The following is an 89,497-nucleotide window of genomic DNA, read 5'->3' on the forward strand; positions in this document are numbered from 1 at the left end:
CCGTCCCGGTCTGGATCGGCACGCACGGCGACCACATCGCGATCCTCACCGGCCCGCACACCCGCAAAGCCCGCAACCTGCGCCGCGACCCGCGAGTCGCGCTGTCCCTGACCCCGGCCGACAACCCGGTCCTGCCGGTCGCCATCCGCGGTGTGGTCACCGAGTGGGTCGACGGCGACGCCGCCTGGGAGATCATCGACCGGATCGCGGCCAGGTACATCGGCGGCCCCTACGCGCGCGACGAGCGGCGGGTCGTCGCGCTGATCCGCCCCGACCGGCAGAGCGTGGGCTGAGCCCGCCCGCTACGCCGGTTCGACGGGGATCCACAGCTCGCAGGTCGCGGTGCTGAAATCGGCCGCGCGGTCGAGGACGGCGACGATCGTGGGCCCCGGCCGCAGCCGCCACGGGTTGGCCGGGAACCACTCGCTCGCGGTCGCGGCCCAGGTCGCCTGGAGGGCCTGCGGATAGGGGCCAGCGGTGCGGAAGACCGCCCACCGGCCCGCGGACGCCTCGATGGCGTCGAGGTCGTCGGGGACCGGCGTGGCCCCGGTGACGGCGACCCCATGCAAATAGGTCAGTTCGCTGCCCTCGACCGGGTCGGGGTCGAGGTCATCGCAGACCTGTAGCAGGCCCCCCGGCTCGGTGTCGCTGAGCGCTTTGAGCCGCGGGTGTTCCTCTTGCGGCAGCGCGGCGATGTGCCGCTCGATGTGCGGGTTGGCGCCCAGGTAGATGAGCGGGACCCGGGCGGCGTGCCCGATGAGCCGGAACGCGGGCCGGTCGACAATGCGGGTGTCCATGGGGTTGTTCCCTTCGACGGTCAGGCGGAACCTGATCTGCGGTTGTGTCCGAAGGGGACCTCCAGCACGGCGCGCGTCACCCGGGCCGACACCGTGGACGGCCCGGAACGCGCGCCCGAACGCTTCGGTCGAGCCATAACCGTGCCGGACGGCGATGGTCAGCAGATCGTCCTGCCCCCGAACCACGTCGCCCGCGGCCACGGTCATCCGCCGCCGCCGCACGTACTCCGACAACGGCATGCCCGCCAACGACGAGAACATCCGGCGCAGGTGGTACTCGGTCGTGCCGAGCGCCTTGGCCAGTCCCTCGACGTCGAACTCCGCGCCAAGGCGCTCCTCGACCAAGTCGACAAGCCGGTTGAGTGCCGAGATCATGAGGTCTCCTTCCGACACCAACCCTGCCCGAGGGACCCCTTCCCCCACCCGATCGTTCCGGACCGAACCGATCGCTCGTCGTCCCCGACAGCGCCCGGCTGCCGCACCATGAACACATCGATCGGATCCTGTGCGCACACGGTGAACCCGTGGCGCTCGTACAGCCGCTGGGCGGCGCTGCCGCGCAGGACATTCAGCCGGGCGACCACGCCGTCGGCGTCGATCCGCCCCAGCAGCGTCCGCAACACGGCCGAGCCCAACCCCCGCCCCTGGAGTTCCGGGGCGAGGTAGAAGTGCTCCAGCCAGCGCCCGTCCTCGGCCGGTCGCACGGCGACACTGCCCCCGAAGCCACCATCGACCACGACGACCGACGTGTGCCGCGGCGAAAAGGAGTCCCGGAACCGCTGCCGGACCCGATCCTCGTCAAACCGCCCCAAGCGCAGCAAATCCGGGCGCATCACCGTCGCCCGCAGCTCCGCGATCGGTTCGATGTCGGCCTGCCTCGCCGGGCGCAGCGTCCATTCCCCGAGCAGGCGGGCCCGCTGTCCCGATTTCGTCTTGCCTCCGTCCGCGTTCACAGGTCGAAGTCTCCCAGCGGCCACTGGCGGCAGAGCGGTCATCGGCGATTTCCCGGTGTGCCGGGCACGAGGAGCGCCAATACCGCCGTGACGACAGCGACACCGGCCGCGGCGGTGAACGCGGCGTTGTAGCCGTAGACCAGGGCGTCGGGGTTCTGCCCAGCCGGGTCGGCGATGGTCGTCAGCGCGGCCAATCCCACGGCGGCCCCGATGTGGCGTGCGGTGTTCAGCAGACCGGAGGCGAGGCCCGCGAGTTCGGGCTCGACGCCGGTCGTGACGAAGGCAGCGACGGGCACGGTCATGACGCTCGCGCCGCACGCCCACAGCAGGGTCGGGCCGAGGACGTGGGTGGCGTAACCGGCCTCAGGGGCCAGGTTCGCCAGCCACAGGGACCCGGCCGCGGCGACCACTGCCCCGCCCACCAGCAGGGTCCGTGGACCCGCGATGGGCAGAAGTCGTTTCGCCGCAAGGGAACCGGCGACGATCACCACCCCCATCGGCAGCAGTGCCAGGCCGGTGCGCGCTGGGCCGTAGTTCAGAACGTTCTGGTGGTACAGCGAAAGGAAGAACACCGTCGCGGTCATGACCGCGCCCAGCAAGAGCATGATCGTGTTTCCGACGGCGATATTCCGGCGAGCGAGGACCCCGGGCGGGATGAGCGGGGCCGTGGATCGGGCTTCCCCCAACACAAACAGCGACACCAGTAGCGCCGTTGCCGTCAACGCGCCCACGACCCGCGCCGATCCCCATCCGTGGTCGGCGACCTGGGAGACGCCGTAGACGAGCGCTCCGACGCCGAGGGTCGCCGTCACGGCGCCGCGCGGGTCGAGTCCAGCCCGCGCGGTGGTCCGCGTGCGCGGCAGGGTGCGGGCGGCCACTAGCAGCGCGACGCCGACGGGCACGTTGATCAGCAGAACCCACCGCCAGCCCGCCAGGTCGGTGAGCAGCCCGCCGAGGACGAACCCGAGGGCGCCCGCCGAAGCCGAGGTGGCGCCCCACAGCGACAGCGCGTGGGCGCGGCGGCCAGGTTCGGTGTGAGTCGTGGTGAGCAGGCTCAGGCTGGTGGGCGCGAGGGCTGCGGCTCCCACCCCCTGCGCCACGCGCGCCGCCACCAGCACCCCTCCCGCGGTGGCGAGCCCGCCGACCAGACTGGCCACCGTGAACACGGCCAGGCCGCCGACGAACACCCGCCGGTGCCCGAGCAGGTCGGCCGCCCGCGCGGCGAGGAGCAGCAACCCGCCGAGCGTGACCAGGTACCCGTTGACGATCCAGTGCTGGCCCGCCGAGGACAGCCCAAGCCCGGACCGCATGGCGGGCAGCGCCACGGCCACGACCAACCCGTCCAGCACCACCATGAACTGCGCCCCGCAGGCCACGCCCAGGACGACGCCCGGCCGTGCGTGGTAAACATTGTTCACAACAGCGAGGTTAGTCAGACGCCCCGCCGTGGTCAACCGGGTGCGGACTGGGGAAGCTAGGCTGCGGACCGATGGTCAAACGCGGACTGAGCCGGGACCGCCTCGTCGGCATCGCGCACGAGTACGTCTCGGCGAACGGGCTCGACGCCCTCACCATGCGCAGGCTGGCTGCCGCGGCCGAGGTGACTCCCGGCGCGCTGTACAAGCACTTCCGCGACCAGAAAGACCTCCGCCGCGCGATGGCGGACGCGATCTTCGCCACGATCCCGCTGTCCGATATCGACATCGCCGCCCCGACCACCGATCAGGTGATCACGTGTTGCGAGCGGATGCGTCAGGCCATGCTGGGTTTTCGGGCGGGCGGTCGCATCGTGGCGGGCTCGTACTCGCCGTTCGCCGCGACGCTGCGGTTGTCGCACACGCTGATGAGCCTGCTCCAGCCGCTCACGCTGCCGCCATTCAGCGCGGGCGTGGTCGCCTTCGTCCTGCGCTCCTACACCGTCGGCTTCGTCATCGAGGAGCAGGCGTATGTGGAACTGACCAGCACCGGCGAATGGGATTCCCTGGTCGCCGCCGTCGCCGCGGGCGAACACCCTCGTGTGGACGAGACCGCTGACTCGATCGGCATCATGACCGGGGACCGCGACCGGCGATTCACCGAAGGGCTCACCACGGTCCTCGCCGGGAAACTCCGGGACGCCCGGGCGAACCCGTGAATGGCCCGTTTCCGGTGTGAGCGCGGTGAAGTGAAACGAGGCCCGGGACGGGCGCGGCCCGTCCCGGGAAGGCCCGGACCTACTTGGATTTGCGGGTCTTGGGCTTGTGCGCCTCTTCAAAGGCCTCGATGATCGTGGCGGGGATGCGGCCGCGCTCGGAGATGTCGTAGTCGTTCTGGCGGGCCCAGTCGCGGATGGCCTTGGTCTGCTCTTTGCTGCGGGCGTCCGGGTTGGGGGCCGGGGCGTTCGCCGCGCGCTTGATTCGGCCGCCGACGCGGCGGGCGGCGGCGGTGAAGTCGTCCAGGGTCTTGCGGAGGAGTTCGGCGTTGGCCGCGGTCAGGTCGATCTCGTACTGGGCGCCGTCGAGGCCGAAGCTGACCGTGCTGATGTCGTCGCTGACGCTGCCGTCGAGGTCGTCCACGAGTTCGACGATTGTGCGCTGTGCCATGTCTCCTCATTTTCCTTTGCCGGTGGAGGCCGCCGAACTCCCGCTTTCGGCAACCGATGGCGGGACAGTACCCAGTGCGGCGGAAAGAGACAAGCCAATGCGAATCGCCGCCGTTTTCGTGTCGGCCGGGCTCCGGGTTTCTGTCGCCCTTCCGAGTGACGCCCAGTCCGTGGCGTTCGGCGCTTGTTATCCGGTGGGACCGGTGGCATTCATGGGCCGGTGACGCGAACTCTATCGCCGCGGCACAACACCGGGAGTTCGCATTGTCGGGGACGGACAGCCATCCGCCGCCACGCGGCGGAAAGCGGGACCGTGGCCGCGGGCGAGCGGCCACGGTCCCGCCGTCGACCGGCGCAAGGTCAGGAGGCGGGCATCATGACCTGGTCGATGACGAAGACGGTGGCGTTGGCGGTGGGGATGTTGCCGCACAGCACCTTGGCGCCGTCGACGGTGAGGGTGTCGCCCGCGCCCTCGACCTTGAGGGTCCCGCCCTGCACGGTGGGCAGGCTCGCCGCGGCCACGATGCCGTCCTTGTCCATGCGCTGCGGCACGACGTGGTAGGTCAGGATGCTGGTCAGCTTCGCCTTGTCCGCGAGCACGGCGTTCAGCGCCTCCGGGCCCAGCGCGTCGAAAGCCGGGTCGTAGGGCGCGAAGACCGTGTACTTCGCGTCCGTCTTGTTCAGCGTGTCGACCAGGCCCGCGGCCTTGACGGCGGCGACAAGCTTGGTGAGCAGCGGGTTGTTGCTCGCCGCTGTGGCCACCGGGTCGTCGACCATGCCGTCGAGGGAGCCTTCGTCCTCGGTCTCCTTCGGCAGGCTGGCGCAGCCCGCGCCGAACACGTCGCCGGTGGTGGTGACGCCCTCGCTCGTCGCCGCGCCCGCGCTGGTCGTGGGCGCGGTCGTCGTCGTGGCCGCCGAGGCGGTGGTGGAGGCGGCCTGCTCGCCGCCGCCGCAGGCGGCGACGGAGATCAGGGCCGCGGTGATAGCGCCGAACGCGGGCACGAGCCGGGTGGTGCGCATGGAGTTAGCTCCTTTGTGGACGTATGCCGGGAACTGTGCTTCCGGGCTTGTCATCGGTGATTCGGCGCGGTCGCGGCGGCGGATTGGTTGATTGGCAAGAAACCTTCGGTCATTTCCGGGCGGTGAAGGCGATGGCGTGCCAGCCGCTGGCGCCGTCGGGAATCGGCTCGGCCCGGTCGCTGGTCTGAGTGTGGCCGGTGCGGTCGGTGGCCCGGACCTCCAGCGTGTGCGAGCCCGAGGAAAGGTCGACCTCCGCGCGCCACATGCGCCAGGTGTCGATGTTCACTTCGGTGCTCAGCGTGGCGGGCAGCCAGGGGCCGCCGTCGACCCGGACCTCCACCCGGTCGATTCCCCTGCGCTGCGCCCAGGCCACTCCCGCCGCGACGAACCGGCCCTCGGGCACCTGCTCGAAGGCCCTGGGCCGGTCGATGCGCGACATGGTCTTGATCGGCGCGCGGCGCGCCCAGTCGCGTTTGACCCAGTAGGCGTCGAAGTCGGCGAACGTGGTGAGTTCCGCGCCGACCAGCCATTTCGTCGCCGAGACGAACCCGTACAGGCCGGGCACGACCATCCGCGCGGGGAAGCCGTGCTCGATGGGCAGCGGCTCGCCGTTCATACCGATGGCCAGCAGCGCGCCGCTGTCGGGCCGCATGATGTCCTCAACCGGGGTCCCACAGGTCCAGCCGTCCACGCTGCGCGTCGCCAACTGGTCCGCGCCCGGCCGGACACCCGCCTCGGCGAGGATGTCGCGCAGGGACACGCCGATGAAGTTGGCGGTGGAGATGTAGGGGCCGCCGACCTCGTTGGACACACAGCACAGGCTGATCGTCTTCTCCACCAGCGGTCTGCCCAGCAAGTCGTCGTAGGTGAGCACCAGCTCGCGGTCGACCAGGCCGTGCACGCGCAGCCGCCAGTCCCGCGCGGGCACCCGGGGCACCGACAACGCGGTGTCCACCCGGTAGAAGTCTGCGTTCGGGGTGATGAAGGCGGGGGTGCCCGCGGCGGCGAAGTCCGCGCCCGCCGGAATGGGTGGCGCGGACGTGCCGGGTCGGAGCCGGATGGCGCTCCGGGAAGCCGCCACGTCGGCTCCGCCGCCGATGACGTTCCCGGCCACGGCCGCCGCGCCCGCGCTGGCGGCGACCGCGGTGGAGGTCACCAGGAACCGGCGGCGGCCCAAGCCGGGGACCGGCCAGTCGACCGGACGGACCTGGGCATCGGGCTCGGGATCGGGTGCGGGCACGGCGAGCCGGGGCGCGCGGGCGTGCAGCCACCGGAAGGCCGCGACGCCGACGACCAGGCTGGCCAGCGGCGCGAGCAGGGTGAGCGCGCCGAGAGTCGGCCGGGCGAGCGCCGCGGCGATCCCGAGCGCGCCGAGCGCGGCCGCCAGGACCGTGCCCGGCAGCGGGCCGCGCCGGGACAGCAGCCCCGCGGTCGCCGCCGCGACGGCGATGACGACGGCCATGCCCGCGAGCAGGACGGCCTTGTCGTTCTCACCGAAGGCGCGGATCGCGAAGTCCTTCACCGGGTGCGGCGTGAGGTCGATCGCGGTGTTGCCGACGGCCAGCAGCGGGGAGGCCAGCGGGTCGGTGAGCGCGGCGGCGAGGTGCCCGGCGGCCAGCGCCGCCGCCACCGCGACGACGCCGACGGCGGCGGCTGCCCACCGCGGCAGCAGCCGCGCCACGGGATCGGTTTTCTTCCTGGGTGCGGTCACCTCCGGTATTCGGAGCCGACACCCCCGCGGATTGCTCAGACCAGGGGAAGGACCACGATGGTCGGGGTCGTCGGCCGGGCTGAGCCCCCGCGCGGTTCCACGGTGAGGCCGACGGCTTCCCGCCCGGTGAACCCACCCGCCAGCAGCGGGCTGGGCTGTCCGCCGGTTCCGGTGAGCAGTCCGGCCGGGCGCGGCCCGTCCGCGCCGATCAGCCACAACTGGTAGGCGCGGTCCTCCGGCAGCCGCGGCAGGTCCTGGGCCAGGAACAGCACCTGCCCGGTGCCGGGCGAGGCGACCACGGTTCCCGTGCCGCCGCCGCTCACCTCGCCGCGGACCAGTTTGGCGTCCGGCGCGGCCAGCAACCGGCCGATTTCGGCGTTGTGGTCGTCGGCCTGCTCGATGGCCTGCCGCTGGCGCTCCACGCTGCGGTTCGCCTCGACGGCCTGGACCCCGAGCACCACCGCGGCCGCGATCCCCGCCGCCGCGGCCACCCGCCACGGCCACCCGGCTCGGCGGGCGGACCGGCCGTCGCCCTCGGCCACCGGCGGGTGATCGGTCTCGTGCGGCCGCTGGGGAGTGCGCGCCACCGCCGCCAGCACCTGCGCGCGCAGGTCGGCGGGCGGCTCGACGGTGTCCGAGCCGCCCAGCAGGGCGCTGGTCTCGCGCAGTTCGTCGACCTCCCGCACGCAACTCGGGCAGCCCGCCAGGTGTTCCTCGAACAGCAGGCGCTCGGCGTCGGAGACGGCGTCGAGCACGTACGCGCCGATCAGCGTGTGGGCCTCGGCTGGCGCGCTGTTCGGCCTGGTGTTCTCGGTCATCGGGTCACCCCAAGGCAGTCACGGAGCCGGATCAGTCCGTCGCGCATCCGGGTCTTCACCGTGCCCAGCGGGATGCCCAGCACCGAAGCGGTCTCCGCGTAGGTGTGGCCGCGGAAGTAGCTCAGCAGGATGGACTCCCGCTGCACCTCGGTCAGCGTCGTCAGGCACCGCTGGACCTGCCGCCGCTCGATCCGCGCGGCGACCTGCTCGCTGACCGCGTCGAACGGCGTCTCGGCGTCGCGGCGGGCGGCGAGATCCTCCCGCCGGGTCGCGGCCTGCGCGGAGCGGACCCGGTCCACCGCCCGGCGGTGCGCCATCGTCAGCACCCACGCCAGGGCGCTGCCCCGGTTCGGGTCGTAGCGGCCCGCGGTGCGCCACACCTCGACCAGCACCTCCTGGGTGACCTCCTCGGACTGCGCGTGGTCCCGCAAAACCCGCAGGACCAGGCCCAGCACCTTGCCCGCCACCACGCCGTAGAGCCGCTCGAAGGCCGTCTCGTCACCGCGCGCCACCCGGCACAGCAACTCGTCCGCGGTGACCTCGTCCGCGGCGGCCACCGACCGCAGCCCGCGCTCGCGCCCAGCCATCCCGTTCCTCTCTGCCCGTCGACGGCCCGCGCGCCGGACAGCGGCGCGCGTCGTCGCTGGTGCTTCGGAGCCGGTCGCGGGTCGGATTGGCCGTCTTCGGCGAGGGATGCCCCGTGGGCGCGATTTGACGCGGGGGCGACTCGACGGGCCGCGTCAGAGTGGATCGAGGCGGGCCTTGAGCAGGCAGAACTCGTTGCCTTCCGGGTCGACCAGGACGTGCCACGACTCATCGCCGGTCTGGCCGATGTCGGCCGGGCGCGCGCCGAGGCTCAGCAGGCGCCGCAACTCGGCGTCCTGGTCGCGGTCGGTGGCGTTGACGTCGATGTGCAGCCGGGACTTGCCTGGCTCCGGCTCGTCCCGGCGGCTGAGGATGATCGTCGGCTGCGGTCCGCCGAACCCCTCTCGCGGTCCGATCTCCACCGAGCCGTCGTCCTCGCGGTCGAGCACGACGAAGTCCAGGACCGCGCACCAGAACCGCGCCAGCGCCTCGGGGTCGCGACAGCCGAGCACGAGTTCGCTGATCCGGCACGCCATGGGCGAAACCTAGCCGCGGGCCGGGTGCCCGCGCCAGCGGATTTGGCTCGCCGGATCGGCGTCCTGGGCCGCGCCCGCGACTGTTTTCCCTGGTGGCGGGGCCCGGCCAGATATGGCCGGTGCCGTGGCCTGGCAGCGGGACCGGCTGGTCCGAATGCTCAGCTCACGTCAGGTCTGCCCGCTCGGCGCGGGCGACACAAGGGGGACATATGAAGAGATTTCAGAGAATCCGCTGGGCGCTGCTCGGCGCCGTGGCGGCCGCGCTGACGGCTGTCGTGCCCGCCGCGCACGCCGACACCGCGCCGCCGCGACTGGTCGACGGCTTCGGGCTCCAGGTGGTCCGCCAGCCGGTGTGGGCCGAGGGCCAGCGGACGTTCGCGTTCAGCGTGCGCACGGCCGAGGTGCCGGAGTTCACGGTGCTGCCGGGCCAGGTCTCGGGCGAGCACGTGATCTTGGTGACGCTCCCGGAAGGCTACGACGGGGTCACCCGGTACCCGGTGCACTACACCCTCCACGGCGGCGGGGACATCCCGAACAGCCCCCGGCAGAAGGAGATCGTCGAGCGGGCCACCGCGGGCGTCCCGGTGATCACCGTGACCCCCAACGGCGGCGGCCGCGGCTGGTACTCGAACTGGGTGAACCCGGGCGGGCTCGGCAAGCAGAACTGGGAGAACTTCCACCTCGACCAGGTGATCCCGTTCATCGACGCCAACCTCCGCACGATTCCGACCAAGGAAGGCCGGGCCATCTCCGGCCACTCGATGGGCGGCTTCGGCGCGTTCCACTACGCCGAGCACCGGCCGGACCTGTTCGGCTACGTGGGCAGCTTCTCGGGCGGGCTCGACCTGCTCAACCAAAAGCTGCGCACCGCGGTCGTGGGCACGACGCAACTGGCCATCTACGGCACGCCTGCCGTCGACCCAGCCGCGATCTTCGGCCCGCCGATCTGGCCGCTGGACGGGGTCTGGAACGCGCAGAGCCCGGCGCAGCACGTCGCGCCGCTGCGCGGCATGGGCGTGGCGCTCTACACCGGCGACGGCACCAACCCCGCCGCCGACCCGATCCTGGCCCAGGTGGAGGCCGGGGCCGTGGAGACGGCCATCGTGACCTCGCAGTTCCTGACCAGCGCTGGCATCGCGCACGAGTTCGTCAACTACCGCGGCGGCGGACAGTGGGCGCCCGGGTGCCTGGGCGAACACAACAACCAGGCCTGCCTGCAGGCGGACATGAACCACTTCGTGTCGCTGATCATGGCCCGGCTCCAGCACCCCTGATCCCGGACTTCCTCGGAGGACAATCATGAAACGACGTGGCGCGATCACGCTCGTGCTCGCCCTGTTCGCCACCCTGGTCGCCGCGCTGACGACGGCCTCGACCGCGGCGGCGGCGCCGCCGGACTTCTTCTCCGCGCACGGAATCGAAGTGCGCAATGTCATGCAGACCACGGATCGCACCTATGTGATCAACATCCACACGAACTCGGTGGACACCCGCGCCCTGGGCTGGCAGTTCCACGACGTGGTCGTCACGCTGCCCTCGGGCTACAACCCGAACCTCGCCTACCCGGTGCTGTACCTGTTCCACGGGCGTGGTCAGGGGCCGGGCGCCTGGCACAACGAGGCGCGGATCGAGGAGGTCACGCACGGGTACCCGATCATCACCATCACGGCCGAGGCGGGCCTGGCGGGCTGGGGCACGAACTGGGTCAACCAGTCCGCGGGCGCGCAGCAGTGGGACCGGTTCCACCTGGACGAGCTGATCCCGTGGGTGGACGAGAACCTCAACACCATCCGGGCCCGTGAGGGCCGCGCCATCGCGGGCTTCTCCATGGGCGGCTTCACCGCGATCCGGCACGCGACGCACCGGCCGTGGCTGTTCCGGATGGCGATCGGCATGTCCGGCGGCTACCACCTGGAGGACCCGAGGATGCGCACCGCGGTGACCGGGTCGATGCAGCTGCACAACTTCCCGCTGGACGGGCCGTTCGGGGCGCCGGGGGACGGGTCGTGGGGCTTCAACAACCCGTGGCACCGGGTCAGCGGCCTCGGCGACGTGCACACCGTGCTGTACGCGGGCACCCGGCACGACGACCTGCTTGAGGCGCAGGCGCACCGGCTGACCTACGAGTTCCACCAGCACCTGCTGGGCAGCGGGATCGGCAACAGCTGGATGGTCCAGTACGACTGCGGCCACTGGATCGATTGCGTGGCGCGCAACGGAATCGGCCACGAGCTTCCGACGATGATGAACGTTCTCTGGCACCCGTAACGAAATCCGCTTTCCGACCGGCGGCGTTCCGTGACGCGGAACGCCGCCTTCACCTCTGGGGTAAGAATGAGACTCCGAATCACCCGACGCGTGCGGTCTCGCTCCGCACGGCCGGTTTCCGCGCTGTTGGCGGTGGTGCTTGGCCTGGCTGGCCTCACCGTCGCCGCGGCGCCCACCGCCACCGCCGAGTCCGCTGTGGACGGACCGATCACCCGCGCCGAAATCCTCAGCCGCGCCGAGTTCTGGGTGGACCAGAACGTCCCCTACGACATGGGCGGCGAATACCCGGACCCGCAGGGCAAAATCTACCGGACGGACTGCTCCGGCTTCGTGTCCATGGCGCTGCACCTGTCCTGGTCTCCCAACACGGTGAGCCTGCCCGAGTTCCTCGACCCGATCGGCTGGGAGGACCTGCGCCCCGGCGACGTCGTGGGCACCCTCGGCGCGGGCACCGGCGGCGACGCCGGGCACGTGGTGCTGTTCACCGGCTGGGCCAACGCCGCGCACACCCGCTTCTCGACCATGGAGGAGATGGGCGGCGCGGGCGCGGTCCGCTACGAGCGGCCGATCAACTACACCACGAGCGGTGGGCGGTTCACCGCGAAGCCTTACCGCTACAAGAAGGTCATCGACACCCCGCCGGGGGTCGGCGCGTTTCCCGCCGAGTCGGGCCGGGTCGTGTCGGCCCGGTCCGCGGACGGCAGGCTTGAGGTCTTCGCGGCCGGAGCCGATGGCGTGCACCACGCCTGGCAGACCGCGGTGAACGGCGGCTGGTCGCACTGGGAGTTCACGGGCGGGCCGCGCGGCGCGGAACTGGCCATCGCCCCGAACGCGGACGGGCGGCTGGAACTGCTCGCCATCAACGGCGACATTTTCCAGCACCTGTACCAGACCGGGCCGTCCGGCGGCTGGTCCGGCTGGTCGGACTTCGGCGGCGGCGGGCGCGACATCGCCGCTGGCGCCAACGCCGACGGCCGGATCGAGGTGTTCGCCTCCGGCCCGGTCGGGGTGTTCCACCGGTATCAGACCGCCCCCAGCGGCGGCTGGTCCGGCTGGGAGTCGACCGGCGGCGGCCCCGCCTTCGCCCGGCTGGAGCTGGAGAAGGCCCGCGACGGCCGCCTGGAAGTGTTCGCGCTCAACGGAGACGTGTTCGAGCACCAGTACCAGACCGCGGTCAACGGCGGCTGGTCGGCGTGGGAGAACTTCGGCGGCGGCGGACACGATCTGACGGTCGACCACAACGCCGACGGCCGGGTGGAGGTGTTCGCGTCCGGCCCGGTCGGCGTGTTCCACCGCTACCAGCCCAACCCGACCTCGTGGTCGGGCTGGGAACGCACTGGCGGTCCGGCCAACGCGCAGCTCACCAGCGAGCGCACCGCGGACGGGCGGGTCGAGGTCTTCGCCATCAACGGCGATGTGGCCCAACACGCCTGGCAGACCGGGATCAACGCCCCCTACAGCGACTGGGCCAACTTCGGCACCGGCGGCGCGGAGATCACCGCGGCCACCAACGCGGACGGGCGGCTGGAGGTGTTCGCCACCAGCGGCGCGGGCGTCTTCCACCGGTGGCAGAACGGCTTCGCCACCTGGTCCGACTGGTTCTGGGTCAGCGGCACGGCGGGACCGGTGGTCCAGTGAGACGACAAGGGGGAACACCATGGGGATCACCAGAGGCGCGTTAACCAGATCGGTCGTCGTCGGGGGGATCGCGGCGACCGTCACCGCGCTCGCCGCGTCGGTCGCGATGGCGGCGCCGGACGAGCCGGAATTGGCGCCGCAGAATGTGTCCGCCCGGATCGCCACTCTGCCCTGCGACTCGGCCGGTCCGTCCACATCGGACGCCCAGCTCGCCGACGAGCTGAATCCGCGGCTGCGCAACACCATGGCGGGCTATCTCGACGCCTACCGGATGTCGTGCGCGCGGGTTGTCGTGCAGGCGGTCCGGGATCGCGGGCTGAATCCGAAGGCCGCGGCCATCGCCATTTCCACGACTATCGTGGAGTCCACGATCAGGAACTACGCCGAGGCGGTCGACTACGACTCGCTTGGGCTGTTCCAGCAGCGGCCGAGCATGGGGTGGTGCGAGCCCGCGCAGTGCGTCGACCCGGTCTACGCCACCAACAGCTTCCTCGACGGCATGGAGCGGGAGTTCCCCGGCGGGTCGTGGAACAACGAGTCCATCGGCAAGGTCGCCGGGCAGGTCCAGAAAAACCTCGAATCGGAGCGCTACCGGTACGAGGTGGAGGCGGGCGACGCGGTGATCATCGCCGACGCGCTGTGGAACGGGTCCCGCCGAGGGGCGCACCCGCACGCCAGCGGCCGGGTGGTGTCGGCGCGGTCGGCCGATGGCCGGTTGGAGGTGTTCGCCGCGGGCGAGGGACGGGTGGACCGCAGGGCGCAGTCCGCGCCGAACGTCTGGGGCGCCTGGGAATCCTTCGGCACCGCCGCGCACAGCATGACCCTGGCCCAGAACGCCGACGGCAGGCTGGAAATCCTGGCCAGCGGCCCGGTCGGGATCTTCCACCGCTGGCAGACCGCCCCCGGCGGCGACTGGTCCGGCTGGACCGCCTTCGGCGGCCCGGCCGACTCCGCGATCGCCACCGGCCGCGACGCCGCGGGCCGACTCCAGGTGTTCGCCGCGGCGGCGGGAACCGTGCACCGACGCGCCCAGAGCACGCCAAGTGGCGGGTGGCAGCCGGAGTTCGAGGTGTTCGGCGCGGTGCCCGGCGTGACCGACCTGGCTATCGGCAGGCGCCCGGACGGATCGCTCGGCCTGGTCGCCTCAGGTGATTCCGGCGTGCACCACCGCGTCCAGCAGGGCCCGAACGGCTCCTGGTCGCCGTGGGCGGGCTTCGGCGGGCCACCGCGCGCGACCGTCCACATCGGACGCAACGCGGACGGCAGGATGGAGGTCTTCGCGGGCGACGGCGCGTCGGTCCACCATCGCTGGGAGAACGGGTCCGGCTGGTCGTCTTGGGAACGGTTCGGCCCGGGCGTGTCCGGGCTCGACGTCGGCACCAATGTGGACGGTCGGCTGGAGGTGCTCGCCGGTTCGCCGCACGGCCCGCTCGGCGGCCGCTACCAACTGGCGCCCAGCGGCCAGTGGTCGGCCTGGACGTCCGTGGGCGGGCCGGTTCTGCGGTAACCGGGTGCCGAGTCACCATAAGGGCGATGCCTGCTGGTTCCCGGGTGGCGGGAACCAGCAGGCATTTACGCTGAACGTGGCGTCTCTTCTTCTGGCGCCACAGGCGATGCCCGGGCTCAGCCCGCCCCGAACACGGCCGTGACGGCGTCGTTGACCGCCGCGACGTTGCCGCTCACCGCGGCGACGTCGCCGGTCGTCGCGGCGATGCCGGTGATCAGTTCCCGCACCTTCGCCCAGCGCCTGCGGGCGAACCCGGGCTCGGCCTCGGCGGCGGGTTTCCCGGCCTCGTCCCGCACGTCGCCGAGCGCGTCCACCGCCACGGCGCGCTCGGGTGACTCCGGGGCTTGGGCGAGCAATTCCCCCAACTCGTCAAGGAGCAGGAGCAGCCGCTCGCGGTCGGGGCCCGCGCCGATCACGACGCCGCCGACGTGGTTGCGGTCGCCGGTGACGATGTTGCCGGTCATGTCGCCGCCGACGGAGATGCCGCCGCCGGGCTCGCGCGCCTTGTCCATGCTCAGCCCTTCCTGTTCGACGCGCCCGGCCGGACGCCGCCCACCGTGTTCCCGCTGCCGGTCACGATGTTGCCGGTCACCGAGCCCTCGATGCGGATGTTGTTGTTGACCATCGCGGCGGCCTGTTCCTCGAACGAGGCCAACGAGTAGCCTGCGTCGCGCATGGTCTCCCGGACCGCGAGCACCAGCCTGCCCTCCATGAGCTTGACATAGCGCTCGGTGTCGGTCAGCTGGAAGTAGTTGTGCACCACGGTGTCCTGCGCCAGTTCCCGCAAGCTGTGCAGGGACCCGTACTTGTCCGAGTTGACCACGCCCGCGCCGTCCTTGGCGGGTCTGATCAGCCGCAGGGTCCGGCTGACCCGGCCGGGCAGCGACGCGGGCAGCCGCACCAGGTCTGCCAGTGCCTGCTTGATCGGCCGCCACGGGGACCGGGAGACGGTGTCGATGCTCTGGAACCGTTTGTCGATGGGGAAAAGCACGCACGGCGTCCACTCGACGTAGAGCATCGACTCGTCCATCGCGACGTGCAGGAACACCGACGTCACCAGGTCGCGGTCCCAACTCTCGACCCGGAAGCACTGGTAGTAGCGCGCCCACTCCAGCGGCTCGTCGCGCAGCGCCAGGGTCCGCCGTCCGCTGAGCAGGTCGTAGGGCGCGTAGCCTGCGCTGTAGAGGAACTGGGGCGACTCGGGCTCGGCGATGTGGTCGATCAGCTCGCTGGAGGAGACGATCACCTGATGGTCGAGGGTCAGCGCGCGGAGGCGTCCGCCGGGGGCCAGCGGCACGGACTGCCGCAGCTTCGCGACCTCAGCGGTGATCGCCTCGTACAGCAGCGCGGAGTTGAGCACCGTTGTGCTTTCGCTGTCCGGGTCGCGCACCAGCGGGACGGCGATCGACCACGGGTCGAACGGGCTTCCCGCTCCCACGAACGGGTTGTAGCCGCGGTGGACCACCACCTGCGCGGGCGTGCCGGTCTCGTCCTGCGGGTCGGGGGCGGCATGCGGCTGCGGCGCGAGGTAGCGCTGCCGCAACCGCGCCAGCCACCGCGGCGGCGCGTACTGGAAGATCGCGCGCCCGTCCAGGTTCGTGACCGGTCGCGCGCCGCGCTGGAACGTGATCGTCATCAGCCGCCACACCACGACCCGGTCGGCGAGCAGGACGCCGAGGAACGCGAGCAACAGCAACACGGTCAGCACAACCGTGACGGAACTGTCGGAGCTGTCGGGGTAGTAGTCGTCGTAGTCGTATCCGGACGAACCGCCGCTGGACTCGAACAGCTCCTCGAAGATCTCGCCGAGGGGCTCGGCGAAGAGAGTCACAAGCAGCAGCACCGCCCCGGCGGCCAACAACGGCGCGGCTGACCGCTCTTGGACAGCGTCCTTCGTCCGGCTGGCCATCCCCGGCAACGCCGTCGCGACCGCGATCACGAGCCAGATCCCCAGCAGGACGCCCGGCATCGCGAACAGGGCGAGGACCGCCAACACGATCACGGCGCTGTCCACGATCTTGCGCCTGGCCCGCGCCGCGACGGCCTCACTGAGCACAGCGCCCGCGTCCACCCCCGGCGACGGCGCCACCGGCCGGGTCGGCTCGACAAGGAACTCCCGAATCGCCCGGTCGGCGAAGTCGGGGTCGACATGCGCCGCGGCGCACAGGTATCGGGTCGTGTCGTCGCCTGCCATGGTCTCCTCACGCGCCGCGAAGTGCTCACATCCGTTGTCCCGCCAGCACACCTGCCGCTAGGCCCCGGACTCCCCGTCGATCGCCCCGCCGCTATGAAATGTGACGAAATCGAGCCGGATGTGTCCGTATCCCGCTATGCGACGCTGCCCCACCCGCGCCCCTACGAACGCACAGGCGGCCACCCCGACCCGCCCCTAGCACGACCACACTCCAGAACCACAGAAATACCGTCTATTCGTAACCACACCCCAGACTACTGATCTCACCGATGGAGTAGCACCGCCAAACGGACTCCATCCACCCGGAGTCAGTCGGCGGCCTCGATCTCGTCGATTACCTCATCCGGTTCTCCGCCAGACCTGCGGACGAACGTGAAGTGGCATTCGCCGAACGGCAGGGAAACTCGTTCCACAGGAGCGAACGTTCTCGAATCGAGCTTGACGCCCTGAACGGTGTCGAAAGGTTCGCGGTCAGTAACGAGCCTGATCAGGACCACCGGAGACGAATCCGTCGTGGTCCCCGCTCGAATCCAACTGCGCCGAAAGTAGGACGATTCATCGATGTCATAGCGGGGAAGGGGCAGTTCGCCTGTTCGGTTGCCCGCGTCCGCCTCGATCGGTCCGCGGACGCAGGCGTCGAACACGGCTTCGGCCATGCGTTCCCAGTCGCGGTGCTGGCATTCGTCACGCCAGTTCATCCTCAGGCGATCCGCGGTCGGGACAAGGGCCACCAGCGCCTGGCGGAACGTCGCCATGAGCTCGGACACCGAACAGCGAAGCGTGTCGGTCTCCACGTGCCCCACCGTTCCACGATCCAGGCCAACTGCTCAAGCGTGGGCGCCGAATCTTGGCCGGGAAGGACGGGGTGCACCCGGTCTCATGGTGCCATGGCGGTGTGGGTCGGTGCTTTGGTTACCTGGTTTGGACGGTCGGGCGGCCGCCGGAGTGCGCGGGGTGCGCTGTCGCCTCGGCTTTGAGGGTGCCGATGGACTGGGGGTAGCGGAATCGGTTGGCGGGGTCGTAGCGGCGCTTGACCCGAACCAGGCGTTCGTAGTTGGCGCCGTAATAGGCGTGTTGCCAGTCGCGCAGATCGGGATCGGGGAAGTTGACGTAGGCGGCGTTGGTGTTCAGGTCGCGGCGCAGGGTGCTGTGCAGGGCGCGGAGTCGCTCCAGCCCTGGGGGCGTCTGGTCGATCGAGGGGCCGGACGCCCATCGGGCGCCGATGTCGATGATGAAGGTCGCGTCGCGGTGGGGGTAGGCGGTCTCGTCCGACCGAAGCTCGGCGCTGGCGCCGCCCATCGCGAACAGAGTCACGTAACCATCCGCTTTCGCCGGACCTGGCTCCCAGGTGCGGGTCCATTCGCTGATCTCGGCCACCGCGTTCCTGGGCAGCCGACTGGCGGGAACGAGAGATTTCGAGGCGTAGCACTCCCTCGGGCCTGGGACGTCCATCAAAAAGTGTTGGGCGTCCCAGAACTTGAGCTCGCGGATGACGGACTGGGACGGGTGCAGTTTCACCAGCCCGGTGAACAGGTGGCGCAGGGTGTCCTCGGCGCCGAGGCGCTGTCCGAGCACCTGAAGGGAAGTGCTGCCGTCGCGCGCGTGGCGGAACCCGACCCGGACGTCGAGGGAGTGGGTCTGGTCGGTGTCGAGCAGGTGCTGCAGTTCGTCCATCACCGCCACGGCAGAGCCCAAGCCGAAGGTCAGGGAGAAAACGGTGGCACGCAAGTGGTCCACCGGCACCGCGTCGAAAACGAAGGCGGTGTTGACGCCGAAGTTTCCGCCCGCCCCGCCACGGCACGCCCAGAAGAGGTCGGCGTTCTCCTTCTCGCTGGCGCGCACCAAGCTCCCGTCGGCCAGCACGACTCGGGTCTCGACCAGCCGGTCACAGGTCAAACCCCATTTGCGGTCGTTGAAGCCGAGTCCGCCGCCGAGCGTCAGCCCGGCCACGCCGACGCCGGGGCAACGTCCGCCGGGGAAGTACAGGCCCGCGCCGCGGACGGCGTACACGTCGGAATTGGTCACGCCGCCACCGAGGTGCAACCGCCGGTCCTGCCTGCGCAACCAGCGCATGGGCCGCAGACAGATCACCAGTCCGGTGGTGGTCGAGTAACCGGCGTAGTTGTGCCCGCCCGAGCGAAGCCGGAACGGCACCCCATGCTTGGCACACCAGCGCACGGCGGCCTGCACATCCTGCTCGGTCGCGCACGCCAATTCCTGGGCAGGCGGCGGCAAAGCGTAACGCTGGTTGTCCACCGGAGGGCAGTCCAGCGTGCCCCGCGCACCAGGGTCGGACAGCCGGGCGGCCGGACTGAGGGCTCGGCTCAGCTCACGCCAGGCGGCCGCGTCCAGCGTGGAATCGGCTGCCGCTGGAGAGGCGCCGTATCCCAAGGCCACCGCGGCGGCGGTGGCGGCACCAGCGCTCAGCACAGTCCTCCGGTTGACCGGCATGGTTTTCTCCTTCACTGCTTGGGCTCTGACACCGCCCGCACAAGATTCACCGGGCCTGCCAGCGTGATCCGACAGGTTGGGTCCATGACAGGCGCGGCACGCGAGACGCCCGCTCGCCCATCAGCGTCCCCACACGCGGCCGCGCTTCGGAAGGCTGTTCAGCCATGCGGGTCGACAGGTTCATCCGATTTCGCATGACATGCTCAGTTCGGGTGACCGACCGGCGCGGTGTCAGCGGGGTGGCGCGCCCGCGCCTATGAGCTGGTTGGCGATGAGAGAACGTAAGAGAAGCGGCGGATTCGCGGCACCCAGAGTTGGAAGTGGACCAGGTTCGTGAGCGCGACGTTGCCGGACAGCCGAGTCAGTCCGCCGTGCAGCCGAACCCAGTGCCGCACTTCGTCGTCTGGCAGCGCGCCGACGATCCGGTTGGTCCAGCCACCGGTGGATTTCTCCGGCTCGAAGTCGCTGACGAAAGAGGCCCAACTGGTTGTCTCGGACCGGTGGACCATGCCGCCCAGCACGCCAGTGACCGGGTCCGGCGGAGTGTCCAGCACTTGGCCGAGCAGTCGGGAATGCGCGGTGAGCAACCCGAGCAGCACGATCACCGCCTGGTAGTCGCCGGGTTTCCCGTCTTTACCGAGAAACCGGGATGCCTCGGACAGGTCCCGGGTCGCGCGCAGCATGCGGTACAGGTTGATCAGCCGTTTGGCTTCCCGCGGCGTGTCCACCAGAAGATCCAGCGCGCCCAGCAGATCCAGCTCGTCGTCGGTGAGCGGGAGGGGAATCTGGACGGGCTGCGCGGAATCCCGGTGTCTGTCCACTTCGGACCCGGCTTCGACGGTCATCGTGCTCGTCTGGTCAACCGGCTCCCCCGCCAACCTTTCGACGCTATCCAGCAGGCTCCTGGCCGGGTCCGGGTCATCGTCGGCGGTGGTCGGCGCTTCCGCTTCGTCCTCGGTCATCGAGCGGAGCAATCGCTTCAGGCTGCCCGAAGTCATTTCGGGGAGCACGATCGGGAGGTTGAGGATCTTCTCCAGGTAGTCCTCGGGCATCGTCTGCCAGGCGTCCGCCGCGCCGCCGTCACCGGAAAGGATCTCGTTGTACTGGCTGGACAGCGATCGAAGCAGCCACCGCGGGTCGACGCCGACAACGACGACGAACAGTTCCATGGCAAGCAACAGGTGCACGGCCTGAAGCACATCGACAACCTGTCGGGGGCCGCACCGGTCGAGGTCATCGATGTAGAGCACGATCCGTTCCACGGGCCGCGGTCCGTCGTCATCCGCAGGATCGCCGTTTTCTCGCCAGTCCTTCATCAAGTCGACCAGTTGCTGGAAGTCCTTGTGAATCATCGAGATGAGCCCGAGGTTGCTGCTGTAGGAGTCGCGGCGGGCCCGATCGGCGAGGAATGAATAGAGCCTGCGCCCCGGTGTCAACTCCGCGAGGTCTCGGCCAAGCTCGCCAACCTGGGAAACCACCTCGTTGAGCTGCGCCTCGGCGACCCGCTGCTCGGCCTCAGCCCGGCGCAACGCGTCCAGCGTCTGCACGACATCGTCCGGCTGTGCTGCTTCCCCTGCGACTCGTTCCATTCGGTAATGCAGGTCTTCCGCCAGCTCACGCAGCCTGCGCAGTCCAGACTGGGCCGCGGTGAGGGCGGTGATTCCACCACCGGTGAGTGCGGCGACCGCACCGCCGACACCGACCAACCATCCCGTGGCGGAGGGAATGAGCAGCGCGCCGAAGCTGCCGATCCCCAGGAGCACCGCCGCTGCCACCAACGCGATTTTGCCGCGCCGATTCCACGGGGCCCGGCGCAGCGCCGTGGCTTCGGTGAGCGTGCCGCGGAACTGCTCGACAAGGAGGTTGCCCTGTTCGGTCTCATCGTTGACGCCCAACAGATGCCAGAGTGCGTCGACGGCCTTCCTGGTCTCGTCGGACTCGCGCAACGCCGCGATCAGCCCGCCCACACTGGCCTCGCGGCCAGCCACTGCCGCATCCACCGCGGCCTGCAACGCGGCGATCTCGACCCGAGCCTGCTCGGTCGCCGCCTCCAATCGCCGTCGTTCGGTCAGCCGCCCGGCCAGCGCGGCGCGCAATGTCTCACGCTGTTTGGCTGGATTCGGGTCTTGCTCGGCCAACTGTCGGAAGATCTCGTCGCCAAGGCTGGCCCACAGGTTGCTGTCCGCATAGTGCCAGGCATTGAACCCGATCTGTTCGATCCGCCCGCAGTACGCGGGGTTGCCGGTGCCTGCGAGCTTCTTCACCTGCTCGCGCAGTAGTCCCATGAAGTAACTCTTGCCCGAACCCCACTCACCAAAGATGCCCACTGACAGCGGAAGCGGCGTGGCCTTGTCGGCGATCACCGTGGCCAGCATCGACACATAAGGGCTGACGCCAAGGTGGTCGCGTGACAGCGGGATTCCCTTGTTGGGGTCGACCAGGTCACTCGATATGCCTCCGGCCAGTTCGGTTTCGGAGAACTCCATCGCCCGCGCGACTGGTGCAGGCAGGTCGCTGGAGAGACCGTCCGAGGAGACCTGGCTGGACAAGGTTGATCGGATGCTTGAAGCGGTATCGTCGTCTTTGCAGATGAACACCAGTCGGCGCACGTCCCGACTTGGCGCGTCGACGCCGTCCAAGGCGGCTTGGATCGCGGCTTGAGCGACCGACGTCGGGTCGACGCCTAACATTCCGGTGGACAACAGCGGCACCCCGACTGCTGTGGCGTCAGAGTTCACGGCGAGCCGCACAGCCGCCCTCGTCGCCGTGGCCACTGACCGCGAGGAGACCTCCCCAGACCCGCCGCCGTCGTGCGGCGAGGCGAGCACGGCGAACCGCAAGCCGCTTTGGCGCTCTCCCGGCGTCAGAGGAAGCAGGTAGGGCCGTTCCGGTGTGATCCCGCGGAGCTTGACCGATCGCCATCGGGCGCGCGGGAACACAGCCAGGACATCGCTGGCCAGGCTCCCGAGCACGGTTCCCACCGACAGGACGATCGCGTCGATGTCCAGCGTCCACGGCTCATCGGTCACGGCGATGGCACACGACACGCGTCCGACGACGCCAAGTTCGTCTACCGAGGGAGTCGCCGCCATAGTTCTGCCTGTCCCCCATCGCCTCGCTGTAACGGTCCGTGGTTGAGACGTTACCCGTGCTGCGCGACGCCCGGAAAAGTTCCGCGAAGAAGTTGGGGAGGAGGTGTCGGATCGGGGTGGCCGTGTTCGTAGCAGGGATGAGGCCGCCCACCCGGGGCGGCGCCACAGCGAGGGACCTGATCGAGTCGCGGGTCGACGCGACGGGCGTCACGATCCAGGTCCACCGGGCTGACCACGCTTTCCTGACACCATAGGAGATGATTTTCCGATGCAGTACCTGGTTTCCGTGATCGATGACAAGAGCAACCCCGGCAGCACGGACAGGCGGCCCGCCATCAGCGCGTTCAACGAACGGCTGATCGCCGAGGGCTACTGGGTTTTCGCGGGCGGACTCGCCGACACCGACGCGGCGACGGTCGTTGACAACCGGGGCGAGCAGGCGGTGTTCAGCGACGGTCCGTTCGTGGAGACGAAGGAATACCTCGCGGGCCTGTGGGTGTGGGAGGCCCCCGACCTGGATGTGGCGCTCAAGCTGGCCGCCGAGGCGTCGAAGGTCTGCGATCGGAAGATCGAGGTGCGGCCGTTCCAGTGAGCGACGTCGCCGCGGCGATCACCCGGGCCTATCACGACGAGTGGGCCCGGGTGGTCGCCGCCCTGACCAGACGCTTCGGCGATCTCGACATCGCGGAGGACGCGGCCGCCGAGGCGTTCGCGACCGCCGTGGAGCGGTGGGCGGCCGACGGCGTGCCGCCCAATCCCGGCGCCTGGCTGACCACCACCGCCGTTCGCAAGGCCATCGACCGGATTCGGCGCGAGAACAAGCGCGACGACAGGCACAAGGAGGCTCAACTGGTGCACGACAACTCCCCGCCCGAGCCTCTCGGCGCCATCGATGACGACCGGCTGCGGCTGATCTTCACCTGCTGTCACCCGGCGCTGGCGATGGACGCCCGCCTGGCGCTGACGCTGCGCATGGTCGGCGGTCTGACCGTGCCCGAGATCGCCCGCGCCTTCCTGGTGACCGAAACTGCCATGGGGCAACGGATCACCCGCGCGAAGGCCAAGATCAAAGCGGCGCGCATCCCCTACCGGGTGCCGTCCGCGGACGATCTGCCCGCTCGGGTCACCGGCGTGCTCGCCGTGTTGTTCCTCGTCTTCAACGAGGGCTACCTGGCTACCGGCCCCGACACCGATCCCCTACGCCACGACCTGACCACCGAGGCGATCCGACTCACCCGTCTAACCCACGCACTCCTACCGGACAACGGCGAGGTGACAGGTCTGCTAGCGCTGATGCTGCTCACCGAGGCCCGCCGCACCGCCCGCGTGTCACCAAACGGCGAACTGATCGCCCTGGACGAACAAGACCGCGGCGCCTGGAACCCCACCCTGATCGCCGAAGGCCACCACCTGGTGCGCGAACGCCTGGCCGCCGCTGCCGCGGGCACACCCCCGGGCCGCTACCAGCTCCTCGCCGCGATCAACGCCGTCCACACCTCCGCCCAAGACATCCGCGACACCGACTGGTCGCAAATCCTCGCCCTCTACAACCACCTCATCCGCCTCGACCCCTCCCCCATCATCGCCCTCAACCGAGCCGTCGCCGTGGCCGAGATCGACGGACCGGAAGTCGCCCTGGCCATCATCGACCGCATCGCCGAGCCGTTGGCCAACTATCACGCCTACCACGCCACCCGCGCCGACCTACTCCGCAGACTGGGCCGAAGCCAACAATCCCGCGCGGCCTACGACCAAGCCATCGCCCTAGCAGGCAACACCGGCGAAACCGCCTACCTCACCCGCCGCCGCGACCAACTGCGGTAACGCCCGCTCTGAAAGGGGCAGCTGCGTCCGGCGCTAGGCGACCACCGAAAGCGATCTTGAAGGTCAGCGCAGGTTGGGCAGCCCCGGCAGGCTGTCGGAGACCAGCATGAGCACGTCGGCCACGCCGCGGTCGCGCAGCTCGGTAAGCACGTGCAGCCAGTACGTCGCGCCCACAAGCCCAGGATGTCGCGGTGACCCTCGCAGGTCACCGCCATCGCCACATGAATTGGCTGGTCGGCCAGCTTCCCGTCACGGATCTTCACCTGGATCGCCTTGACGCCGACGAGCCGCTTCTGCCGCTTGGCCACGATCCGCGGCTCGAACTAGGCGTCGTGGTCGCGCGGTACGCCGATTTCCACCGGGTCCGAAATCGGTGAGCACGATCTTGGGGCGGACGCCGTTGTGTGAGTCCCGGTCCCGCGATCCGGCGATTCCGCGGCGAGGGCGGACCTACGGTCGGTTCTCTCACTGGGAGACTGTAAACGAGTGGTGTGACTCCTGATCAAGGATGAGCACCTGAACTGCTCGACCAGTTGCTTGTCCAGGCTGCCCAAGGGGCCGTCTCGGGGATTCAGTCCTCCGGCAAGCCGATCAAGTCGTCCAGGTCAGGCTGGTCGGCCTCGGCAATGGCGGCTTTGGCGGCCCTGCGAATAGCGTCCGCGACAGACGCGGACCCGCCCGCACAAGAGAGCAGACATCCGGCATCGGCTGAGTCGATCGAAACCGCGTCGCCGAGGTCTTCTTGGGCGAGGCGCAGGTAGACCTCTCGGTTGACCGTCCGCTCCAGATGTCGGGCGATCGGAACCAGGCCTTTGGCGATTCCCAGCGAAAGCTGCCAGGGCAGCACCTGGGCGAGATCGCCAAGATCGGCATCGGGGTGTAGGTGGAAAGCGATGTCAACGACCGGGCGGATGACGTCGGCGGTGCGTTGCGCGGCATGGGCGACCGGCCCTGGCTCGCGGACGCCGTCCTGTGGACGCATGTGGAGCGTCAGCGCCTGCTCGATGGCAGCCATGGGTCGACCGACAGACCACATCATGCAAGCGAGGGCTCGACGCACCCTGCCTATCCCCGCCCCGCCCTTGGTGCGGGGCCCGAGCAGCGCCTTCGCCACCGCAGGCGCGCAGTCCTGCCTGCGGAGCTGCCGAACGAAGCTGTCGTACTCGGCCTGCCAGTTGACCGAAACCCTGGAGAACCGCGCGTCGTCTGCCTCGCTGACCAATTGCGCGACACCGATGAGCGTCATCCGGGTCAACTCGGTGTCGGCGACCGCCGTCAACGCCTCGACCACCACGCGGGCCGAAGTGACCCGCAGTCCACTGCGGACCACGGTCTCGCCCAGCGGGGTGAGCTGGAAGCCGTTTCCCACTTCGGTCAGAAAGCTACCGTCCCGCAGTGCAGCCACCGTCGCCCGGACGGTGTCGTGCGGGAACAAGGTGGACACACGGCGTTCAAACGCACCGAACGTCCAGGCGAGGTAATCCACCACCGAGTCAACGCCACTCGGTTTGCCAGCGAGATCCTTGATCACGGTGAGCGCCAGGCTTTCCAGGTCGATATCCGGGGCGAGCAGTGCTGAGGAGACCGGTGCAGGGCCTGCGTTGATGTAGTCCCGCCAGATCCGCTGGGTCTCGACGCCGCCGTTGGACAGCACGACCGCTCGCCCGGGCCGGTGCCGTCCGGCGCGACCCGCCATGTTCTTGTACTCCGACGCCGTGTACGGCCGGACGGGGTTGCCCGGGTGCTCCAACTCCCACATCACGACCGTGTCGGCCGACAGATTCACGCCTTGCGCGAGAGTGGTGGTGGCGACCACGACCTGGACCTCCCCCGCCGGGTCGCGGAATGCCGTGACGACCGCCTGCTGTTCAATTTCTCGCAAATCAGTGTTGTGGAAGGCGACACCCCCGGCCAGGCAGTCACGTAGCACCTCCCCCACTCGGGAGAGGTCGTCCTGCGGCAGGGAAGCGAGCACGGACATGGCGGGAGACAGACCGAGGCGGTGCGCGAGCTTGCGGGCGAAAACCCGGGCCGCGGTGCGGGTGGCGCGGAACACCAGCACCCGGTCGCCCTTGGCCACGGCCTCGGCGACCAGCCGATCGGCAGCGTCGTCGATGTCCTCGCAGGCGGCGACCAGTTGACATTCGGCGTCTGCCACCTCGGGTTTATCCCCGCCGTGCGACCGATACCGGTAGTTACCGTCCAAGCTGAGGACACCCTCCACGAGCTGGACAGTGCGGTCGGTGAACAACACGAGTTCCGCGCTGAGCCAACCTGCCAGTCTGTCCGGGTCCCCTAGCACGGCCGAGAGCCCGACGAGTTGCGGAGTGGGCAGGCCTTGGGCGGCATCCCGGCGCAACCTGGTGAGGAGGAGCTCCAGCCGGGGACCCCGGTCAGGCAGCGTCATGGTCTGGATCTCGTCAACGATCAGCGCCTTGATGCGTTCCAGCATGCCCGGGTGCGCGGCCAAGAGGCCGATAAAGGTCTCGTAGGTCACCACGGCGATCTGGTAGGCGCCGGTGAGCAAGTCGCCCACGTGGTCGCGGAGGCCGCCGGTGGCGCGGACAACCCGCAGTCCCAGCGGTTCGTACGTCCTCTGGAACAACTCGTACTGCTCGTTGACCAAGGCGCGGCTCGGCAGCAGGAACACCGCCTTGCCGCCGTCTGCGGCGGCCCGCACCGCGGCGATCTCGCCCACCAGAGTCTTGCCGCTCGCGGTCGGCGCGCTGACCAGCACACCGCAGCCACGCAGAAGGCCACCGCGGTTGATGGCGTCGACCTGCAGGTCGTTGAGTTTGCGGACCCGCTCCCGCCATATCTCGGCCACCGGTTCGGGGATGCCGTGAGCGGTCAGCGACATGAGGTCCTTGTTGACCGGAGGAGGCTGCTGGTGGTCGCCGACCTCGGCGTACCGAGGACCGGGAACCAGCGCGGGAAAACTGGTCAGGGACAACGCGCCTTCGAAGGTGGGCCGCTGCCTGCGGCGCTTGGCGCCGGACTCCTCGGCGTTCACCTGGTCCAACACATGCGTCACCAGACGCGACAGGGACACCTTGCCCTCTCTGTCGAGGACAGCACTCCCTCCCATCAGTCCCTGGATGAGGTGGTAAGTCAAGACACCGTGGCCGTATCGCCCGGACTCGAACGCCTGCTCGTCCGCCGCGGAGGCGCCGAGGAACACCCGGCCTTCACCGTTGAGCGACTGGAGGACGTTCCACACATCTTCGTCCGCCCGGGCGGTGACACCGTCGTCCGGCTCGAAGAACGCCCGGGAAATCATGCTGCCGGAGAAGCAGCAGTCGAGGACGACGACCAGCAGGCGCGCCCGGACGCCCTTGACCAGGTTGACGAACCGGGCGAGCGGCAGTGCGGTATCGGCGAAGGCCCGGGGGTCCGCGTCCTGCGTAGCCAGTTCCCTGGACCGGGTGCCGTGGCCGGAGAAGGTGACCACCACGACGTCGTCGTCACCACTGACCTCGACGAGACTGACGAGTTCGGCGGTCAGCCTGGGCAAGGTCGCGTCGTCGTCTTGGAGGAGGACGAGGTCGCCACGGACGTTATCCGCGAAGAGCGCGTGCAGGACGCGCGCGTCGCGGCCCGCGTACCTCAGTTGCTGGAACGCCGGGTCACGGTACTTGTCAATCCCGACAAAGAGGCCGCGGAAGACACCGGTCACCGCCGCACCCACCCCTGCCACGGTTCCGTCGCCGAGATCGTCTTGAGCAGGTAAGCGATGTCTTCCCTGGTCAACGCCTCCACAAGGTAGTGGTCCCTGGTCATCGGGCTCAGGAACATCGGAATCTCCTTGATCGAGCGGCCGGGCAGGACCACGGGCAGGACGTAGTCGGCCCACTCGGGGTGCTCTGCCAGCAGGTTCCTGATCACGGCCAGCTCGCTGCGGAGCCCTACGCGACCAGGGCCTGCGTACTCGCCGTCGCCGACCGCACGACATGTCGGCGACGCGATGACGGTGAGGAAATCGGCCCGCTTGATCTCGCGCAGCGCCCAGTGGTCCCAATCCTTCCTGGTCCCCACGTGATCTCGGTCCACGACCGGGTCCAAGCCGTGTTTCCGCAGGAGGTCGGCGAAATCCCAGACCATTTTCTTGTGCGCGTCATCCTCGTGGGCATAGCAGATGAACACGCGGGGCGCAACCGAGGGGAGACCAAATCCAGAGCCACCTCCGTCTACGACGGCGACATCGGAGAATGACGATTCTCCGGCCAGGGAGATACTGAATTCAGCCGATGCGGGGACCGGACGGAGGTCGTCTCCCGAGGCGGGTTCCGGGGAGAGGCGCGCGGTCACCTTGAATTCCTGTTCGGCTCGCCTGACGGGCGCGAGAACTACAATCCACGCCGAATAGGAGCCCGGCCGGACTCCGGTTTTTCCGGGAGCCATGTGCAGCCATCTGACCGAGTCGCCAGAGGCGCCGTAGGCGTGGATGGCACCCTCGGTCGGTTCGACGTGGACCAGATCCGCGTCGCTGCCAACCGGGACGAACTCGAGTTTGCGGCTGAGCACGTAGGACGCCGCGGGTTGCGGTTGCACAGAGCCTCTCGGAACCGCCGCGACGATCATAGAATCGCGGTCGAGCAGGGAGAACTCGACCTCGAACCAGCGCGCGAGCGGGGCGTCCTGGTCAAGTCGCAGGTCATAGTTGATCTTGACCAGGTGGGCGGTTCGGCCCGCGAACACCCCGTCTGCCATCGGGACCGGGTGCACCTGCCAACGCTTGAGACACACGGCACCCGCGACGACCTCATCCGGCCCTTCGTCGATCCGCCGTGCGCCAATGTCCATCAAGGTCAATGCGAGGTCGACCTCGTCAGCCAAGCGCATGCCCCGCTCCTTTCTGTTTCGACAGGCCGACAGATTAGACACACCTCCCCGCAGTCCCGTAACCAGACCTGACGGTGTCATGTTTTTGTCCCCAAATTGACCGCAACGTGCCCGCACACGTTGACCGAGAGACCTCACCTGTGGTTTGCTCCTCGACCATCGAACCTCTGAGCTCATCACACCCACCCTCCGTGCCGTTAAAAACCATCTCCCCACATAATGCTTCCATTCTTGAAAGGCTTGAGCGCGTAATGGAAGTCATCACGAAAAACGCCGACCGGGACCGGGGTGCGGACTGGAGGCGCGACCAGGCTGTCACCGCCTGCTGCCTGGCCGCCGCCGCGCTAGGCGACCCAGACCTCGCAGGCGAGGTCAAGGGCCGAAGGCTGATGAACTGCCTTGGCGTGCTGGCGGCCACGCACGCCGTCGGCAGCGCCCCTTCGATGGCGCGTTTCCGGGCTGGACTACGCGAACCGCTGGGCGGCCTGCTGCCCGACGACGTGCGCACCGCCGCGCTAGCGGACCTGGTGTTGCTCGACGAGGAAGGCCACCTCACCGACGAGGCCGAGGACCTGTGCCGAGAGTTTCGGATTCCTTCCGCCGCCCTGGAAGAGCACTGGCCCTGGGACCGGGTGACCATCGAGCAGAGGGAGAGGCAGGTTTACGACCTGCTGCGCCGTCTCCCGGCCGTGGACTACCGACGTCTGCGCGCATACCTCATCGAGCGACCAGTCGGAGACCTGCGGACACTCCGACAGGACTGGGGAATCATGCTGCCGGAGTTCTACGAGCCGGTCATCGACTGGCCAAGGCGACAGATGAACGGCTTCTTCTTCGCCTGTCCGGAATGCGGGTGGCCGATGCGTGTGCTCGACACGGGCGACCTGACGGAGATCCGCTGCGAGGCGCATGCCCGACACGGAGTGGTTTATTCCTGCACGCCCGGTGCTGGCGGTGACGCACCCTCTGTGCCGCGTCGCGTCGGCAAGAAGGCGAAAGCGGTGGCGGGCCAACCCGCGACCAGGGAGATGCTGGCCGTGTCCCGGGTCGTCTGGCGGTACGTGACCTTGCCCGGCCTGATGGAGATCGAGTTGCGTGATTACGCCGCCACACTGCGGGCGGAGGTAGAGATGTGGCCGCACCAGGACCGGTACGACCTGCGGATCGCGCTCAACGGGCAGGTGTGGCGATTGGACGCCAAAGCGTGGGCGTCGCCACTGGCGCTCGGCGAGGCGCTGTTCGGCACCACTCCCGCCGCGCCGGGTCTGATCATCGTCATACCGGACCACCAGCGGTCGAGCCTGACATTGCTACGGACCATGCTCAAGGACTCCGGCTACCAGGTCGACACGGTCCTGGGCGTCAAGAAGAAGCTCGCCAAGGCCGCGGCGGTGCCGGTGTGAGCGGCACTCCCAGCGGACTCGCGTTCCAGATCGCCTGCGCCCTGGCCGAGGAGTTCTTCGGATTCCCCGACCCCGATGGCCGCACGGAGGTACCCCTCGAATCCGCAGCGCTGGTGGCAGCGGGGCGGATCGACCTATGGCGGGACTGGCCCAAACAGTCAGCGGAGACACGGCGACTGGTGGGCAGGTTCCTGCGGGTGCGGCCCAATGAAATCGGCTCGCACCGCCGGTTCAGGGATATGGCCCGGGCGCTGCGCTCGACCCCCGAGGGCCCCTACGAACTCCCGGACGGCGTTCCCGACAACGAGGTCAGGGTAGTCGTCGCCCGGCACGGACAACAGCCACTGGATCTCGTGGAGCGACTGCTGGAGGAAGCCGAGAGGCAGTACGCGCAGGGCAGGCGACCACAGCCGGTCGCGGGACCCGGGCGCTGGCGCTTCGGCTGGCGGGGTGAGTCCATAGTGGAGCTTTCGGTGAGGGTAAAGGACACGGTCGTCGCCCCGGTCCGGCTCGACACCACCCCCTCGATGGAGGACGTAAAGGTCACCCGTGACGCGTTGGAAGGGTTGGCCAGGGAGATCGCCCTCGGCCGGGGCGAACATCCGTGGCAGCGCGACATCCTGGCCAAACTGTTCGCCGGGCTGCGGGGCAACGAGGACGTCCCGGTGGAGGAACTCGTGCTCAGGGCGGGTGGGATCCGCCTGCTCAACGCGCCCACTGGGGTCGGCAAGTCCGTTCTCATCAGGCTTCTCGCCATTCACCTGGCCCAGGCTGGCGTCCCGGTCGGGATCGTCGTCGGTCGGGTGGACGAGGCCGCGGAGACCACCGAGAAGATCACCGAAGACCTGCGGGTGCTGAACCCGGCGCTGCGGTGTGCCACGCTGGTCTCGCCGCGTCGGCTCGCCGAGAAGGCAGCCCAGGCGGCCGACGATGGACGGTGGAGCCGGTTCGACACCTTCGGGTACGGGTGCGCCCTCGCCGCGTCGGTGGTCGACGGACCCCAACCGGTCCCCAGGGACGAGCCCTGCACCGCGTTGCGACCGCTGGTGGAGTCCGTCGGCCACAAGCGCAGGGCCGCCCCCCGGCACGCCTGCCCGCACCTGGGGGTGTGCGACCGGCACCGGAGTCTGCGCGACGCGGCCGCCGCCAACATCGTGGTCACCAACCATCACAACCTCGTGCACGGGACCATCCCGGTTCCGGTCCGCGTCGACGGCGTCGAACTGAACCGCCTGTCGGCGCAGGAGTTCCTGTTGCGCAAGTGCGCGGTGCTGCTGATCGATGAGGTGGACCACCTGCAGAGCGGGATGTTCGACACCGGGGCCAGGCAGCTCGCGCTCGCGTCCAGCGGGACGGCGGTCGAACTGCCCCTGATCCAGCTGGACGCCGAACGGAGCATGCTGCTGCCCGCGGAGGACCGCGACGTCGTGCCGCCCCTCACCCGCACTCGGTTCCTGGCCGATCAGTTCCTCAACTATGTGCTGGAAGGCGACGTGTGGTTGACCGACGCCCGTCCGGAGTCCACTGGCAGGCGCGGACTTCCCGACGACAGGGCCGAGTCGGGGTGGCACCTGCCGGGCTCCCGCGACGAACTGGTGCTCAAGCACCTGTTCGGGATCGACGACGTCCAAGCCGAGCCGGTGCCCGACGCGGTCTACGAGAAGTTCAACTGGCTCTTCCCGGACAGCCGAGGCGCCCAGATTCCGCAGCTGCCCGAGTGGCTGCGCGGGGTAGCCGATCAGCTGACCCTCGCGGTGAGCAACGACAACGGCCAGGACCACATCCGGGAGATCCGGCACCGGCTCCACGAGCTCGTGGCCGAGCGGGTCGAGGACGAGGACGACCGCCGCGAGGTGGTCAACGTGCTGCTTGTGCGCACTTGGCTGGGTGCCCTGCACCAGGCGCTGACCAGGCTCACCTACGCGGTCGCCGCACCGGGCGTCGAGATGCCCGCCGCCCGCGCACTCGCCGAGCAGCTGGGGACCGTGGCCCAGCACCAGGCCATCCCGCACGGCCCACTCGGCTACCTGCTGTTCGGATTCCGGGTGGACCGGGTCGACGACCCCCGACCGGGCGGGAAGCTGTCGGTGCAGGCTGTCGGCGGCGACCCCCACACGACCATCGCCCAACTGGGAGGCACGGTCGCACTGGCCGCGGCGGGAGTGGAACGGGTGGTGCTGGGGCTGTCGGCGACCGCCTACTTCCCCGGCGCGGCCCGCGAGCACGTCCGCGCGGGCATCACCTACTCGATGACCGACGCCGACCGAGACGCCTTCACCACGCTCGCCGGTGAGGCGCAGGACGAGCAGTCGCAGACGACGATCCGCATCGGCGGCCGATCCGAGTCCGGCAAGACCCTGGCCATCCGCGACCTCGGCGCGCGGCTGTGGGACCAGCATCTCGACGCCCACCTGCGCGACCTCGCGGACAAAGACGAAGACCGCGAGCGCTGCATGCTGGTCGGCAACTCCTACCGCCACGCCACCCTGCTCGCCGCCGGGATCGCGAGCCGGTGCGCCGACCCCGGCTGGGTCGCCGTCGTCGTCCCCCGCACCGGACCACCGCCGTCGGTCGTGCTGCCCGAGAAGGTGGTCACCCTGACCGTTGACGAGCTGGAGTCGTTGCCGCGCAAGCACAAGCGCGTCAAGGTCTGCGTCGCGCCGCTAAGCCTGGTCGCCCGCGGGTTGAACATCCTCGTGCCCGGCGACCAGCGTTCCGCGCTTGCCTCGGTGTGGGTGTGCGTGCGTCCGCCGACCAGCGTCACCGAGTCCGCCGAGCTGTTCGCCAGCGTGAACGCGCACGCGCTCGGCTCGGACGAGTCGTCCGTCGACCCGGTGGGGATGTGGACCACGCAGCGCACGCGCGCGTTCCGCCGCCTGTTCCACATCCTTACCAGCGACCCGCGGTTCAGCAGGCTCAGCAGGGAACTCAAGGCCGAGGCTGTCGCCGGGATGCTCGTCGACATGATCCAGCTGGCGGGTCGGGCCCGGCGCGGCGGCACCCCGGTCAAGTTGTACCTAGTGGACGGGGCCTTCCACGATCCGAAGCACGGCACCGACATTCCGGGCCTGCTCCGCTACTACTTCGCGAACCTCTCGCCCTCCCAGCGACAAGGTCTGGCCCGCGTCTACGGCACGACCCTCACGTCCTGGTTGGACTTCGCGGGCATCGACAAGGAGACCCTGTGACTACCGGCGACCAGGAATTGGCGCTGCTGGCATATCCGCTGACCGGCGTGCTGCACGGCATTGCCCACCTACACCGGCTGCCCGAGGAGACCGGGCGCGCGTGGGAACGCGTGCGAAGCCGGTTCCGGGAGCGGGTGCGCTACAACGTCAACCTCCCGTACTCGGGTCTGGCGACCGCGTTGCGCGCCTACAGCGGCGCCAGCGTGAACCTGTTCCCCACCAGCAAGAGCCGGGCGCCGGAGTTCCTGGTTTCCAGCAGCCGTCTGGACCCCCGTGACCTCCGTGACGCCGTCGTGCTCTGGGAACAGGCGCTGGACAATGTGCCAGCCGGTGACATCGACTTCGGCTACCCCAGCGAGCTTGCCGATCTCGTCGCGGACAGTGTGGCCGAGGAAGTGGCGCTGGCGGACCAGGTACGCCTCCTCGGCGACCAGCCGGACGCGCCGAACTGGGTGTACGAAGCCGCGACATGGGAGGCGGCCCGCCTGCTGTCAGGAGCGGTCTGGCGAGTCGACGGCCGCGATGTGCGTCTGCGGGCCGACACCGACGGGAACCTGCTGGTGTGGGACTCCGGCACCCTGTGGTCGTCGCCGTGGAAGGACGGCGTCGTCAACTACGCCGCGCTCCGGGTCCGGCTGCTGATGAAGACGATGCCCGGGGTGCGGACCCCGGTTCTAGTGCTTGACCCCGGTGTGTCCCGGTTGAGCTGGGAACTGCGGGGCGCGCGCAGTGCCTGGCTGGCTCCGCGGCACGACGACGACCCGTTGCTGTGTCTCGCGGTGGAGGGCAGGCTGAATAGCAGGATTGAAAAGACGAGCATGGCCGCATTGACGGTCGCGCACGGGCTTCGCGGGGAGAGGCTTCTCGATGAGGGAGATCTCGACTTGTCGGGGCCACCCGGGCGGTTGCGGGCACTCGTGCGCAAGTCCGTGCGGTTTCCGATCGGTCGCGGAGTGGGCATGCACACGGTGCGCGAGTTGGCGAAACACGCCGCCGCTGTGCTTGGGGAGCAGAATATGAGCGCCCGCCGGGTTAGCCACCGGTTCTCGGCGCAGGCCCGCCGGAAGATCGACAAAGGCCGTGATGTCGACCTACTCGATGAGGGCGGTCTCCCCTCGGTCGTCAAAGCGTCCGGCGCGGAGCGGCTGCGGCTCCTGGTCCTCTACAGCACCCAAAGCACCCGCGCCCGGGTGCAGCGGTTGCTGGCCTACCACTTCTCCCGCGACGACCTTGTCGACGGCATTCCTGAGGACACCCTTGTCGGGGTGCACTCCCATGTGGAGGTCGCGTTCCACCACGCCTCCGGGTTCCTGGCCCACGGCGACCGGCAGGGGCGCGGCGGGGTGCCCGAAGCGCTGCGCAAGCACGAGGTGCCGGACGGCACGCGGGTGCTGGCCCTGTGCGAGACCGAATACGACGGCAAGAAACGGGATGACGACGCGAAGCCCGACGTCAGCCGCCTGCTCGCCGGGCGTGGTGTCCTCGCCCAGTTCCTGGTGGCGGCGGCGCAGGATGAGGACCCGGCCAAGGACTACGCGGGCCACGGTGCCCTAGCCGACCTCTTCCGGATGGCGGGTCTCATCCATCCTAAGCTGACCGAGGCGCTTTTGTTCACCCGCCCTGATGCCGAGGAGCCGGTCGCGTACGTCGGTCTCCACGTGCGCGTCCAACGCGGGGAGATGTGGCGGACCGGCGCGCCGAAGTTGAGCTGGGCCCTGGTCGCCATGATCCCCGACGGCAACCACTGGCGGACTCTCGCGTACCAGGCCGACGAGCAGTCGATGACCGGCCTCGGACCCGGCTGGCATGACTACTTCGCGGTGAACGCCTCGTTCCGCGCGACCCGGCTGTCCGAGGGGAAGCGTCAGGACGCGGCCTTGGTCGCGGCCATCGACACCGCTCTCGGCGTCCTGGGTCCGAACCTCACCCCCGGCATGGGTTACGTGCTGATGTCCTCCGGGGACAGTTCCAGATCCCTGTGGCCGTTGTTGGCCAACAAAAACCTGGACCGCGCTCCGGACGCGGCGGGCCGGGTCGACGGCCGTCCGGCTCTGCCGGGCTGGACTCTTGAACCATGCCACCGCCCCCTCGCGGTAGTCCGGGTGACGTCAGGATCCCGCGACCTGCCCCGCCCGGTCGAAGTGCGCGACGCGGCCGGACGCGCCACCGCGGCCACGACCAGCGCCCTGTTCCGGCTCAACGGATCCGCGAATACCTGGATCTTGTCCAATATCCCGCGCCAGTGGAGCGGGGAGAAACGGACCAGGCGCCTGGGCGATAAGCACGGCCGGTGGTCGGCGGACTCACAGATGGGCAGGCACACCTGGTATGCCCACACCACAACCGAGATCCTGGTCGTCGGCACGGAAACCGACCCGGAACGACACGCCGTCGCCGCAGCCCGCCTGTGCCAACACGCGGTCTCCTGGGACGGCAGGACCAGCTACCCCGCCCCCGTGCACCTGGCCGCCCTAATGGATTACGACCATCCCCAGTACCGCCGCACAATCGACTGGGACAACGAGACCGACTACGAGGAAAACGGAAGCCAGTGACACCGCGGGGACATAGGCCACCACGATGGATACAGGGACTCCATGCCGAGTGAACACTTGGAGGCTCAGACTCGCCGATGAACCGGTTGCGATCGGCTACTCCAGCATCCGAACTGGGTCCACCAACTGATCCCACCGCGCCGCTGTCACTGCCCGGAAGAGTTCCAACAACCAAATACCGCTGCCTGAATGACAAGGCTTCCTGCCAGCATTTCATACCACCCAACCAGCCGCCGACGAGCGAAAGAAGACGATCAGTGTCCAGGTGCCGCTAAAGGAAGCGCGCGGCATGCCCAAGAACTACGGCAAGGCGACAACCGAGACAAGGCGCCCTCCGTCGCACTGCCGTTGCGGCAACGCTGCGATTGCCGCGCGTAAGGGTCGAACGAAGACCTGGCGAGCACGCCCTCTCAACGGCTCTTGGGGGAGCTATGTGTGGGTGCGTCCGGGTAGGTCGGTGCCGTGGCCCACTGAGGGCGAGGAGTGCGAGCGTTATGAGGCGTAAGGTGTTTGCAGCCGTAGGCGAGTCGGATGAGTAGTCGAATTTTGGTATTGGTTAATTCGGTCAGGGCGTTGGACAGGTTGTGGCAGAGGGTAACGTGGATCTTTGGGAGTCGGGGCCGACCGACTCGACCACGCCGACCTATTCGTGGCGAAGCAGTGCGGATAGCGGGCACGCCCGTCGCGCAGATACGGGGACGTGACGTGCAGGAGTTCGAGATCAGTGCCGCACAAACCCACGAAGCACACGCGGACCAGCACGTCGCCTGTGTTCGTCTCGGGTGTCGGAACCTCGATGGTCCTGACTGAGCTCGGGCCGTCGATAAGGGCGGCGCGCATGTCATCCCCCGCCTCGGCGAACGAGACCGCGGTCGTAGTCGCCGCGGACGGCTTTCCGGCACGCTGTGCCAGGGCCAGCAGCCCGACGGCGCCCGCCGCGAGCACGGTGCCGATGACGGGCAGGGAACCCACGCCCGCACCCGCTCCCAGCGCGATCGAACCGATCCAAGCGCCTGCCGCGTTGGCCAACTGGAAGCCCGCGATGTTGACGGTGGCAGCCAGATGCGGCGCCTCGGCGGCCGCAGAGATCAGCTTCGAGGCCAGCGGCGGGATGATCGAGAACCCGGCCGCGCCGAGCACGAACATCCAGACCATGGAGAACACCTCGCTGGTCCCGACCAGCAGCAGCGCCACCAGCGCCGCGGCCAAGGCGGTCAACGTCACGTAGAGCGTCTTGTCCAGGTCGTGGTCGGCGAACTTCCCACCGAGCTGGTTGCCGACGATGGCGCCGATACCGAAGACGAACTGCGCCACCGTCACCTGGTTCTCCGACAGGTGGCGGAGCTGTGCCAGGTACGGCGCCACGAAGGTGAAGAACACGAACAACGCGGCCTGGCCGAGCGCGGTGAGACCCAGCGCCCACAGCACCGGGCCGCGAGCGAACACCTTGATCTCAGAGGAGATCCGGCCTGCCATGTGTTCCGGCGCCTTCCGGGTGACAACCACCAGCGCGACCGTCACCACGGTCTGGAGGACAGCGACGGCGACGAAGGAGGCCCGCCAGCCGAGCTGGTGCCCGACGAAGGTCCCCAGCGGCACGCCGAGGACAGTCGCCAGGTTCAGCCCAAGGGCGACCCGGGCGATGGCGCGCCCCTGGAACTCGGGCTCAACCAGTGTGGTCGCCAGCACCAGGCACAGCGCGAAGAACGTGTCGTGCGGCAGGGCGGTCAGCACGCGGGCGACGATCAGGACGGCGAAGTTCGGTGCGAGCGCGGTGGCGATGTTTCCGAGTACAAACAACGCCACCGAGCCGATGATCAGCGGAGTGCGGCGCACCGAGGAGGTGACCACGGTCATCAGCGGACCGCCAATCATGACGGTGACGGCGTAGACGGTGACCAGCAGTCCGGCGGTGCCGTCGGTCACCCCCATGTCGCGCGACACCTCAGGCAGCACACCGGCGATGAGATACTCGACAATGCCGACGCCGAACACGGCGAGAATCATGCAGAAAATTGCCCGGTTGGCCGAAACCGTGGCCCCGGTGTTCTGCTGGGAGTGGATCTGGGTCAACATGACCCTCCGTTCAACGACGTGGGCTGTTGATTCAGGTGGAGACGGCGCAGATCAGGTCGGTGGCTTGGACGACGGCGCTTCCCCAGGTGAAGCCGCCGCCGATGCCCACGAGCACGAAGAGGTAGCCGGGCTCGATCTCCCCGGAGGAGGCCAGGAAATCGAGTCCCAAAAGTGGATCGGCCGCTCCGGTGTGGCCGATGTCGCGACCGAAGTCGGCGATCGTCTGACCACGGTGGATCTTCAACGGCGCGTAGCACTGCTTGTGCTGCAATGCGTCGCCTAAGTACGGTGGACGTCAACACCATGTCGATCGCGACCGCCTCGCCGTGCGACAACGTGGGCAGCGCCTCCATTTCGGGCGTCGGCGAGAAGGTGTGCCCGTAGTCGAGGCACCGCTCCAACTTGCTTTCCCAAAGATTGGAGTGGAGTTCCTCCAACATTCAGCACCCTGCCGCCGATCACGATGACTGGCTCCCGGCGGCGATCAATGCCAAAATTGTTCATCGCGTCGACTACGGTATGCACCGATGCCCAGTCCTTCACCGATTCATCGGCGGGCATGGCCACGAGCGATGCCCTGATCCCGTTGCGCGCGAACCACTGCCGAATGCGCGCGCCATGCAGACGGTCCACAGTGGCGTCGATGATGACTAGGCGACGTTCTCCTGTTCACAGCCGGGCGCCGCTGTCGACATCAAGCTGCGTGTTCTCCGGCGCGAAGATGTCGCGAGTCGCAATGACCTGGTAACTGACTTGCTTTACCGCTTCGACCGTCCACTCGGAACCAGTGGATCTGACGTGTGTAAGCCCCAGTTTTAGCGTGCACCACTACGCGTTTGAATCCCCCTAGAAAGTGGCCCGTCATCGCGCGGCCCCGGCCGTCGAGCAGGAGGAGGGGCAGTGACTGGAGTACCCGGTCAAGGACGCAGGTTCGAGCTGGACCGGGCACTGGATGTCGCCATGGCGCAGTTCTGGCAGCACGGCTACGAGGGAACGACGATCTCCGTGCTCACCAAAGAGATCAGCATCGAGCCGCCGAGTCTGTATGCGGCGTTCGGTGACAAACGGCGACTGTTCAAAAAGGTCGTCCAGCACTACCTCCAAGGGCCCGGTGGCTGGATGCAGCAGGTGCTGTCTGAGGCGGATTCCGCACCGATGCTGGTCTGCCGCCTGCTATACGGCGCCGCGGTGCACTACACAGATTCCGCGCATCCCCGCGGTTGTCTGGTGATCACCGCGGCCAGCTGTCTGACCAGTGCCAACCAAGCCATCGGCGACGAGTTGCGGGAGCACCGCAATCGCAATGTCGCCGTGCTCACCGAACGGCTGGCGGATCATCGGCGCCAAGCCGATCTGCCCGGTGATCTCGACCCGCGTGCCGCGGCCGAGTTTCTCGCCGTCTCCATGCAGGGCATGTCCACGCGCGCCCGGGACGGCGCCAGCGCCGACCATCTGATGGACGCCGCCGATCTCGCTTGCCGCGCACTAGGCGTGGAACCGCAGCGGGAAGCCGCGCCTTCTGTGAAACCGTGACGGACCCTGACGCTCCGCTCCCGCGAGCTGGGACGCCTATCGGCGGGACCATTGACCATGCCCGCGAGACAAGCCCCAGTCCTTCACTGGCGCCGGCGGGGAGAGCAGTCCAATCCGCCTTCTAGTGGTTCTCTGAGCTTAAAGCTCTGCGAGAGGTCCGCCCCGGTCCGGTGAAATCCGGTCAGCGTCCTGCGGGACGGCCCTCCGGATCGACCATCTTGATGGCGCCGCCCTGCTCTCGCAGGACGACGTCCGCACGGTACTCACCTTCCGCGAGCGCGGCGACCTGTCCAAGGCTTACCATTCGCACGATTTCGTCGTGACGTTGGAAAATGAGGAGATTGCCGTCCTGGATGTAGTCGCCGTTGTAGGTGCCGTCGCCAGTGATCTCGACTGGGCGACCCAGCTCTTTCTCGATCAGGTCGCCGGTCACGGGTCCGAAGAGGACATGCACTGAGGTCCAGTCGCCGGGGGCCAGCTCCATGAGCGGTCGCGAGCCGCCGGTTCGGGCCAGTTCTACGACCGCGGTCTCAAGGTCCACGTCGAATTCCACTGTCACTCCCGAGGTGTTCGCGCCGCATCCCGCCAGTAGTGCGAGCAGTGCGAGCAGGGGCAATATCAAGCGCATGTCAGTACTGGTCCGGTTTCGCCGACGGTTTGCCAGGATCGCGGTCGTCGCCGCGCCCGGGATTGTCGGTCGGCCAAGGGTTGCTCTTGGTGTCGCGAGTCTCGCCGGGGTTCACCTCGTTGGAGGGCACCAGGGTGTCGTTGCCGTCGATGACCACCATTTTGCCGTCCTTGACCGCCTTTTCGACCAAAGACGCCAACTCCTCGGGACTCGCGTCGGGGTTGGCCCGCGCGATCTCGCGCCCCACCTGGTTGTTGTGCAGATCCATGCCCACCGGGACGTGGTGGCTGGTCGGGTTCCGCTCGTGCGCGGTGGCGAACTCGCTCGCCCACTGCTCGCCGTACCTCTGTGTCATCAGCGCGTTCCAGTACGCGTGCCGGAAGGCGTCCGCGTGCCCGTCGGTCAGGCCCTGGCCCTCGAACTTGCCCTTCGCGACATGCAACGCGTCCTGCCGGATGTCGCCGAACTCCTTGAGCCCCATGAGCCCCTTGCGCGCCTGCAGGTCATCGAGCATCGCCGCCTCGGTCACCGTGAGCCGTTCCTGGGGGATGCCTCTCCTTTCCGCGATCCACTTCGCGAGACCGGTAGGCCACATGGTCGTTTCGTCGGTCTTGACCTGGTACTTGGCCAGCAGATCACGATGTCGCTGCTCATCGACGATGCGGTCTTCGCCCGCGTCCGCCGCCGCGGCCAGCGTCGTGGCTCCCGCGTCGTTGATCTCACCGGAGAGAATGCGCTGGAGCACGGAGTTCAACTCGGTGTCGATCGTGGCTGCTTGGGCCACGATGCCCTGCACCTCCGCTTGCAGGGAGATGAAGGTGAAGATGTCGCCCGCGCCCGCGGTTTCGACTACCTCTCCGTTATCGATTCGATAGCCATTCCGGGCAGCGTGGTCCTCGATCGCCTCGATGCCGCGAATCAGGTCCCGCACCGACTGCTCGGTGTCGTCAATGACCTTCACCGAGGCGGCCAACCGGGCGGCGAGGTCCTCCAGCGCTTGGCGACGAACACGCAGATCATTCTCCGCGGCGACCGCCGCATCCCCGGTCCACTCAGTGGGCTTGGCTCCGTCCAGCTCATCCTGCAAGCCGACAACCACCTTGCTCTGCGCGGAAAGGTGGTCACCGACCTGAGCGATCAGGTCCGGCTGCCACTGCCTGATCTCCGACCACGTCGCCATCAGCGGCCCATCCTGCCGAAATCCTGCGCGGTGGCATCATCTCGCGCCTGGTAATCATCGGCGGTCGAGTTCAACGTGGTCGCGTAGGAGCTCATGCCGTCGGCCCACGTCTTAGCGGCAGCGTCCCAGTGCGGGCCAAGCTGACCGGCGGTTCCAGCGGACTCCGTCCCCGGCAGCGCCGAGGCAAGCTCCGCCACCCGCCCCAACTTCAGTTCACGCACGACATCCGCGGCCTGCCGCGCAGCCCCAGCCGCGGCACGCAATGCCCCAGGATCGACCCCGAACCCCGTCATCGTCCACCTCCCCGCCTACCGACAGTACCAGCGACACCGCAGACTGTGATTGACATGACGGAACTTCGCGTCGATCCGCGAACCCCACCGAAGTTCACCATGGCGGATCTCGGCAACCGGATGCCGACGGACCATCGAGTCGCCGGGCAGCAGGTCAGCCTGACCAACCCGCGCCGACGCCGAATGCCGTGTATTCGCGCTGGAACTCGATTACTGCCGCCGCAAGGACGCATTGGCCAAACCCGAACAGCGGAAACCGCGCCATGATCAGCCACGCGCCGAGTCGTTTCAGTCGCGACCAAGGTCTCGGGATGCCCGGTCGTGACCTCACCGCCCACGCCACAGTCAGGAGCCGGAATCAGTATGACCGCCCCCATCTCCGGTCGCACTGGTTCCACCGAACGAAAGCACCGGCACCCGATAAAGCAGCAGTTCCGCCAATTCCCACACGCCCGCCACCTCAGTCAATGCCGCGAAGTCGCCCTTCGCGATGTCCAGCGTGGCGACGGTCACGTCGAATCCCTCGCTGATCATGGCCGCGAAACAGCGCAGCGCCGTGCCGGAGTTCTCCGGCCCCAACGGCATCACGACAGCGGACTCCAAACCTTTGGCGATCCCCTCGGCCATTTCTTCAGGCCAGGGCCACCATGCCGTGGCGCTGAACCCCTGCGCACTCGCCTTTTCGCATAACTGAACGAACTGCCGCCGTGGCACCAGCTTGACCTGCCCAGGAACCCGTAAACCTAGCAAGCCATCACGTTCGACAGGCGCGCTTGGCCGATGAAAGAATCTTTTTATGAGTGAAGTCGTCAGCGTCAACACCTCGGTAGGTTAGCAAATCAACCGACCGCCGGTGCGTGGTGCCTTGCACTCCTCGGTCAGACACGAAAGGGAACGTCATTCTGGCGTTCCGGAACTCCGCAAACAAAACATTGACGGACAGCAAGAAGCTCACGTCAGCGGCGTTCCCGCAGGTCGCGCTGGTGATTTCTCGCCATCATCGTCGGCGCGACTGTGCTGGCGGAAACGTGCCAGACCACGTCCCGGGCGGGTGGTGAACTGGGTTCTGTCCCCCGCAGCGACCGCAAGAAGGGTGAAGCCATGTCCTCAGTCACGACCACCACTCCTCAGGTTTCGGCGGCGCCGGGGTCGCCGTTGGTTGGTTGGTTCGCGGTGGTGTCGGTGATGTTGGGGATTTTCTCGATCGTGACCACTGAGATTTTGCCGACTGGCCTCTTGTTGCCTATTGGTGACACGTTCGGCATCTCGGAGGGCACCGCGGGTTTGATGATGTTCCTGCCTGGCGTTCTGGCTGCGGTCGCGGCGCCCGTGGTGACCGTGGCGACGGGGCGGGTGGACCGCAGGCGGATGCTGTGCCTGTTGATGGTCGTGCTCGCGGTGGCCGACTTCCTGGCCGCCGCAGCGCCCGGTTATTGGGTGATGTTGGTGTCCCGGGTGCTCGTCGGGTTCGTCATCGGCGCGTTCTGGTCGATCGGCGCCGGGCTGGCCGCACGACTGGTTGCCCCCGAGCACGTCGGCCGCGCGACCGCGGTCATCTTCTCCGCCGTCCCGCTCGGCTCGGTCCTGGGCGTGCCCGCGGGCACGCTGATCGGGGACGTGTGGGACTGGCGGGCGGCATTCGTCGCCATGGGCCTGCTGACCGTCGGTGTCGTCGCCGCGCTGCTGGCGTTCGTGCCCTCGTTGCCGCCGGAGACCCCGACCAGGCTGTCGGTGCTGCGTGAGGTGCTGCGTGTGCCCGAGGCGAGGGTCGGTTTGGTCGTCACGTTCCTCATCGTCATGGCGCATTTCGGCGCCTACACCTATGTGACCCCGTTTTTGGAGCAGGTCACCGGGTCCAGTTCCGGGGCCATCACCGTGTACCTGCTGGTCTACGGCGCCGCCGGGATTGTCGGCAACTTCGTCGTGGAGACTCGTGTCGGCCGCGCGACCCGGGTGACGTTCATGACCGTCGCGGCGATGCTCGCCGCGGCCACCTTGTTGCTGCCTTTGCTCGGGGTGACGGCGGTGGGCGCGGTGGCGCTGCTGATCGTGTGGGGCCTGGCCTACGGCGCGGTCCCGGTCTGCTCGCAGACCTGGTTCGTCAAGGCGGCCCCGGACGCGCCCGAGGACGCGTCGGTCCTGTTCACCTCGTCGTTCCAGGCCACGATCTCGGTCGGGGCGCTGCTGGGCGGCCTCGTCGTCGATGCCACATCACCGTCGGTGGTCATGGTCCTCGCAGGCTGCGCCGCGGTCCTGATGGTGCTGACCGTGGCCCTGTTCAGCAAACCGGGCAAGCTCACCTGAACCGCTGCCCACCCCCAGACAAGAGCGAACGTTCAGCGGTCGCGCAGTTCGAGTTCGCGGGTTATGGACAGGGCCGCGTCGCGGACGGCGCGCTCGACGGCGGGCACTTCGGCGCGCGGGATTCGGGCGGCCAAGGCGGCGATGCTGACCGCAGCGCACACGCCGCCGGTGCTGTCGCGGATGGGGGCGGCGACGCCGAGGATGTGCTCGTCCAGTTCGCCGTGGGAGAGGGCGACGCCGCGCTTGCGGATCTGGGCGAGGCGGGCGCGCAGCCGATCGGGGTCAGTCAGGGTTCGGGCGGTGAAGCGCTCCAGTGGGGCCTGGTCGAGGACGGCGGTGACCTCGTCCGGGTGGGCCCACGCCAGGAGGACCTCCGCGGCGGCGCCCGCGTTGATGGGCAGCACGTGGCCCCGTTCGTAGGACAGCCGGACGGCGTGCCGCGCTTCGACCAGGTCCAGGCACACCACCGACCGGCCGGACCGCCGGGTGAGCAGCACCGTCTCGTCGATCTGGGCGCCCAGTTCCCGCATCACCGGCAGCGCGATCTCGGACAGGCCCAAGCCCGCTCTGGCCGACCGGGCTAGCTCGAAGATCCGCGGTCCGAGCCGGAATCCGCCCGCGGTCTCCTCGATGAATCCCATTCGGACGAGGCTCTGGATGTAGCGGTAGCCGGTGGAGCGCGCCACGCCGAGTTCCGCGGCGATTTCCGTGCCGGACCACACGGGCTTGCCGGTCGCGTAGAGCAGCAGGATGTCCAGCGCGCGGTCGGCGGTCGAGTTGCGGTCACGGTAGGTGCTGGCGTCGCGCCCTCGTCCGGTCATGCCCACACCATAGGCCGTTCCGCTGTCCTGAAAATCAGGAATCTGCTGACGAAAGTCAGGACTCTGTGCGTACCGTCAGTGCCAGGACAGGACGGGAGGGCGAGCCATGACGGGTCCCTACGATGTGGTGGTCTGCGGCGCGGGTCCGGTCGGCCTGACAGCGGCGGCGCTGCTGGCGGCCCGGGGTGTCACGGTCGCGGTGCTGGAGCAGCGCTCGGGCACCAGTGACGAGCCCAAGGCGATCAGCGTGGACGACGAGGCGCTGCGCGGGTTCCAGCAGGCCGGGATAGTCGACCGTGTGCTGTCCGTGGTCGCGCCAGGCACCGGCACGCGCTACTACGACAGCCACGGCCGGGTGCTGTTCCACGCCCGCGGCCCGCGCCCGTACCGGATGGGATACCCGTTCAAGAACCCCTTCGCCCAGCCCGATTTGGAGCAAGTGCTGGCGGGCGCGGTGGCGGAGATGCCCACCGCGCGGCTGGCGTTCGACACCCGGGTCACCGGCTTCGACCAGCGGCCAGACGGGGTCGGCGTCCACGCGCTCACCCCGGACGGCGAGATCACCGTCGAGGCCGCCTACGTGCTCGGCTGCGACGGCGGCCGGTCGGCCACCCGGCTGTTGCAAGGCGTCGACATGACCGGCCGCAGCTACGACGACGTCTGGCTGGTCGTGGACACCCTAGACGACCCGCACACCGAGCGGTTCGCCATGCACCACGGCGATCCCGACCGTCCACATGTGATCGTCGCGGGCCTGGACGGGCGCTGCCGCTACGAGTTCCGGCTGTTCGCGGGCGAGGGCGCGGCGGGAGAGCCGCCGCCGTTCGAGCTCATCGAGAAGCTGGTGTCCCGCTACCGGCCGATCACGCCCGCGCAGGTGGAGCGCGCGGTCAGCTACCGCTTCAACGCCGTCGTCGCCGACCAGTGGATGATCGGCCGCTCGTTCCTGCTCGGCGACGCCGCGCACATGATGCCGCCCTTCGCCGGGCAGGGCTTGAACTCCGGCATCCGCGACGCGATCAATCTGAGCTGGAAGGTCGCCGACGTGCTGGCCGGACGGCTGGATCCGGCCGCCCTGTCGAGTTACCAGGACGAACGGCTCCCGCACGCGTTGGCCACGGTGCGCATGTCCGAGCGGCTGGGCAGAGTGGTCATGACGACCAAGCCCGGTCTGGCGCGGGCCCGCGACGCCGCGGTGGCGCGGGCGCTGGGCACCGCGACGGGCCGCGCCTACCTGGAGGAGATGCGCTACCGGCCGCTTCAGCGCTACACCAAGGGTTTGGTCGTCCCGGCGGGAAGCGGGCCGGTCGGCGTCGCGGTCGGGCAGCCGCTGGCCTTCGACGCCACCGACCACGTCGTCCGCGGCCTGGACGACCTGCTGGGGACCGGCTGGGCGCTGCTGGGCGTCGACCTCGGCGACGCAGGCTGCTGGGCGGCGGTCGAGCCGGTGGCCGCCGCGTTGACGGCGGCCACCGTCGAGATTGGACTTGACGACCGCCTGCCGCGCACGCCCCGCCGCCTGCTGTTGGACGTCGACGGCAACCTGGCGCGGGAGTTCGCGGCCTACCGAGGGTCCTTCGTGCTGCTGCGGCCGGATCGCGTCGTCGCGGCAGCCTGGCGGCCAGCGGACAGCGCGACCGTCGTGGGCCAGGTGCTGGCCTGGACGCCCCAGAAGACACTAACCCCAGCCACGCTGAAGGGAAACAGCCCGTGCCTTACGTGACCTACGAACACCGCGACCGGCGACAGGTCGGCGAACTGCGCGACTCGACGGTCATCCCGCTGCGCGGGCTCACCGAGTTGGGCGCCTCGACCACGCCGGACGTGCTCGCTATGGCGCCGCGCGATGAAGCGGGGGCCACCCCAGTCGGCGAGGCGCGGCTGCTGCCGGTGGTGCCCGCGCCCACGAAGGTCTTCTGCGTCGGGCTCAACTACCTCGACCACGTCAGTGAGACCAAACGGGACATTCCCGAGTATCCGGTGCTGTTTCCCAAGTTCGCCGCGTCTCTGCTCGGCCCGTACGACGACATCGTGCTGCCGCCGGAATCCACCCAAGTGGACTATGAGGGCGAGCTCGCCGTGGTGATCGGCCGCCCCGGCCGCCGGATCCCGGAGGCCGACGCGCACCAGCACGTGCTCGGCTACGCGGTGGCCAACGACGTCACCATGCGCGACTATCAGTACAAGACCCACCAGTGGATGCAGGGCAAGGCGTGGGACGCCAGCACCCCGGTCGGCCCGTACCTTGTCGCGCCCACGGAGGTCGATATCGACAGCGCCGGAATCCGCACGGTGCTCAACGGCGAGAAGATGCAGGAGTCCGATCTGGGCAAGCTGATGTTCTCCATTCCCCGGCTGATCGCGGTGATTTCCACGTTCACCGCGCTCACGCCCGGCGACCTGATCCTGACCGGAACCCCGGGCGGGGTCGGCTATCGCCGCGATCCGCAGGTGTTCCTGCGCGACGGTGACGTGATCAGGGTCGAGGTCGACGGCGTCGGGGCGATCGGCAACACCGTCCGCGCGTGCGGCGCCCGATGACCCGCCCACCGGAGCCGAAGATCGACCGGACCGTGACCCTGCACCTGCGCGGCGACTGGGGCGGCGCCAACCTGCATCGGGTGTGCGGCTGGGTGGCGCAGGAACTGGGCGACCGCACCGGGCCGGGCAGCCGGTTCGCCACCTGGAACAGCCGAGGTTTCGTTGACGCCGTCCGCGCGGTGGGGCACGGCGAGGTCGACATCGCGCTGACCACCCCGGCCGCGTTCACCGTGACGGCCTTGGACGGGCGCGGGGTCTACGCGGGCGAGAAGTTCCCCCGGCTGCGTGCGCTCGGCGTCATCCCGCAGCGCGACCGGCTGGTGGTGGCGGTGCACCGGTCGCTGGGCGTCGGCACGTTCGCCGAGTTGCGGGAGCGCGCGCCGCGACTGCGGCTGGCCACTTCGGTCAACGACGGGATCAACCACGTCGGGCTGGCCGCGCACGCCGTCCTGGACCGCGCGGGCGTTGACGTGGTCGGCTGGGGCGGGTGTTTTCTGGAGGACGAGCGGCCCTTCGAGTCGCTCGACCACGTGCTCGCCGGGCGGGCCAATGCCATCATCCACGAGGCGGTGATGCTGCCCGCGTGGCAGCGGTTCGCCGCCGACTACCATTTTCTGCCGGTGGAAGACGCCGTGCTGGACGGACTGGCCGAGGACTACGGCTGGCCTGCCGCGACCGTCGCGGACGGCTACTTCCCCGACACGCCAGGCTTTCGCACGCTGGACTTCTCCGATTTCCTCGTGCTCACCACGGCCGACCTCGCCGAGGACATCGCCTACGCGGTGGCGTGGGTGCTCGGCGAGACCCGCGAAATCCTCGAAGGCCAGTACCGGCACCTGCCGCCGGAACGCAGCCCGGTCACCTACCCGCTGGACCCGGTGGCGATGGGCCGGACGCCGATCCCGCTGCACCCGGGCGCTGCCCGCTACTACCAGGCCCTCCCGAGCGACTGAACGCGCTCACTTCGACTAGGAGGTCGTCATGGACGTCATCGAGGACGTCATGGTCATCGGCGAGGACCAGCCGCTGCGCGGCGTCCCCCGCGACGAGCACCTGCTGCTCTCGGCGCCGCACCCGGCGAACGTGCCGTTCAAACTGTGGCGCGACCACCCGCCGCTGTCCGTGGTGCATTTTCCGCAGGAGTACGCCGCCCAGCCGTTCGCCCCGCCCCGCGGCGTCTACGAGAACGACGTGATCCGCGTCGAGTGGCAGACCATGGACAACCGGCAGCCGTTCTACCACCGCAACTGCGACGTGGACGAGATCTCGTACCAGATCGCCGGTGAGCGCACCCTCATGACCGAGCTGGGCGTCATCGAGCACCGGCCGGGCGAGTTCTCCCACATTCCGCGCGGTGTCGCCCATGACAACTACGGGCGCCGCGAAAGCCACCTGCTCTTCTACCTTCCCGCGCCGGTCGCCGAGCTCGTGCCGCCGCGGCATGAGTCGCGGCCGGTGTTCCCGCCGTTTCCCGGTTGGCAGCCCGGGGCGGTGAACGAGGCCGTCACCCAGTGCATGGGGACCCCGCAGCACGATGTGGCGGTGTTCGGAGTGGACGAAGAGAAGCTGCTCCACCAAGTGCGGGCCGAGTCGGACCGCATCGGCGTGCTGCGCGGCGAGTCCGACGGCTCCGATGGCGGGGTCACCTGGCTCTACGGCTGCGCGGGCGTCCGGCTCGGGACTTTCGCCACCGTTCCCGGCGGCGCGCGGCGCTATCGCCGGACGCTCGACGCCGACGAGATCCAGTACCAGGTCAGCGGCAGGCGCACCCTGTTCACGCAGCTCGGGGTGGTCGACCTCGGTCCCGGTGACTTCGTCCGAGTGCCGCTGGGTATCGCGCACGCCAGTGTCGCCACCGAGCCCAGCCTGCACCTCAGCCTGCTGTCGCACCTTGAGCTGCCCCAAGTCGCCGAGACCACCCGGGTCGCCGAAACCTCTGCGCCAGAACGGCTTGACCGCATCGACGCGGGAGCCCACCGATGACGACAATGCTTGCCCTGCGCGCCCACGACGGGGAAACCGTGACCCTGGACCGTGTCCCGGTGCCGGAACCCGGTCCGCTCGACGTGGTGGTCAAGATCGCCGCCGCCGGTCTCGCGCCGGGCATCGTCCGGCTGCTGGCCATGGGCGCGGTCAAGCATCTGCCCACCACGCTCGGCCACGAGGCCGCGGGCACGGTCGCCGCGGTCGGCGCCGCTGTCCCCGGGATCTCCGGTATCGCCGTCGGGGACCGGGCGCGGGTGCATCCGAACCTGAACTGCCGGGACTGCGACTACTGCCGCACCGACCGCGACATGATGTGCGCCCAGCAGGCCATGATCGGCCATGCCGCGTTCGGCGCGGCGACGCCGCTCTACGACCAGTACCACGACGGCGGGCTCGCCGAATACATTCGGGTGCCGCACTGGTTGATCGACCATCTGCCCGACAACGTGAGCTTCGACGTCGCGGCCAAGGTGCACGACCTGGCCAACGCGGTGCGGGCGCTCAAGTGCGCCGCCCTGCCCGCGGCGGCCACCGTCGTCGTCACCGCGGCGACCGGCACGATGGGCACCGCCACGGCCAAGCTCGCCGCGCACTTCGGCATCGCCCGGCTCATCCTGGTCGGCCGGGACCGCGATCGCGTCGACGCGGTCGCCGCGCTGGCCGGAACCTTTGCGACCAGCGGGATAGCGACCAGTGACCTGCCCGAGGACTGGGCGGCCACGGGCGGGCTCACCGCGCTGCTGCGTGAGCAGGCGCCGGACGGCGCGCACGCCGTCATCGACTTCATCCCCGACGGCGCGGCCACCGCCCAGGCCATGGCGGCGCTGGGCACGGGCGGCACCTTGGTCCACATGGGAGCGAACCACACACCGTTGGCGTTGCCCCCTTCGCGATGATGACGCACTGCTGGCGTTTCGTCGGCACCCGGTCCTGCACCCGCACCGACGCCAGGGACGTGCTGCGCGTGTTGGGCAGTGGCGCGGTCACCGCCGACGAGCTGATCACCCACCGATTCCCGTTGACCGAGGCGACAACGGCCATCGAGGCCATGGGTCGCCGCACCGAACCCATGTGGATGACCGTCGTCAACCCCTGACGTGAGGATCACTGATGCGCCTTACCCACTTCGGACACGCCTGCGTGCTGGTCGAGCCCCCCGGCGGCGGGGCACGCGTGCTGCTCGACCCCGGAACCTATTCGCACGACTTCGAGAGCTTGCGCGACCTCGACGCCATCCTCATCACGCACTCCCACCCGGATCACCTTGACGCGGGCCGGGTGCGCGTCCTGGCCGCGAACAATCCACAAGCGACAATCGTGCACAGCCCCGCGGCCGCGCTGGACGGCGTGACGACGACTTCAGCCAGTCCCGGCGACAAGCTCATGGTGAAGGACATCGAGATCACCGTGACAGGCAGCGGACAACACGCCTGTGTGCATGCCGACCTGCCCGGTACGGACAACAACGGCTACCTGATCGACGGTCTCGTGCTGCACCCCGGCGACGCCTTCGATCCGCCGCCCGGGAACGTCGACGTGCTGCTCGTCCCAGTGGGCGCGCCGTGGCTGAAGATCGGCGAGGCTGTCGACTACGTCCGCGCCGTCGCACCGCGCGTCGCCGTGCCGATCCACCAGGCCGGACTCGCGCCTGTGCACCAGCAGATGCATTACCAAGTGCTGCGCGACCTCGTCGCCGCCGAGGTCGTCGTCCTCGACCACGCCGCGCCCCGCGCCCTGTGAACCGGATGGGAAGATGAACCACCCAAGGCAGTTGGTGGCACAGGCCTGCCACGCCCTAGCCGCGGCCGGGCTGGGCGACCTGGTGTGGGGCCACGCGTCGGTCCGCGATCCCGACGGCCGCGGCGTCTGGATGAAGGCGTCCGGCTGGGGATTCGAGGAAATCGACGCCGACCGGGTCGTGCTGGTCGCGCCTGATGGGTCCATTGTGGACGGATCAGGCAGTCGTCATCTGGAGTACCCGATTCACACCAAGATCATGGCCGCCCGGTCCGATGTGGGCGCCGTTGTGCACACCCATGCCCCGGCGCTCGCCGCGTTCGCCTCGCTGGACACCGACCTCAAGCCGCTGTCGCACGACGCGGTCCCGTTCACCTACCCGCAGCTTCCGCGCTTCACCGACACCGGCGCCCTCATCGCGACCGCCGAACTCGGCGCCGCGCTCGCCGGGCGCCTCGGCGGGGCCAATGCCGTCCTCATTCCCAACCACGGCGCGGTGACGGCTGGCCCGGACATCGAGTCCGCCGTGATGCACGCGGTGCTGCTTGAACGCGCCTGCCGCACACAATTGCTCGCCATGAGCGCAGGCGGCCCAGTGCTGTGGTCGGACGAAGCCGAGACACACGCCAAACGCGACCAGGTGTGGAACGCCCGCCAGATGCGCGCGGGCTGGGAATACCTGGTCCGCCAAGGCGAACACCACCGTCGACACGGTTCCTAACAAGAAGATCGGAGTAAGGCTATGGGTATCACGCAGCTAGGCCACACCGGACTGTGGGTCTACGACCTGCCGAAGATGCGGGACTTCTACGAGCGGATCTTGGGCCTGACCGTCACCGACGAGGACGCCGACCTGGGCATCGTGTTCTTCAGCTCCCGCCCGGACGAGGAACACCACGAGTTCGTCCTCCAAACCGGCCGCACGTCCGCGATCGGCGACAAGCAGCAGCACCAGATTTCCTGGCGGGTCCGCGACCTCGAAGACATCCGCGCGTTCCACCGGGTGTTCGCGGAGGAGGGCGTCGAGGTGCAGCAGGAGGTGTCCCACGGCAACGCCTTCGGCATCTACTTCTTCGACCCAGAAGGCAACCGCAACGAGGTCTACCTCCGCATCGAGCGCGACGTGCGCCAGCCCTTCCGCAAAACCATCGACTTCGGCATGCCCCCCAACGAAATCTGGGCCGAAGCCGAACGCCTCCTCAACGACGGCGGCGAAGCGTACCGACCAGTCCAGTGATCTTGGACCTCGTTGGTCACCTGCCCTGATCAAGAGGCTCATCGACCGGGAGCACATCCTGTCCGGCGCCGCCGAGCGGGAAAGTGTGTTGAGCCCGCTGCCACTCGTCAGGTGATCGAGGACCGGTGCACCCGCCTGGCGATCTCCGCGTCCAGCGGACTCATGTCGTCACTTACCGGAGCCGATGGCCGCCACCACCGGAAATCCAGGGCCTCGTCGTTCACGACAAGCCGAGGCACGGTCTGGAGTTCAACCCGATAGACAGCAAGGAGTTCCCGACGCGCAGGCTTGACGAGGTCGAACTCGGCAACCGCGGCGAAGGACAGGTCAACCCCGTGGATGCCAGTCTCCTCCCGCAGTTCTCGTACCGCGGTCTGACGCGCGGTTTCCCCTCGCTCTCGCATTCCCCCAGGCAGTTCCCACTGCTTTCGCCAGCTGTCGAACATCAGCAGAACGCCACCCGCATGAACAACGACGACCAGCGACGCAGGCGCGATCGTCTGCGCCAGCTCATCTTCCCCGACGAAACGAACGGCGACCAAGGTGTTACCGACACCATCACGGACCGGAAGCGCAGCCATGATGCCAATCCCATCGCAACACCGGCTGAGGCACCACGACGAGCACCGAGCACGCTGCGCACCAACCACCCGCAGGCGCTGGATCCGCGACAACGACCCCGAAGGCTGGACGGAGGCGGTCGAGTTCGACCACGCATCAGCCACCCCCACCAGACCGGTCGGCACCTACGACTGATCACCGCCCACATTTCCCAGTCGCGCGCCCGCCGAGTCCAGGACGCTGTCCCCATGACACTCCCGACCCAGTGACGAGTCCAGCGCTCCCACCGCCGCCGAACTCCCGCGCTCTCAGACACGGAACCTGCCATTCGAACTCGTCCAGGGCGAGGTGTGGTCAGGATATGGCGGGAAGCGCGAGCGCGGCGTCGATCGTGGTGTCCAGGAACGCGAGAGTGTCGCGACGTCGGGCCAGTGGGTTGCGGTAGCCCCGGTGGCCTTCGGCGCCCTGGGTGCGCAGGTGCAGGCTTTCGGCGATGATGCGTTGCCAGCGTGGGTCGAACTCGTTGTGGGCGTATCGGCCCGCGCCGCATTTGGAGGTCATTGTTCCGGTGGCGAGCAGGTGGTGCAGCCTGCTCACGCCGAGGACGGCCCACACCGGGAACCACGGGCTGAGTCCGATGGCGAGCGACAGGGCGCTCCATCGCTGTTTCTGCTGCCACCATGGCCGCCAGTAGGAGCGGAGGTTGTCCAGGGTGAACGCGCGCAAGGCACCCTGGTCGGCCCACAGGTCCAGCTCGGCGGGCTGTGGCCCGCGCACCGCGATCCCGTGCCAGGCCAGCTCGCAGAACATCACCGGGTTGACGCCGGACCGCCCGGCCGGTGTGAACCGGCCCTCCTGCGCGCAGGGAACATCAGGACAGCTATCCGGCCCGGCGGCGAGATCGGCCCAGGTGAGCACCGCACCGTCGAAATGCGGCCGGGGAAAGGCGGCCACCGTGCGGGCGTGCGCCTCGGCCAACGCCGCCATCTCCCGAGACCCGGGCTCCACACGCCCTCGGTGACCGCGACGACATCGATGTCGCTGGCCGTGCTGAGCCGACCACGACCGGCACCACGGGCATGAAAGTCACCCAACGCCACCGACCCGACCAGGTAGAAGCCCGCGACCAAGCCCGGCGCCAACTCCTCCACCACGGTCAGGAACAGCTCCACACTCCGACCGACCTCGACCGGAAGAACCTCATCAGGCACACCAAACAACCTACGCCCCCCACCACTCCGATCCGGCACGCCAGGACACCCTGGGTCGACAACTGCCCGGACAACTTCTTCCCACACCGCTGCCGTGGCCAGCTCGACCAAGTCGATCTCGACACGCCCACCAGGGTCACGGCACCCACGACTGATCACCACCGACACCGAACGCGCCTAGGACAGCCCACCCCAACGGCTGCTCACCCTGATCCTGCCGCTCCGGCGAACCGCTCACCGGCTCCGGGGCGCCTGCCGGGTGATTCTCCAGCCTGGAGCCACCGGAGGGGTTGGGGCTGTCAATCTGGATGTGTAGTATCCGGGATGTGCGGATGGGGCAAGGTGTCGAGTGGGGCGCGCACTGCTGTCTTCTGATCGCCTGGCTGGGCGAGGAGGGAGACGCGATCCCCACGGCCAAGCTGGCCGAGGCGTTCGACCTGCCGACCGCGTACTTGAACAAGTGTCTTCAGGCACTCTCGCGCGCGGACATCCTCGCGTCCACGGCTGGGGTCAAAGGCGGATTCCGGCTCAGCCGACCGCTGGAGAAGATCACGCTGCTGGACATCGTCCTTGCGATCGAGGGGACCGAGGACGCCTTTCGCTGTTCGGAGATCCGCCGGAACGGGATGGGGGCCGACCGGCCCGCCCGTGACTTCCTTCGCCCATGCGGCATCGCCACCGCGATGCGGCAGGCGGAGTTGGCCTGGCGTAGAGAACTGGCGGCGCGGACGCTGGCCGATCTGGCGCTCGACATCCCCAACGGGGCCAGGGCGCGGGCCAAGCGCTGGTACGCCGAAGCCAGGAACTGAGCGCGCGGTCGTCGTGAGATCGCGCGGCGGTTGAGGAGAATCTGGATGTCTAATGTCTCGATTGCGTCGAGGGGGACGGTCCAGCGGCAGGACCGCGGCCTCGGCTCGACGCTGGTGCTCGCACTCGGCACCTTCGCGGTCGGCACGGACGCCTTCGTCGTCGCGGGCTTCCTGCCCACCATGGCGCAGGATCTCGCGGTGTCTTCGGCCGCCGCCGGCCAGAGCGTCACAGTTTTCGCGATCGCCTACGCGGTGCTCGCGCCGCTTGTCGCCACGGTCACCGCGCGCGTTCCCCGGCGACGCCTGCTGGTGGCCGCGCTGGTCGTGCTCGGCGCGGCCAACGTCGGTTCTGCGCTTGCGCCGAACCTCGCGGTCCTGCTGGCGAGCCGGGTGCTCGCGGCGGCGGGAGCGGCGGCCTACACCCCCAACGCGGGTGCGGCAAGCGCGTCGCTGGTGCGGCCGGAGCTGCGCGGCCGCGCGCTGTCGGTGGTCATCGGCGGGCTCACCGCGGCCACGGCGCTGGGCGTCCCGCTCGGCGACCTGGCGGGCCAGTGGTTCGGCTGGCGGATCGCGCTCTGGCTGGTCGCGGTGTTGAGCGTGGTGGCCGCGGTGGGTGTCGCGCTCATCATGCCGCCGCTGCCGGGCAGCCCGGCCGTCCCGCTGAGAGTCCGGCTCGCCGCGCTGCGCCGACCCGGGGTGCTGACCGTGCTGCCGCTGACCATCCTGGGCATGGCCGCCTGCTACACCGCCTACGCCTACGCGGTCCCCGCGCTCGGCGCGGTCGGGGTGCCGGAATCGTCGGTGACGGTGATGCTGCTCCTCTACGGTGTCGGCGCGGTGTTCGGCAATCTCGCCTCCGGCTACTGCACCGACCGCTGGGGCTCGGTGCGGGTGCTCACCGCCGCCTATGGGGGTATGGCCGCCTGCCTGGCGGCGCTGGCCTGGATCGCCGAAGCGCGGGCCGCGCTCCCCGTCATCGTCGGCTTCCTCGCCCTGGTGTGGGGCGCGACGAGTTGGACGCAGACACCCGCCCAGCAACATCGCCTCATCGCGGCGGCGCCGCGGGAGGCTCCGCTCGTGGTCGCGCTGAACTCGTCGTCGATCTATCTGGGAATCGGAGCGGGAACCGCCGTCGGCGGCCTCCTGCTGACCGTCGGTCCGCCCGCGATGTACCTCTCGGGAGCCTGCCTCGCCGTATTTTCCCTGATCTTCCTAAAAGCCACCGCACGTTCCCCGCAGGGCTGACCCACGGGGTTCCCGGCCGATGACAGTTCGGCCGGGAACCCGTGTTCGCTCATTCGCCGACGTCGGCAGGCATTCCACCGGTCAGTCGGATCAGCTCATCGAACGAGCTGGGAAACATGGTGTATTTGCTGCCCGCACCCGCCCAAATTCGGTCGTATTCCTTGAGCGCGGTGTCGACCACTGTCCGAATCGGCCTCGGATGCCCGATCGGAGCGACCCCGCCGACCGGTTGACCGGTGTGCTCCAGCACGAACTCCTTGCTCGCACGACGGGGTTTCGGCAGGCCGAGCAGCACAGCCACCTTGTCAAGGTCGACCCGGTGCGCACCGCTGGCGATGACCAGCAGTGGCTCCCCGTCGACGGTGAACACAAGACTGTTGGCGATCGCGCCGACCGGGCAGCCCAATTGGGCGGCGGCATCGGCCGCGGTCGGCATCGGCTCGGCGAACTCCACGACCTCACCGGTCGCGTTCTTATTCCGCAGCGTCTTCGCAACCTGCGCAACGGCTTCATCCATGAATGAATGATAAGCGAACCCGGATGGCGGGAATGTCGCGGGGGGCACATCACCCTTGACCGTCCGAGGCGTTCCAGTTATGTTCGTCGGCGCATGCCCGTTGGGCGACTAGGGCCTGCGTGCGACTCAATACTTCATACATCAGACCGTACTGCGCTGGGGGAAGTATGAACAATGGGGTCAATTCCAGCATCGCGTTCACCGAGAGAACCCGGGGAACCTTCCTGACGCTGCCGAAGCGCGGCGCCGTGGGGGTCGGCACGGCCACTGGACACCATGGCGAACTGCTCCAAGGCGTCTTCCTCGACCGGTTCGGCTCACCGCGTCGGGGCTTGGTCACCCTGCCCTTGCACGACCGGGAGAGCGTCGCGTCCTTTGTGGCCACTCCAGGGCCGGGCGCTGGGCGGGTCACAGTCTCCCCGCCAGACAAGGAAAAAGCCCGCCGGGCCGCCGAGCTGGCCATTGAGTCGTGCGCCCACCGCACCCGGACCTCGTCGGTCGACGGCCACTTGGAGCTGGACACCGCCCTGCGGAGCGGGCTGGGCATGGGCGCCTCCACCTGTGACGTCGTCGCCGCCATTCGCGCGGTGGCGCACTGCTACCGAGTTCGGTTGTCCGCCAACGAGATCGCCAGGGTGAGCGTGCTCGCCGAGCAGGCCTCGGACTCGATCATGGTCGAGGACCGGGTGGTGCTCTTCGCCCACCGGGAAGGCGCCGTGCTGGAGAGCCTCGGCGCCGAGTTGCCGCAGATGATCGTTGTCGGCTGCCTGGTGGGCGCGGAGGCGACTGTCGACACCCTGGCGTTGCCGCCCGCCGAGTACGACGCCGACGAGCGGGCGCGTTTCACCGTGCTGTTGGCCGCGCTGCGGCGCGGCGTGCAGGCGGGCGACCTCAACCTGATCGGCCGGGTGGCGACCGCCAGTGCCCGGATCAACCAGCGCTTTCTGCCCAAGGACGAACTGGACACCCTGATCGAGATCGGCGAATGGAGTGGAGCGGCAGGTGTCCAAGTCGCGCATAGCGGCACCGTCGCCGGTCTGCTGTTCGACCCCGCGCGCCAGTCGGTGTGGACCGATGTCGAGGCGTGCGTCGCCGCGCTGCGCCGCGCTGGCGTCACCCTCACCGAGACCTTCACCCTGAACCCGGCCAGGAGAGTGGCATGACCGGCACGATCGCGTTCGAAGAGATCACCGAGGCCACGGTGCGGCCGCAGGTGGTGCGGCTGAGCCGCAACCTGTACGGCGCCGTGTTCACCCTGATGAAACTCGTCCCAGCCCGGCATATCCTGCGCCAGGCCGTCCAGCGTGGCGACCTCGGCAAGGACACCCTGATCGCCGAGACGACCTCCGGCACGTTCGGACTCGCGCTGGCCATGCAGGCCGCCCTGCTGGGCCGTGACCTCGTCCTGGTCAGCGACCCGGTGATCGACGCCGACCTGCACCGGAGGCTCACCGATCTCGGCGCCAGGGTGGAAATCGTGCGCGAGGTCGCGGCGAACGGCGGCTACCAGGGCTCGCGGCTGGCGCGACTGGCCGAGATCCGCGCCGCGCATGAGGACACCTTCTGCCCCGAGCAGTACTCCAATCCGGATAACCCCCACTCTTACGCGCTGGTCGCCGAGACGCTGTCCGACGCGCTGGGCCAAGTGGACGTCCTGATCGGACCGGTCGGCTCCGGCGGGTCCATGTGCGGCACCAGTTCCTTCCTGCGCTCGGTCAACCCGGACATGCGGGCGATCGGCGTGGACACCCACCGCAGCGTCCTGTTCGGACACCAGGACGGCCCCAGGGCATTGCGGGGCCTAGGGAACAGTCTGCTGCCCGCCAACCTCGACCACACCGCCTTCGATGAGGTCCACTGGACGACCGCGGCCGAGGCCTACGCCTCGACCAGGGCGTTGCACCGGCGGCACGCGCTCTTCCAGGGACCGACCAGCGGCGCGGCGTTCCGGGTCGCCGAGCACGTCGCCGCCCGCGACCCCGAGGCGACCTGTGTGGTGATGTTGCCCGACCAGGGCTACCGGTACCTCTCCACGGTCTACAACGACGACTGGCTCGCCGCTCAGGGATACGATCTGGCCGCGGTCGCCGCCGAGCCTGTCGAAGCCGCGCACCCGGCTGTCGCGGCCGACGACTGGGCGTGGTTCGCCTGGAACAGGCGCACCCTCGGCGAGGTCATGGACCTGCTCACCCCGGCGCGGGTCTCCCGATGAGCGGTGACACCGGCAGGATCACGCGGCCGCTCGGGCCGCGGACGGCACGGCAGGTCTTCGGCTCACCCGGCCCGGCCGAGATCGCCGCCGAACTCGGCCAGACCACGCTCATCGACCTCGCCCATGTGGTGATGCTCGGCGAGCAGGGGCTGATCGACCACGCGGCGGCGCGCGCGTTGCTGGCGGAGATCACCCGCCTGCGCGCGGACGGTTTCGCCGAGTTGGTCTCGCTGCCGATCCCCCGCGGGATCTACCTCGCCTACGAGCGTCACCTCGCTGACCGGCTCGGCGAGGATGTCGGCGGGGTGCTGCACACCGGTCGCTCGCGCAACGACATGAAAGCCACCGCTACCCTGATGCGGCTGCGGAACTGGCTCCTGGAGTTCACCGAGCAGGCCACCAGGCTGGTCGCGGTCCTGCTGTCCAGAGCAGAGCGACACGCCGACGCGGTGATGCCGGTGCACACCCACTTCCAGGCGGCCCTGCCGATCACCTACGGCTACTACCTCGTCGGGGTCGCCTCGGCGCTGATCAGGGAGATCGAGTACCTACGGGACGCCGCGCGGGAATTGGCGCGCTGCCCGATGGGGGCGGGCGCCGTCGCGGGCACCGACCTGCCGCTCGATCCGAGCCGGGTCGCGGCGCTGCTGGGCTTCGCCGCCCCGCCCCTGCACGCGCTCGACGCCATCGCCAGCCGCGACGTGCCGCTGCGCGTGCTCGCCACGGCCACCGGGGCGGCTGTGGTGCTGAGCAGGCTCGGCACGGATCTGCAACTGTGGAGCACCGAGGAGTTCGGGTTCATCGAGTTCCCCGATCGCCTGGTCGGCGGCAGCTCGGCGATGCCGCAGAAGCGCAACGCCTTCCTGCTTGAGCACGTCAAGGCGGGAGCGGGCGCGGCGGGAGCGGCCTGGGCGGGCGCGGTCGCGTCGATGAAGAGCACACCGTTCACCAACTCCATCGAGGTCGGCACCGAGGGCGTCGGCTTGATCTGGCCCGGTCTCCACGCGACGACCAAGACGGTCCTGCTGTGCCAGGTCCTCGTCAGTGGCGCGCGGCCCCGCCCCGAACGCATGCTGAGCCGCGCGGAGGACGGCTTCACCACCGCGACGGCCGTCGCCAACCACCTTGTCCGCGGCGGCGTCGCTTTCCGAACCGCCCACCACGCCGTGGGCGCCGCCGTGCGGGAGGCCCTGGCCCGAGGTGAGCACAGGCTGTCCGCGGACGCTGTGGCGTTGCGGGAGTTCGCGTTGCCCACCGACCTTGACGAGCCGGAAAAAGCCGTACGGCAGGCCAGGGTCGGGGGCGGGCCGGGTGCGTGGCGCGCCGCGTTCGACGACGTGCGCGCCCGGCTGGCGGACATACGACGATGGCGTGCCGCGGAGCGGGCCCGGCTCGACCACGCGGATGCCGAACTGGATCGGGCGGTCGCCGTCCTGGCGGAGCGCGCCTTGGTGGTGAGCGGGAAATGAGCGAGACAGCCGTGGCTTTCATCGAGAGCAACACCACTGGCTCCGGCAGACTCTTCTGCGCGGCGGCCGTGCGGCGCGGTCTGCGTCCGGTTGTGCTGACCCGCGACCCGGCCCGATATCCGTATCTGGAACTCGACGGTGTCGACTCGCTCATCGTGGACACCGAGGACCGCGCCGAGGTGCTGCGCGCCTGTGCGCTGCTGAGCCCGCTCGCGGGCGTGACCTCCAGCTCGGAGTACTACATCGGCGTCGCCGCGTGGGCGGCCGCCGAGTTGGCCCTGCCCGCGGCGGACCCGGCCGCGATCGAGCGCACCAGGGACAAGAGCAGGCAGCGCGCGGCGCTGCGCGCGGGTGGCGTCCCAGTTCCCGGTTTCCGCGAGGTGGCTGACCCGGCGGGCGCTCTGGCCGCGGCGACCGAACTGGGACTGCCGGTGGTGCTCAAACCGGTCAACGGTTCCGGGTCGCTCGACGTGCGGCTGTGCCGCACTCGCGCGGAAGTCGCCGAAACCGCCGTCCGCCTGCTCGGTCGTCGGGAAAACGACCGAGGACTGCCCGTCACGCCCCGGGCGCTGGTCGAGCAGTACGTCAGCGGGCCTGAGTTCTCCGTTGAACTGTTCGACGGCGAGGTCGTCGGCGTCACCGCGAAGCACCTCGGCCCACCGCCGGACTTCGTGGAAGTCGGCCACGACTTCCCCGCACCGCTCACTGGGGCGGCCGAGGCCGAGGTCACCGGCTGCGCCAAGGCCGCGGTCCGGGCCCTCGGGCTCACCTGGGGCGCGGCGCATGCCGAGCTGAGGCTGTCCGAGACGGGGCCGCAGATCATCGAGGTGAACCCGAGACTCGCGGGCGGGATGATCCCCGATCTCGTGCTCGCCGCCTACGGGATCGACCTGGTCGACTGTGTCGTCGCCCGGGCCTGCGGCGACCTGCCCAAACTGGGCAGGCTGCGCGACGAGCACGCCGCGATTCGCTTCCTGTTGGCCCCGGAGGACGGCGCGATCGCCGAGATCGGCGGAATCGAGGCGGCACGGGCGTGTCGGGCGGTCCGCTCGGTCGCCGTGACCGCGAAGCCGGGCGACCGGATCGTCCTGACCCGGTCGTTCAAGGATCGGATCGGGCTGGTCATCACCGCCGACCGCGCCGCGGCGGTCGCGACCGCCCAAGCTGACCTCGCTCTCAGCCTGCTGGCCGTGCGCATGCGTGACCATGACGAGGACGGGACATGATCGAACTTCGCAGCGACACCTTCACCCTGCCCAGCCCCGCTATGTGGCGGGCGATGACAACCGCCGAACTCGGCGACGACGTCTATGGGGAGGACCCGACCGTCCGGCGATTGGAGGAGCGGGCGGCGGAACTGGTCGGGCAGGCGGCCGCGCTGTTCGTGCCCAGTGGCACGATGGCGAACCTCTGCGGCGTGCTCGCCCAGGCCGATCGCGGCCGGGCGGTGATCGCGGGCGACCGCTCCGACCTGTACTACTTCGAGGCAGGCGGCCCGTCGGTGCTCGGCGGCGTCGTCCTGCGCGGCGTGCCGAACCTGCCGGACGGGACACTCGACCCGGCAGCGGTGAGCGGCGAGTTGGACCTCGATCGGTCCGACGCGCAGTTCGCCGTCCCAGCTCTGTTGTGCCTGGAAACCGCGCACAACATGTGCGGTGGTGTCCCACTGCCGCTCGAATATCTCAAGCGGACGCGGGCGCTCGCCGACGAGCACGGCGTCAACCTGCACATCGACGGCGCCCGTGTCTTCAACGCCGCCGTGGCTCTCGGGGTTCACGCGAGCGAGATCGGCCAGTTCGGCGACTCGGTGCAGTTCTGCCTGTCCAAGGGACTAGGGGCGCCGGTGGGGTCGATTCTCGCCGCCTCGGTCGAGACCGTGGAGCGCGCCAGGCGGATACGCAAGATGCTGGGCGGTGGCATGCGGCAGGCCGGTGTCCTCGCCGCCGCGGGCTTGGTGGCGCTGACCGACATCGAGGAGCGGATGGCGGACGACCAGGCGCACGCCGCCGAGTTCGCCCGCCTGCTCAGCGACTGTGAGGCGATCGAGGCGCGCCACGCCGTGCCGCCGACCAACATCGTCTTCTTCCGGGTGGCGGGAGCGAGCGAGCATCGGGTGTTCCTCCAGCGGTGCGCCGAGCAAGGCGTGCGGTTGCTGGAGTTGGAGACGGGATGGGTTCGGGCGGTGTTCCACAACGGAGTAGCCGGGCCACAGGTGGCGCGGGCGGCCGACATCGTCCGTGCGGTAGCGCGAAGCGTCCGCTGAGCGGCGGACAACGAGGGGGGAAGACATGAAGCAGGACAGTGCGCGGACATTAGCCCCGGCGCGACAGGGTGTCGCCCAAGCCAAGGCAGGCGCGAGCCTGGGGCTGCTCTTGGCGCTGGTGTCGGCGTTCTCGTTCGGGGTTTCCGGCCCGTTCGCCAAGGCGCTGCTGGACCTGGGCTGGACGCCGAGCGCGGCGGTGTTAGTGCGGATCAGCGGTGCGGCCCTCGTGCTCCTGCTGCTGGTCGTGACCACTCAGCGGGGTTACTGGCGGGCGGTTCGCGCGGACGCCTCGCCGATCCTGCTCTGCGGCGCGCTGGCGATGGCGGGCGTGCAGGTGTGCTATTTCAGCGCGGTGCAGCACCTGCCGGTGAGCGTGGCGCTGCTGCTGGAGTACCTGGCGCCGACGCTGGTGGTGGTGTGGGTCTGGCTGGTGCGCGGTCGACGGCCCTCGGTGATGACTCTGGTCGGTGGCGGCGTCGCGCTCATGGGTCTCGGCCTCGTGGTCAACGTCTTCTCCGGAGCCGACCTGCAGTGGGCGGGCCTGTTGTGGGGCTTGGGCTCGGCGGTGTGTCAGGCGTGCTATTTCCTGGTGGCGGACCGCGCGGACACCAGGACGAATCCGGTCACGTTCACCGCAGCCAGCACCGCGGTCGCCGCCGTGGTCGTGGCGCTGTTGGGGCTGCTGGGCGTCCTACGGATCAGCTTTCCCGCCGCGCCCGGCCCGCTCTCCGTCGGCGGCGTCGACACCCATTGGCTGGTGCCCGCGTTGGTGCTGGTCCTGGTCTCCGGGGTGTCGGCGTACCTCACCGGCATCATGGCGATCGCCCGCCTCGGCGCCACCCGTGCCTCGCTGGTGGCGCTTTCGGAGGTGGTCTTCGCCGCACTGGTGGCCTGGCTGTTGCTGGCCGAGTCGCCCACCGTCTGGCAAGCCGTCGGCGGTGGGCTCATTCTCACCGGGATCACCCTGTCCAGGAGCGGCGACGAGCGACAGGCGGGGTAGCCGTGCTCGCCGCCTACATCGACCGGCTGGGCTCGGCAACGGAGATCCGCTTCGGCCCGGTGCCCGAGCCGAAGCCGGGACCTACCGATGTCCTGGTCGAGGTCATCGCCACCCCGGTCAACCCGGTCGACACCTTCATCAGGTCCGGGGTCTTCGCGACCCCGATGGACTTCCCGTTCGTCCTCGGCCGCGACCTCGTCGGCAGGGTGGCCGAGAGCAGGGCCGGGTTCGGCGAGGGTGAACTGGTGTGGTGCAACAGCCTCGGGCATGGCGGACGCCAGGGCGCGGCGGCCGAACGGGCCGTGGTGCCTGCCGAACGCCTGTACCGGCTGCCCGCGGGAGTCGATCCGGTCGAGGCGGCAGCGGTTGTCCACCCGGGCGCCACGGCGTACCTGGCCCTGTTCACCCACGGTGGCCTGCGTCCCGGTGAGACTGTCCTGGTCCTCGGCGGCGGTGGCAACGTGGGCGGCGCGCTCATCACGTTCGCTGTCGAGGCGGGCGCCAGGGTGATCGCCACGGCTTCCCCCAGCGACCTCGACTACTGTCGCTCGCTCGGCGCCGCGGAAGTCTTCGACTACCGCGACCCGGTGACGGCGAACCGGCTGCGTGACCTCGGCGGCGTCGACCTGCACGTGGACACCTTCGGCTCCAACGACCTCGATCTGGCGACGGACCTTCTGGCCTTCCGCGGCCGGGTGGTGCTGCTGGCGGGCGCGCGGAGTACCCCGGTGCTGCCCGCGGGCAGGCTGTACATGAAGGACTGCTCGATCCGCGGCTTCGTCATCTCCCACGCGACCACCGCGGAGCTCGCCGAGTCGGCGGCGGCGCTCAACAGGCTGATGGCCGCCGGGCGGCTACGCCCCAAGGCCGTGGAGCGATTGCCGCTCACCTCGGCGGCCTCGGTCCACGCGCGGCTGGAAAGGGGTGAGTTCCGCGGCAGACGAGCCGTGCTGCTCCCGTGATGATCTCGACGCCCGCCTGGTTGGGCGACGTCTTCCGCGAAGAATGGCAGGGTTTTCAGCGTCCGCGCGGCGAAGATTCAGCGGGCGCACAGTGATTTCCGCGTAGGGCACGTCACCTCGACGAGGTAATCGCCGAGCGTCGCCTTTTTCCGCGAGCGATCGATGTCGCCGATTCCCGGGGTCTCCCCGGGCGGAGCGAGTGTGCTCTTATCGCCTCGCCCGGGGAGACATTCCTCATGCGGTCGACTGGACCAGATTGGGCCGCAGGAGCGCGCCCGCCAAATCTCGCAGCATGGCCGCGCCGTCCTCGGTAAGCACCGATTCGGCGTGGAATTGCACCGATTGGAACGTCGGTCCGCTCAGCGCGTGCACCTCACCGGTGACCGGGTCGCGGCTGATGGCCACCTCGCCGTCCGGGCCGTCGAGCACGTCCACCGCGGACTTGGCCGCGAAGCTGTTGTAGAAGCCGACCCGCACTCGGCGGTTGAACAGGTCGATCTCCTTGCTCACGCCTTGGTTCGGCGGGGTGAGGGGCACTAGGTCCAGCCCAAGCAGCGCGCAGAGCACTTGGTGGCTCAGGCAGACAGCCAGGAAGGGGCGCCGCTCGGCGAGCAGCCGGGTGATTGCCGCGACCAAGTGCGCGATCTTGGGATCTTCCCGCCTGCGCGGGTCACCAGGCCCCGGGCCCATCAGGACCAGGTCGTAGCCGTCCATGCCGTAGTTATGGTCGAACCTGGTCACCGTCACCGACAGGCCAGCGGACCGCAGCTGACAGGCGATCATCGCGGTGAACGTGTCCTCGGCGTCGACCACCAGCACCCGCTTGCCCATGAGCTGCGACGAGCTCACCGCCCGATCGGACTCCCTGGCCAGCCAGAACCGTGAGATCCGATCGTTGCGCCCGGCCAGAGCGCGGTGGACCGCGGGATGCTGGGCGAACCCGATCGCCGGAGTTCTGTCCAGCGCCGCGAGCAGTCCCGCGGCCTTCGCCCTGGTCTCTTCGGCCTCCGAACCGGGGTCGGAGTGCCTGACCAGGGTGGCGCCGACGGCGATCCGCAGATGGCCCGCGCGGTCGATCTCGGCCGTGCGGATGAGGATCGCCGAGTCCAGCGCGTGCCCGCCCCTGCCGTCGCGGCCCAGCAGGGCCACCACGCCGCTGTAGTAGCCACGCCCGTCCGGCTCGTACCGGTCGATGACCCTGCTCGCGCTTTCCAGCGGGCTGCCGACAACGGTCGGCGCGAACATCGTCTCACGCAGGATATGCCGGGGATCGCAGGCAGTCCGACCCTCGATCAGGTACTCGGTGTGAGCGAGGCGAGTCATCTCCTTGAGGAACGGTCCGACGACCCGCCCGCCATCCGGGCAGATCCTCGCCATCATCTTCAGTTCCTCGTCCACGACCATGTAGAGCTCGTCGGACTCCTTGCGATCGGCGATGAACCGCAACACGTCGTCCAAGCTGGGACCGGTCGCCGGGTAGCGATAGGTGCCGCTGATCGGGTTCATGACGGCGCGACCGTCGAGGACACTGACATGCCGCTCAGGGCTCGCGCCGACGAAAGTGCGGTCGCCGGTGTGCACGATGAATGTCCAGTAGGCGCCGGACTCGGCGTGCAGCAGCCGCCGGAAGAACGCCAGGGCGGAGGCCGCGGAGTAGTCGGTGACCTCGGCGACGAAGCGGCGTTTGAGGACGAAGTTGGCGCCCGCGCCCGCGGCGATCTCCTCGTCGAGGATGCGCTCGGCCAACCTGGAATACTGCTCGTCGTCCAAGTCGTAGTGCCTGCCCGCCAGGGTGATGGGCTTGTCCGGCACCTGAGCCAGCACCTCGCTGACCGGCAGTGTCGCTTGCTCGCGCACGGACAGCGTGAGCAGGGGGCTGCCGTCCTCCGCGTTGGCGTACCCGCGCTCCGCGATCTGCCGGTAGGGGACGAGAACGAGGACGTCGTGGCGTGCGGGCCCGTCCGGGACCGGGAGCGCGATGTCAGCCAGGGTTGGCGCCGTCGCGACATCGCCGACAAGCACGTCCACCACGCCGGGGCCCGCCGTCTCCGGGCGGTGCAGCAGTGCGAATGACGGCGGGTCGGCGGCGAGCACCTGCTCCAGCAGTGCGTTCATCCCGCCGCCTCCACGACGAGCGCTTGCGACGCGAGCGCGTCGGTGAGGCGGTCGGTGGTCCCGACGAACGCGCACCTGGCCGCGGCGTATTCCAGGGCCATGCGGTGCTCGGCAGCGCTGAAGTCGGCTACCGCGTCGGCGGCCAGAAAAGCCTGGATGTCGTAGGTGAACGCGTCGCAGGCGGTCATGAGGACGCCCACGTGGGCATAGACTCCGCAGAGGATCAGTTGGTCGCGGCCACAGCGGCGCATCCGCTCCAGCAGGTCGCTGCGATAGAAGGCGCTGTAGCGCCACTTGGTGAGCACCCAGTCGCCTTCGGCGGGCCGCAGTGGGGCCACGATTTCACGGTCCTCTGGCACGCTCCGCATGCCCGCGCCCCAGAAGTCCTTGAGTAGGCCCCGGTCGGCCTCGGTCATCCGTCCCGGTTGCGCTGTGTAGGCAACCGGGACGCCTAAGCGTGCGCAGGTCTTCCGCAGCCGGGTGGCGTTGCGCAGCAACGATCCGCCCGGCTCGGCCGACTCCGGAAACGGGCTCAAGAAGTACCGCTGCATGTCGTGGATCAGCAAGACAGCCCGGCGCGGGTTCGGCTCCCAGTCCGCGGTGTTGCGCGGCACGCTGTCGGCGCCTGGCATCGGATACGGTGTGATATCGGCGAAATCGGTCAGCACCTTGTTCTCCTGCCCTTGTGGGAGTTCTCCAGACGACAGGTCAGACGCCGAGGGTGGCGCCGCCGTCGACGGTGAGGTCGTGCATCGTGATGTGCGAAGCCTGGTCGGATAGCAGGAAGACCACTGCGTCGGCGATATCGGCGGGCTTGGCCAGCTTGCCCAGCGGGATACCGACGCGGAACTTCTCCAACGCCCCCACCAGCGTTTCGCGCCTGCCGTTCGCGTCGGTCCACAGTTGCCGCAGCATCGGGGTGTCGGTGGAGCCTGGGGCCACCACGTTGCACCGGATGCCGTGCCGGGCCAGTTCCAGGCCCAGGCATTTGGTGTACATGGTGGCCGCGGCCTTCGAGGCGGCGTAGGCGGCCATGCCCGCGCGCGGGGTGGCCGCCGCGTTCGAGGCCACGGTGACGATCGCGCCGCGTCCGCGCTCGACCATGCGCGGGGCCAGCGCGCGGCAGACGTGGAAGACCCCGTCCACGTTGACCGCGAAGGTGTCGCGCCACTCCTGGTCGGTGATCGCGCTTGCCGGGCCTGGTCGCAGCACACCCGCAGCGTTGACCAGAAACTCCAGCGGGCCGAGCGTCCGCTCGGCCCGCTCTACGACATCCTCGACCGACCGCCCGCACGAGACGTCGGCGGGGAAGGCGGTCAAGGCGAGACCTGCCTGGGTGAAGGTGTCCACCTCAGCCCGCAACCGCTCGGCGTCCCGGTCGACGGCGGCGACCGCCACCCCTCGCCGGGCGAGCGCGGCGGCCACCTCCGCGCCGATCCCACCCGCGGCGCCGGTCACCAGCGCGCTCCGACCACGCATGTCCATTAGATTGTTCCCCCTCGCGAGAATGCGCGCCCCGCGTAATGCGCCGCGCGCTAAGCAGCACCTGCCATTCGGGCATAGAAATCCCGAACAGCCCGGTGTGACAAAGCGCACAATCGAAAGCCTCAGCCCCAGTTTCGCTTGGCATGCCAAAAAGTGGACATCCCGCGAATTCATCCGACAATGTACGCATCGCCATCTTGGGTGTCAACCGCCCGAGTCCCGTCACTCGGGACGGAAAGCCGTTGCGCCGTTCGGGTAAGCCTGGTTGCCCGGGGCCGATCAAGTCCAGCACGATGAGAGCATGGGGAGTCAGGAAATCGAGAAGAAGCCGTTATTCGTCTTGCGGGCCGACCTGCCCATAGCGCGTGATCCGCTGGCGCTGTACGCCATCATCAGCGACCTTCCCCGCTCGGGCGAGTGGAGTCCGGAGTGCCGAGGGGGCGAGTGGATCTCCGGCCGCCCCGGTGAAAAGGGCTCGGTGTTCCTCGGCCGCAACCAACGCGCCCAGGACGTGGTCGCCTGGGCTCCGGTCGTGCGCGGCGAATGGCACACCCGCGCCGAGGTGATCACCGCTGAGCCTGGCCGCTCGTTCCGCTGGTCCATGTTGGACAGTGCGGGCCGCAGGCAGGAAAGTGTGTGGGCCTTCGACATCACCGAGGCCGCTGGTGGCAGCGTGCTCGCGCACAGCTTCCACATGGGCGCCCCCACCGAGGGCATCAGGGGCATCACCGCCGAGATGGACGCCGCCGCGGAGCAGCGCTTCTTCGCCGAGTGGGCGGACAAGGTGCGCGGCGACCTCGCCGTCACCCTCGCCAGGGTCAAGGACATCGCTGAGCGGCCCTGAGCCCGAGGATCACCACTGGCATGCGAAGCGGGCCGCGCGGCGCCCGATCGGGCTGTCTCGCTCGTCCGCCATCATTGAACTCACGACCTGGGGACTTCCAATGTTTTTGCAGCGTATCGGCAACCGCGGCATGCGGCTGGGAGAGTTATTCGACCGGGCGGCTGCCAAGCATCCGACCACTCCCGTGATCATCGACCACGACCTCGACGTCGCCGCCGATCGCGGCCGGAGACTGACTGTCGCTGAACTCGCCGAGATCGTCGCCGATCTGTCCGCCCGGCTGTGGGCCGCTTCCGTGCGCCCCGGCCAGCGGGTGGTCGTGTACAAGTCGAACAACTTCGACATCGTGCTGCTCGCCTGCGCGGTCGCCCGGATCGGGGCCGTCCCGGTATTGCTCTCCCCGCACCTCGACGGGAAGACCGCGGCTGAGTTGGTGCGCCGCGCCGACCAGCCTCACCTGGTGACCGACCGTGCCAAACTCGACGCCGAGTTGCCCGCCGAGTTGCAGGCATCGACCCTCATTCTGGTCGGCGAGGGGGAACACCCAGCGGCGCGGCCATTGCGGGCGTATGACGGCGCCCCATCGGTGGAGCCGGTGGTCATGCCCGCCGACCACCCGGCGCTGGTCACCCACACCTCCGGCACCACCGGGATTCCCAAGATGGCCGTGCACACCCGGCGCAGCCTGCAGGCGCGGTACCGGCCGCAGGCGGTCGGAGTGGCCATGGTGCCCAAACGCGAGACTGTCGCCATCCACGTCTCGTTCGTGCACTCCCGTATGTACAGTGCGCTCACATTGGCGCTGATGCGCGGCTTCCCGGTGCTTGTGCTGTCTGATCCCGACCAGGACAGGGTTGGGGACCTGTTCCGCACCTTCCGGCCGGGGATCATCGAGGCACACCCCAACTCGTTCATGGGCTGGGAGCCGCTCGCGGACGACCCCCGAGAGCCCTTCGCGGGCGTCAAGTACTTCAGCAGCACCTTCGACGCCATCCACCCACGCACCATCGACCGACTGCTGGCCGCCTCACGACGCCGGTTCCCCATCTTCGCCCAGCTTTACGGCCAGAGCGAGACCGGGCCAATCGTCGCCCGTTCCTACACCGCACGGCGGCCCAAGGACTCCGATGGACGCTGCGTCGGCATCCCCTTCCCCGGCATGACCAGCGTGCGGGTGGTGAGTCGCGACGGCAGACCACCCACAAAGGAGTCTCCCGGCTACATCGAGGTCCGCAGTGACGGCCGCGCGGTGACCTACCTCGGCGAGCAGGAGCGCTACGACCGCATGGTCGACGGCGACTGGTGGCGGATGGGTGATGTCGGCTACCGGACCAAATGGGGTTGCCTGCACCTGCTCGACCGCGAGGTCGACCTCATCGAGGGCTTCGGCAGCACGCTCGCCGCCGAGGACACCCTGCTGGCGCGTATGCCGCAGCTCACCGAGGTGGTGATCGTGCAAAGCGCGGACGGGGCCCCGCTGCCGGTGGTGTGCACCCGCGATGACCAACCGCTGGACTTGACCGCATGGCGCGCGGCCGCGGCCGGATTGCCCCCCATGCGCGAACCGGTGCATCGCAAACTCGGCGAACTTCCGCATACGGCGACCGAAAAGATCAAGCGGCTCGAACTGGCCCGGCTGTTGGCCAGGAGCGGCGACGCGTGAGCATGACCGGCCTGCGGAATGGAGACATTCCACCGCTGCCATGACACGCAGGGACGGTGCCGCTCGCCGAGTTCGGTCCTCAGTGGACCGCTGGGCGGGCGGCGCCGATCCACCAGCGCCTGCTTCATCATGATCTGCCCTAAGCAATTGACTTGCTGAGCACCTTGCGCACTTGACCGGCGACTCGCGCCGAGCGGCGGCCGGGTTACTCGATTGATCGCGGGGGTGAGGCTGGTGGCACGTCAGCCGGAGGCGTTCACGCGGTCGTTGGAGCCAGCGGAGGCGCAGCGGCTGGTCAAGATCACGAGATTGGCCCGCGGTGCTACGGCTGCGGCGGCCCGCAATCGTGCTGGCGTCGGCGCAGGGCCGGTCCCGCGGGTGAGACGGCGGTGATGGTCGCCGCGACGGAAGGGTGAGCGTGGGAGGTGATCCACGCGTTCAATGACCCCGGTTCGCGGCGTTGTCCCTCAACCACTCGCCCGCCGACGGACGGGTGATCTGTCCGCGACCGCAAACGTTGGCGGCAGTTCCCCGACTTCGATAAGCGACTTCGCCGCCGCTTCCCCGCCGGGAAGCTCTACCTGATCTGCGACAACTACGGTCCTCAGGGCAAAGCCGAACACTCATGGGAGAGCCCGGACGCAGCGCTGTGAGTGCGGTCGTCGGCTAGCGATCCTTAGTCGGGAATCCGAGCACCGATGCCGACATCGAAGATCGAGCTCTACGCCGTGATCCCCGTGCGGGTATGTCGGGTCAGCTTCCATCGGAAGCGGGCACCCGAGCGGGAGTTGGTCAGCCGTTGTCACGGCGGTCGGCCGCGGACGGCGCCGCCCTGCCAAGCGGGCGAGGCCAAGGAGCGGGACAGGCGGGGGCGGCGATGATCACAGCATGGCGAGCAGGCGGGGTGACGGTCCGGGTTGGTCGCGGCCGGTGCTGGTGATTGTGTTGCCGGTGGTGGCCGCCGCTATCGCGGTGGTGGTGTTTAGGCGCTGCTGATGCGCAAACCCCGACGGGCGGTTGGAGATGATCCGCACGGTGTTGGCAGTGGGCGGGGACAGGCGCGGTGATGACGATGGTGCTGGCGTTGGCGGCGGCAGTGGTTCACCGAGCACGACGAGGCCGAGCGCCAGTTGACCGAGCTGCATGGTGAGGGAGCGGCAGGAGTTCCCGGGCGGTTTCGACTTCGGGTGCAGTTGGGCGCCCGATTCAGCAGTGTCCTTTATAGACTACAACAACCTCGTTATCCGCCGCGCCCACACGTACACGTCCAGCTCGTCATCGACCACCACATGCACCCCACCAGACTTGCGCCCGTGCGCCTCCGCCCCGCACAACCCCTTCTGATCGATCAACTCCCCGGTCACACCGCGCACCACATCCGGGCCCGTCACGAACACCCGACCCGCCGGAGACATCGCAACTGGGCCAGACGGACCCGCGGATCGCGGAAGTCGAGCTCATGGGAGACCGCGTCACGAATCGTCATGGAGGTCATCAAGGTGCTCCTCACAGTGCGTGGTCTCGGTTGATCACCGCTGTCACCGTCCAGGAACGAAGCTCACCCGTCCACGACGATGAGATTCGCGGTCACCGACGGTCATAACTGCACAAGCTGCTTGATGGATTGGAGATCCTGAGATGGCGTCAGTGTCCGAACGGGTGCCGGTCGACTTCTGGTTCGACCCGCTGTGCCCGTGGTCGTGGATCGCCTCCCGGTGGCTGCTGGAGGTCGAACGCATCCGGCCGGTCGAGCCGAGGTGGCATGTGATGAGCTGGTCGGTGCTCAACGAGGGCCGCGATCTGCCCGCCGAGCACCAGGAGATCGTGCGGCAGGGCTGGGGTCCCTCCCGGGTGGCCATCGCCGCGGAGCAGATCCACGGCAACAAGGTCCTCGGACCGCTCTACACCGCGTTCGGCACGCGGTTCCAGCACCAGGGCCGGATGCTCGACCGAACCGCGATCCTGGAGTCCCTCGACGAGGCGGGCCTGCCCGCCGACCTGGCCGACGCCGCCGACGTCGAGGACTATGACGGTGCCCTGTGGGCCTCGCACCACGACGGGATGGGCCGGGTCGGCTACGAGGTCGGCACCCCGATCATCTCCGTGCGCGGCATCGCCTTCTTCGGTCCCGTCGTCTCGCCGATCCCGCGCGGTGAGGACGCGGGCAAGCTCTACGACGGCCTGCTGCTCGTCGCGGGCACCGACGGGTTCTTCGAGCTCAAGCGGAGCCGCACCCGGCCGCCAATCATCCAGTGAGCGCTCCCGGGGAGCGGCGAGCCGAACCCGCCGCTCCCCGGGGTCAGGCTCCGAGCAGGTCATCGATCAGGATCGGGACCCGACGCACCCGGACCCCCGTCGCGTGGTGCACCGCGTTGGCGATGGCGGCGGGCATGCCCACGATCCCCATCTCCCCCACGCCACCCTTGGCGCCAAGGGCGTTCACCAGGTCATCGGTTTCCTCGACGGTCTCTACCACGACTTCGGGGATGTCCGCGTTCGCGGCGATGTGGTAGCCGCCGAGGTCGGTGTTGACGAATCGGGCGCGGGCGGGGTCGACCACCGTCTTCTCCATCAGCGCGTGGCCCGCCGCCCAGATCATCCCGCCCATCAGCAGGCTGCGGGTGATCCGCGGGTTGATCACCTTGCCGACGCCGAACACGCCGACCATCCGGCCCAGCCGGACGCGCCGGGTGACCGGATCGACCCGGACCTCGACGAAGTTCGCCCCATAGCTGAACACCACGTGGTCCGGACCCATCGGTCCGGTGATGGTGAACGCGCCGTCCTCCAGCGCCGCCCTGGCCAATTGCGGCGGCAGGTTGGGTGGGATGTAGCGGTGCTCGACGGTCAGCACGCGCCCGGGTGTCGCGGCCACGACCGCGGCCACCGACACCTCGCCACCGCCGGACGCCCGCGCGACGCCGTCGGCGACGGTGACCGCGGCCGGGTCGACGCCGAGGTGGCGTGCCGCCGCCTCGATCACCTGCTCGCGCAGCCGCAGGCCCGCGCCGTGGACAGCGGAGCCGACCGTGGCGGTCGTGGACGAGGCCGCGGTCGCCAACCCGCGCGGCAGATCGCTGTCGCCGAGCGCCACCCGCACCTCGTCGCCGCGCAGCCCGACCGCTGCCGCGGCGATCTGCGCGAGCGAGGTGTAGGTGCCCGTGCCCAGGTCCTGGGTCGCCACCTCGACCAGCGCCCTGCCGTCGGCGCCCAGGGTCAGCCTGCTGTCGCACACGCCGCCCTCGAACACGGGGTAGCTCGCGCTCGCGCAGCCCCAGCCAACCAGATCGCCGTTCGGAGCCCGCATCGACGCGGTGCCGTGGTCACGCTCGTCCCAGCCGAAGATCTCCGCGCCCCGCCGGTAGCACTGCACAAGCGACCGACTGCTGTAGGGCAGCCCGTGCACCGGCTCCTTGTCCGGCTCGTTGCGCAGCCGCAGCAGCACCGGGTCCATGCCGAGCGCGACGGCAAGTTCGTCGATCGCGCTCTCCAGGGCGAACTCCTGCGGGAACTCCAGCGGACCGCGCATGAATCCGGGGGTGTTCACATCGACCTGCACGATGCTCTCCCGCGTGCGGATGCCGGAGAAGGCGTACATGCGCGCGGTGGTGTCGGTTCCCGGCATAGCCAGGACGTCGCTCCTGGACGACTGCGTCACCACTTCGTGCTGGTAGGCGGTCATCCTGCCCTCGCGCGTCGCACCGAGCTTGAGCGTGTGGCGCGACTCCGGTCGGAACGAGCCGACGGTGAACATCTGCCTGCGGGTGATGAACAGCTTCACCGGGGCGCCCAGCCTGCGCGAGGCCTCCGCGGTGAACACGGTGTGCCACAGGGTCGCGCCCTTGCAGCCAAATCCGCCGCCCACATAGGGATTGACGACGCGGACGTCTTCCTCAGCCATGCCGAGCACGCTCGCCAGCGCGAAGCGCTCGCCGGTGACCCACTGGCTCGGCACGTGCACCTCCAGCGTGCCGTCCGGCTTGGCGATGGCGGTGACGTTGAACAACTCGATCGGGTTGTGGTGGTTGACCGAGGTCCGGTACTCCTGCTCGATGACCACGTCCGACCGGCTCAGCTCGCCTGCCACGTCGCCTGCCTCGACGCCGTGCAGTTCGATCGCGTGCGCGCCGATGGCGGCCGCGTCGTCGAGGTTGACGACCGCGGGCTCGGCCGCGCACTCGATCCGGATGAGCGAGGCGGCCCGCTCGGCTGCTTCCGGTGTGTCGGCCACGGTCAGCGCGACGATCTGGCCCGCGTAGCGAATCTCGTCGGAGGCCAGCGGGTTGAAGCTGGTCTGGAACTGCCCGCCCAGCACCGGGACGAGGAACCGGCCCTCGCCGATCCGCCCGTCGAGGTTGCGGTGGGTGAGGACCAGCCGCACGCCGGGGACCCGCTCCGCGGCACGCACATCGATGGCGGTCACCCGGCCGCGGGAGACCACGCTCGTGGTGAGCGCGGCATACAGCACGCCGTCGACGGTGTGGTCGGCCGCGTACCGCGCGGCGCCGGTCACCTTCGCGACCGCGTCCGCGCGGACCGTGGGCTCGCCCAGGATCCGGCTCATCGCTGTTCCCCCTTGTTGTCCGCGGCGGCGTTGGCGAGCACACACGCCTGTTGGACCACCCTCGGCCCGAGCGCGACCTTCACCGCGTTGTCGCGGCGCGGAACGGCTGCGGCGAAGGCCGCCCGGCCCGCGGCGAGCGCGGTGTCGGCGGTGAACGGCTCGCCAACCAGTTCGGCCTCCGCCGCGAGGCTGCGCCAGGGGCGGGTGGCGACCCCGCCGAGGCCGACCCTGGCCTCGGCGACGATGCCGTCCTCGACGCGCAGGCCCACCGCCGCCGAGGCGATGGCGAAGGCGAATCCGGCCCGGTCGGCGACCTTGACGTAGGCCGACCCGCGGACCATGGGCGTGACGGGCACGGTCACGGCTGTCACGATCTCCCCTTCGCGCAGGTTGGTCTCCAGGTCGGGCCGGTCGCCGACGTCGCGGTGCAGTTCGGCGAATGGGAGGGTGCGCGTGCCGTCAGCGGAGACCAGTTCGACATCGGCGCCGAACGCGGCGAGCGCGACGGCGAAGTCCCCCGGATAGACCGCGATGCAGGATTCGGTGCCGCCGAACACCGCGTGCTCGCGGTGCGGCCCGTTGAGCGCGGCGCACCCGGTCCCCGGCTCGCGCTTGTTGCACGCCGATGTGCCGTCCCGGAAGTAGGCGCAGCGGGTGCGCTGCAGCAGGTTGCCGCCGATGGTGGCCATGTTGCGAAGCTGCTGGGAGGCGGCCCTGCGCAGGCTCTCGGCCAGAGCCGGGTACCGCGTGCGGAGCGTGGCGTCGTCGGCCACGTCCGCCATCTTGGCCAGCGCGCCGAACCGCAGCGTGTCCCCGGAGGTGTCGAAGTGGTCGAGTTCCTTCACGCCGGTGATGTCCACGACGTGCTCGGGGGCGAGCACGTTGGACCGCATGAGGTCGACGAGCGTCGTGCCGCCCGCGAGGACCATCGCGCCACTTCGGCCGGTGACGGCGAGCGCCTCGGCAACGGTGTCCGCTCTGGAGTAGGTGAACGGTCGCACGGTCACACCCCTTCCGCGACGGAGCGGATAGCCGCGACGATGTTCGGGTAGGCCGCGCACCGACACAGGTTGCCGCTCATGTACTCGCGGACGTCGTCGTCGGAGGTGGCGTGCCCCTCGCGGACGCACGCCTCCGCGGACATGATCTGCCCCGGCGTGCAGAACCCGCACTGCAGGGCGTCCCAGTCGACGAATGCCTGCTGCAGCGGGTGCAGTTCGCCGTTCGCGCCGGTCAGTCCCTCGATGGTGCGGACGGAGCGGCCGTCGACGGTGACGGCCAGCGTCAGGCAGGACAGCACGCGGCGGCCGTCGATCTGCACCGTGCAGGCGCCGCAGGTGCCCTGGTTGCAGCCGACCTTGGTGCCGGTCAACTCCAGTCGCTCGCGCAGCAGGTCCAGCAGGGTGGTCCTCGGGTCGACGGCGACGGTGTGCGATGTCCCGTTGACGGCGAGGTTCACCGCGACGGCGTCGACCTGCTCGTCGGGCGCTGGTAACTCCGTGGTCGGGTCGAGAGTGTCCAAAGCTTGCTCCCCAGTCGTGTGCCGTGGAATACGGCAAGCCGCCAGCGCCGGGGTGGACCGGCGCTGGCGGGCGTTGCGTCATCGGTTCTAGGATGCCTCCGCCGGGACTGCCACCTCCGCGTGCTCCGAAGCGGACTTGCCCAGGGCGAACAGGCCGAGAGCGATGACCACGCCGATCGCGGCGATGACCACGCAGGACCAGAACGCGGCCTGGAAACCCTCGGTCAGCGCGGCCGGGCCCTCACCAGGGGTGAACGACACCGCGACCGAGGACACGATGGCCGCGCCGAGCGCGCCCCCGATCCAGAACGCGGCGCTGTTGATGCCCGACGCCAGACCAGCGTCGTCATCGGAGATGCCGCTGAGCGCGGCGATCGTGACCGACACGAAGCACGCTCCGACGCCCGCGCCGAACAGCAGCAGCCCCCAGAACAAATCGCCGAAGTAGGTGCCGTCCGGGGAGATCGTGGTCATCAGCAGGGAGCCGATGCCGAACAGGAGCATGCCGCCGAGCGCGACCGGGCGGTAGCCAAGTTTGCCGACGACGCTGCCGCCCACGTTGGCGGAGATGATGTCCATCAGCGCGTAGGCCAGCGTGCCGAGGCCGAACACCACCGCGCTGTAGAGCAGGACCTGCTGGGAGTACAGCGAGACGAGCACGTTGAAGCCCAACAGCAGCATTCCGACCAAAATCATCATCAGGTTGCCGCCGACCAGGGCGCGCGACTTGAAGATGCGCAGCGGCACCAGCGGCGCCGCGGAACGCTTCTCGATGAGCACGAAGGCGATCAGCAGCACGGCCGTACCGCCCAGCATGCCGAGCGTGCGGCCGCTGCCCCAGCCCGAGGCCGACGACTCGACCGTGGCGAAGATGAGCAGGACGAACGCGGCGGTGCTGGTGATCGCGCCCGGCACGTCGAAGGTGCGGCTGCCGACGAAGCCCTTGCTCTCCTTCAGCAGGGCCGGGGCGAGCAGCAGCAGCACGATCGCGATGGGGATGTTGATGAAGAAGATCCACTCCCAGCCGAGCAGATCGGTGAGCACGCCGCCGATCAACAGGGCCGCGGTGGCCCCGAAGGCGCCGGTGCCGGTCCAGATCGCGAGCGCCCGGTTGCGCTCGGGGCCCTCGTCGAAGGTGGTCATCAGCAGCGCGAGGGCGGTCGGGGACATGATCGCCGCCGAGACGCCCTGCAGGACGCGGGCGCCGACCAGGACGCCGCTGTGCCAGGCGAGGCCGCACAGCAGCGACGAGGTCAGGAACAGCACGATGCCGACGATGAACAGCCGCCGGTGTCCGAGCAGGTCGGCGACCCGGCCGCCGAGCATCAGCAGGCCGCCGAAGCTGAGCAGGTAGGCGCTGAGCACCCACTGCAGGCCCGCGACGGTGAAGCCGAGGTCAGTCTGGATGGACGGGAGGGCGAGGATCACGATCTGGCCGTCAAGGGCCACCATGAAGAACGCGGTGCACAGCAGCGCCAGTGCTTTCCACCGGCGAGGATCCGGCTGCGTGCCGGCCGCCGGATCGGCCCTGTTCGAGGAGAGGTCCGGTGTTGACTCAGTCATACTGAACATGACCGGCAGGCGCTCGGGAATTCATCGGTCCCGGACCGATGAGTTCATCCCGCCCGGGTTGTCTCAATAGGGGAAGGCGAGCGAGCGAAGAACCTGGGGAGCAGTGATGACGTGCCGCACAGAACCCATCTTGACCGCGCTCAGCGGCGCGCGGGTGCCGCAGTGATCGCCACCGCGCCCGACAGCGGGGACTTCGCCAGGCTGACCGACCCGTTCCGGCGCGAATTGCTGGCCCACTGCTGCCGCATGCTCGGCTCGGTGCACGACGCGGAAGACCTGGTGCAGGAGACGTATCTGCGGGCTTGGCGCTCCTACACCGACTTCGAGGGGCGCTCGTCGCTGCGCGCGTGGCTGTACCGGATCGCCACCAACGCCTGCCTGAACGCGATCGAGACCAGAGGCAGGCGGCCACTGCCCAGCGGGCTGGGCAGCCAGTCCACCGAGCCGGAGGGCGAGCCCGTCCCCGCCGCGGTGGAGCTGGCCTGGCTGCAGCCGATCACCGATGTGCTGTTCGGCACCGAGCCCCAAGACCCCGCCGCGGTGGTGCTCTCGCGGGAGAACATGCGTCTGGCCCTGGTCGCCGCGTGGCAGCACCTGCCCGCGCGGCAGCGCGCGGTGCTGATCCTGCGCGAGGTGCTGCACTGGCGGGCAGCGGAGGTGGCCGAACTGCTCGGCACGACCAGCGCCGCGGTCAACAGCATGCTCCAGCGCGCCCGCGGCCAGCTCGCGCAGGTGGCCCCCGCGGCCAACGAGGTCACCGCGCCCGCCGACCCGCGCCAGCGCGACCTGCTCGACCGGTACGTGATGGCCTTCGAGAACGCCGACCTCACCCTGCTCATGCAGTTGTTGACCGACGACGCCATTTGCGAGCTTCCGCCGGACCCGATCGGGCTTGCGGGCCGCGAGGAGATCACCCGGTTCCTGGCGACCGAGTGCCCCGCGTTCGGCACCTGCAAGCTGGTGCGCACCACATTCGAGGGCAAGCCAGCGTTCGCGACCTACCTGCTCGGCGAGGACGGCACGCACCAGGCGTACTCGGTGGAGGTGCTCACCCTCACCGAGTCCGGCATCGCCAGGATCGTCTCCTACCAGGACCCGACCCTGTTTCCCCGGCTCGGCCTGTCCGCCACGCTCATCGGCGACGGCACGTGACCGCCGTCGACGCGCTGGCCCTGTCCCTGGACGGGACCGGGCTGCTGAAACGGGCGCTGGGGTACGCGTTGGGCGCCGCCCAGCGGATCTCACCCGGCATGCTCGGCCTGCCGACGCCGTGCGCCGACTGGGACCTCCAGATGCTGCTGCGCCACGTCAACGACTCGCTCGACGCACTGCACCAGGGCATCACCGCGGGCTGTGTGAGCCTGACCGCGTCCGAGGAGCGCTCGATCGAGACCGACCTCATCGGCACCTTCCGGGCGATGGCGTGCAGGCTGCTGCGCACCTGCGCGGAGCTGTGCACGGCCGAGCAGGACGTGGTCTCGGTCGGCGACTGGCCAGTCTCCACCGCGATGGTCGCGGGCACCGGCGCGCTGGAACTCGCGGTGCACGGCTGGGACCTGGCCCAGTCCTGCGGGCATCCGCAGCCGATCCCCGACGAACTCGCGCTGGACCTGCTGCGGGCGACCCCGCTGATGGTCACCGGGGCCACCCGGCACGCGCTGTTCGCTCCCCCGGTCCGCATCACCTCTGCCCTGCCGGGTGACCGCTTGGTCGCCTTCCTCGGCCGCGACCCCGCGGCCTGGCGGTCCCGCTAGCGGCGTGCCACGACCGCGCCCCAACACCCCCGACCTCTCCGCCCCCCGCGCCCCAGCACGGGGCGGGAAGGTGGGGCTTGGTCGCGCCCCACGCCGCTGGCCTCGAACCAGTGTGGGCCCCGGGGCACCGGGGCCCACACTGGTGATCGGCTCCGCTCAGACGGTGGCGAACCGGTGTGCGGCGGGGAAATAGCCCGCCTCGACGAAGAACTCGATATAGCGGGCGAACAGGTCCCCGTCGATGGGCGGGCAGATGATGCCGGTGCCCGCGAGCGCCAGTTCGGTCTCCCGCACGTCGATGGCGGCCTGCCGGGCGTCACTGCCCGGGGCGGCGAGCGCCTCGAAGGCCTCCAGCAACGGCAGCATCGGGTTGTCCCGGTCCGAGGTGACCAACTCGCGCCAGGCGGCGTAGGGCTGCTCCTCGATCGGGTAGCCGAACGAGCGCAGGTGCTCGGCGAGATCCCCGAAGCCGACGTGGCGCTCGTTGTAGAGGTGGAACGTGCGCCCCGCGTTGGCCGGGTCCGCCGACAGCGCGACGATCGCCGCGCTCACGTAGTCGGCGGGCACCATATGGAAGCGCCCGCCGACGCCCGCGGGGACCGCGCCCGCCTGGAGCAGGCCCTTGAGGCTGAGCCAGACGAAGTCGCGGGTCTGGCAGGCGCCGTTGCGCTGGTCCCCGGAGACGACGTCGACCCGGTACACCGAAACCGGCAGACCGCGCTCGCGGGCCTGCCTGATGAGTTGCTCGGCCACCCACTTGCTGCGCAGGTAGCCGCTCGGCAGCGCCGCGGCCGGGCCGGTGGGGTCGTGCGGGGTCAGCGCCACCCCATCGGTGACCGGCTCGGCGAACACGCCGGTGGTGGACACATGATGCACCGGGACCGTGCGGTGGCGCGCCGCTAGGCGCAGCACCTCCTCGGTGCCGGTCACGTTCGCCGCCTTGAGCGCCGAGTACGGGTAGAGCCAGTTGACTGTGGCCCCCGCGTGGTAGACCACGTCGACGGTCTCGGCCAGTTTGTCGAACGCGGCCTCGGTCAGGCCGAGCCGCGGTTCGGCGAGGTCGCCCGCCACGACGGACAGCCGGTCGAGATCCACCTCGTCGAGCACCTTGTACCAGCGCAGGCTCTCCAGCAGTCGTTCCCGCGCGTGCGCCGTGTCAGAGCCGCGCACGAGGCAGTGGACGGTCGCGGTCGTGGCGCGCATCAGGTCGCGCAGCAGGAACCCGCCCACGAAGCCGCTGGCTCCGGTGAGGAGGATCTCGCGGGGGCCGCCGGTCACGACGCTGGGTTCGCCTGGCCCGCTGTGCTCGATTGGCTGGATGTCGTCGGCGAGCATACTGTCGGCGGCGTAGTCGGTCTCGCCGTCTGATTCGGGCAGCGCCGCCAGCAGTCGGTCGCGCAGGTACCCGGCGAGCCTGCCGGGCGTGGGGTGGTCGAACACCACGGTCACCGGTAGCCGCAGCCCCGACGCGGCGATGAGCCGATTGCGAAGTTCGACCGAGGTGAGCGAGTCGAAACCCAGTTCGAGCAGTGGGGCGGCGGGGTCGATGCCCGCCCCGTCGGCGCGGCCGAGCACCGCGGCGATCTCCGCGCGGACCAGGTCAAGCACGAACGCCGCCTGCTTCACCTCGGTCAGCGCCACCAGGCTCGCGGCCAACGCGTCCCCGCCGGTCGCGGTGTTGACCGCCGCCCGACGCGGGGTGGTGCGGGCCAGAGCGCTGAGCAGCACTGGAACCGGTCCGCCCGGTTCCCGCAGCACCGCCAGGTCCATCGGGGTGGCCACCACCGCAGGCAGCCCGAGCCGGACCGCGGCGTCCAGCATCGCCGGGCCGCGCCCGGTCTCCACCAGGAGGAAGCCGGAGCGGGCGATCCGCTTGCGGTCGGCGTCCTCAAGCTGCCCGGTCATCCCGCTCTCCTGAGCCCACAGCCCCCACGCGACCGACGTCGCGGGCAGGCCGTTGGCCACCCGGTGGCGTGCGAGCGCGTCCAGGAACGTGTTGGCCGCGGCGTAGTTGCCCTGCCCCGGGCCGCCGACGACGCCCGCGATCGAGGAGAACAGGACGAACGCCGTCAGAGGCCGGTCGATGGTCAACTCGTGCAGGTTCCACGCCGCGTCCACCTTGGGCAGCAGCACCCGGTCGACCTGCTGCGGGGTCAGCGAGTCGATGACCCCGTCGTCGGACACGCCCGCCGTGTGCACGATCGCGCTGACCGGGTGCTCGGCGAGCACGGCGGCCAACGCGTCGCGGTCCGCCGCGTCGCAGGCAACGACGGTGACCCTGGCGCCCGCCTCAACGAGGTCTGCCCGCAACCGGGCCGCGCCGGGGGCGTCCGGGCCGCGCCTGCTCAACAGCAGCAGGTCCGACACGCCGTGCTCACGCACGAGGTGGTGGGCGAACAACGCGCCCAGCGAGCCGGTGCCGCCGGTGATGAGGACGGCGCCGTCACCCGCCCAGGACCCGGACGGTCCGGCGGGCGCGCGGCCGAGCCGGGGCGCCAGCAGGCGGCCCGCCCGGAGCGCGAGTTGGGGTTCGCCCGCGGCCAAGACCGACGGGAGGACCGCGGCGATGGCGTCGGGCTGGCGGCGGGTGTCGGTGTCGGTGTCGAGCAGGACGATGCGGTCCGGGTACTCCGACTGCGCGGAGCGGAGCAGCCCCCACGCGGCGGCGGCGCCGAGGTCGGTGACGTCCTCGCCGCCGACGGACGCCGAGCCCCTGGTGACCACGACGAGCGTGCTGTCGGCGAACCGCTCGTCGGCCAACCACTCCCGGAGCACGCCGAGCACCCTGTGCACCCCGTCACGGACCGGTCCGGACTCCTGCCACGGCAGGACCACGGCGTCGAGCCCGCGTTCGGCCTGCTCGCCGAGCACGCCCCAGCGGACCGGGGCGGTGGTGGCCGTGGCCAGCGGGACCCAGTCGACGGTGAACAGCGAGTCGCGGATCTCCTGGTCGGGTTCGTCGGCCTCGACCGGGCGGGCGGCCAGCGAGTCCACGACGGCGACGGGTCGCCCGGAGAGGTCGTCCAGGCGCGCCGAGAAGGTGTCGGCGTCCAAGCGGGTGAGCCTCACCCGCAGCGCGGTCGCCCCGGTGGCCAGCACCCGCACGCCGTGCCATTGCGTCACGTCCGCGTCGACGGCTGAGCGCAAGGCGGCGTCGAGCAGCGCGGGATGCAGCCGGAACCCGTCCGTCGTGGTCTGCTCCGGCAACGCGACCTCGGTGAACACCTCCGCGCCGCGTTGCCAGCCGCCCTCGACCGGGGTCGAGCCGGGCGGCGGCCACTCCCCCTGCTCGGCCGGGCCGCTCGGCGCGCGCAGGCTCAGGACGCCGCGCGCGTGCGAGGACCAAGTGGCGTCGGGATCGTCCGGGCGGGCGTGGACGGTGACCGCGCGGCGGTTCTCCCCGTCCGGGGCACTCACCCGGACCTGGACGTGCACGGCACCGCGCTCGGGCAGCGCCAACGGGACCACGCTCAACTCGTCGAGCGCCGTGCAGCCGAACTCGTCGCCAGCGCTCACCGCCAGTTCCACGAAGGCGGCCGCAGGCAGGGTCCGGCGCCCGGCCAACCAGGGGTGCGTCCGCGCGGACAGCTTGGCGGTGAAGAAGACCTCCTCGCCGCCCGCGACAGTGAGCGGAACGCCCAGCAGCGGGTGCGCGGCGTCCGCGGCCGAGTCCGGTCTCGGCTCGATCCAATGCCGCTCGCGTTGGAACGGATAGGTCGGCAGGTCGACGGATCGACCGCCGCTGCCCGCGAAGAACGTGCTCCAGTCCACCGCGACGCCCGCGGTGAACAGCCGCGCGAGCGCGTCAACGAGCGTCTCGATCTCCTGGTCGTCCTTGCGCGAGACCGCGATGGTCTCGACGTCGTCCACGCACCCGGCGACCAGGCCGGACAGCACGGCGTCCGGACCGACCTCGACGAAGGTCCGCACGCCGAGCCCGACCAGGGTCGCCACGGTGTCGGAAAACCGGACGGCGCCGCGCACCTGCCGCGCCCAGTAGTCCGGGGTCAGCAGGTCGTCGTCGCCCACGCGGCCGGTCAGCGTCGACACCAGCGGGATCGCGGGCCGGGTGAAGGCCACCCGCGCGGCGACCTCGCGGTACGGGTCGAGCATGGCGTCGGTGTGCGGCGAGTGCGACGCTCGGCTCACCTCCAGCCGCTTGGTCCGCCGCGCACGCGCGACCAGATCCGACACGACCGAAAGCACCACGTCCTCGTCGCCGGAGATCACGACCGAGGTGGGGCCGTTCACCCCGGCGATCGAGACCCGGTCATCCATTCCGGCGACCAGGGCCGCGACCTCCTGCTCCGTCGCCTCGACCGCGACCATCGCGCCGTCGCCGCGCAGTCCCTGCATCAGCCTGCCCCGCTCCGCGACGAGCAGGGCGGCGTCCGGCAGCGACAGCATGCCCGCCACGTGCGCGGCCGAGATCTCGCCGATGGAGTGGCCCGCGACGTGGTCCGGTCGCACGCCCCAGGACTCCAGCAGCCGGAACAGCGCCACCTCGATCGCGAAGAGGGCGGGCTGGGTGAAGTCGGTGCGGTCGAGCAGGTCGGCGTCGTCGAAGACGACCCCGCGCAGCGAGCGCCCGAGCAGCGGGTCGAACTCGGCGCAGATCGCGTCGAACGCCGCCGCGTAGACCGGGTACCCCTCGTACAGCGCCCGGCCCATGCCGACGCGCTGCGCGCCTTGGCCGGTGAACAGGAACGCCACCTTGCCCTCGCGTGGCGTGGTCGGGACCACCGACCGCAGTCGCTCGACCAGGGCGTCCCGGTCGGACCCGACCACCGCGGCGCGGTGCTCCAGGTGTGCGCGGCCGGTGGCGAGGGTGCGACCGACGTCGAGTGGGTCCGCCGCCGACTCTGCGACGTGGGCGGCGAGATCCGCCACCCGTGCGGCCAGCGCCTCGGCCGTCCGCGCCGAGAGGATCCAGGGCACCACCGGCGTCGCCGTGGCATTCGGCGGCGGGGCGTCGACCGGGGGCGCCTGCTCAAGGATGGTGTGCGCGTTGGTCCCGCTGACCCCGAACGAGGACACCGCCGCGCGTCTCGGCCGGTCCACCGATGGCCACGGCCTGGTCTCGGTCAGCAGTTCGACCCCGCCGCTGGCCCAGTCGACAAACGGGTTGGGCGCGTCCACGTGCAATGTCTTGGGCAGCACGGCGTGCCGCAGCGCCATGACCATCTTGATCACGCCGCCCACGCCTGCGGCCGCCACCGTGTGGCCGATGTTGGATTTGAGCGAGCCCAGCCACAGCGGCCTGTCCGCAGGCCGGTTGCGCCCGTAGGTGGCCAGCAGCGCGTTGGCCTCGATCGGGTCGCCGAGCCGAGTGCCGGTCCCGTGCGCCTCGACCACGTCCACGTCCGAGGTGGTGAGCCCGGCCGTGGCGAGGGCCTGGGTGATGACCCGTTCCTGTGAGGGGCCGTTCGGCGCGGTGAAGCCGTTGGAAGCGCCGTCCTGGTTGATCGCGCTGCCGCGCACCAGCGCGAGCACCCGGTGCCCGTTGCGCCGGGCGTCGGATAGCCGCTCCAGCAGCACGAATCCGACGCCTTCTGACCAGCCGGTGCCATCCGCGGCCGCGGCGAAGGACTTGCATCGGCCGTCGGCGGACAGGCCGCGCTGCCGGGAGAAGTCCACGAACCCGCCGGGCGCGCCGTTGACGGTGGAGCCGCCTGCCAGCGCGAGCGTCGACTCGCCCTCGCGCAGCGATCGCGCGGCCAAGTGCAAAGCGACCAACGACGACGAGCACGCGGTGTCGATGGTGACCGCGGGCCCCTCGAAGCCGAAGAAGTACGACACGCGCCCGGACGCGACGCTGCCGAGCCTGCCGGTGGTGAGGTAGCCCTCCAGTTCCCTTGGGCCCTCCAGCCCGAGGTAGGTCTGCCCGGCCACGCCCGCGAACACCCCGGTCTTGCTGCCGCGCAGCCCAGTCGGATCGATGCCCGCCCGTTCGAACAGCTCCCACGCGGTCTCCAACATGAGCCGGTGCTGCGGGTCCATCGACTGGGCCTCACGCGGCGAGATGCCGAAGAACTCCGCGTCGAACTCGGTGGCTCCGTCGACGAACCCGCCTTCCTTGGTGTAGCTCTTGCCCAGCACGCCGGGCTCGGGGTCGTAGATGGCGTCGGTGTCCCAGCCGCGGTCTTCCGGGAACTCGGTGATGCCGTCGCGGCCCTCGGAGACCAGACGCCACAGGTCCTCCGGCGAGTGGACGCCGCCGGGATACCGGCAGGCCATGCCGACGATCGCGATCGGCTCCTGCCCGGCGGATTCCAGCTCCGCGAGGCGGTGTCGGGTCTTCTGCAGGTCGGCCGTCACCCACTTGAGGTATTCGGCCAGTTTCTCCTCGTTGGACATGGATTCCTTCCGGTGTCACGGATCGCGGCGGGCCTGGTCAGCTCGCGGCGCGGCCGAGTTCGTTGTCGATGAAGGCGAGGATCTCGGCGGTCGAGGCCGATTCGAGCGCGGTCGGGTCCGGCCCGGCTTGCGCCGACTCGACCTGCCGCCACTGGGCGGCGATGGCGCGCAGGCGGGCGGCGATCGTGTCGCGGGCGTCGTCGTCGTCGGGGACGGCGGCGAGTGCCCCCTGCAGTCGGTCCAGCTCGTCGAGCACGACCAGCCCGGCAGACGCGGGCGCCAGACCCGCGAGCAGGTAGGCGGTGAGCGCGGCGGGCGTCGGATGGTCGAACACCACCGTGGCGGTCAGTGTGCGGCCGACCGCGGCGCCGAGGCGGTTGCGCAGTTCGACCGCGGTGAGCGAGTCGAACCCCAGGTCCTGGAACGGGTGCTCGGCCTCGATCGCGGCGGCGTCACCGCGGCCGAGCACGGCCGCGACCTCGGCGCGGACCACGTCGAGGACGTGCGCCCGCTGCTCGGCCTCAGTTAGGCCCGCGACGCGGTCGGCCAAGGTGAAGGACTCCGCCGGACCGCCCGCCGGGACCTCGCGCCGGGCGGGCAGCCGGATGAGTCCGCGCAGCAAGTGTGGAACCCGCCCGCTCGCCCGCACCGCGGCCAAGTCCACCGGCGCCGCGGTGACCGCGGGCTCCCCGAGCCGCAGTGCGGCGTCGAGCAGCGCCATGCCGACCTCTGGGGTGATCGGCACGGCGCCATCCCGACCGAAGCGCCGATCGGCCGCCTTCTGCCCGGTCTCCCAGGGACCCCAGGCGATCGCGGTGGCGGGCAGTCCCTCGGCGCGTCGCCGCTGGGCCAGCGCGTCGAGGACGGCGCAAGCGGCCGACTGGTTGGCCTGCCCCGCGCTGCCGAACGTGCCCGCCACTGCGGAGAACAGCACGAACGCTGTCAGGTCCAGGTCCCTGGTGAGCTCGTGCAGGTGCCAGGCCGCCTCGGCCTTGGGTCCCAGCACCCGGTCCACGCGCTCGGGTGTCATCGCCGAAAGCACGCCGTCGTCAGATCCACCCGCCGCGTGGACGACGCCAGTCAGCGGGTGCGCGGCCGGAATTGTGGCGATGACCTCGGCCAGCGCGTCGCGGTCGGCCACGTCGCACGCCGCGACGGTGACCGCGGCGCCCGCGGCGACGAGGCTGTCGCGCAGGTCGCCTGCCCCTGGCGCGGCGAGTCCTCGCGTGCCGACCAGCAGCAGGTGCGAGACGCCGTGCTCGGCGACGAGGTGCCGGGCGACGGCTCCGCCGAGCGCCCCCGTGCCACCGGTCACCAGGACGGTGCCGCCCGGCCGCCACGGCAGGGACCAGACGTTCGGCGGAAGCTCAGTGCGCGCCAGTCTGGGCACCAGCACGGCGGCTCCACGAATCGCGCCCTGCGGCTCGCCGCTCGCCACAAGCGCGGCGAGCGCCGCCATCGGCGGGCGTCCATCGGTGTCGACCAGGACGATCCGACCGGGCGACTCCGCCTGCGCGGAGCGCACCAGCCCCCACACCGCGGCGGCGGCCAGGTCCGGCGACTCGCCGCCGACCGCAACCCCGCCGCTGGTCATGATCACCAACGGGATGCCCGCGAGCCGATCGTCGGCCAGCAACTCCTGCAGGACGGGGATCATCTCGTGGCTCGCGTGGCGAACTGTGCCGCCCATGGCAGGCACCAGAACGGCGTCGATGTCATCGGCGGACTTGGCCACCGCGGCCACGGTGGCCGACCGGTCCATCTCCGACAGTCCCGGCGAGTCGGTGTCGCTCAGCAGGCCCCAGCGCAGGGCGGGGACCGGACCGGACTGCGGCAACGCGGACCAGTCGAGGCGGAACAGGGAACGTGGCACGGTGACCGGCCCGTCCTGTGGCCGCGCGTAGGTGAGGGCCTCGACGGTCGCGACGGGCAGCCCGGACTCATCGGTGAGCCAGACCGCGACGTCGCCGTCCGCGGCGGCGGTGGACCGCACCCGGACGACCGAAGCGCCGACAGCGTGCAGGCGCACGCCCCGCCAGCGGGTGGGCGCCAAGTGCACAGCGGGGGCGGCGGCGCGGACGGCGGCGTCCAGCAGCGTCGGGTGCAGACCGAACGCCGCGCCGTCGTCGGCGGACTCGACCAGGTCGCCCGCGGTCCGCGGCGGCTCCGGCACCGAGAAGGTCGGGTCCTCCGCACGCAGGCGGCCCTGGGCGTGCAGGGTCCAGTCACCGTCCTCATCCGCCCTGGCGTGCACAGTGATCGTCCGCCCGCCGTCCCCGTCGACCGGGCCGAGTGCCGCTTGAAGGTGGATCGCGCCGTGCTCGGGGACGCCGAGCGGCGCGGTGACCGACAGGTCGTCGAGCACGCTCAGGCCGACCTCGTCGCCCGCCCGGATGGCGAGTTCCACGAACGCCGCGGCGGGCACCGTCGGGTGCTCCGCGAGCCACGGGTGGACGCGAGATGACAAGCGGCTGGTGAACAGCACCCCGTCTCCGCCCGCGACCGGCACGGCCGCGCCCAATAGCGGGTGACCGGTGGGGTTGGCCGCCACGTCGGCCGAGGCGCCCGCGGCCAGCCAGTACGTCTCGCGCCGGAACGGGTAGGTGGGCAGCGGCGTCCGGCTCGCGCCGGTTCCGGCGAAGAACGCCCGCCAGTCGACCGGGACGCCGTGGGCGTGCAACTCCGCGATGCCTGCGACCAGGGTCTGCGCCTCGGCGGCGCCCCTGCGCATCAGCGCGACCACGGCGGGGTCGTCCAGGACCTCCCCGGTCAGCGCCGAGAGCACCCGGTCGGGCCCGAGTTCGACGAAGGTCCGCACGCCTTGGTCCGCCATGGTCCGCACGGCGTCGGCGAACCGGACCGGCTGCCGCACCTGCCCAACCCAATACCCGGGATCGCCGAGCACATCGCCCACGACGAGTTTGCCGGTCACCGTCGACACCAACGGAATCCGCGGCGGCGCGAACGTCACAGTCTCAGCCACCCGCCGGTAATCCTCAAGCATGGCATCCATACGCGGCGAATGAAACGCATGACTCACCCTCAACCGCTTCACCCCACGCCCAGCAGCCAC

At 69.7% G+C, this 89,497-nt stretch carries 72 protein-coding genes and 2 pseudogenes (1 of these 74 only partly in view); 36 read left to right on the forward strand and 38 right to left on the reverse strand.

What is annotated here, in order from left to right:
* Window positions 1–293: the 3' portion of a PPOX class F420-dependent oxidoreductase gene (locus tag ACZ6SD_RS13505; protein ID WP_465317226.1), read on the forward strand. It extends 118 nt beyond the left edge of the window; the window shows 293 of its 411 coding nt (coding positions 119–411); the start codon falls outside the window, past its left edge; its stop codon occupies window positions 291–293.
* A 9-nt stretch (window positions 294–302) separates the two neighbouring features.
* Here ACZ6SD_RS13505 and ACZ6SD_RS13510 read toward each other — a convergent pair whose 3' ends face one another.
* From ACZ6SD_RS13510 to ACZ6SD_RS13520, 3 genes are read right to left on the reverse strand one after another with little or no spacing between them, the layout of a single operon-like run.
* Window positions 303–1,172, reverse strand: coding sequence for an AraC family transcriptional regulator (locus tag ACZ6SD_RS13510; protein WP_465317227.1), 870 nt, complete (start codon window positions 1,170–1,172; stop codon window positions 303–305).
* Window positions 1,169–1,750, reverse strand: a complete 582-nt coding sequence (locus ACZ6SD_RS13515; protein ID WP_465317228.1) for a GNAT family N-acetyltransferase — start codon at window positions 1,748–1,750, stop codon at window positions 1,169–1,171. Before ACZ6SD_RS13515 ends, ACZ6SD_RS13510 begins: the two co-directional genes overlap by 4 nt.
* Window positions 1,751–1,788: 38 nt before the next feature.
* Window positions 1,789–3,168 (reverse strand): MFS transporter, encoded by a 1,380-nt coding sequence (locus ACZ6SD_RS13520; protein WP_465317229.1) that lies wholly within the window; start codon window positions 3,166–3,168, stop codon window positions 1,789–1,791.
* A 71-nt stretch (window positions 3,169–3,239) separates the two neighbouring features.
* Here ACZ6SD_RS13520 and ACZ6SD_RS13525 point away from each other — a divergent pair, with 71 nt between their 5' ends.
* The gene (locus tag ACZ6SD_RS13525; RefSeq protein ID WP_465317230.1) at window positions 3,240–3,884 is read left to right on the forward strand and encodes a TetR/AcrR family transcriptional regulator; all 645 of its coding nucleotides are present in this window, start codon (window positions 3,240–3,242) and stop codon (window positions 3,882–3,884) included.
* 79 nt (window positions 3,885–3,963) lie between these two features.
* Here ACZ6SD_RS13525 and ACZ6SD_RS13530 read toward each other — a convergent pair whose 3' ends face one another.
* The 6 genes from ACZ6SD_RS13530 to ACZ6SD_RS13555 all read right to left on the reverse strand — a co-directional run bounded on the left by ACZ6SD_RS13530 (window position 3,964) and on the right by ACZ6SD_RS13555 (window position 9,001).
* Window positions 3,964–4,332 carry a histone-like nucleoid-structuring protein Lsr2 gene (locus ACZ6SD_RS13530; RefSeq protein WP_465317231.1) on the reverse strand — a complete coding sequence of 123 codons (369 nt, stop codon included), beginning with the start codon at window positions 4,330–4,332 and terminating at the stop codon, window positions 3,964–3,966.
* A 359-nt stretch (window positions 4,333–4,691) separates the two neighbouring features.
* Window positions 4,692–5,351, reverse strand: a complete 660-nt coding sequence (locus ACZ6SD_RS13535) for a fasciclin domain-containing protein (protein WP_465317232.1) — start codon at window positions 5,349–5,351, stop codon at window positions 4,692–4,694.
* 109 nt (window positions 5,352–5,460) lie between these two features.
* Window positions 5,461–7,062, reverse strand: a complete 1,602-nt coding sequence (locus ACZ6SD_RS13540; RefSeq protein ID WP_465317233.1) for a molybdopterin-dependent oxidoreductase — start codon at window positions 7,060–7,062, stop codon at window positions 5,461–5,463.
* 35 nt (window positions 7,063–7,097) lie between these two features.
* Window positions 7,098–7,880 (reverse strand): anti-sigma factor, encoded by a 783-nt coding sequence (locus tag ACZ6SD_RS13545; RefSeq protein ID WP_465317234.1) that lies wholly within the window; start codon window positions 7,878–7,880, stop codon window positions 7,098–7,100.
* Window positions 7,877–8,467 (reverse strand): ECF RNA polymerase sigma factor SigK, encoded by a 591-nt coding sequence (sigK, locus tag ACZ6SD_RS13550; RefSeq protein WP_465317235.1) that lies wholly within the window; start codon window positions 8,465–8,467, stop codon window positions 7,877–7,879. The genes ACZ6SD_RS13545 and sigK overlap by 4 nt, the downstream gene beginning before the upstream one ends.
* Before the next feature lie 153 nt (window positions 8,468–8,620).
* Window positions 8,621–9,001: a VOC family protein gene (locus ACZ6SD_RS13555; RefSeq protein ID WP_465317236.1), complete on the reverse strand. Its 381-nt coding sequence runs from the start codon at window positions 8,999–9,001 to the stop codon at window positions 8,621–8,623.
* A gap of 209 nt (window positions 9,002–9,210) precedes the next feature.
* On the opposite strand from ACZ6SD_RS13555, the gene ACZ6SD_RS13560 reads away from it, so the two are divergent.
* The 4 genes from ACZ6SD_RS13560 (at window position 9,211) to ACZ6SD_RS13575 (ending at window position 14,414) form a co-directional block, all read left to right on the forward strand.
* Complete coding sequence (locus tag ACZ6SD_RS13560; RefSeq protein ID WP_465317237.1) at window positions 9,211–10,275, forward strand: alpha/beta hydrolase; 1,065 nt, start codon at window positions 9,211–9,213, stop codon at window positions 10,273–10,275.
* Window positions 10,276–10,300: 25 nt separating this feature from the next.
* A complete protein-coding gene (locus tag ACZ6SD_RS13565) occupies window positions 10,301–11,269 on the forward strand; it encodes an alpha/beta hydrolase (protein WP_465317238.1) in 969 nt (322 codons plus the stop codon).
* Between the two features lie 66 nt (window positions 11,270–11,335).
* Window positions 11,336–12,907: a DUF8189 domain-containing protein gene (locus tag ACZ6SD_RS13570; protein ID WP_465317239.1), complete on the forward strand. Its 1,572-nt coding sequence runs from the start codon at window positions 11,336–11,338 to the stop codon at window positions 12,905–12,907.
* Between the two features lie 19 nt (window positions 12,908–12,926).
* Complete coding sequence (locus tag ACZ6SD_RS13575) at window positions 12,927–14,414, forward strand: PLL family lectin (protein WP_465317240.1); 1,488 nt, start codon at window positions 12,927–12,929, stop codon at window positions 14,412–14,414.
* A gap of 116 nt (window positions 14,415–14,530) precedes the next feature.
* Here ACZ6SD_RS13575 and ACZ6SD_RS13580 read toward each other — a convergent pair whose 3' ends face one another.
* From ACZ6SD_RS13580 to ACZ6SD_RS13600, 5 genes are all read right to left on the reverse strand, one after another.
* Window positions 14,531–14,926, reverse strand: coding sequence for a hypothetical protein (locus ACZ6SD_RS13580; protein ID WP_465317241.1), 396 nt, complete (start codon window positions 14,924–14,926; stop codon window positions 14,531–14,533).
* Window positions 14,927–14,928: 2 nt separating this feature from the next.
* Window positions 14,929–16,608: a hypothetical protein gene (locus ACZ6SD_RS13585; RefSeq protein ID WP_465317242.1), complete on the reverse strand. Its 1,680-nt coding sequence runs from the start codon at window positions 16,606–16,608 to the stop codon at window positions 14,929–14,931.
* Between the two features lie 308 nt (window positions 16,609–16,916).
* Window positions 16,917–17,402: a hypothetical protein gene (locus tag ACZ6SD_RS13590; RefSeq protein WP_465317243.1), complete on the reverse strand. Its 486-nt coding sequence runs from the start codon at window positions 17,400–17,402 to the stop codon at window positions 16,917–16,919.
* Between the two features lie 118 nt (window positions 17,403–17,520).
* Window positions 17,521–19,059, reverse strand: a complete 1,539-nt coding sequence (locus ACZ6SD_RS13595; RefSeq protein WP_465317244.1) for an FAD-binding oxidoreductase — start codon at window positions 19,057–19,059, stop codon at window positions 17,521–17,523.
* A 254-nt stretch (window positions 19,060–19,313) separates the two neighbouring features.
* A complete protein-coding gene (locus ACZ6SD_RS13600) occupies window positions 19,314–22,151 on the reverse strand; it encodes a P-loop NTPase fold protein (protein WP_465317245.1) in 2,838 nt (945 codons plus the stop codon).
* Between the two features lie 268 nt (window positions 22,152–22,419).
* On the opposite strand from ACZ6SD_RS13600, the gene ACZ6SD_RS13605 reads away from it, so the two are divergent.
* Window positions 22,420–22,743, forward strand: a complete 324-nt coding sequence (locus ACZ6SD_RS13605) for a YciI family protein (RefSeq protein ID WP_465317246.1) — start codon at window positions 22,420–22,422, stop codon at window positions 22,741–22,743.
* The gene (locus ACZ6SD_RS13610; protein WP_465317247.1) at window positions 22,740–23,975 is read left to right on the forward strand and encodes an RNA polymerase sigma factor; all 1,236 of its coding nucleotides are present in this window, start codon (window positions 22,740–22,742) and stop codon (window positions 23,973–23,975) included. Before ACZ6SD_RS13605 ends, ACZ6SD_RS13610 begins: the two co-directional genes overlap by 4 nt.
* 75 nt (window positions 23,976–24,050) lie before the next feature.
* Here ACZ6SD_RS13610 and ACZ6SD_RS13615 read toward each other — a convergent pair.
* The 3 genes and pseudogenes from ACZ6SD_RS13615 to ACZ6SD_RS13625 form a co-directional block, all read right to left on the reverse strand.
* Window positions 24,051–24,550, reverse strand: a pseudogene (locus tag ACZ6SD_RS13615) (transposase); the annotation flags it as partial.
* Window positions 24,547–27,651: a DEAD/DEAH box helicase gene (locus ACZ6SD_RS13620; RefSeq protein WP_465317248.1), complete on the reverse strand. Its 3,105-nt coding sequence runs from the start codon at window positions 27,649–27,651 to the stop codon at window positions 24,547–24,549. The gene ACZ6SD_RS13620 and the pseudogene ACZ6SD_RS13615, both read right to left, overlap by 4 nt.
* Window positions 27,648–28,817 (reverse strand): toll/interleukin-1 receptor domain-containing protein, encoded by a 1,170-nt coding sequence (locus ACZ6SD_RS13625; RefSeq protein WP_465317249.1) that lies wholly within the window; start codon window positions 28,815–28,817, stop codon window positions 27,648–27,650. Before ACZ6SD_RS13625 ends, ACZ6SD_RS13620 begins: the two co-directional genes overlap by 4 nt.
* Before the next feature lie 251 nt (window positions 28,818–29,068).
* On the opposite strand from ACZ6SD_RS13625, the gene ACZ6SD_RS13630 reads away from it, so the two are divergent.
* Genes ACZ6SD_RS13630 through ACZ6SD_RS13640 form a run of 3 tightly spaced genes read left to right on the forward strand, consistent with a single transcriptional unit; the run spans window position 29,069 to window position 35,963 of the window.
* Window positions 29,069–30,220, forward strand: a complete 1,152-nt coding sequence (locus ACZ6SD_RS13630) for a restriction endonuclease-related protein (RefSeq protein ID WP_465317250.1) — start codon at window positions 29,069–29,071, stop codon at window positions 30,218–30,220.
* Window positions 30,217–33,408: a hypothetical protein gene (locus ACZ6SD_RS13635; RefSeq protein ID WP_465317251.1), complete on the forward strand. Its 3,192-nt coding sequence runs from the start codon at window positions 30,217–30,219 to the stop codon at window positions 33,406–33,408. Before ACZ6SD_RS13630 ends, ACZ6SD_RS13635 begins: the two co-directional genes overlap by 4 nt.
* Window positions 33,405–35,963, forward strand: coding sequence for an RNaseH domain-containing protein (locus ACZ6SD_RS13640; RefSeq protein WP_465317252.1), 2,559 nt, complete (start codon window positions 33,405–33,407; stop codon window positions 35,961–35,963). Before ACZ6SD_RS13635 ends, ACZ6SD_RS13640 begins: the two co-directional genes overlap by 4 nt.
* A 492-nt stretch (window positions 35,964–36,455) precedes the next feature.
* Here ACZ6SD_RS13640 and ACZ6SD_RS13645 read toward each other — a convergent pair whose 3' ends face one another.
* From ACZ6SD_RS13645 to ACZ6SD_RS13655, 3 genes and pseudogenes are all read right to left on the reverse strand, one after another.
* Window positions 36,456–38,039, reverse strand: coding sequence for an MFS transporter (locus ACZ6SD_RS13645; RefSeq protein ID WP_465317253.1), 1,584 nt, complete (start codon window positions 38,037–38,039; stop codon window positions 36,456–36,458).
* A 31-nt stretch (window positions 38,040–38,070) separates the two neighbouring features.
* Window positions 38,071–38,310: a 3-oxoacyl-[acyl-carrier-protein] synthase III C-terminal domain-containing protein gene (locus ACZ6SD_RS13650; RefSeq protein ID WP_465317254.1), complete on the reverse strand. Its 240-nt coding sequence runs from the start codon at window positions 38,308–38,310 to the stop codon at window positions 38,071–38,073.
* A 61-nt stretch (window positions 38,311–38,371) separates the two neighbouring features.
* Window positions 38,372–38,479: pseudogene (locus ACZ6SD_RS13655) on the reverse strand (hypothetical protein); the annotation flags it as partial.
* 520 nt (window positions 38,480–38,999) lie between these two features.
* Here ACZ6SD_RS13655 and ACZ6SD_RS13660 point away from each other — a divergent pair.
* Window positions 39,000–39,572, forward strand: coding sequence for a TetR/AcrR family transcriptional regulator (locus ACZ6SD_RS13660; RefSeq protein ID WP_465317255.1), 573 nt, complete (start codon window positions 39,000–39,002; stop codon window positions 39,570–39,572).
* 181 nt (window positions 39,573–39,753) lie between these two features.
* On the opposite strand, the gene ACZ6SD_RS13665 is transcribed toward ACZ6SD_RS13660, so the two are convergent.
* From ACZ6SD_RS13665 to ACZ6SD_RS13680, 4 genes are all read right to left on the reverse strand, one after another.
* Window positions 39,754–40,125 carry a hypothetical protein gene (locus tag ACZ6SD_RS13665; RefSeq protein ID WP_465317256.1) on the reverse strand — a complete coding sequence of 124 codons (372 nt, stop codon included), beginning with the start codon at window positions 40,123–40,125 and terminating at the stop codon, window positions 39,754–39,756.
* A gap of 76 nt (window positions 40,126–40,201) precedes the next feature.
* The gene (locus ACZ6SD_RS13670) at window positions 40,202–41,380 is read right to left on the reverse strand and encodes a DUF6973 domain-containing protein (RefSeq protein ID WP_465317257.1); all 1,179 of its coding nucleotides are present in this window, start codon (window positions 41,378–41,380) and stop codon (window positions 40,202–40,204) included.
* A complete protein-coding gene (locus tag ACZ6SD_RS13675) occupies window positions 41,380–41,673 on the reverse strand; it encodes a hypothetical protein (RefSeq protein ID WP_465317258.1) in 294 nt (97 codons plus the stop codon). The genes ACZ6SD_RS13670 and ACZ6SD_RS13675 overlap by 1 nt, the downstream gene beginning before the upstream one ends.
* Window positions 41,674–42,018: 345 nt before the next feature.
* Complete coding sequence (locus tag ACZ6SD_RS13680) at window positions 42,019–42,495, reverse strand: hypothetical protein (RefSeq protein ID WP_465317259.1); 477 nt, start codon at window positions 42,493–42,495, stop codon at window positions 42,019–42,021.
* 279 nt (window positions 42,496–42,774) lie between these two features.
* On the opposite strand from ACZ6SD_RS13680, the gene ACZ6SD_RS13685 reads away from it, so the two are divergent.
* Entirely contained in the window at window positions 42,775–43,977 is a 1,203-nt protein-coding gene (locus ACZ6SD_RS13685) for an MFS transporter (protein WP_465317260.1), read from the forward strand.
* A 32-nt stretch (window positions 43,978–44,009) separates the two neighbouring features.
* Here the strand turns inward: ACZ6SD_RS13685 and ACZ6SD_RS13690 are convergent, their stop codons facing one another.
* Window positions 44,010–44,798 (reverse strand): IclR family transcriptional regulator, encoded by a 789-nt coding sequence (locus tag ACZ6SD_RS13690; RefSeq protein ID WP_465317261.1) that lies wholly within the window; start codon window positions 44,796–44,798, stop codon window positions 44,010–44,012.
* A gap of 106 nt (window positions 44,799–44,904) precedes the next feature.
* Between ACZ6SD_RS13690 and ACZ6SD_RS13695 the strand changes: the two genes are divergently transcribed.
* Genes ACZ6SD_RS13695 through ACZ6SD_RS13735 form a run of 9 tightly spaced genes read left to right on the forward strand, consistent with a single transcriptional unit; the run spans window position 44,905 to window position 52,299 of the window.
* A complete protein-coding gene (locus ACZ6SD_RS13695) occupies window positions 44,905–46,521 on the forward strand; it encodes an FAD-dependent monooxygenase (RefSeq protein ID WP_465317262.1) in 1,617 nt (538 codons plus the stop codon).
* Window positions 46,509–47,339 carry a fumarylacetoacetate hydrolase family protein gene (locus tag ACZ6SD_RS13700; RefSeq protein WP_465317263.1) on the forward strand — a complete coding sequence of 277 codons (831 nt, stop codon included), beginning with the start codon at window positions 46,509–46,511 and terminating at the stop codon, window positions 47,337–47,339. Before ACZ6SD_RS13695 ends, ACZ6SD_RS13700 begins: the two co-directional genes overlap by 13 nt.
* A complete protein-coding gene (locus ACZ6SD_RS13705) occupies window positions 47,324–48,292 on the forward strand; it encodes a TAXI family TRAP transporter solute-binding subunit (RefSeq protein ID WP_465317264.1) in 969 nt (322 codons plus the stop codon). The genes ACZ6SD_RS13700 and ACZ6SD_RS13705 overlap by 16 nt, the downstream gene beginning before the upstream one ends.
* A gap of 28 nt (window positions 48,293–48,320) precedes the next feature.
* Window positions 48,321–49,322 carry a hypothetical protein gene (locus ACZ6SD_RS13710; protein ID WP_465317265.1) on the forward strand — a complete coding sequence of 334 codons (1,002 nt, stop codon included), beginning with the start codon at window positions 48,321–48,323 and terminating at the stop codon, window positions 49,320–49,322.
* On the forward strand, window positions 49,319–50,221 hold the full coding sequence (locus tag ACZ6SD_RS13715; RefSeq protein WP_465317266.1) for an alcohol dehydrogenase catalytic domain-containing protein: 903 nt from the start codon (window positions 49,319–49,321) through the stop codon (window positions 50,219–50,221). The genes ACZ6SD_RS13710 and ACZ6SD_RS13715 overlap by 4 nt, the downstream gene beginning before the upstream one ends.
* Window positions 50,218–50,421, forward strand: coding sequence for a hypothetical protein (locus ACZ6SD_RS13720; RefSeq protein ID WP_465317267.1), 204 nt, complete (start codon window positions 50,218–50,220; stop codon window positions 50,419–50,421). Before ACZ6SD_RS13715 ends, ACZ6SD_RS13720 begins: the two co-directional genes overlap by 4 nt.
* A gap of 14 nt (window positions 50,422–50,435) precedes the next feature.
* Window positions 50,436–51,065, forward strand: coding sequence for an MBL fold metallo-hydrolase (locus tag ACZ6SD_RS13725; protein ID WP_465317268.1), 630 nt, complete (start codon window positions 50,436–50,438; stop codon window positions 51,063–51,065).
* A 34-nt stretch (window positions 51,066–51,099) separates the two neighbouring features.
* A complete protein-coding gene (locus ACZ6SD_RS13730) occupies window positions 51,100–51,783 on the forward strand; it encodes a class II aldolase/adducin family protein (RefSeq protein WP_465317269.1) in 684 nt (227 codons plus the stop codon).
* 21 nt (window positions 51,784–51,804) lie between these two features.
* The gene (locus ACZ6SD_RS13735; RefSeq protein ID WP_465317270.1) at window positions 51,805–52,299 is read left to right on the forward strand and encodes a VOC family protein; all 495 of its coding nucleotides are present in this window, start codon (window positions 51,805–51,807) and stop codon (window positions 52,297–52,299) included.
* 107 nt (window positions 52,300–52,406) lie between these two features.
* Here ACZ6SD_RS13735 and ACZ6SD_RS13740 read toward each other — a convergent pair whose 3' ends face one another.
* Together ACZ6SD_RS13740 and ACZ6SD_RS13745 are read right to left on the reverse strand one after the other, a co-directional pair.
* Window positions 52,407–52,880, reverse strand: coding sequence for an NUDIX hydrolase (locus ACZ6SD_RS13740; RefSeq protein ID WP_465317271.1), 474 nt, complete (start codon window positions 52,878–52,880; stop codon window positions 52,407–52,409).
* Window positions 52,881–53,214: 334 nt separating this feature from the next.
* Window positions 53,215–53,868 (reverse strand): hypothetical protein, encoded by a 654-nt coding sequence (locus ACZ6SD_RS13745; protein ID WP_465317272.1) that lies wholly within the window; start codon window positions 53,866–53,868, stop codon window positions 53,215–53,217.
* 535 nt (window positions 53,869–54,403) lie between these two features.
* Here ACZ6SD_RS13745 and ACZ6SD_RS13750 point away from each other — a divergent pair.
* Window positions 54,404–54,880 (forward strand): RrF2 family transcriptional regulator, encoded by a 477-nt coding sequence (locus ACZ6SD_RS13750; protein WP_465317298.1) that lies wholly within the window; start codon window positions 54,404–54,406, stop codon window positions 54,878–54,880.
* Window positions 54,881–54,925: 45 nt separating this feature from the next.
* Complete coding sequence (locus ACZ6SD_RS13755) at window positions 54,926–56,125, forward strand: MFS transporter (RefSeq protein WP_465317273.1); 1,200 nt, start codon at window positions 54,926–54,928, stop codon at window positions 56,123–56,125.
* Window positions 56,126–56,174: 49 nt separating this feature from the next.
* Here the strand turns inward: ACZ6SD_RS13755 and ACZ6SD_RS13760 are convergent, their stop codons facing one another.
* A complete protein-coding gene (locus ACZ6SD_RS13760; protein ID WP_465317274.1) occupies window positions 56,175–56,642 on the reverse strand; it encodes a YbaK/EbsC family protein in 468 nt (155 codons plus the stop codon).
* A 167-nt stretch (window positions 56,643–56,809) separates the two neighbouring features.
* On the opposite strand from ACZ6SD_RS13760, the gene ACZ6SD_RS13765 reads away from it, so the two are divergent.
* The 7 genes from ACZ6SD_RS13765 to ACZ6SD_RS13795 are packed head-to-tail and all read left to right on the forward strand — an operon-like array spanning window position 56,810 to window position 64,548.
* Window positions 56,810–57,805 (forward strand): GHMP family kinase ATP-binding protein, encoded by a 996-nt coding sequence (locus ACZ6SD_RS13765; protein WP_465317275.1) that lies wholly within the window; start codon window positions 56,810–56,812, stop codon window positions 57,803–57,805.
* Window positions 57,802–58,854, forward strand: coding sequence for a pyridoxal-phosphate dependent enzyme (locus tag ACZ6SD_RS13770; protein ID WP_465317276.1), 1,053 nt, complete (start codon window positions 57,802–57,804; stop codon window positions 58,852–58,854). The genes ACZ6SD_RS13765 and ACZ6SD_RS13770 overlap by 4 nt, the downstream gene beginning before the upstream one ends.
* The gene (gene argH, locus ACZ6SD_RS13775) at window positions 58,851–60,323 is read left to right on the forward strand and encodes an argininosuccinate lyase (protein WP_465317277.1); all 1,473 of its coding nucleotides are present in this window, start codon (window positions 58,851–58,853) and stop codon (window positions 60,321–60,323) included. Before ACZ6SD_RS13770 ends, argH begins: the two co-directional genes overlap by 4 nt.
* The gene (locus tag ACZ6SD_RS13780; RefSeq protein ID WP_465317278.1) at window positions 60,320–61,549 is read left to right on the forward strand and encodes an ATP-grasp domain-containing protein; all 1,230 of its coding nucleotides are present in this window, start codon (window positions 60,320–60,322) and stop codon (window positions 61,547–61,549) included. Before argH ends, ACZ6SD_RS13780 begins: the two co-directional genes overlap by 4 nt.
* Window positions 61,546–62,586, forward strand: a complete 1,041-nt coding sequence (locus tag ACZ6SD_RS13785; RefSeq protein WP_465317279.1) for a GntG family PLP-dependent aldolase — start codon at window positions 61,546–61,548, stop codon at window positions 62,584–62,586. The genes ACZ6SD_RS13780 and ACZ6SD_RS13785 overlap by 4 nt, the downstream gene beginning before the upstream one ends.
* A gap of 25 nt (window positions 62,587–62,611) precedes the next feature.
* On the forward strand, window positions 62,612–63,586 hold the full coding sequence (locus ACZ6SD_RS13790; protein ID WP_465317280.1) for a DMT family transporter: 975 nt from the start codon (window positions 62,612–62,614) through the stop codon (window positions 63,584–63,586).
* A 2-nt stretch (window positions 63,587–63,588) separates the two neighbouring features.
* Complete coding sequence (locus tag ACZ6SD_RS13795; RefSeq protein ID WP_465317281.1) at window positions 63,589–64,548, forward strand: NADPH:quinone reductase; 960 nt, start codon at window positions 63,589–63,591, stop codon at window positions 64,546–64,548.
* A gap of 234 nt (window positions 64,549–64,782) precedes the next feature.
* Here the strand turns inward: ACZ6SD_RS13795 and ACZ6SD_RS13800 are convergent, their stop codons facing one another.
* Genes ACZ6SD_RS13800 through ACZ6SD_RS13810 form a run of 3 tightly spaced genes read right to left on the reverse strand, consistent with a single transcriptional unit; the run spans window position 64,783 to window position 68,142 of the window.
* A complete protein-coding gene (locus ACZ6SD_RS13800; protein ID WP_465317282.1) occupies window positions 64,783–66,663 on the reverse strand; it encodes an anthranilate synthase family protein in 1,881 nt (626 codons plus the stop codon).
* Window positions 66,660–67,331, reverse strand: coding sequence for an isochorismatase family protein (locus ACZ6SD_RS13805; RefSeq protein ID WP_465317283.1), 672 nt, complete (start codon window positions 67,329–67,331; stop codon window positions 66,660–66,662). Before ACZ6SD_RS13805 ends, ACZ6SD_RS13800 begins: the two co-directional genes overlap by 4 nt.
* 40 nt (window positions 67,332–67,371) lie before the next feature.
* Window positions 67,372–68,142, reverse strand: a complete 771-nt coding sequence (locus ACZ6SD_RS13810) for a 2,3-dihydro-2,3-dihydroxybenzoate dehydrogenase (RefSeq protein WP_465317284.1) — start codon at window positions 68,140–68,142, stop codon at window positions 67,372–67,374.
* A 307-nt stretch (window positions 68,143–68,449) separates the two neighbouring features.
* Here ACZ6SD_RS13810 and ACZ6SD_RS13815 point away from each other — a divergent pair, with 307 nt between their 5' ends.
* Both ACZ6SD_RS13815 and ACZ6SD_RS13820 read left to right on the forward strand, forming a co-directional pair.
* Window positions 68,450–68,992, forward strand: a complete 543-nt coding sequence (locus ACZ6SD_RS13815) for an SRPBCC family protein (RefSeq protein WP_465317285.1) — start codon at window positions 68,450–68,452, stop codon at window positions 68,990–68,992.
* 100 nt (window positions 68,993–69,092) lie between these two features.
* Window positions 69,093–70,655: a class I adenylate-forming enzyme family protein gene (locus ACZ6SD_RS13820; RefSeq protein ID WP_465317286.1), complete on the forward strand. Its 1,563-nt coding sequence runs from the start codon at window positions 69,093–69,095 to the stop codon at window positions 70,653–70,655.
* Window positions 70,656–71,881: 1,226 nt separating this feature from the next.
* Here ACZ6SD_RS13820 and ACZ6SD_RS13825 read toward each other — a convergent pair.
* Window positions 71,882–72,070 carry a carboxyl transferase domain-containing protein gene (locus tag ACZ6SD_RS13825; protein ID WP_465317287.1) on the reverse strand — a complete coding sequence of 63 codons (189 nt, stop codon included), beginning with the start codon at window positions 72,068–72,070 and terminating at the stop codon, window positions 71,882–71,884.
* A gap of 223 nt (window positions 72,071–72,293) precedes the next feature.
* Here ACZ6SD_RS13825 and ACZ6SD_RS13830 point away from each other — a divergent pair, with 223 nt between their 5' ends.
* On the forward strand, window positions 72,294–72,911 hold the full coding sequence (locus ACZ6SD_RS13830) for a mycothiol-dependent nitroreductase Rv2466c family protein (RefSeq protein ID WP_465317288.1): 618 nt from the start codon (window positions 72,294–72,296) through the stop codon (window positions 72,909–72,911).
* A 43-nt stretch (window positions 72,912–72,954) separates the two neighbouring features.
* Here the strand turns inward: ACZ6SD_RS13830 and ACZ6SD_RS13835 are convergent, their stop codons facing one another.
* The 4 genes from ACZ6SD_RS13835 to ACZ6SD_RS13850 all read right to left on the reverse strand — a co-directional run bounded on the left by ACZ6SD_RS13835 (window position 72,955) and on the right by ACZ6SD_RS13850 (window position 78,304).
* A complete protein-coding gene (locus ACZ6SD_RS13835) occupies window positions 72,955–75,219 on the reverse strand; it encodes a xanthine dehydrogenase family protein molybdopterin-binding subunit (protein WP_465317289.1) in 2,265 nt (754 codons plus the stop codon).
* Complete coding sequence (locus tag ACZ6SD_RS13840; protein WP_465317290.1) at window positions 75,216–76,226, reverse strand: FAD binding domain-containing protein; 1,011 nt, start codon at window positions 76,224–76,226, stop codon at window positions 75,216–75,218. The genes ACZ6SD_RS13835 and ACZ6SD_RS13840 overlap by 4 nt, the downstream gene beginning before the upstream one ends.
* Window positions 76,223–76,678, reverse strand: a complete 456-nt coding sequence (locus tag ACZ6SD_RS13845) for a (2Fe-2S)-binding protein (RefSeq protein ID WP_465317299.1) — start codon at window positions 76,676–76,678, stop codon at window positions 76,223–76,225. Before ACZ6SD_RS13845 ends, ACZ6SD_RS13840 begins: the two co-directional genes overlap by 4 nt.
* A gap of 150 nt (window positions 76,679–76,828) precedes the next feature.
* A complete protein-coding gene (locus tag ACZ6SD_RS13850; protein WP_465317291.1) occupies window positions 76,829–78,304 on the reverse strand; it encodes an MFS transporter in 1,476 nt (491 codons plus the stop codon).
* A 171-nt stretch (window positions 78,305–78,475) separates the two neighbouring features.
* On the opposite strand from ACZ6SD_RS13850, the gene ACZ6SD_RS13855 reads away from it, so the two are divergent.
* Window positions 78,476–79,465 carry a sigma-70 family RNA polymerase sigma factor gene (locus ACZ6SD_RS13855; protein ID WP_465317292.1) on the forward strand — a complete coding sequence of 330 codons (990 nt, stop codon included), beginning with the start codon at window positions 78,476–78,478 and terminating at the stop codon, window positions 79,463–79,465.
* Window positions 79,462–80,067 (forward strand): maleylpyruvate isomerase N-terminal domain-containing protein, encoded by a 606-nt coding sequence (locus tag ACZ6SD_RS13860; RefSeq protein ID WP_465317300.1) that lies wholly within the window; start codon window positions 79,462–79,464, stop codon window positions 80,065–80,067. The genes ACZ6SD_RS13855 and ACZ6SD_RS13860 overlap by 4 nt, the downstream gene beginning before the upstream one ends.
* 156 nt (window positions 80,068–80,223) lie before the next feature.
* Here ACZ6SD_RS13860 and ACZ6SD_RS13865 read toward each other — a convergent pair whose 3' ends face one another.
* Both ACZ6SD_RS13865 and ACZ6SD_RS13870 read right to left on the reverse strand, forming a co-directional pair.
* Window positions 80,224–86,424: a thioester reductase domain-containing protein gene (locus ACZ6SD_RS13865; protein WP_465317293.1), complete on the reverse strand. Its 6,201-nt coding sequence runs from the start codon at window positions 86,422–86,424 to the stop codon at window positions 80,224–80,226.
* Window positions 86,425–86,461: 37 nt separating this feature from the next.
* A complete protein-coding gene (locus ACZ6SD_RS13870) occupies window positions 86,462–89,497 on the reverse strand; it encodes a type I polyketide synthase (RefSeq protein WP_465317294.1) in 3,036 nt (1,011 codons plus the stop codon).

Source organism: Actinokineospora sp. NPDC051303, from assembly GCF_055586285.1.

Excerpts from the sequence above, each read along its gene's own strand:
- ACZ6SD_RS13595 (WP_465317244.1), bottom strand. The coding sequence starts at position 19,059 with ATGCCGGTCAACCGGAGGACTGTGCTGAGCGCTGGTGCCGCCACCGCC.
- ACZ6SD_RS13750 (WP_465317298.1), top strand. The coding sequence starts at position 54,404 with ATGGGGCAAGGTGTCGAGTGGGGCGCGCACTGCTGTCTTCTGATCGCC.
- ACZ6SD_RS13815 (WP_465317285.1), top strand. The coding sequence starts at position 68,450 with ATGGGGAGTCAGGAAATCGAGAAGAAGCCGTTATTCGTCTTGCGGGCC.
- ACZ6SD_RS13830 (WP_465317288.1), top strand. The coding sequence starts at position 72,294 with ATGGCGTCAGTGTCCGAACGGGTGCCGGTCGACTTCTGGTTCGACCCG.
- ACZ6SD_RS13580 (WP_465317241.1), bottom strand. The coding sequence starts at position 14,926 with ATGGACAAGGCGCGCGAGCCCGGCGGCGGCATCTCCGTCGGCGGCGAC.
- ACZ6SD_RS13625 (WP_465317249.1), bottom strand. The coding sequence starts at position 28,817 with ATGCGCTTGGCTGACGAGGTCGACCTCGCATTGACCTTGATGGACATT.
- ACZ6SD_RS13575 (WP_465317240.1), top strand. The coding sequence starts at position 12,927 with ATGGGGATCACCAGAGGCGCGTTAACCAGATCGGTCGTCGTCGGGGGG.
- ACZ6SD_RS13555 (WP_465317236.1), bottom strand. The coding sequence starts at position 9,001 with ATGGCGTGCCGGATCAGCGAACTCGTGCTCGGCTGTCGCGACCCCGAG.
- ACZ6SD_RS13720 (WP_465317267.1), top strand. The coding sequence starts at position 50,218 with ATGATGACGCACTGCTGGCGTTTCGTCGGCACCCGGTCCTGCACCCGC.
- ACZ6SD_RS13810 (WP_465317284.1), bottom strand. The coding sequence starts at position 68,142 with ATGCGTGGTCGGAGCGCGCTGGTGACCGGCGCCGCGGGTGGGATCGGC.
- ACZ6SD_RS13660 (WP_465317255.1), top strand. The coding sequence starts at position 39,000 with ATGGCGCAGTTCTGGCAGCACGGCTACGAGGGAACGACGATCTCCGTG.
- ACZ6SD_RS13770 (WP_465317276.1), top strand. The coding sequence starts at position 57,802 with ATGACCGGCACGATCGCGTTCGAAGAGATCACCGAGGCCACGGTGCGG.
- ACZ6SD_RS13545 (WP_465317234.1), bottom strand. The coding sequence starts at position 7,880 with ATGACCGAGAACACCAGGCCGAACAGCGCGCCAGCCGAGGCCCACACG.
- ACZ6SD_RS13825 (WP_465317287.1), bottom strand. The coding sequence starts at position 72,070 with ATGTCTCCGGCGGGTCGGGTGTTCGTGACGGGCCCGGATGTGGTGCGC.
- ACZ6SD_RS13585 (WP_465317242.1), bottom strand. The coding sequence starts at position 16,608 with ATGGCAGGCGACGACACGACCCGATACCTGTGCGCCGCGGCGCATGTC.
- ACZ6SD_RS13530 (WP_465317231.1), bottom strand. The coding sequence starts at position 4,332 with ATGGCACAGCGCACAATCGTCGAACTCGTGGACGACCTCGACGGCAGC.
- ACZ6SD_RS13710 (WP_465317265.1), top strand. The coding sequence starts at position 48,321 with ATGGACGTCATCGAGGACGTCATGGTCATCGGCGAGGACCAGCCGCTG.
- ACZ6SD_RS13790 (WP_465317280.1), top strand. The coding sequence starts at position 62,612 with ATGAAGCAGGACAGTGCGCGGACATTAGCCCCGGCGCGACAGGGTGTC.
- ACZ6SD_RS13755 (WP_465317273.1), top strand. The coding sequence starts at position 54,926 with ATGTCTAATGTCTCGATTGCGTCGAGGGGGACGGTCCAGCGGCAGGAC.
- ACZ6SD_RS13740 (WP_465317271.1), bottom strand. The coding sequence starts at position 52,880 with ATGGCTGCGCTTCCGGTCCGTGATGGTGTCGGTAACACCTTGGTCGCC.
- ACZ6SD_RS13780 (WP_465317278.1), top strand. The coding sequence starts at position 60,320 with ATGAGCGAGACAGCCGTGGCTTTCATCGAGAGCAACACCACTGGCTCC.
- ACZ6SD_RS13605 (WP_465317246.1), top strand. The coding sequence starts at position 22,420 with ATGCAGTACCTGGTTTCCGTGATCGATGACAAGAGCAACCCCGGCAGC.
- ACZ6SD_RS13765 (WP_465317275.1), top strand. The coding sequence starts at position 56,810 with ATGAACAATGGGGTCAATTCCAGCATCGCGTTCACCGAGAGAACCCGG.
- ACZ6SD_RS13735 (WP_465317270.1), top strand. The coding sequence starts at position 51,805 with ATGGGTATCACGCAGCTAGGCCACACCGGACTGTGGGTCTACGACCTG.
- ACZ6SD_RS13565 (WP_465317238.1), top strand. The coding sequence starts at position 10,301 with ATGAAACGACGTGGCGCGATCACGCTCGTGCTCGCCCTGTTCGCCACC.
- ACZ6SD_RS13725 (WP_465317268.1), top strand. The coding sequence starts at position 50,436 with ATGCGCCTTACCCACTTCGGACACGCCTGCGTGCTGGTCGAGCCCCCC.
- ACZ6SD_RS13535 (WP_465317232.1), bottom strand. The coding sequence starts at position 5,351 with ATGCGCACCACCCGGCTCGTGCCCGCGTTCGGCGCTATCACCGCGGCC.
- ACZ6SD_RS13760 (WP_465317274.1), bottom strand. The coding sequence starts at position 56,642 with ATGGATGAAGCCGTTGCGCAGGTTGCGAAGACGCTGCGGAATAAGAAC.
- ACZ6SD_RS13850 (WP_465317291.1), bottom strand. The coding sequence starts at position 78,304 with ATGACTGAGTCAACACCGGACCTCTCCTCGAACAGGGCCGATCCGGCG.
- ACZ6SD_RS13645 (WP_465317253.1), bottom strand. The coding sequence starts at position 38,039 with ATGTTGACCCAGATCCACTCCCAGCAGAACACCGGGGCCACGGTTTCG.
- ACZ6SD_RS13510 (WP_465317227.1), bottom strand. The coding sequence starts at position 1,172 with ATGATCTCGGCACTCAACCGGCTTGTCGACTTGGTCGAGGAGCGCCTT.
- ACZ6SD_RS13630 (WP_465317250.1), top strand. The coding sequence starts at position 29,069 with ATGGAAGTCATCACGAAAAACGCCGACCGGGACCGGGGTGCGGACTGG.
- ACZ6SD_RS13690 (WP_465317261.1), bottom strand. The coding sequence starts at position 44,798 with ATGACCGGACGAGGGCGCGACGCCAGCACCTACCGTGACCGCAACTCG.
- ACZ6SD_RS13670 (WP_465317257.1), bottom strand. The coding sequence starts at position 41,380 with ATGGCGACGTGGTCGGAGATCAGGCAGTGGCAGCCGGACCTGATCGCT.
- ACZ6SD_RS13685 (WP_465317260.1), top strand. The coding sequence starts at position 42,775 with ATGTCCTCAGTCACGACCACCACTCCTCAGGTTTCGGCGGCGCCGGGG.
- ACZ6SD_RS13865 (WP_465317293.1), bottom strand. The coding sequence starts at position 86,424 with ATGTCCAACGAGGAGAAACTGGCCGAATACCTCAAGTGGGTGACGGCC.
- ACZ6SD_RS13525 (WP_465317230.1), top strand. The coding sequence starts at position 3,240 with ATGGTCAAACGCGGACTGAGCCGGGACCGCCTCGTCGGCATCGCGCAC.
- sigK (WP_465317235.1), bottom strand. The coding sequence starts at position 8,467 with ATGGCTGGGCGCGAGCGCGGGCTGCGGTCGGTGGCCGCCGCGGACGAG.
- argH (WP_465317277.1), top strand. The coding sequence starts at position 58,851 with ATGAGCGGTGACACCGGCAGGATCACGCGGCCGCTCGGGCCGCGGACG.
- ACZ6SD_RS13835 (WP_465317289.1), bottom strand. The coding sequence starts at position 75,219 with ATGAGCCGGATCCTGGGCGAGCCCACGGTCCGCGCGGACGCGGTCGCG.
- ACZ6SD_RS13695 (WP_465317262.1), top strand. The coding sequence starts at position 44,905 with ATGACGGGTCCCTACGATGTGGTGGTCTGCGGCGCGGGTCCGGTCGGC.
- ACZ6SD_RS13570 (WP_465317239.1), top strand. The coding sequence starts at position 11,336 with ATGAGACTCCGAATCACCCGACGCGTGCGGTCTCGCTCCGCACGGCCG.
- ACZ6SD_RS13820 (WP_465317286.1), top strand. The coding sequence starts at position 69,093 with ATGTTTTTGCAGCGTATCGGCAACCGCGGCATGCGGCTGGGAGAGTTA.
- ACZ6SD_RS13715 (WP_465317266.1), top strand. The coding sequence starts at position 49,319 with ATGACGACAATGCTTGCCCTGCGCGCCCACGACGGGGAAACCGTGACC.
- ACZ6SD_RS13600 (WP_465317245.1), bottom strand. The coding sequence starts at position 22,151 with ATGGCGGCGACTCCCTCGGTAGACGAACTTGGCGTCGTCGGACGCGTG.
- ACZ6SD_RS13800 (WP_465317282.1), bottom strand. The coding sequence starts at position 66,663 with ATGAACGCACTGCTGGAGCAGGTGCTCGCCGCCGACCCGCCGTCATTC.
- ACZ6SD_RS13560 (WP_465317237.1), top strand. The coding sequence starts at position 9,211 with ATGAAGAGATTTCAGAGAATCCGCTGGGCGCTGCTCGGCGCCGTGGCG.
- ACZ6SD_RS13675 (WP_465317258.1), bottom strand. The coding sequence starts at position 41,673 with ATGACGGGGTTCGGGGTCGATCCTGGGGCATTGCGTGCCGCGGCTGGG.
- ACZ6SD_RS13785 (WP_465317279.1), top strand. The coding sequence starts at position 61,546 with ATGATCGAACTTCGCAGCGACACCTTCACCCTGCCCAGCCCCGCTATG.